Source organism: Phenylobacterium sp. (assembly GCF_035309685.1).
In the GTDB taxonomy this organism is placed as follows: domain Bacteria; phylum Pseudomonadota; class Alphaproteobacteria; order Caulobacterales; family Caulobacteraceae; genus Phenylobacterium.
Genome location: NZ_DATGEX010000024.1, coordinates 57,672 through 145,558, shown reverse-complemented (window position 1 = coordinate 145,558; position 87,887 = coordinate 57,672). Strand labels below are relative to the sequence as shown.

Below are 87,887 nucleotides of genomic sequence, written 5' to 3'. Positions count from 1 at the left end.
CTTGGCCAGCACGATCCGCCCGAAGGCGACGGCGCAGGCGTAGCTGAGCACGTTCATGATCACGATCTCGATGAAATTCGTGATCGCGTTGGGGTTCTCGAACGGGTGGGCGGAGTTGACGTTGAACAGGCCGCCGCCGTTGGTGCCGAACTGCTTGATCGCCTCCTGGGAGGCGACGGGGAACAGGGCGATGGTCTGCTTGCCGCCTTCCACCGTGTGCGCGGTGACGTGCGCGATCAGCGTCTGCGGCTCGCCCAGCGCCACGAACACGAGCGCGATGAGGATCGAGAACGGCAGCAGGATGTAGAGGCTGATCCGGGTCAGATCGACCCAGAAGTCGCCGAGGTTCTCGCTTCGGTTGGCTGCGAAGGCGCGGGCCAGCGCGGCGGCCACGGCGATGCCGGCGGCGGCCGAGAGGAAGTTGTGCGAGGTCAAGCCGGCCATCTGCGAGAAGGTCGAGAGCGTCGTCTCCGGCACATAGGACTGCCAGTTGGTGTTGGTGATGAAGCTGATCGCGGTGTTGAACGCCAGGTCCGGCGAACAGCCGGCGAAACCCTGCGGGTTCAGCGGCAAGAGGTTCTGGAACCGCAGGATCAGGTAGAGCACCACGAAGCTGGCGACGCTGAACGCCAGGAAGCTCATGGCGTAGGCGATCCAGTTCTGGCCCTTCTCGGGCTTCACGCCGCAACCGGCGTAGACCAGCCGCTCCACCGGTTTCAGCACCGGGTCGAGCCAGGTCTTCTCGCCCTGCCAGACGCGGGCCATGTAGATGCCGAGCGGCCACGCGAGCGCGACCGTCACGGCGAGCGTCAGGGCGATCTCCGCCCAGCCCTGCCCGTTCATCAGAACTTCTCCGGCTTCAGGAGGGCGACGACCATGTAGCCGCCGATGATCAGGGCGCCGATGCCCCAGATGATGTTTGCGAGCATCAGATGCGCCTCAGGCTGTAGGCGTAGGCGGCGAAGATCACGAAGATCGCCACGCCGCCGAGGATGTAGAGGATGTCGAGCATTGGGCCGCTCCGCCGGAAAGCTAGGCGGGCAACCTACTAAGCCTCCGCGTAAGGACGCCATGCGGAACCGGGCGGGGCGATATCAAGGAAGTATAAAGGCGCCAACGCCTCGCGCGAGGACGTGCCGTTCTTGACGTTTTGCTTATCTGGCCGGCCGTCTTCGGTATCGAACGCTTACGGCGCCTTGCGCGAAAATGCCGGCATTCCAGGAGGCGACGTTCGCCCCCGTTCATGGAGTTCCGCGTTCGATGTCCCAAGAGTCGTCGACTAAAGATTCGCCTGCCGGCCTGCTCAGCAGCGACCCCCTCATATCGCTGCTCGAGCGGGCCCACATCACCAAGTCCAGCCTGATCCGGGTGACCGGATCCAGCGGCCTGTCGGCCCTGCTTTGGCTGTGCCGCCATGGTTTCGAGCGGGTCGGCTACCTGCGCCCCGGCGCGGGCCCGCACGAGCAACCGGACGCCCTGATCGTCGCCCACACCTGCAACGAAGCGACGCTACGCGACCTGCTGGTCACCGGCCCTCACGTCCGCGAAGGCGGCGCCCTGATCTTCCAGTCGCCTCTGCCCCGGGTCCTGGCCTTCCGCGCCGATCCGATCCACCGGCTCCTGAAGAGCTTCGGCTACGCCGTCGAGGAGTGCCACCACGGCCAGCGCCGCGAACTCCACATCGCGCGCCGCCTGCACCAGGCGCCGCTGAAGAAGGCCGCGTAAGATGATCCCGGCCTCCGATCTATGGATGCTGGGGCTGCGGCCGGTCCGGCGTGACGAGGGCGAGATCGCGCCTTCCGCCCCGGCGCAGCAGGCCCGATCCGGCAAGTACGTCGTCGCCGAGCGGCTTGGCCGCTGGCGCGTGCAGCGTGACGATGAGGACGCCGGTGCCTTCGCCAGCCTGGACGACGCGGTCGGCTTCGCCTGCCGTCAGGCGCGCGAGCAGGCGAAGGCCGGAATGCTCGGCGTCGTGGTGGTGCGGTCGCAGGTGCAGGAGATGCACTGCTTCACGCCGCCACCCGGCGCCTACGACGCGCCCCGCTCCCCCAAGCTCCGCCTGGTCGGCGGCGCGCGCCGATGACGCGCCAAGGTCATAGTCCGGTCGAGGCCTGGTACATGCGCCGGATGGCCGCGCATCGGCGTGGACTGGTGCGTCACTGGCCGTTCGTCCTGGTCGCGCTCGCCGTCGCGGTGGTCATCGGCGTTCTCAGCCCCGATCGGAGCAAATCCAGCCCGCCGCCACCACCCGCGCCCGCCGCGGCGGTCCGATGACCGCCCTCTCGCAACGGGAAGCGCCACCCGCGCCGGCGGACCCTTCGCCCAGCGACCGGTTCCTGGCCCACCGCAAGACCATCCTGCTCCGTGACTGGATCCTCGCGCTGATCGCGCTCGGCCTGATCCTGGCGGCCAGCGCGTTCCACTCGGAGCTTGGTGACCCGCCCCCCGACGAACCCCACGCCGTCGCCCCGCAACACGTCTGAATTCAGGGCCGCCTCACCCGACGACGGCGCCGGCGATCGAGCGGACGACCGAGGACCTCCACATGAAGGCACAATCCGCCCTGGCCGGCGCGGCCCTGCTCGCCGTGGCTCTGCTGCAATCGGCCTGCGCCACCGCGCCTAAGGACTATACCTTGCCCTTCTATGAGGCGTCCGCCGCACCGCCGCCGGTCGCGCGTGTTGTAGGACCTTTGAACATCAGCATCTGCCGCGCCGGCGCGCGTGACGCGCGGCCAGCGGCCTTGGCGCGGCTGAAGGATCGCGCCTGGTCAATGGGCGCGGACGCCGTCGTCGATGTCAGGGTCGAAGTCGCGGTGTCCAAGTACAGGCTCTCCGGGCGGGGCCTGCCGAACCACTGCCTCTACGAGACTCGCGCCACGGGCCAAGCGGTGGTCGTCCAGAGCGGCGCTCCACCCCGCTCCTAAGGGGCGCCCTCACCGTCGCCCCTGGGCCAGCGAACTGCAGCGCGACTGGGGCCGGCCGGAGGCCGCCGACGACGCCAATCTGTTCGCCGAATTGGGCGGCGGGTTCGGGCAGGGGCTGCGGTGGGAATAGCAGCTGCTGGGCCTCATGGACGGCGCCCGCTGACCCGGCCCTCGAACGGTGGTCGCCTTACAGCAAGTTAAGCTCGCGTCACGCTGAGGTTGAGCTCCATCGCCCACAGTCGTCGGTGCGCGGGGCGGCTCCTCTCCCTCCAGACGCCTCCCTGCGCCCCCGCGGCGCGCACCGCGCCGCGGGGAGCTGCGCTCCAGCGGCAAGGAACGAACATGACCGAACACGCAAATGGCCTGCGGCGCCCTCTGCACCCGCGCCTGATCGCACCTGCCGCGGCCCTCCTGATCGCGGCGCTGGCGACCGACGCCATCTACTGGCGGACGCTCCTTTTCCAGTGGAACAACTTTTCCATCTGGCTGATCACCGCCGGTCTGATCCTTGCGGCGCTCGCGGGTCTGGCCGTCCTGCTGGACGCCGCGCGGCGACGCCTCGGCGCGATAGCCTGGGGCCGGTTCGCCGGCTTTACGGTTGCGGCCCTGCTCTCGCTGCTGAACGCCTTCGTCCACACCCGCGACGCCTACACGGCCGTGGTCCCCGATGGCCTCGAACTCTCGATGCTGGTCACGCTCATCCTCGTCGTTCTCGGCTGGCGGGGCTGGAGCCTCCGCGCCGCCCCTCGCCCCTATCCCTTCAAGCCCAGGGAGGTCCGCTCATGAGCCCCTTACGCAAGACCTGCGCGTTCGCCGCGCTGCTGATGGTGACGGCCTGCCAGCCGAAGATCGCAGATCCCAGCACCCAATATGGGGCCAATCCCCAACTGCCCGCGCCGCACCAGTACCTGATACCGCCGATGCAGGTCCCGCCGGCGGCGGGGTGGCGCAGGGGTGAGACGCCGGCCGTGTCGCCGGGGCTGCGGATCAGCGCCTTTGCGACCGGCTTCGAGCATCCGCGGATGGTCTACGTCCTGCCGAACGGCGACGTGCTGGTGGTCGAGTCCAATGGCCCGAAGTCGCCGATCTATCGGCCCAAGGACTATGTCGAGGGCAAGGTGAAGGCCATGGCCGGTTCGTCCGCGCTGGCCGGCAACCGCATCATCCTGCTGCGGGACGCCAACGGCGACGGGGTCCCGGAGACGCGCACCGTGTTCATCGACCACCTGAACTCGCCGTTCGGCGTGACCCTGGTCGGCGCCGACCTCTACGTCGCCGCCACAGACGCCCTCCTGAAGTTCCCATACGTCCCGGGTGAGACGCATATCTCGGCCCCCGGCGAAAGGGTGACCGACCTCCCCGCGGGACCGATCAACCACCATTGGACCAAGAGCCTGGCCGCCAGTCCCGACGGATCGAAGCTCTATGTGGGCGTGGGCTCGAACAGCAACATCACGGAAAACGGGATCGAGGCGGAAACCGGCCGCGCGGCGATCTGGGAAATCATCCGCGCCACGGGGCTCAAGCGCACCTTCGCCTCCGGCACGCGCAATCCCACCGGCCTCGCGTTCGAGCCGACCACGAACCGGCTCTGGGCGGTCGTCAACGAGCGCGACGAGATCGGTCCGAACCTCGTCCCGGACTATCTGACCTCGGTGAAGGAGAACGCTTTCTACGGCTGGCCCTACAGTTATTTCGGCCAGCACGTGGACGTGCGCGTGCAGCCGCAACGGCCGGACCTGGTCGCCAGGGCCATCGCGCCGGACTACGCCCTGAGCTCGCACGTCGCCCCGCTCGGCATGGTCTTCACCCAGTCGTCCAGCCTGCCGGCGTCCTATCGCAGCGGCGTCCTGGTGAGCGAGCACGGCAGCTGGGATCGCAGCCCCCTGAACGGCTACAAGGTCGTCTACATTCCCTTCCGCGACGGCCGCCCGAGCGGGTCGCCCCAGGACGTGGTGACGGGATTCCTCACGCCCGACGGAACCCACTCCAGGGGGCGCCCCGTCGGCGTGGCGCTGGACCACGCCGGGGCGCTGCTGATCGCCGATGACGTCGGCAATGTGGTCTGGCGGGTGAGCGCGGCGTCGGAAGGCGCGCCATAGCCGCCCGTCGGCCTGGGATCGAGATGCGAAAAGGCCGGCTCCCGTTCGGGACGCCGGCCTTCGTCTTTTGCGTATCGGGACTTAGTCGGCCGCGGCTGCCGCCGCCGGCGGCGCGGCCGCCACCGTCGTCGGGATCCAGCCGCCGCCGAGCGCGCGCACCAGGTCGACGCTGGCCAACAGGCGGCGGGTCTCGACGCTGAGTTCCGTCCGCTGCGCCTGGAGATCCACGGTCTGGGCCGTGACCACGTCGAGGTAGGTGACGGCGCCCATGCGGTACTGCACCAGCGCCAGCGCCTCGGTCTGCTGGGCGGCCGTGACGGCGTCGGACTGCTGGCGCGCCTCGAAGGCCAGGCGGTTGCACAGGGCGAGGTTGTCCTCGACCTGCTGGAAGGCGGTCAGCACGGTGGACTTGTAGACCGCGCTGGCCTCGTCGAACTGATCGCGGCTCGCGCGGACCACCGCCTTGCGCCGGCCGCCATCGAACAGGCTCATGGCGAGGGAGGGGCCCAGCGTCCACCAGCTGTTGGCGGCGCTCAGCAGGCTGCCGGCGCCGGCGGTCTGGAAGCCGCCCGTCGCATCGAGCGTCAGGGTCGGGAATAGGGCCGCGCGCGCCACGCCGATCTGGGCGTTGGCCGCGGCCGCCCGCCGCTCGGCGGCGGCGATATCCGGCCGCCGCTGAAGGAGCTCGGACGGGGCGGACACCGGCGTCCGCGGCGTGGGCGGCAACTTGGCGTCGGGCGTGATCGAGAACACCGAGGCCGGCTCGCCCACCAGCGCCGCGATCGCGTGTTCGTAGAGGGCGCGCTCAGCGCCGACGTCGGTCCGCAGGGCCTGGGTGGATTGCAGCTGGGTCTTGGCCCGGCCGACGTCGAGGCCGGCCACGGCCCCGCCCGTATGCAGGATCTCGGTGAGATCCTGCGCCTTCGCATAGGCGCTTGTCGCCTGGTCCAGCAGCCCCGCCTGGGCGTCCAGCCCCCGCAGGTTCAGGTACGCGTCGGCCAGCTGCGCCTCCAGGCTCAGCCGCACCGAAGCGACGTCGGCCGCGCTGGCCTGGGCATTGGCCTTGCCGGCGGCGACCATGTTGCGCACGCGGCCCCACAGGTCGAGCTCATAGGAGATCGTCGAGCCCACGGTGTCGTTTTGGTAGTAGGTCGCACCGCCGACGCGAAGCGGCCGGTCCGCCGACTGGCGGTTGCCGGTCGCGCTGCCGCCGATGTCCAGCTCGGGTGCGAGCCCGGCGCGCGCCTGGGCCAGGTTGGCCCGGGCTTCGTCGTAACGCGCCAGGGCCAGGGCGAGATCGGGGTTGCCGGTCTCGATCCTCTGCTCGAGGCGGTTCAGGGTCTCGTCGCCGTAGACCGTCCACCAGGGACCGCGCGGCGCGGCGTCCGCCGGGATCGCCGGCGTCCAGGGGCCCATTTCCTTGTAGGCCGACGGCATGGCGATCTGTGGTGGCGCATAGGGCGGCGCGAGGGAACAGGCCGTCAGCGCCAGGGCCGTCCCGGCAAGCCCGAGGAGCTTAACCCGCGGCATGGGCGTCTGCACCATTGGCCGGGGCGCCGGAGGGCGCGATCCGGACCAGATCGCCGGGCCGTAGAGAATCCGGCGGACTGTCGATCACCCGATCCTCCGGCGTGAGCCTGGCGGCGACTTCGACCATGGCCCCGAGATCCTGGACGACGGTCACCGGCTTCATCACGACGCGCTTTGCAGGGCCGACGGTAGCCACCGACATGCCATTGTCGCGGAACATCAGGGCCGTGGCCGGAACCTGCAGGGCGCCTGGGTTGGTCGGCAGGTTGAAGCGGACCTGGGCGTAGCCGCCGGGCTTCAGGGTGCGGTCGGCGTTGTCGATCTGCAGCTGGACCAGCAGGGTTCCGCTCTGCGGCGTGATGGCGTCGGCGCTGGTGGCGAGCTTGGCCGTGAAGCTGAGGCCAGGATATTCCGGCACGGTGAAGGTGGCGGTCATGCCCGGTTGGATGGCCGCCGAGTAGCTCTCGGGCGCCCGCACGTAGATCCGCAACCTGCTCTCGTCGGCGACCGTGAACAGCGGCGTCGCCGCCGGCCCGCCCACGCTGATCAGGGCGCCGATATCTGTGGAGCGGGTGGTGACGACACCGCTGAATGGCGCGGTGATGCGCTTGAACGACTCCAGCGCCTCCAGCCGCGCGACATTGGCGCGGGACGACGCCACCAGGGCGGTCTTCGCCGCCAGGTCTCCGTTCTTCGTGTCGGCGTCCTGCTGCGAGACCGCGTCCTGCGACAGCAGACCGGCCCAGCGGTGGGCGGTGGTGTCTGACAGATGCTGGTTCGCGATGGCGGTCTGCAGGTCGGCCTTCGCCTGGGCGAGTTGCTGGTCGAGGTCGGGCGTGTCGATGTCGGCCAGCACCTGGCCCGCTTTCACCGGGGTCCCGATGTCGACGTACCAGCGCTTGAGGTAACCGCTGACCCGCGCGTAGATCGGCGCGGCGTTGAAGGCCTGCACATCGCCCGGCAGCACCAGCGCTCGGGAGCCTGACCGATCGGCCAGGCTGATCACGCGGACGGTTGGGACCGCTTGGACGTTGGTCCAGCTCGCGACCTGCTGGTCGGCGTGGACGCGACCGACGACGCCGAGGCCCACAACGCAAGCCGCCAGTCCGGCAACCGCGACGAGGGCGATTCTCAAGCGCCGGGGTGAGATCGGCCGAAGGCTCTCGGGCTGGTCAGGCATAGGTCTCTCCTGTCTGCAGCGCGGGATCTGTCCCGGCGCCGGCGGGTTGGGCGGCCCTGCGGCCGTGAACGAGGCTGAACACCACCGGCACGAACATCAGGGTGGCGATGGTGGCGAAGATCAGCCCGCCGATGACGGCGCGGCCGAGCGGCGCGTTCTGCTCGCCGCCTTCGCCCAGGCCCAGCGCCATCGGCGCCATGCCGATGATCATGGCGAGCGCGGTCATCACGACGGGGCGGAAGCGGGTGAAGCCGGCCTCGGTGGCGGCGACCAGGGCGTCGCCGGTGGCGTTCAGCCGCTCGCGCGCGAAGCTCACCACCAGGATGGAGTTGGCGGTCGCCACGCCCATGCACATGATCGCCCCGGTCAGCGCCGGCACCGACAGCGTCGTGCCGGTGGCGAACAGCATCCAGACGATCCCCGCCAGCGCGGCCGGCAGCGCGGTGATGATCACGAACGGGTCCAGCCACGATTGGAAGTTCACCACGATCAGCAGGTAGATCAGCACGATCGCGCCCAGCAGCCCGAAGCCGAGGCCGGCGAAGGCGGTGTCCATGGTGGCGACCTGCCCGCGCAGGACGACGGTGGCGCCCTTCGGCGCGTCCTTGGCGGTCGCGGCCATCAGGGCCCGCAGGTCATGGGCGACGCCCGCCAGGTCGCGGCCCTGGGTCGTGGCGTAGAGGTCGATGACCGGCTGGATGTCGTAGTGGCTGACCACCGCGCTCGACTGCTCGCGGCTGATCTTGCCGAGGCCGCCGAGGATCTGCAGGCCGGTGGTCGGCGCCGTACCCGTCACCGGGAGGTTCGCCAAGGCCGGCAAGGTGTTGACGCTGTATTCCGGCGTCTGGGCCACGACCGGGTAGGAAACCCCGTTGGCCGGGTTGAGCCAGAAGATCGGCTGGCCCTGCGAACTGCCGGCCAGCGAGGTCGAGACGCTGTTGGTCACGTCGCGCTCGGTGAGGCCCAATTGGGCCATTCGCGACCGGTCCACGTCGACGCGCAGCTGCGGATTGTCCATAGACTGCTGCATGCGCGCATCGGCGATCCCGCGGATGGTCCGCATCCGGCGCAACAGCTCCAGCGCATAGGCCTGGTTCTTCTGCCGGTCCGGGCCGGCGATCTGCAGGTCCAGCGGCGCCGGCGAACCGAAGTTCAGGATCTGGCTGATGATGTCGGCCGGCGGGAACGAGAAGGTCGCGCCGGGAAAGGCGGCCGGCAACCGCTCGCGCAGGATGCGTACATAGTCGGCGGTGGGGTGATGCTTGGTGTTCAGGCTGATGAAGATGTCGCCGTCCTGGTAACCGATCATGCCGGTGTTGCTGTAGACGACGTTCACGGCGCTGATCGGCATGCCGATGTTATCGACGATCGAGGTCAGCTCGCTGGGCGGAATGGTCCGGCGAACCTGCTGTTCGATGTCCCCGAACATGGCCGAGACGTTCTCGATCCGCGTGCCGACCTGCGGCCGCACATGCAGGGTGATCTGGCCGGAATCCACCGACGGGAAGAAATTCGCGCCGAGGAAGGGGGCCAGGCCGAAGGACGCGATCACCACCGCCAGGAAGCTGACGACGAAGAATCTCCGGTGCGCCAGAGCCAGGGCAAGAAGGCGGCTGTAGCCCTCGCGCAGTCCATCGAAACAGGCGGCGAAGGCGTGCTGGAAGCGGGCCAGAGGATTGCGTGGCGGGCCACCGCCCTCGGCGGCGGCGTGGCCGTGCGGCTTGAGCAAGTACATCGCCAGGGTCGGCACCAGGGTCCGCGACAGCACGAACGATCCGATCATGGCGAACACCACCGCCTCGGCCATGGGCACGAACAGGAAGCCTGCGACGCCCTGGAGGGCGAACATCGGCACGAAGACGATGCAGATGCAGAGCAGGGAGACGAAGGCCGGCGTCACGATCTGCGCGGCTCCGTCCAGGATCGCGGTGCGGACGTCCTTGCCGTGCTCCAGGTGCCAATTGATGTTCTCGATGGTCACCGTCGCGTCGTCGACCAGGATGCCGACCGCCAGCGCCAGGCCGCCCAGCGTCATGATGTTCAGCGTCTGACCCGCCATCGCCAGGCCCATCAGGGCGCACAGGATCGCCAGCGGGATCGAGGTCGCGATGATCACGGTCGAGCGCCAGCTGCCCAGGAACAGCAGGATCATCAGGCTGGTCAGCGCCGCCGCGATCAGCCCCTCCCGCACCACCCCCGACACCGCCGCCTTCACGAACACCGACTGATCGTTCAGCGCGACGATGCGGAAGTCCGGCGGCATCAGCGCCTTCACCCGCGGCAAGGCGTCCTTGACCCCCTGCACGACCGACAGGGTCGAAGCCGAACCCGCCTTCAGGATGGTGGTCAGGACGGCCCGCGAGCCGTCCACGTGGACGACGCTCTGCTGCGGCGGGGCGCCGTCCAGCACATGGCCGACGTCCCGCACCAGAATGGTCGCGCCGCCGACGGTCTTGATCGGCAGGTCGTTCAGCTCGTCGATCGTCTCCGGTGAGTCGTTGAGCTTCACCGTGTATTGCAGCGAGCCGATCTTGGCCGTGCCGGCGGGAATGATCTGGTCCTGCGCCGCGATCGCGGCCTCGACGTCCTGGGCCGAAAGCCCCTTGGCCTGCAGCGCCTGGGGATCGAGGTCGATCTCGACCTCCCGCACCTTGCCGCCATAGGGATAGGGAATGGCCGCGCCCGGCACGGCGCTGAGGATCGGACGGATCGTGTTCATCGTCAGGTCCAGCACCTGCTGCTCGGACTGCCGCAGGCTGGAGGTGGCCAATTGCAGGATCGGCACGGTCGAGGCGTTGTAGTTGATGATCAGCGGCGGGGTCGCGCCGGGCGGCATCTGCTTCAGGACCGACTGCGAAACCGCGGTGACCTGGGCGTTGGCGGTGCGCATGTCGGCGCCCGGCTGGAAGTAGATCTTGACGATGCCCATGCCGGCCAGCGACTGGCTCTCGATGTGCTCGATGTTGCTGACCGTGAGCGGCAATGAGCGCTCGTAGGGGGTGATGATCCGCCCCGCCATCTCGTCCGGCGGCAGTCCCGTGTAGCTCCAGGCGACCCCGATCACCGGCACCCCGATGTTCGGGAAGATGTCGGTGGGCGTCTTCAGCGCCGCCAGCGGTCCGGCGATCAGGATGAACAACGCCAGGACAATGAAGGTGTAGGGCCGCTGCAGGGCGACGCGAACGATCCAGAGCATTTCAGTCGATTCCCAGTGCGAGGCGGCGGAGCGCCGCCGGCGGGCTCAGCGGCTTGCGGCGCGGCGCACGGGCGGCGCCATGAACTCCGGAGAAACCGGCGCCTCGATGAAGCGCTTGAGGATGGCGTCGATCTCCGCCTTGCCGGCGTCATCGATGCGCCAACCGGCCACTTCGCCGACGGCGTCGATCTGCGCCGGACGCCGGGCGCCCCATAGGGCGATGGTCGGCCCCTGGTCGAGAATCCAGCGCACCGCGAGGGCGGGCAGCGACTTGCCGAAGCGCTCGCGCGCCAGGCCCTTCAGGGCCTCGGCCGCCGACAGGTACTGCCGGAACCGCTCGCCCTGGAACTTCGGATCCTGATTTCGCAGGTCGTCGCCGGTGAAGACCGTCCGGGCGGTTATGCGGCCGGCGAGCAGGCCGCGGCAGAGGGCGCCATAGGCCAGCACCGTCACGCCCGCCGTCTCGGCGCGGGGTAGCACGTCGGCCTCGATCTCGCGCTCGAAGAGGTTGTACGGCGGCTGGACCGCGTCCAGGTCGGCCACGGCGCTGAAGGCGGCGATCTGCGCGGGCGAAAAGTTGCTGACGCCGATCGCCCGGATCTTGCCCTCGTGGCGCAACTCTTCCATGGCGTCCGCCGTCGCCGACATGGCGGTCCCGGCGTCGGGCCAGTGCACCTGATAGAGGTCGATCACCTCGGTGCGCAGGCGCCGCAGGGACGCCTCGATCTCCTGGCGGATTCGGGCGGGACTGGAGTCTCGGAACGGTTTGCCGTCCTGCCAGGACAGCCCGACCTTGGTGGCGATCTGCACCTTGTCCCGCAAGCCGCCCTCGGCCAGCGCCTTGCCGACCACCTCCTCGGCGACGCCGAAGCCGTAGACCGGCGCGGTGTCGATCAGCGTCACGCCGCGCTCGATGGCCGCGCGAATGGTGGCGATCGACTGCGCCTCGTCCGCGCCGCCCCACATCCAGCCGCCGATCGCCCAGGTTCCCAGGCCGACCCGGGAAGTCGTGACGCCTGAGGCGCCGATCATCATCTTTTCCATTTTCACGTCCTTTCCGCGGCGGGGGTCTTGGTCCGGTCACGCCGTTGCAGGCCTGAGTCGGCGGCGGCGAGGCCGCCGATGGCCGACCAGTCGAGCTGGCCGCCGCCCTGCGCCGCCAGAGCCAGGAACCGGTCGCGCAGCACGCTGGCGAACGGCATCGGCACGTTGAGGGCCTCGGCGGCGGCAAGGGCCAGCCGCAGGTCCTTCTGCCCGAGGGCTGCGGCGAAGCCGGCCGGCTCGAACTCGCCCTCGGCGATCATGATGCCGTAGAGTTTGTAGGCCGGGACGTCGAAGAGGGCTTGCGTGAGTGTGTCGAGGTAGTCCACCCGGTCGATGCCGGCCTTGCCGACCAAGGCCATCGCCTCGCCCAGTGACTCGATCACCGAGGCCAGCAGGAAATTGCCGCTGAGCTTCACGAGATTGGCGTGGGCGGGTGTGTCGGAGACAACGAATATCGCCCGCCCAACCGCTTCCAGGATCGGCCGGGCGTCTTCGATCGCTGCAGGGGTCCCGGCGGCGATGACCGCGAGCTGACCAGCCGCAGCGAGGTTCGGGCGGCCGAAAACCGGAGCCGAGATGAAGCGGCTCTCAAGTTCGCGATGGGCCTGCGCCAGCCGTTCAGCGAGCCCGACGCTGATCGTGCTTGAGGAGATGTGGATCGCGTCGGGCGCAAGCGCTTCGATCACGCCGCCATCGCCGAAGACGACATCCTCGACGGCCTGGTCGTTCGCCAGCATCGTCACCACGGCGTCGCCGCGGGAGGCCTCCTTCACATTTACAGCGATCCTGGCGCCTTGGGCGGCCAGAGCCGCCGCCTTCGAAGGCGTGCGATTGTAGACTGTGACCTCATGACCGGCATCGAGGAGATTGGCGGCCATGCCCGATCCCATGCGCCCAAGTCCAATGAAACCAACCTTCATGGCAAAGCCTCGCGTTGCGACGATTTCGACCGTGTGGGCCCGCGCCGGTTCCAGCCGCGGCCCTCGATCGTCACGATCAGATTTGGGCGCAGATCCTGTCAGGCGCCGCGCGCGGGTCCTTACATCCGTGTCAGGTGGGCGGGCGCGCGGCGGCCCTGACGACGCTCAGGGTCAGCGCCAGGACACAGCCGCCGGCCAGCAGGGCGCCGGCGATCAGCGGCCGCGTGGCGAGCGCCGCCCGGCACAGGCTCGCCGCCAGCACGCTCGCCACCGTCGCCCCGCCAAGGAAGGCGTCGTCGACAAAGAAGCCGGCCAGCTTGCGGCCAAGGGGTGCGAGCCGGTTCATTGGGGAGCCTCCGCCCGCAGGGGCGCGACGGCGCGCGCCGCGGCCAGCGCCACCAGCAGGAACATTGCGGCGAAGAAGACGAGCGCCAGGTCCTCGCCCGGCCAGGCGACGCCCAGGCCCTCTCCGGTCCAGAACACGCCGAAGGCGGAGAGCATCACGCCCACGGCGAACTTCAAGGTGTTCTCCGGCACCTGCGCCAGAGGCCGTCTCAAGGCGAGGCCCACAAGCAGCACAAGCGCGCAGGCCGCCAGGGCGCCCAGGCTCGCGGGCCACAGCAGGCCGCGCGCGGCGCCGACCGCGATGACAATGAACACCACCTCGAGGCCCTCCAGCAGGACCGCCTTGAAGGTCGCGACGCCGGCGAGCCAGTCGAGGCGCGTGTTCTTGCGGCTGGCCTCGGTGATGAGATAGGCCGCCTGGCCGGCATAGGCCGTCAGTTCGTCGCGTTGCGGTATGAGGCCCGCGCGCCGCAAGACGGCTTTACGAAGCCACCGCATGCCGAACAGCAGCAGCAGGACGCCGACCGTCAGCTGCAGCGCGTGAATCGGGATCAGTTGCAGAACGGGGCCGAAGGCGGCGACGATCAGCGCCAGGACCAGCAGGCCGGCGAGGCTGCCGCCCACCGCCGGCCGCCAGCCCTGCACGGTGCCGACCGCCAGGATGATCGTGAACGCCTCGACCACTTCCACGACCGACGCGAGGAAGGCCGCCCCGAGCGCGGCTCCCCCCGTGCCCATGCCTGCTAGAACCACGCTGCGCTCCCTCTTCTGGCTGATCGTTCCCCGCTTGCGGGGCGCCCCCAGGAGACGCCCGGCAGCCGACAGCCGGGTTGAGCGCGCCTTACAGCTCTGAGAGGGGACAGCGGTTTTCAGGCGGCGGGCGGCGGCGCAGCGCGGGCCGCTCTAGGGTTCTTCCGCCAGGCGGTAGCCGGCGCCGCGGACGGTGTGCAGCAGGGGCTTGTCGAACCCGGTCTCCAGCGACTTCCGCAGCCGGCTGATGTGGGTGTCGATGATGCTGGTGTGGGGATCGAAGCGGTAGTCCCAGACGCGCTCGAGCAGCATCACCCGGGTGACCACGCGGTTCTGGTTGCGCAGCAGGAACTCAAGCAGCTTGAACTCGCGCGGCAGGAGCTCAATCGGCCGGCCCGCCCGGGCCACCTTGCGGGTCAAGAGATCCATGACCAGGTCGCCGCAACGGAGTTCCGTCTCGACCGCCTTTTCAGTGCGCCGCCGGATCAGGTTCTCCAGCCGGGCATGGAGCTCGGAAAACCCGAACGGCTTGGTCAGGTAGTCGTCGCCGCCGGCCCGCAGGCCTTTGACGCGCTCATCGAGATGGCCCATCGCCGAGAGGATCAGAATTGGGGTCGGCGCCCCCGCGGCCCGCAGCGCCTTGACCACCGAGAGCCCGTCCAGGCCCGGGATCATCCGGTCCATGACGATGGCGTCGAAATCGGAAGAGGTCGCCATGTAGAGCGCGTCGCGGCCGTCGCCGACGTGCTCGACGGTGAACCCCTCTTCGCGCAGACCCTTGGCGATGTAGTCCGCGGTCGACGAATCGTCTTCGACCACCAGCACGCGCCTGGACATGCCTAAGCTCCTTCGCGTCCGATCGCCGGTCCGTCCTCGGGGCCGACGTCAGCTACGACCCGCAGCCTCATCTTGGCAACACGGCCGCCTCTCACACATGACGCCCGCGCCTGGCGCGCGCCTGTTCGGTTTCCTTACATTCCTGTGGGCCGAGCGGCATGGCCCAACTTGAATTCCTGTAAGGCCGGCGTGCATCCCGCTGTGAGGCGGCGGTCGGAGGGTCAGGGCGAGCGTCGGGGGCGATCCGCTCGTCCGGCGGCCATCCCGAGCGCTCGGCCACGCCATCGGAGCTGCATCATGACCTTCGCCATCGTCGAGCCGGATGCGCAGCTCGCCTCGCGGGAAGCGAACCATCGGTTCCTCAACACCCTGACGGCGCTACATGGACTGCTGCGGAACGACTTCGGGGGTTTCGTCGATCCGGCGGTCCGCGACGCGGTCAGCGTCTTCTCAAGCCGCATCCAGGCTTTCGCCAGCGTGCACCGGACGCTTGGCGAGGATTCGGGTCAGGACCGCGTCGACGCGGCGGCGCATCTGGCGAAGCTCTGCGCGGAACTCTGCGCTGCGCACCTGGCGCCGCGCGGGGTGCGATGCGAGTTCCGGTCCGACCCCGCCAACTTGCCGCGCGAGGTCTGCCAGAAGTTGAGCCTGATCGTCGTGGAACTGGTCACCAACGCGGCCAAGCACGCCTTTGGCGGACGCAGCGGCGGCCGGGTCAGCGTGTCGCTGCGCCGCGCGGGCGACGGATGGATCTGCCAGGTGGCCGACAACGGATCGGGCCTGGGCGGCGGCGGCGCAGGCGACGGGATGAAGCTCGTTCGTGGCCTGGCGCAGGCGCTCGGCGGCGCCCTGCTCGTCCATTCAGACGCCGGTGGCGTCATCGTGACGCTTCGCCTGGCGGATCCGGATGCCTGACTAGGCCGGGCCGCCCCGCGCCAGGGTCAGGACGGCGCGAAGCCCAGGGCGATTGTCTTCCAGCCGCAACTCGCCGCCGTGCAGCTTGGCGGCCGCCGCGACGATGGACAGTCCCAGACCCGACCCCGACCCGCCGCGCGCTTCGTCCAGCCGGACAAATCGGTCCTTCACCCGGCCGCGGTCGGCCTCCGGAATGCCCGGACCATTGTCCGCCACGACCACTTCCGCGACGCCGGCGCCATCCAGCACCTCGAGCGTGACGATCGTGCCGGGCCCCGCGTGGCGTGCGGCGTTGAACAGCAGATTGCCGATGGCCTGGCGAAGCAGCTGCTCGTGCCCCTCAATGATCGTCGAGCCGCGCGCGGCGATCTCCAACTGCTGACCCGCGTCTTCCAGCACCGGCGCAAACAGGCTGGCGACGTCCAGCACGACCTCGTCCAGCCGCACCGGCTGCATCATCTCCCGCGACAGCCCCGACTCCGCCCGGGCGATGTCGATCAGGGCCGTGAAGACCGACAACACCCGCTCGAGCTCCAGGCTGACCTCCTCCAGCGCGGCGTGGCAGTCCGCGTCGTTGGTCTGCGGGTCGAGCGCGCTGTCCACCGCGCCGCGCATTCGGGTGAGCGGCGTGCGCAGGTCGTGGGCCAGGCTGTCGGTGACCGTGCGCATGCCGGTGAGCAGCTCCTCGATCCGGTCGAGCATCCTGTTCAGCGACGCGCCGATGCGGTCGAAGGAGTCCCCCCGCTCCGAGACCTCGGCCCGGGCGCCCAGGTCGCCCGCCGCGATCCGCTCGGCGACGCCGGCCACCGCCGCCGCCCGTCCGATCACCAGCGCGTTCAGGAGCAGTCCGACGCCGAGCCCGGCGACAACCACAATGGCGAGCGCGATCAACAGGCCGCCGGCGATCCGCGCCTCGAAGTCGCGCTGTCCGGCGGCGTCGCGGCCGATCACCAGCAGCGTTCCATCCGGCAGCCTCGCCGAGGCGGCGTTCAAGGTGATCGGGCCGGCCGATGTGCGCGAATGGATCTCGCTCCAGTCACCGATCGCTTGCGGCGCCGGCGGCGTGAGCAGATCGCCGCCCACGCGTCGGCCCGCGGCGTCGAAGACGCCATAGTGCGCTTCCGGCGCACCCAGGCGCGCGCGGCGCTCCATCCGCCAGGTCAGCCCCCGGACGCCTTCTGTGGCGGCGGCTTCCGCGAGGATCTGCCGTTCGGCCAGCGCACTATCGCGCTCCCGGTCGAGGAAGACGTGCTCAGCCGCCAAATTGACCAGGTAGAAGGCCAGGGCGACGGCCCCGAGCACGATGGTCATCGCAAAGGCGGTGAAGGCGAGCGGCCGCAGGCGAAGGGAAGGTCGCTTCGAAGACGCTCCCGCCTTCCGCTCTGCGGTCGATGACGCCATGCGCGCCCTCCTGTCGGCGCCCCTTATGCGACGCGGTTACGCAGGTGGCCCGGCGCCGAGCTTACACCCTTGTAAGTCCCGAGCGAGGCCGCCCCCACGAGCGCCCGCCAAGATGCGCCTCAGAGTCCGGGAACGGGTTCGCATTTGGAGATCAACGTGGGCTGGAAGTCGTGGCTTGTCGGCGCTGTCGCCCTGGTGCTCGCGGGCCTGCTTTGCCTGGTGTCGCCGCGGCTGGGCGGCCTGGCTCTGATCGTCCTTGCCCTGGGCGCCGTGGGGATCTTCGCCTTCCGGCTCCTGTGAGATGTGCGGGCTCACCGCCCGCTGGCGCTTCAGCCTGTGACCCAAACGCGACATTTTCAGCGACCGAGGTGGTGGGGACTCCGGGGGTCGAACCCGGACGGATTGCTCCGAGCGATTTTAAGTCGCTTGCGTCTACCAGTTCCGCCAAGTCCCCTTGCGGAACGAGGCTTAGCCGACGCCGTCCTGACGGTCGATAGAGGCCGCCGGTCAGGCGGCGGCGAGCGCGGTGCGCCGCCTTGACCGCAGCATGGCGCCCAGGCCGCCAAAGCCCAGCAGCATCAGGCCCCACGCCGACGGCTCCGGCACGCCGGGCGCGAGCGCGAAGTCCAGCGCATTGCCGTCGATGCTGATGTTGAAGCCCGCGAACGGGTCGCCTTGCGCCTGGAACGAAAACCCGACGCCGAGCACATCGCCCGGCGGCTCGGGCTGCGGATTGAAGCCGACCCAGCTGCCCGGATCGATGGAGGTCGGACCACTGAAGAACAGGCCGATATCGACGACATGGTCATCGATCAGGTACCGCCGCCCGGTCCGGCCATCGGCGTTCGGCGCGTCCGGCAGCGGCAGGACCGAGCCGTCGCCGGGCATCAAGAGCCCGATCAGGAAGGTGAAGGACCCCCCGACCGCCGGGCTGAATAGCAGGGGATCGGCGGGATTCAGCAGACCGATCAGCGCGCCATCGTCTCCGAAGCCCGGCGGATCGGGCTGCGGATTGAAGCCCACGATGACGCCGGGATCGATGGGCCCGCCAGAGGTGGTGAGCGCAAAGCCCTTCGCCCCATCCCCGAACGTATAGTTGGGGGCGAACTGCTGCAGGTTATTGACCTGGGAGGCGTTCGCCGCTCCGGCCGAAGCCATCAGCCCGGCCGCCGCCAGGGCCATCGCCATCCGCGCACGCGTCTTGGTCATGTCCGCAAACCTTTTTCAGCCCACTCGCGATGGCCGCACGGGCGGCTTCGCGGTGTGCAGCTTGCGCCGCCTGCGGGGATGCGCAATCGACCTCGCATCAGCCGAGAACGGCTCGCATCTCAGGCGTGTTTTGGGGTCTCTAGGCCGCCGCGAGCGAGGCCGGGGCGTCGCCGCCGAGGCCGCTTTCGAAGTCCTGCAGGATGTCGAGCAGCTCGGCGACATTGGCTTCCAGGGGCTTGCCCTTCGGGAAGCGGAACCGCCAGAACGACGCGATGTGGCTGACCACGCCCGTGCCTTCGCCCAGCGCCACGAGCATCTCGGGCGAGCGCAGCAGGAAGTCGCGGAAGGCGGTGGCGTTGCCGTCCTTGGTCAGCTCCATGAACACCCCGTCGTAGACCCGCAGGTAGTCGGCGACGGCCTTGACCTGCTGCTCGATATTGGCGTGCAGCTTGACCTTCATGGTCTTGACCAGGTTCTCGTGCTCGTAGTCGCGCGGCCCGACGGTCTTGACCTTCATCAGCTCGACCAGCACCTCGCGCAGCTTCGGCCAGAGGCTGTTCAGCACCCACTTGTAATAGAGGAAGCCCTTCCAGGCGAAGATGCCCTCGCGGTAGCTGTCGCCCTCAAGGCGCAGCGTCATGCGCAGCGGCTCCAGGCGCTCGTCGTTGCGGCTCGACAGCAGCGCCTCCACCAGGCGGCCGGTGTTGGCCTCGTTGCTGGTGCGGCCCTTGTAGGCCAGGTCGATCAGGCGGCTGATCTCGGTGCTGACGAAGGCCTGCATCATCTCCAGGTCGCCCTGGGAGATCTCGAAGTGGGTCTCGCTGACCTCGAATCCGCGCCGCTTGATGTGCTCGCGCAGCAGGAAGGGATCGAGCGAGGGCAGTTCGTCCAGCGCCTCCAGCACGCCGGCGTCGCGGCCCAGCTCATAGGTGGTGCCGGCCAGTTCCTGCAGGCTCTCCATCCAGCCGCGGTCGCCGACGAACAGCGAGCGGCCGCCCAGGCTGAGGTCCGAGCGCTCGAAGGGCACGATCAGCTTGGTCGCCGTGCGGTGGCGGGTGGAGACGGTGCCGATCTCATTGGCGCGCAGCCGGTGCTTCAGGATCACCGCCGCATTCAGCGCCGGCGCCACGAACAGCGGCTTGGCCAGGTGCTCGGGATTGCCGGCGTGTTTGACCGCGAGCGCAGCGAGGTTCAGCACCCGGCTGGTCGAAGCCGTGCGCTCCAGCGCCCGCATGCTGCGATAGGTCTCGGCCACGTCGCTCACCTCCCGAGACCTGCGTCTGAAGTAACCCGCAGGTACTCGATGCGCCGACCTTCACATCAAAAAGCAAAGGGCCGATTAATCGGGATCACGCGTTCTGCGAATTCGCAACCGCTGCGTGTTTAAGCCGTGGGGCCGACGAAGGTCAGGCTGGCGCTGCGCGCGGCGGGGCGGCGCAGATCGTCGTTGGCGGTCCGCAGCGGCGCGCGGCGCTGGCCGGTGATCTCGCGCCAGACGGCGTTGAACAGCTGGCGCACCTCGGTCGAGGCCGACCCGTCCCGGTCGATCTCCAGCACCGAGCGCATCTGGGCGAAGGCGGTCTGGTAGATCAGCCGCGAGCGCAGCGCGACCGGCGTCACCGGGAGCCCTGCGAACCGCAGCGCCTCGAAGGCCTTGACCACCGACGGCGGCTCGACCCCGTTGCGCGGCGGCGGGCACTGGTTCAGCACGATCATGCCCTCGCGGCCGAGCCGCTGGATGATGGCGACCGAGCGCACCGCGGCGGCCAGGTCCAGATAGGTCGGCCGGGAGACCGCCAGGCACAGGTCCGCCACCTTCACCGCCTCGGCCACGTCGGCCTCGGGCGCCGCGGGCGTGTCGATGATCAAGAGGTCCGCACCGGACCGGCGGCAGGCCTCGGTCAGGGTGAAGAGCTTCGACGCGCTGGTCTCGAAGAACAGGCCCGAGGCCTCGTCACGCTCGCGCAGCACCTCGCAGGCGGAGCGCAGCGGGTCGGCGTCGGCCAGCACGGCCTTCACGCCGGCGGCCCGCGCCGCCAGGGCCAGATTGACCGCGACCGTCGTCTTGCCCGCCCCGCCCTTGCGGGACATCACCGCCAAAGTCTTCACGCGAGGCCTCCCCAACAGGCCATAAGCGCTCGCCCCCGAACGCTTCAGCGCTCGAAGTAATGCACAGACTTATCCACAGGGCCAAGTGACTTTGCGATGACAGTAGGTCGCAGGCCGCGCCGCGGGTTCGCTAGTGGGATAGTTCCTGCATTTTCTGGAGGTTTGCGCGCTCTTCCTGCTGGCGCTGCGCAAGATCCTTGGTCGAGTAGCAGGTCTTCTTGGGGAACATGCTGCCGGTGACGGGCTCGGTCTTGCAGACCACCTTGTCGTCGGTCGGCTTGGCGGCGGCCTTGGCCGGGGCGGCGGTCGCCGCCGGGGCCGGCGTCGTCGCCGGGGCCGGCGTCGTCGCGGCCGTCGCGGCGGCAGGCGCCGTGTCGGCCAGCAGGATCGTGGCCACAAGCATCGTACTCAAAATCAAGGGAGACACTCCGGAGGGGGTTGGCGCATCAGGATTCCATAATGCGCGTCGGGGTTCACATAGCGGGTTATCGGCCGGACGCCATCAATTGTTTGCGGCGACAACTTCGCGCACGTTCTCAACCCCCTCGGCCTTCAGCGCAGCGATCAGCTCCTCGACCGTCACGGCCAGCTCCTGAGCGTCACGGCCGCGCAGCACCAGGTTGGAGCCGTAGCCCTCGGCTCCGAAGAACGGATAGCTGCCCAGCGACATCGACGGATGCGCCTTGGCCACCGCCTCCAGGGGCGCGGCGATGATCCCCTCGCCGGACCCTTCGACCCGCACCGTGCGCGCGATGGTCACCGCCCCGCCCTTCAGCCGGGGCCCCACGTCCTCCAGCATGCCGCGCATGATCGCCGGCACGCCCGCCAGCACGAAAACATTGCCGATGGTGAAGCCGGGCGGCCCCTGCACCGCGTTCTTCACCAGCTCACCGCCCACCGGCACCCGCGCCATCCTTCGCCGCGCCGCGTTCAGCTCCATCCCTGGCCGGGCTTTCAGCAGCGCGATGATCTCCGGGTGCTCGTAGAGCTCGACCCCGAAGGCGGCGGCCACCGCGTCGGCGGTGATGTCATCGTGGGTCGGCCCGATGCCGCCGGTGGTGATCACATAGTCGTAGCGGCTGCGCAGCGCATTCAGCGCGTCGACGATCTCCTCATGCACGTCCGGCACCGTGCGCGCCTCGGCCAGGTCGACGCCGTGGACGCCCAGATAGCGGGCGATGTCGCGCAGGTTGGTGTCCTGTGTCCGCCCCGACAGGATCTCGTCGCCGATGATCAGCACCGCGGCGGTGACCCGCTTCTCCTCGCCGCTCGCCATCCATCGATCCCTCGCCTACATCCGGCGCTCCCGGACGTTTCGGACTAAAACCATCCATGGACTTCCCGCAACCGCTCAAGCGCGGAACCCTCGCCGCCCGCTACAAGCGCTTCTTCGCCGATGTGGCGCTCGACGACGGGACGGAGATCACCGCCCACTGCCCCAACCCCGGCGCCATGCTGGGTCTGAACACGCCGGGCCTTAGGGCCTGGGTCTCGCGGTCCGACGACCCCAAGCGCAAGCTCGCCCACACGCTCGAACTGGTGGAGGCCGACGGCGGCCTGGTCGGGATCAACACCATGCACCCCAACCGCCTGGTCGCCGAGGCGCTGGCCGCCGGCCATTTCCCCGAGTTCACCGGCTACGCCAGCCACCGCCGCGAGGTGCGCTATGGCGCCAATTCCCGCGTGGATTTCCTGCTGGAGGCGCCGGACCGGCCGCCCTGCTGGCTGGAGGTCAAGAACTGCCACCTCATGAGAACCCCGGGCCTCGCCGAGTTTCCCGACTGCGTGGCGGCCAGGTCCACCAAGCACCTGGGCGAACTCGAAGCCATGGCCGCGCAGGGCGACCGGGCCGCGGTCCTGTTCGTCGTGCAGCGCACCGACTGCCACCGCTTCGCGCCCGCCCGCGACTGCGATCCCGCCTTCGCGAGCGCGCTGGAGCGGGTCCAGGCCAATGGCGTCGAGGTCTATATCTATGGCTGCGAGATCGACGTGGCCGGCGTGCGCCTCGCCGGGCGCATCGCCTAGCTAAGGATCAGAACTTGAGCTTGCTCTCGGTGCCGGCGAGCAGTCTTTGGATGTTCGCCCGGTGTTTGAAGATGATCATCGCCGCCAGCAGGCCCGCGAAGATCTGGAAGTAGACGGTGTTCCCGAAGGCCGGCAGGAACGAGATCGCTACGAAGAACAGCGCCGCGCAGATCGTGCCCAGGGACACGTAGCGGGTGACCGCGATGACCGCCACGAAGACGCCCAGGGAGATCAGGGTCGCCACCCAGTTGATCATGAACATCACGGCCGCCGCCGTGAGCATGCCCTTGCCGCCCCTGAACCCGAAATAGACCGGCCAGTTGTGGCCGATGACCGCGCCCGCCCCGGCCGCCAGGAGGCTCACGCAGTCCCGGCCCGCGCCCGATTGAACGTAGACGCCAAGGCGCAGTCCTATGAGACAGGCGACGATGCCTTTCAGGACATCTCCGGCCAGGACGAGCGCCGCGGCGGGCTTCCCAAGCACCCGCAGGGTGTTGGTCAGGCCGGCGCTGTTGCTGCCATGGGCGGTGATGTCCTTGCCGTAGAGCCGGCCCACGATGATCGAGGTGTTGAGGCTGCCCAGCAGGTAGCCTGCGGCCAGCGCCGCCAGGACCTTCAGAACATCGGCCATCGATCTCCCCCGAACCCCGGATCTGCCGAGCCTAGCCGGAACGCCGCGCGCCAACTACCGCTGGCCGAACGGCGGGATCCAGGTGAAAACCGCAGCCACCCCAACGTCGGAGAGTCGACAGATGCGGAATGTCTTCAACCTGGTCATGCGGATCATCTCCAGCCTGCTGGGCGTGCTGGTGGCCTGCCTGGGCGGGATCTGGATCCTTCAAGGGCTGAACATCGCCTTCAAGGTCGGCTTTATGGTCGGCGACAAGCGGTGGGTGGCCTGGGGCGCGCTGGCGGTCGTCATCGGCGTCTCGCAGATCGTGTGGAGCAACACGCGTCAGGGCTGATCCAGAGTCGGGTATCCGACATATATCGTTGTATTTGCTTAACTATTGACGAACATCCGCGCTCGGTGTGAGATTTGAGCGGCGAGGCGCGGGTGCGTCCGCAGGGGTGAAAGTCAGTGGGGGCGTAGCGTGACGTTGGTGGTGAAATTCGCGGCGGGGGCCGCGGCCTTGGCGATGTTGGGCGCGGCTCCGGCCGCCTGGGCGGTCAAGCCACCGGGCCCGACGATCATCGACTGGACCCTGAGCGACGGGACCTTCGACGACGGCGGGACCTTCTCCGGGACCTTTACCTACAACGCGCTCAGCGACACCATCACGAGTTGGCACGTCACCACGACCGCCTTTGTCGATGCAGGCGGCGACGTGGTCGGCGGAGGCTTTGTCCCGGAGACCTATTCCTCGCCGGGCGGCTGCTTTTTTATTTTCTGCTCGTCCGCCTCGGACAACGGGTCCGGCCCGACGTTTGAGACTGGCATCGTCTTCGCGCCCGCCACCTTCAATCTGACCAACATCGTGATGGGCGCACCCGGCACGGTGGCCGTCCTGACCGGAAACGAGGGAGGCTTCGCCTTCCCCGTGGGCCCGATCAGCCACGATGTGACCGGTGGGACCGCCATGGGCGTCGCCGGCGTTCCGGAACCGGCCGCCTGGGCGTTGATGATCCTGGGCTTTGGCGGCGTGGGCGCCATGCTCCGCCGTCGCCAGGCCGCGGGGGCTGTCGCCTAGGCCGATCTTCCGTCGCGAGGTAAGCGCCGGTTGAACTTTCATGGTATCGTTGCGACTTAAGGGCAGCCCCCGAAAGTCACAGACCGCACCGCCATGACCGACACTCTCGACGCCGAGTACCGCACCGGCCAGATCAAGATCCACACCGCCGCCGATTTCGAAGGCATGCGGGTGGCCGGCAAGCTCGCCGCCGAGTGCCTGGACATGCTGACGCCGCACGTCGTCCCGGGCGTGGTCTCCGACCACCTCGACACCCTGGCGCGCGAGTTCATCCTCGACCATGGCGCGATCCCCGCTTGCCTCGGCTACCGCGGCTACACCAAGACGACCTGCATCAGCGCCAACCACGTGGTCTGCCACGGCATCCCCGGCGAGCGCGTGCTGCGCGAGGGCGACATCGCCAACATCGACGTCACGGTCATCGTCGACGGCTGGCACGGCGACACCAGCCGCATGTATGGCGTGGGCCCGGTGGCGCCGCGCGCCAAGCGCCTCATCGACGTGACCTACGAGGCCATCCAGCGGGGCCTGGACGCGGTGAAGCCGGGCGCCCGCACAGGCGACATCGGCTCGGCCATCCAGACCTATGTGGAGAGCATGCGCTGCTCGGTGGTCCGCGACTTCTGCGGCCACGGCCTGGGCAAGGTGTTCCACGACGCGCCGAACATCCTGCATTTCGGCCAGCGCGGCACGGGCGAGCTCTTGCGGCCCGGCATGTTCTTCACCATCGAGCCGATGGTGAACCTCGGCAAACACCAGGTGAAGCTGCTGGCCGACGGCTGGACCGCGGTCACCCGCGACAAGTCGCTGTCGGCCCAGTGCGAGCACTCCATCGGCGTCACCGAGACCGGCTACGAGATCTTCACCGCCTCGCCCACCGGCCAGTTCAAGCCGCCGGTGATCAGCGCCTAGACCGGCGGCGCCGCGCGCTGACGCTGCGGCGCCCCTTGCCGCGCAAGGGAAAACGCCCGACCCTTCCGGCGTGATCTGGGAGGGAATGTCATGAAGGCTGTCGCCGTACTCACCGCGCCGTTTGCGCTGGTGCTGGCGCTCGCCCTGCCCTCGGCCGTCGGCGCCGACGCGACCCAGGTCGGCATCGGCTACATCTGCGGCGCCGAGCGGGACACGACACCCAGGGCCACGGCCGCGGTGATGTTGGCCGGCGTCGGCAACGGATCGTCGCCCGCCGACACGGCCAACGCCCAGGCCCAGGCCTGGTACAACGAGGGCCTCAACCTCTACCACGCCTTCAACCACAATGAGGCCCGCGCCGCCTTCGCCAGGGCCGCCGAGCTCGACCCGACCTGCGCGCTCTGCGAATGGGGCGTGGCGCTGGGTCTGGGGTCGACGCTGAACTACGGCGTCACCGAGGACGAGACCGCCCAGGCGCTCGGCCATGCGCAGCACGCCAAGGCGCTCCTGAAGCCCGGCGACGCCCGCGCCGCGGGTTTGATCGACGCGCTGATCGTCCGCTACGCCAAGGACAAGCCGCTGGTCCGCGATCTCGACTTCGGCAAGGCCATGGAGGAGCTCGCCCACCGCTATCCCACCGACGACGAGATCGCCAATCTGGCGGCCCAGGCGCTGATGATCCCCGGCCGCGGCTCCAACCTCGCCATCGACGCGCGCGCGCTGGAGCTGATCAAGGGTGTGCTGGCCCGCCACCCCGACGACACCGCCGCCATCCACTACTACATCCACGCCGCCGAGTTCGTGGACCGGCCGGGCGATGCGTTGCCCTACGCCGAGCGGCTGGCGGGCCTCGCGCCCGGGGCCAGCCATCTGGTGCACATGGCCGCCCACACTCTGATGCATGTGGGCCAGTACGAGCAGGTGGCCATCGTCGACGCCCAGGCGCTGAAGGTCGACGCCGACACCGAAAAGCGGCTGGCCTACGCCGGACCGCTCAGCGCCCAGATGTACTATGTGCACAACTACACCTTCGGCCTGGCGGGCGCCCTGATGGCCGGCGACGCCAAGCTCGCCCTGAAGTACGCCGACCACGCCGACGTCGCCTTCCCGGTCGGCGACAAGACACCGGTCGCGCTGCCGGCCGGCCTGACCCGCTCGGAGAGCGCGCCCGACCGGCGCACCACCGCCACCTCCAAGGCGCTGGTCGCCTATGGCCGCTATGAGCCGTCCAAGGCGCTTGCCCTCAAGGAAGCGCCCGGCGACAAGCCGATCGTGAAGGTCTACCGCCACTATGCGCGCGGCGAGGCCTTCGCCTCGCGCGGCGACGCGGCCGGCGTGCGCGCCGAGGCCGACGCCATCTCCGCGCTTGTCGCCGAGGCGACCAAATCCAGCGAGCTTGGGACCATGAGCATCGGCGGCATCGCCGGCGACGTGCTGGCCGGCCGCGCGGCGATGCTGGACCATCAGCCCGAAAAAGCGGCTGGGTTCTTCGCCAAGGCCGCGGCCAACCAGGAAAAGACCTATCCCGCCAACAAAAACTTCGACCCACCGCCCTGGTGGTATCCGGTCCGCCGCAGCCTCGCCGCCGCCGACCTGGCCGCCGGCAAGCCGGACGAGGCGATCCGCGAAGCCCGCACCAGCCTCAAGGACTGGCCCGACGACGCGCTCGCTTTGCGGGTCGTCGCGCAAGCCCAGGCCAAGCAGGGCCACGCCGCGGAGGCCGCCAAGACGCTGACCCAGGCCAAGAGCGTCTGGCGCGGCGACCTCGCCAGGGTCTCGATGGACCTGACCTAGACGCCCTCTTGCCAAGCCGGAACGGATAGGGAACATTGTTCCCTTATGGACAGACCGTTCGCCGTCGAAGACGCCTCGGCCCAGCCGGACCTCTGGCGGGTCCCCGATCCGCCGAAGAAGGGGCGCCCGAAGACGGACCGCCCGCATTACATCGGCCACCGCGACCGGCTGCGGGAGCGCGCCACAGCCGGCGGCCTCGCCGCCCTGCCCGACTACGAACTGCTGGAGCTCTACCTCTTCCGCGCCATCCCGCGCGGCGACGTGAAGCCCTTGGCCAAGCAGCTCCTGGCCCGCTTCGGATCGCTGGGCGGCGTGCTGGGCGCGGCGGCGGAGGAACTGCGCACCGTCAAGGGCGTCGGCGAGGCGCTGGCGCTGGACCTCAAGCTCATGCACGAGGCGTCGCTGCGCACCGCCCGCGAGGCGGTAGCCAAACGGCCGGTGATCTCCTCGTGGTCGGCGCTCTTGGCCTATGTGAAGACCGCGCTGGCGCACGAGGCGCGCGAGCAGTTCCGCGTGCTCTTCCTCGACAAGAAGAACCAGCTGATCGCCGACGAGGTGATGAACCGCGGCACCGTCGACCATGCGCCGGTCTATCCGCGCGAGGTCATGCGGCGCGCCCTGGAGCTCTCGGCCAGCGCGGTGATCCTGCTGCACAACCACCCCTCGGGCGATCCGACGCCGTCATCCGCCGACATCGACATGACCCGCCAGGTGGTCGACGCCGGCCGGCCCCTGCGCATCGCCGTCCACGACCACCTGATCGCCGCCCGCGACGGGGTGGCGAGTTTGAAGGCCCTGGGGCTGTTCTAGTTCAGATCACGTGGTTGACGTGCTGTCCGGTCGAAGGCGGCGGCTCGGCGTGGGCCTGCTGGCCGGCCTTGTCCGCGCCCTTGGCCACGGCGCCGCTCAGCACCACGGCGGGACCCCGCGAGGAGGTCGCCTCATTGACCGGCTTATGGTCCGACTGCGACTTCGGCGGCTTCGGCGGCGTGACCGGCGGCGGCGCCTGCACAGGCGGGGCCACTTGCGTGGAATGAACGGCGAAGTCGGACGACATGGCGCGGGGTTCTCCGGCGGATATGGGCCCCCGATACACGGCTCAGCTTTAACCTCCCGTTCAGGAATAGGATGAAGTTCCGTTGACTCTGTCGCCGTCGGATCGGCCCCCTGTCGCACATTGAGGCGCGCGGCTAAGCTCACGCTATGTTCGCCGGCTGGGAAAACTTCTACCTGATGATCGGGTCCGCCGCGGCGGGGTTGATCGGCCTGTTGTTCGTGGTGGCGACGCTGACCGGCGGCCTGGGCGCCGACAAGGCCGAGATGGGCGCGCGGGTCTATCTGACCCCCACCGTTTCGCACTTCGCCGTCGTCCTGGCCGCCGCCGTCGTCACCGCCGTGCCCCGCCTGGACCCCTGGCCCACCGCCGGCCTTATCGCCGCCACCGCCCTTTGGGGCCTGGGCTACTCCGCCAATGTCGCGCGCATGCTGCACGCCCGCCGGGGGCCGGTCGCGCCGCATTGGACCGACTACTGGTGCTACGGCTACTTCCCCGGCGCGCTCTATCTGGCGCAGATCGCCGCCGCCGGCGCGCTTGCGATGGGCGTTTTCTGGGGTCAGGACGCCCTGGCCGCGGCGATGGTCGGCCTGCTTTTGCTCACGATCCGCAACGCCTGGGATCTGGTCACCTCGATCGCGCCGCAGGTCAACCGCAAGCCCTGACCCATCCGTCGCAGCAGCCCTTGCGGCGGCGCGCGATGACGCCCTAGGGTCCGCGCCTTGCTCCACCACAGGGATGCTTCATGAGCCTCGACCGCCGCAACCTGCTCGCCGCCGCCGCCGGCGCCGCCTTCGTCGCCGCCTCGCCCAAGAAGCACGGGGCGCCGGCCGCCGCGGGGCCCAATACGGCTTCGGGCGACGCCGCCCTCAACCGCTATTTCACGAGTGTCAGCGACGACCTCTTGAAGGCCGGCCCCGAGCAGGCCACGTCGCTCGGTCTCGACACCGGCGCGCGCGCGGCGCTCAAGTCGCAACTCTCCGACGCCTCGATGGCCCACATCACCGCCGACCGCGCCTGGTGCCGCGCCGGCATCGCCAGGCTGGCGGGCTTCCCGGACTCGGGCCTGTCGCCGACCGCGCGGCTCAACAAGGCGGTGCTGAACTACGCCTTCGAGGTCGGCCGCGACGCGGCGCCCTTCGACTATGGCGAGAACACCTTCACCTCGGCCCAAAGCGAGGGCGCCGGCCCCTATGTGGTCAGCCAGCAGGGCGGCGCCTATTCGTCGATCCCCGAGTTCCTCGACAGCCAGCATTCGGTGAAGACCAAGGCCGACGCCGAAGCCTATCTCTCCCGGGTCCACGAGATGGCGCGCTGCCTGCGCCAAGAAACCGAGCGGATGCGCAAGGACGCGGGCCTGGGCGTCGTCCCGCCCGACTTCATCCTCTCCAACGCCATCGGCCAACAGGAAGGCCTGCTGGCGATCAAGGCCGCCGACGCCCGCCTGGCCACCGCGCTTGGCCGCAAGGTCCGGGAGGCGCATCTCGAAGGTGACTACCAGGCCCGCGCGACGGCGCTCGTCGAAAAGGAGGTCTATCCCGCGCTGGCCGCGCAGCTCGCAACACTGAAGGGCCTGCAGGCCAAGGCTGGCCATGACGCCGGCGTCTGGCGCCTGCCGAACGGCGAGGCCTACTACCGCTGGCTGCTGCGCGAGAGCACCACGACCAACCTCAGCCCCGACGAGGTCCACAACATGGGCCTGGAGCAGAACAAGGCCATCGAGGCGCGGATGGACGGCCTGCTGCGCGCCCAGGGCCTGACCCAGGGCTCGGTGGGCGACCGCATGACCGCGCTCGGCAAGGATCCGAAGAACCTCTTCCCCAACACCGACGCCGGGCGCGAGCAGCTGATCGCCTATCTGAACGGCCTGATCGCCGGCGTGCGGCCCAAGCTCTCCAAGGCCTTCAACCTGAAGCTCAAGGCGGCCGTGCAGGTGAAGCGCGTGCCGGTCGACATCCAGGACGGCGCGGGCCAAGGCTATATGAACACCGGCTCCTTGGACGGTTCGCGGCCCTCGACCTACTACATCAATCTGAAGTCGACCGAGACCTGGCCCAAGTTCGCGCTCCCCAGCCTGACCTACCACGAGACCATTCCGGGCCACGCCTGGCAGGGCGCCTACCTGACCGAGACCGGCAAGCTGCCGCTGATCCGCATCCTGGTCTCCGGCTTCAACGCCTATGTGGAAGGCTACGCCCTCTACGCCGAGCAGCTGGCCGACGAGATGGGCATGTACGACGACAACTGGGCGGGACGCCTGGGCTACCTGCAGGCCCAGAAATTCCGCGCCGTGCGCCTGGTGGTGGACACCGGCCTGCACGCCAAGCGCTGGAGCCGCGAGCAGGCCGTGCAGTGGGCGATGGACAACGCCGGCCGCACGAAGCTCGCCATGACCAGCGAGATCGACCGCTACACCGGCACCCCCGGCCAAGCCTGCGGGTACAAGGTCGGCCACACCGAGATCAACCGCCTGCGGGACAAGGCCAAGGCCGCGCTGGGGCCGAAGTACGACCTGCGAGATTTCGACGACCTGCTGGTCAAGACCGGCTCCGTGCCGCTGACCGTGCTGGGCGCGCAGGTGGAGGGCTACATCAAGTCCGGCGGCGTGGTGAACCTTTGAGCCTGGCGGGCGAAGTCGCTGTTCGCGAGATCCGGCGCGAGGACTACGACGCGTGGCTGCCGCTCTGGGACGGCTACAACACCTTCTACGGCCGCTCGGGCCCAACCGCGCTCGACCCGGCGATCACCGCGGTGACCTGGGACCGGTTCTTCGATTCCGCCGAGCCGGTCCACGCTCTGGTGGCGGAACGCGACGGCGTCCTGATCGGCCTCGTCCACTACCTCTTCCACCGCACGACCATAATGATCGCCCCGACCTGCTATCTGAACGACCTCTTCACCGCCCCCGAGGCGCGGGGCGCGGGCGTCGGCAAGGCGCTGATCGAGGCGGTCTACGCCCGCGCCCGCGCCGCCGGCTCGACCCGGGTCTACTGGTCCACCCACGAGACCAACGCCACCGCGCAGCGGCTCTACGATCACGTCGCCCAGAAGTCGGGCTTCATCATCTACCGCCAGGACGTCTGAGCCGCCGCGGCCGGCGCAAAGCGTCGCACACGAACCAAGCTGCGCAGGAAATCGTTGCCGCGCGCGCAGACGGGTCTATGTCAGTGAGATGAGGAAACCGGGGAAGCCCTCCAGCCGAGAACCCGACCGTGAACCGCGCGCGCAGTTCGCGGCCCTGCCCTGGCGCAGGAACGGCGCCGGCGGCGTCGAGGTGCTGTTAATCACCAGTCGCGAGACCCATCGCTGGGTGATCCCCAAGGGCTGGCCGATCAAGGGCAAGAGCTCGTCGAAATCCGCCGCCCAGGAGGCCTTCGAGGAGGCCGGCGTCCAGGGCAAGATCACCAAGAAGCCGTTCGGCGGCTACGCCTACGACAAGCGGCTGAAGAACGGCCGGCTGCAGCACGTCCGCGTGGCCGTGTTTCCGTTGCAGGTGGAAAGCGAAGCCGACGCCTATCTGGAGCAGGGTCAGCGGGAGAAGCTGTGGCTGGCGCCGCCCGAGGCCGCGCGCAAGGTCGACGAACCCGAACTGATGGTGCTGCTGGCCACCTTCAAACCGTAGCCCTGCGCCGGTCAGCCCCTAACAAACGTGGTTAAGCGGAATTAACCGCAAATCTAAGCCTTACCGAAACCTTCACCGTCCTAGGTTTGGGGTTCGTTGGGGCCGTTTCCCGTGTCGCAGACCTATCCCAAGTTCGATCGCCCGCTCGCCGTCCTGCATGTCGACGACGACCCGATGAACCTGCGCGTCGTCGAGGAAATCCTCGGGGCCTTCCACCACAGCTCGGCCAAGGTGATGTCCGGCGCGGAAGCCCTGCAGCTGCTGTCCGAGCGTCCGTTCGACATCGTCCTGATGGACATCCACATGCCCGGCATGACTGGCATCGAAACCGTGGAGCGTCTGCGTGCGCAGCCGGGACCTGAGCGCAACATCCCAGTCATCGCCCTCACCGCCGACGTCTTCAGCCGCCGGCCCGAGGAGTACCGCGCGCTCGGCTTCAACGACTTCGTCTCCAAGCCGATCCTGGTCGCCGATCTGCTGAACGCCATCAAACGCGCCGCCGAACCGCCCAAGGGCTCCCTCTCCGCCGCCAACGCCGCCTAGGCCCCGCGCCAAGGGCACGCTAGGCTTCCGCCATCGGCCGCCAGAGCCGAGAGAGGGAGGCCTCCATGCCCACGCTCGACCGCGACGGCGTCAAGATCCACTACGAGATCGCGGGCGACGGTGCCGCCCTGATCCTGACCCACGGCTATTCCTCGACCGGCGAGATGTGGGCCGGTCAGATCGAGCCCTTGTCCAAGCATTTCAAGGTCATCACCTGGGACATGCGCGGCCACGGCCGGTCCGACTATCCTGAGGATCAGGACCAGTATTCCGAGGCCCTTACCGTCGAGGACATGGCCGCCCTGCTGGACGCGGCCGGGGCCAAGGACGCCGTGGTCGGCGGCCTGTCGCTCGGCGGCTATATGAGCCTGGCCTTCCACGCCACCCACCCGGAGCGCACCCGCGCCCTGCTGATCATCGACACCGGCCCGGGCTACAAGAAGGACGAAGCCCGCGACGGCTGGAACGCCAACGCCCTGCGCACCGCCGAGCGCTACGAAACGCAAGGCCTGCCCGACCCGGCCCGGGTCTCCGCCGAGGTGCGCCTGGCCCGCCACCGCGACGCGACCGGCCTCGCCCGCGCCGCACGCGGCATGCTCACGCAAAGGAACGCCCGGGTGATCGAGAGCCTGCCCAATGTCGCCGTCCCGGCCATCGTCATCGTCGGCGCCAACGACACGCCCTTCCTCGCTGCCTCCGACTACATGGCGGCCAAGATTCCCGGCGCGAAGAAGGCGGTGATTCCTGACGCCGGCCACAGCGCCAACATCGACCAGCCGGCGGCCTTCAACGCCGCCCTGATGGGCTTCCTCAAGGACGCCGGCCTGACCGCCTAACGCTGTACGGCGTAGTTGCCGCCACACCGCAAAATGCGGCACACCGGAAGCGTGGCCGCAGACAGCGACGATCCCCTGCTGGCGCTCTATCTGGCGCGTCGTTCCAACCTCGTGCGGTTCCTGGCCGCGCGGGCGGGCTCGGTGACGGCCGCCGAGGACCTGACGCAGGAACTCTACCTCAAGCTCGCCGCTCGTGAGCGCGGGGGCGAGGACGTCGGCAACCCCACGGCCCTGCTCTACAGGATGGCGCTCAACCTGATGCTCGACCGGGCGCGCGGCGAGACCCGCTCGGCGCAGCGCGACACCGCCTGGCGCCAGGCGGTCCGCACGGAGATCGGCGGGGTCGATATCGCCGAGGAGCCGCCGGCCGACGAGGCGGCCGCCTCGGCGCAGCGGATGCGCGCTTTGCTCGCCGCGGTCCAGGACCTGCCGCCCCAGGCCGGGCGCGCGTTTCGGTTGCATAAGCTGGAGGGGCTCAGCCAGGCGCAGACCGCCCAGGCGATGGGGCTTTCGGTCAAGGCGGTCGAGAAGCATGTCGCCGCCGCCCTAAAGGCGTTGACCCAGAAACTTTCGCCATGAAGTTGCAGTCGCAGACAGGGGGGTTGGGCGCCGCGGCGACGTCTTGTCGATATCAGGCGTTCTTGTTCGGGCGCGTGGGATCGTTTCGATGAGTGAGGCCTGGATCAAGGTCGACGACGGCAGGCTCGCGTCCGCGGCCGACTGGATCGTGCGCCTGCAGTCCCCCGATCTCAGCGATGCCGAGGTGGTCGAGTTCGACGCCTGGCTGGAGGCGCATCCCGCCAACGCGGCCGCCTACGACCGGACGCTGTCCGTCACCCTCGAACTGCAAGACGCCGCCTCGACGCTTTCCAAGGGCCTCGCCCAGTCATCCTCGACTGAGGCGCCCGCGCGCCGCCCGCTGCGGCCCGCCGCGCGCCGCGGCTGGCTGGTGGCCGGCGGTCTTGCGGCCGCCGCCGCGGTGGCGCTCGCGGTCACGCCGCTTGGCCTGTTCGCGCCGGCCACGGCCGAGAGCTTCGCCACCGCCAAGGGCGAGCACCGCACCGTCAAGCTGGCCGACGGCTCAACCATCGAACTCAACGCCGGCTCGCGGATCAGCGTCACGCTCGGCCGCCACGAGCGCCACGTTACGATGCCCGAAGGCGAGGCCGTGTTCGATGTGGCCGCCGACAAGGCGCGGCCCTTCCTGATCGACGCCGGCGACCGCACCGTGCGCGTGGTCGGCACCCGCTTCGACGTCCGGCATCGCGGGGCCGAGCTCTCAGTCACCGTCGAGCGCGGCGTGGTCGAGGTGGCCCCCGGCGGCGATGCGGCGGGCAAGGTCTTCCGTCTGCACCCCGGTCAGCGCCTCGACACCGTCGAACGCGCGCCCGCCGTGCAGATCGCCGCCGCCGATCCGCTGCAGGTGGAGAGCTGGCGCACCGGACGGCTGATCTTCCGCGATGAGCCATTGGGCGATCTCGTCGCCGACCTTAACCAGCAGTTCGCGAGCCCGATCACGCTCGCCGACCCGGCGCTGGCTCAGACCCGCGTCTCAGGCGTCCTGGTGCTCGACGACGAGGCTGCGGTTATTCGCCGCCTCGCTTTGCTTGCACCGGTCAAGGCGCTACCCTCAGGCGACGGAATTTCGCTTCGCAGCGATCCGGCGGCGAAGCCATGAGGGGGACACTGGGCCATATCGAGGCCGGCGGCCTTTTTGCGCGGGTCCTTCGCGGGGCTCTGCCTCCTCACGCTCGCCAGCCGGGCTGAGGCCTTCGAAGCGCGTCGGCGCTTCGCCATACCCTCCAAACCCTACGCCGAAGCCCTGATCGATCTGGCCGTGCAGGGCAACGTCTCCCTGCTGGGCGCCTCGGCCTGCGGCGGCGGCGGCAGCACTGCGCTCTCCGGCCGCTATGCGCTGCGCGACGCCCTGGCCCGGGCGCTGGCCGGCGCGCCCTGCGCCTGGCGGATCGTCGACGCCCACACCGTGCGCATCACCGCCACGACGGCGCCGCCGACCTCCCGCGCGGCCGCATCGGAGACGCCGCTGGTCTCGGAGCTGCTGGTCACCGCCGGCAAGCGCGCGGAGCGGGCCGACGACCTGCCCGCCGGCGTCAGCGCCATCAGCGGCGACCAGCTGTTCATCACCAACGCCTATGACGCGCGCGCCACCGCCGGCCAACTGGTCGGCGTGCTGACCACCAACCTGGGCCCCGGCCGCGACAAGCTGCTGATGCGGGGGCTTTCCGACGGCGCCTTCACCGGCCGCGCGCGCTCGACGGTCTCGACCTACCTCGACGACGACCCGATCAACTACAACGCCCCCGATCCGGACCTGCGCCTGGTGGACGTCGAGCGCATCGAGACGGTGCGCGGACCGCAGGGCGCGCTCTACGGCTCCGGCGCGCTCGCCGGCGTCTACCGCATCGTCACCAACAAGCCGGATTCCGAGAACTTCACCGGCGGTCTCCAGGCCAGCGGCGCCAACACCGTCGGCGGCGCGCCCAGCTACGAGAGCGACGGCTACGTCAATCTGCCCCTGGTGGATGGCCGCGCGGCGCTGAGGCTGGTGGGCTACTACGACGATCAGGGCGGCTACCTGGACGACCTCTCGCTACGCCTTTCGAACGTGGACTCGACGGTCCGCACCGGCGGGCGGGCGGCGCTTGGCCTGGCGCTGGGCGACAGCTGGACCGCGGACCTGTCGCTGGTCGGCCAGCGGCTGAGCTCGCGCGACACCCAGTACACCACCCTGACGCAGCCCGGAAAACGCGCCAACCAGGTGCGCGAGGCCTCGGAGAACGACTTCGCCCAGGCTGCCCTGACCCTGCATGGCGAGCTCGCCTGGGGCCAGGTGACCTCGTCGACCTCCTATGTGCAGCACGCCTATTCGAGCCTCTACGACGCCACCGCTGTGGCCGTTCAGTTCATCGAGACCAACAACGACCTGGGCGTCTATTCGGAGAGCGCGCGCATTCACCGCCTGGTGCAGGACGTGGTGGTCGCCTCGACCGGCGCCGGGCCGGTCTCCTGGCTGGTCGGGGCCTACGGCGCGGCCTCCGTGGAACGCACGCCCTCCTCCCTCGATCTGGTCCCCACCGCGGCGTCCGTGATCGCGGCCGTCGGCGGGCCGAAGCCGGTCCTGACCCGGGTCTACAACGAAAACCGCATCGACCATGTGCGCGAGGGCGCGCTCTACGGCGAGGGGACCTGGCGGTTCGCGCCGGGCTGGACGGTCGCGGCGGGGCTGCGCGCCTTCGACACCTCGCTGCATGTCGACGCCGACATCGTCGGCGCGCCGCCCGCCCAGTCGCGCGCGGCCGACCTCAAGGGCGACTACAGCGGCGTCTCCTCGAAGCTCTCGCTGCAGTACCAGTTCGATGACGGGCCGATGCTCTACGGCCTCTATTCGGACGGCTTTCGGCCCGGCGGCGTCAACACCACCAACTTCGTCGGCATCAAGCCGCAGCGCACCACCTTCGATCCCGACCGGCTGATGAACTTCGAGTTCGGCGCCAAGGGCCAGGTCCTCGACCACCGCCTGACGGTGCGCGCCGCCCTGTTCTACGACCTGTGGGACAACATCCAGTCCGATCAGTACCGGCAGTCGGGCCTGGCTTACACCGCCAACGTCGGCGACGCCCACATCCAGGGCCTGGAGGCCGAGGCCGCCTATGCCTGGGACTTCGGCCTGAGCCTGCAGGCCAACGCGCTCTACTCGGCGCCGAAGTTCACCCGCACCAACCCCGACTTCGCCGGCCAGCTGGGCTCCGGCCTGCCGGGCGCGCCGCGCATGTCGGGCGGCCTGGTCGCCCGCTACGAGCAGCCCCTGCCCCGCGACCTGAAGCTGCGGCTGGTGGCCCAGGCGGACTACGTCGGCCCCGCGCGTCTGACCTTCGACCCGACCTTCTCGGCGCGCACCGACCCGGTCATCGACGCCGAGCTGCTGGCCGAGGTGGCCGCCAGGCGCTGGAGCGTCAGCGTCTTCGTCAACAACCCCGCCAACACCGCCGGCAATACCTTCGCCTACGGCAATCCCTTCACCTTCGGCCAGGTCCGGCAGGTCACGCCGCAGCGTCCGCGCACGATCGGTCTGCGCCTCGCCGGCAGCTTCTAAGGCTCAGCTTCGCCGCCCTTGCCGACCGCGCCCCTGTGGCGCGCTGACGCACTGATTCGATTCCTGATTTTCCGACTGGGGGGCAATCAAAAGCAGCGGCGTCTTATTCTTGACGGCGGATTAACGCCGCGGGGCTCTTGGACGGGGTGTCGCCGGTGAAGCTATCGGCTTTGGTGTGTGCGCAGAACGATGAGGCGCGGCTGGCGGACTGCCTGCGCCGCCTCGACTTCTGCGACGAGATCGTGGTGGTCGCCGACCGCTGCGTGGACCGCAGCGCCGAGATCGCCCGCCAGTTCGGCGCCCGCGTGATCGATGGGATCTTCCCGCTGGAGAGCCAGCGCAAGGCCGCGGGCGTTGCGGCCTGCCTGGGGGAATGGGTCCTGGAGATCGAGCCGAACGAACACGTCGACGCCAAGCTCGCCTATGAAATCCGCGCCGCGATCCATGGCCGGCCGGGCGGCGACTGGTTCGACGTGCCGCTGGCCAACTATGTGGGCGGGACGCTGGTTCGGCGCGGCTGGGGGGCCGGGCTGGGCGAGGCGATGGCGCCGCGCCTGTTCCGCCGCAGCATGAAGCGCTGGAAGGCCGGCCGGGTCGCCCCCGACGTGGTGCTCGAAGGCCGCTACGCCGGTGCGATCGAGACGCCGATCAGCCGCTGGGCCGACGCCGATGTGGGCCAGCTGCTGGCCCGCCTCAATCGCCAGACGGCGCTGCGTGCCCTCGACCTCGCTGACGCCGACGCCGGCGGCAAGCTGACGAGCGACGTGGCCCGCGGCCTGCGCCAGTTCTGGACCTGCTATGTCTGGCGCCAGGGCGTGCGCGAAGGCGAACTCGGCCTGGCGATCTCGCTGATGGCCGGCCTCGACGCCGTGCTCTCCGGCATCCGCGCCCGCGAGATCCTCAGCGCCCGGGCCGTGGCGCAGGCCGCCGAAGCCGCCCAGCCCGCCCGCCTCGGGCGCGCCGTCTAGCCCTCGCCTTCCGCAGGCGGCTCTTCCGAGCCACCCACCAGGCCCGCCACCGTCTGGGCCAGCGTCTCCATGTTGAAGGGCTTGCGCAGGATCATCGCCTCGCCGCCCAGCGCCGCCTCCACCTGGGCGGTGTCCGCATAGCCGCTGGCGATGACGATCGGGGTGTCGGGCCGGATCAGCCGCGCGAGCCTGGCGAGCTCCGCCCCGTTCATCGCCGGCATGGCGTAGTCGAACAGCATCACATCCGGCTGGGCCGTCTCCAGGATCTCCAGCGCCGCCGCCCCGCTGTCGGCGGTGAGCACTTGGTAGCCCAGCAGCTCGAGGGTCTCGGCGGTCAGCTCGCGCACTGGGGCCTCGTCGTCCACCAGCAGCACCGTGCGTCCGCCCTTGGGCGCCAGCACCGGGCGCAGCGACGCCTGCGCCTGCGGCGCGTCCGCCGCCAGGGCCGAGCGCCGCAACAGCAGGGTCACCACCGTTCCCAAGCCCGGCGTGCTGGCGATCTCGGCCGTGCCGCCCGCCTGGCGCGCCACCCCATAGACCTGGCTGAGCCCCAGGCCGGTGCCCTTGCCGACGCCCTTGGTGGTGAAGAACGGATCGAAGGCGCGCTGGATCACCTCGGCCGGCATGCCCTCGCCGGTGTCGGCGACGCTCAGCGACACATACTCCCCCGCCTCCAGCACCGGGTCCCCGGCCGGAAGCGCGCGGATCACCGTGGAGATGGTCAGGCGCCCGCCGTTCGGCATGGCGTCGCGCGCGTTGATCGCCAGGTTCAGCACCGCCAGTTCCAGCTGGGTGCGGTCGCTCATCACCGGGACCCGCGCCTCGTCGAGGTCCACGGCCAACGCGATATCGGGCCCCAGCGTGCGCACCAGGAGGTCGCGCATCTCGGCGATCAGGTCGGCGACCACGAATGGCCTAAGCTCCAGCTTCTGGCTGCGCGAGAACGCCAGCAGTTGCCGGGTCAGGCTGGCGCCGCGCTCGGCGGCGGCGATGCCGTTCTCCGCCCAGGCCGCCACCCGCGAGCTGTCGTCGGGCTTGCGCCGGACCAGCTCGAAGGCGCCGTGAACCACCTGCAGCAGGTTGTTGAAATCGTGCGCGATGCCGCCGGTGAGCTGGCCCAGCGCCTCCATCTTCTGGCTTTGCCGCAGCGCCTCCTCGGCCTTGCCGCGCGCCTCCATCTCCTCGACCAGCCGCGTGTTGGCCTCGGCCAGCAGCCGGGCGCGGGCCTGCAGCTGCGCCGCCGCCGCGGTCACCACGCCCAGCAGCAGGAACGCCAGCACGGTCAGGAGACCCAGCGCGGAATGCCGCGCCAGGATCGACGTCCAGGGCTCCGGCTGGATCTGCAGATAGACCTCGCCCAGGCGCGAGCCCTGCTCGGTCACCGGGCGGGACACGGTCAGATGGCGTGCGGCGAAGCGGGTCCCCAGCCTGGGCGCCCCGGCCGGTGGCGGCGGCCCGCCGGTATGGCTGTAGGTCACCACCGCCCGGCCGGAGGCGTCATAGACCGCCGCCGCGGCGATCGCCTTGTTGACCCGCAGCGCATCGACATATTCGCGCATCGCAGTGGTGTCGTCGAAGGCCAGCGCCGCCGAGACGCTGGCGGCCAGGATGTCGGCCTGCACCTCGGCCTGGCGCGCGGCCTCCGCCCGGTGATCGATCTCCGCCCGCGCCGCCAGCAACGCGCCGATGGCCAGCAGCGCCACGACGCTGGCCCAGGCCGCCGTGACCAGCCGCCGGTCCGCCAGCCGGCGGGACAGGATGGGGTCGCGCGGGCTCATCGCTTCACCGCCACGGCAAGCGCCAAAAGCTTCGAACTGATCGCCACGCCATTGCGGTCGGCCTGGCCGGCGTCGATGGAGAACCGCACCTTGCCGCCGTCCAGCAGCAGATGGACGATGCCGCGCCCGGGTGGGCCACGCGCCTCGTCGGTGACGGTCAGCACCGGCGCGCCCTCCACGGCCTGCAAGGCCTGCGCCTTCGACTGGGCGGCCCCGCCGGCGACATAGGCGATCTGGCAACCGACGTCGGGCTCCAGGCGGGCGACCCGCTTGACGGTCACCGGATGCGTGCCGACCGCCTGGCCCGCGGTCGCCTGGTCGAGCAGCGGTCCGAACGGATCGGCGCCCTGCACGCAGATCACCAGCGGCGCATTGGAGGTGCTCCAGCCGGTATTGGGCCAGCTCACGAACGGCGCGAGCTTGTAGAGGTAGGTGGCCTTGACGGCCAGCTCGAGGCCGCTGTCCCCAGCCCGCGCCGGCGCGACGGCCGCCAGGGCCGCCGTGGCGGCCGCGAGCGCCGCAACCCCGCGGGCCGCGAGGCCCCGCCAGCGCAGCATCAGAATCCCCACCTCAGGCCGACATAGCCGCTGCGCGGCACGAAGCGAACCGGCGTGGTCGAGGCGTCGTTGATCTCCAGGTGGCGGGGATTCAGCAGGTTGAAGCCGCTCACCGAAAGCTCCAGGCCGGGCCGCACCTTCCAGGCGAGGCGGGCGTCGGCCTCGGTATAGGCCGGCGCGTTGTCGAAGCCAGCCACGCCGGCGGTCCGCCCGACCCGGCGCAGCGCCAGGTTCAGGTCGAGGTCACGGCTGAGGGTCATGTCGGAACGCAGCTGCGCTTGATATTTGGGGTCGACGCCGGCGATCTGCAGCTGGGTGAGATCGGCGTTGCCCGGCTTCAGGCGATAGTCTCGCTCAAGCGTGTTGAAGCCCGCCCGCAAGCGCCACCAGTCGGTGACCGTGAAGGTTCCCCAAGCCTCCACGCCATAGCTCCGTCCCTCGCCGCCGTTGCGCAGAACGATCGGCAGCACCGCAGCCCCGCCCAGCGGCTGGTCGGTGCGCAGGTCGTCGTAGTCGTCGTAGAAGGCCGTAATCGAGAACGAGGTGCGCGGTGTAGGCTGCGCCCGGTAACCCAATTCGTAGGACCACAGGGACTCCGACTGGAAGTCCGGCGACGGCAAAAGGACGCCGGTCGCGGTCAGCTCCCGCTCGATGCGGTTGGGCGTGCGCACTGCCCGCGAGACAGCCCCCCAGACCAGGGTCCCCTCGCCCGGTGTCCAGGCCAGCCGCACGTTGGGCATCCAGTCCAGGCCGGAATAGCTGTTGTCCTCCAGCTTCAGCCCGACCGTCAGCTTGAGGTCCGGCCGCAGACTGACCACGTCCTGGGCGAATATGGCGGCCACTGTGATGTTTGCCCGCGGCTGGGCGAAGTGGAAGATGTTGGTGGAGAGGAAATACTCGCGCCAAAGCCTCGCCTCGCCGCCGACCACCAGTTGGTGCGCGCCGACGGTGAAGGCGTCCTGCGCCGACACATTGTAGGTGGTGCGCCGCTCGTGGGTGTCGATCGCCGAGCGGTCGTCCACCGCCACGTCGGCCTGCGCCTGCAGCTGCGCGCCATTGGCCAGGGTGCGCGCGATATGGGCCGCCACATCGCCGCCCCACAGGTTGCCGTCGGCGTCGGGCATGTGGTTGTCGTAGGTCTTCAGCGAGAGCGAGTAGTTGAGCGGCCCGTCGCCGCCGTCGAGGTGCAGGTTGCCCATGGCGCCGCGGATGCCGTCGTCGGTGGCGTCGCCGGGCGCCCGATCCAGGCCGGAGCGGTCGAAGCTGGAGATGGTGGCATGGAGGCCCAGCCCACCCAGCCTGCCGCTCCAACTCGCGGTCGCCTCGCGGTCGAGATTGCCGCCGCCGACATCCAGCTTCAGGCCGTCGCCGGAGGATCCGGTGATCACGTTGATCACGCCGTTGACCGCGTTCGCCCCCCAGAGCGTGCCGCCCGGCCCGCTGATCACCTCGATCCGCACGATGCTGGAGACCGCCACGTCGACCTGCTGCCAGAGCACGCCCGAACCGATCGGCTCATAGACGCTGCGCCCGTTGATCAGCACCAGAAGCTTGTTGGAGCTTTCCGCCGAATTGCCGCCGCGCGCGGTGATTGCATATTGGCCCGCGTTGATCCGCGCGACCTCAAGGTTCGGCGCCAGTCTCAGCGCCTCGGGCAGGCTGGTCGCGCCGGAGCGGCGGATATCCTCGGCGGTGATCACGAAGACCGACGCCGGCGCCTGGCTGAGCGGCTCCTCGCGCTTCGAGACCGAGGTCACGGTCAGGTTCGCCAGGTCCTCCAGGGAGAAGTCCCTGAGGCGCTCGACCGTCTGATCGGCCGCGGCAAGATCTTCGGCGCGCGCCGCCCAGGGCGCCGTCATTGCGGCCAAGGCCACCGCCGCCACGACGCCGAGGCTCGAACTGCGCCGAATCCCCCCCAAGATCTCGAGCTCCCCAATAGCCACCCGCGCCGTGCGGTTTCGCTGACGCCCGCATCGGCCCGACTACGGCAACGCTTTGACGGCGAGGGGGTTCCCGCCGCCGTGGACTTCAGGCCAGGCTCTCGCCGGCCTTGTGCGCGCTGGGGCGTTTGACGCCACGGGCCTTGGCCGCCGGCGCCGACCTGCCCAGCCGCTCCAGCAGGTGATCGCCGACCCGCAGCGCGTTGGCGACCGTCGTCAGGGTCGGGTTCACCGAGGCGATGGAGGGGAAGAAGCTGGTGTCGGTGACGTAGAGGTTGTCCAGCTGGTGGGCCTTGCACCAGGGGTCGAGCACCGAGCTCTTGGGGTCCTTGCCGAACCTGATCGTGCCGGCCTGGTGCGCCGTACCATAGAGCGGCAGCAGACTGCCGAACTCGAAATGGTGCTGGCTGATCGGGTGCGCGTGGTCGACGAAGCCGTCCAGCGAGGCGTGCAGCTTCTTCACCAGCCGCTCGTGTCCTTCCAGGTTGTTGTAGCTGTAGTCGAGGCAGATCCGCCCGTCGGCGGTGAGATGCACCCGGTTGTCGGGCAGCGGCAGGTCCTCGCTGATCACCAGCATCGACAGCATCCGTTCCGCGATCCCCTCCGAGATCGCGTCCGGCACCAGACCCGGCGGCAGCCAGTCGGAGACCTGCCCCTCCAGGGTCTGGCCGCTCATGTATTCCAGCAGCTGGATGTGCCCCATCGGCAGGTTGTAGCTCCCATCCGGATCGCCCCAGTAGAAGTCGTTGCAGGCCAGCGTCTTGGGGAAGGTCACGTCCACATGCGCTGCGGTCAGCGAGACCATGGCGGTCAGCGTGTGGAACATATAGTTGCGTCCCACCTGGTCGGAGCCGTTGGCCAGGCCGTTCGGGTGCGCCGCATTGGCCGAGGCCAGCAGCACAGCCGCCGAATTGGCCGCGCCCGCCGCCAGCACCACGATGTCGCCGGTCCACCGCTCCTCGCCCTGCTCGGTCTGGCAGACCACCTCGGTGACGCGCTTGCCGCCGGGATCGGTCTCCAGCCGCGTCACCTTGCGCCCGGTGAGCAGGGTGATGTTCGGCAGGTCCATCAAAGGCTCGATGGCGATGGTCCGCGCGTCGGACTTGGCCTTCAGGAGGCAGGGATAGCCGCCGCAGGTCTTGCACTTGATGCAGGCCGAGGTCACCGGATGGGCCTGGTCGAGCTTGATGCCGAGCGGCAGCGAGAACGGCCGCCAGCCCTGCTGCTTCCAGTGCTCGCGCAGCTGGGCGATGCCGGGGTCGTCGTGCACCGCGGCGCAGGCGTAGGCCGGCTCGTTCCCCTCTTCGGTCGGGTCATCGCCACGGTTGCCGTGCACCCGCCACAGGGTCTCGGCCTCGGTGTAGTAGGACGCCAGGTCCGTCAGGCCGATCGGCCAGGCCGGCGAGACGCCACCGGCGTGCTGCACCTCCTCGAAGTCCCGCCCGCGAAACCGCATGAGGGCGGCGCCATAGAAGGTGGTGTTGCCGCCGACCCAGTAGTGGGTGTTGGGGGTGAACGGCTTGCCGCGCTTGTCGTACCAATGCTCCTTGGTCTGGTAGCGGCGCTCCACGAACACCGCCTTGGAACTCCAGTTCTCCGCCTCGCGCGGCAGCTGATCGCCGCGCTCCAGGATCAGGATGGTCTTGCCGCTGGCCGCCAGCCGCTGGGCGATGGTGCCGCCGCCCGCGCCGGAGCCGATGATCACCACGTCGAAATGCGCCATGCGCGGCTCCTGAAGAACGGCTTAAGAATCTTCCAGATGGTACTTGGCCGCGCCGCGTTTGATGAGCGGGATGGCGATGAATTCGGGGGTCAGCTTCAGGATCGCCACCGCGACCTTGTTGTGCCAGCCGGGCACCAGCACCACCTTGCCGCGATCGTTGGCGGCCAGGGTCTCGGCCACCACCTGCTCGGCGGTCTGGAAAAAGCGCCGCGGAGCCTGGTCCATGATCTGCTTGGTGCCGTTGGCCTCGGCGAACTCGGTCAAGGTGAAGCCCGGGCAGACCGCGGTGACCTTGATCCCCTTGCCCCCCAGCTCGGCGGCCAGCGACTGACTCCACTTCACCGCCAGGCTCTTGGCGCCCGGATAGAGGCTGTGGCCTTCGACGCCGGGCGCAAACGCGGTGAGCGAGGCGACGTTGATGATCACGCCGCGCGAGCGTTCGACCATGCCCGGGATCACCCCGTGCGCCAGGCCGCAGGCGTTGACCACCAGGGTCATCAGGAAATCGCGCTGCCGCGACCACGGCACGGCAGCGAAGCTCTGCGCGATCGAGAAACCGGCGTTGTTGACCAGGACGTCGACGGTGCGACCGCGCGCGGCGACCGCGGCCAGAACCGCCTCGCAGGCTTCCCAGGCCGCGAGGTCGGCCGACACCGCGAAGGCCTCGATGCCGTGCTTCGCCGAAAGCTCGGCCGCCAGCGCCTCCAGCCGGTCGGCCCGGCGCGCCACGAGCGCCAGATCGTAGCTCCGCGCGGCATAGGCCCGCGCGAAGGCTGCGCCGATGCCGGCCGAGGCGCCGGTGATCAGCGCCAGGGGTCGCGCGGAGGTGGACTTTTCGCTCGCCATCGGCCCAGTTGCATCGCTCCGGGCTCCCTCGTCAAACCGGGGCGTCAAACCGGCTGTCCTGATCGAGTTAACGCCGGCTTATGTCCCTTCGCGCGAAACAGGCCGCGAAAGCTCTCCAAGCGGATTGACAAGGCCTCGTGGCGGCGGCGAAACCGCATCCGCCAGGGACAAGGATCTGAATGAGCGAACCCTTCGCCAAAAAGCTGGAACTGACGCTGAAGGTGCTGTCGATGAGCCGCGCGCGGCTGGCGGCGGACCTGGGCGTCGACAAGTCGGTGGTCGGCCGCTGGGTGTCCGGCGCGGTCCAGCCCTCGGCGCACAACCTTTCGCTGCTCTCCGGCCTGATCGCCGAGCGCATCGCGGGCTTCACGGCGCACGACTGGGATCGCAGCCTGGCGAGCTTCGCCGAGCTGATCGGCGCCGATCTGGAGACCGTCTCGGGCCGCAGCGGCGCCAACGCCATGCTGGGCCTGCCGCTCGTGGGCATGGAGCAGTTCCTCGCCGCCACCTCCCTGCGCGGTCCAACCTATGAAGGGTTCTACCGCTCCACCCGGCCCTACATCCTCTCGCCCGGCCGCTTTGTGCACGACTACTGCATGGTGAGCCTGGACCCCAACGGCCTTCTACGGACCCGGGTCGGCGCGGGCGGCACGCTGGCCGACGGCTGGCTGCTGCCGGCCGGCAACCAGCTCTACGCTGTGACCGTGGACGTCATCTCCGGCGCCATCCTGTTCGGCATCTTCCATGGGGTGGCGACGGCCAAGGCGGAGGTGATCGACGGACTGGTGCTGGCGCCCTCGCTCGATGTGGGCCGCACGCCCGCGGCCTACCCGATGATCTTCGAGCGGGTCGGCGACCTCACCGGCGACGCCGAGGCCGACAATCGCCATTTCCTGGAGCTCGCCTCGGGCAACCCGGTCGCGCCGGAGGGCTCGATCCCCGAAGAGATTCGCCGCTACCTGAACCCCGATGTGGGTCCCGCCGCCGCGGCGCTCGGCGGCGAGCTGCTGTTCCTGCTGCCGCTCACCCGGTCCCTGGCGCGCGGCCCGGCCTATCGCGAGAACCCGCCCGGCGGCAAATAGCAACCAGCCGACGGCCCGTCGCTTCAGGCCTCGGTCACCCCATCGCCAAGCGGCGCGGTCAGCTTGAAGACCACCCCGTCGGGGGCGAAGTCCAGCCGCACATTGGCCTTCAGTTCCGAGGCCAGGCCGCGCTCGATCAGCCGGCTGCCAAATCCGGGCGGACCGGGCTTGCCGACCGGCGGTCCGTTGGTCTCGCGCCAGGTGAGGCGCAGCCGCCGGGCCGCGCCCTCGCCGTCCACGACCCAGGTCAGCGACACCCGCCCCTGCGGCGTCGAGAGCGCCCCGTACTTGGCGGCATTGGTGGCCAGCTCGTGCAGGCCAAGCGCCATGGCCGTGGCGGTCTGCGGCGCCAGGTGCACCTCGGGCCCGCCGATGGTGAAGCGCTCGCCGTCGCCATGCGGCCCGGCCATCTCGGCGGCCACCGAGCCCAGGCTGGCGCCCAGCCAGGTCTCGGCCACCAGCACGTCGTTGGCGCGGGCCAGCGCGAACAGCCGGGCCATGAACCGCTCGCGGGCGTCCGGCGACACCTGCGGACCGCGCAGGCTCTGGGCGGCGATCGCCTGGACGGTGGCCAGGCTGTTCTTCACCCGGTGATTGAGCTCGTTGACCAGCATCCGCTGGCGGGCGTCGGCGCTCTTGCGCTCGGTGATGTCGGAGAGCGTGATCGCCAGCCCGCCGCCGCGCATCGGCACGATCCGCAGCTCCACCACCCGGTCGGGCCGCAGCGCCGAGGAAGTCTCGAAGGTGGTCGCCTTGCCCTCGTTCATCGCCGCGCGGCAGAAGGCCTCGAAGGGCGTTCCAAGCCCCTGCGGAAACACTTCCCACAGCGTGCGGCCCAGCATGGCGGCCCGGGCGACGCCGAAATATTCCTCGGCGGCGCGGTTGAACACCACGTAGCGCCAATCCGCATCCAGCGCGTAAAACGCCTCGCTGACGCTTTCCAGCACCGCTTCGAGGCGGGCCTCATAGGTCGGTTCTGACGACGGGGACGCGGACATGGCGCTCGCAACTCAAGCTCGGTTGCAACCCTAGCAGGCAAAGCGCTTAGAGGAAGCCCAGCGATGCAGGGGTTAGTCTGAACGCCGGTCGCGCGGCGCAGGCGAGCGGGCCGCTTCGCCCAACTCCCGCCAGGCCTTGGCGAGCTCCAGACAGCGGGCCCGCTGCGCCTCGTCGTTGATCTGCGAGGCGAAGCCTTCCATCACCCGCGCTATCCGCTTGTACTCATCCTCGCGCGCCACGGACCGCCTCCCGCGTCGGTTGCGGCGCCTTCGCCGCCAGGGTCAGCTCCGGGCCCAGCGCCTCCAACGCCCCCGCCGCCGGCTCGCGGCCTGCGCCCGCTTCGGTCAGCAGGTCCGGCAGGGCGGCCCAGGCGAACTCGTCCCGCGCCGTCCAGGCGAGGAAGGCCTCCAGGAACCGCCAGGCCGCCTCGTCGTGCGCCAGGTGGTGGGTCAGGACGCCGATCGGCGCCGCCCACAGCCCCGCGCGGCGGCGGCGCGCGAGCTCGCCGGTCAGGGTCCTGAGGAACCGGCCCCGCCCGCGGAACCGCACGCCGCCCCGCCAGCGCATCAGGTCGATGTGCGCGTCCACCCGCGGCAGCCCCTCCGGCGCCAGTTCGCCGCTCACCGACCAGCCGGCGTAGCCACAGGCGCTGAGCGCGGCCTCGAGGTCGGGATGGATGTCGTTCCACGGCGGCACATAGACCGGCTGCGCCCTGGGCACGGTCTGCAGCAGGCTCCAGCCCCGGCGCAGCGCGATCTCCAGCTCGTGCCGGCTCCAGTCGTGCGGGAACTCGCCGGCCGCCGGGCCGCCGCGCCGGTTCTGGTGGTCGACGCCGTGCTGGACGACGGTGACCAGCGAGGCGCGCGCCAGCCGGGCGGCAAGGCCGGTCATGTCGCCGGCCGGCACCGCGGCCAGAGTCAGCGGAACGCCGCAGGCCCGGCTCGCCTGCAGCAGCCGGTCCAGCGCGGCCGATCCGCCGGCCGCGTCGTCATCGCGCCACCACAGCCGCGCCGTGCGCCCGGCGCGCCGCCAGCGCCGCAGTTCCAGCCATAGCGCCAGATGCAAGGCCGTCTCCTCAGGCCGCCTGCGCCAGGGCCGGTTCGGCCTCGGCGACCGCCGCCAGTCCCGCCGTCGGCCGGTCGAGGTCGGCCCGCAGCGCCGACAGCAGCGGATAGAGCCCGGCCATCATCGAGATCAGCAGGCCCCAGCCGCCCTCGCGCCAACCGCCGCGCCGCACGTAGCACTTCCAGAACCGCTGCAGGCCGCGCCGCGCATTGTCGGCGACGCCGGTCTTGCCGCCGTGCTCGCGCAGGTCCTGGGCCCTGAGGTCGGTGTAGCGGTCGAGCCGGCGGAACACGTCGGAGACATTGTCGCCGAACTGATGGCGCAGGCCGTGCTTCAGGTTCGCGCCCTGCGGGCCATCGAAGATCACCTTGGGATGCACCCGCTCGCCGCCCCAGCGCTTGGTCCCCTTGCGGTAGAGGCGCGCGGCCATGGTGGTGCCGAACGAGCCGCCCCAGCCGTGGCGGATCAGCCGTTCGCCCACATAGTTGTCGACCGGGACCTTGCGGAAGGCGATGCGGTCGTCGTCCAGGCCGGCGAGCACCTCGCGCGCCAGCTCCGGCGTGACGATCTCGTCCGCGTCGACCTCCAGGATCCAGTCGCCGCTGGCCGCCGCCATGCCGGCCGCCCGGCGCGGCCCCTCCAGCGGAAAGACCCCGCTGATCATCACGGCGCCATAGGCCTCGCCGATCGCGCGCGTGCGGTCGGTGCAGCGGTCGAGCACCAGGACGATCTCGTCGGCGAATCCCAGCGCCTCGAGGCAGCGCGCCAATCGATGCTCTTCATTGTGTACGCAGAGCACCGCCGAAAGCTTGACCATGAACGTCCCCCCACGAACGGGAGACGCCTTAAGGACTGTGTCGCCTCAGCAAAAAGACGGCGCCGTGTCGGATTGTCGCGGTTGATTTTATGCCGTTTATATAACGACTTGCAGCGATCCGCTTGCGTTACGCCAGTGTGTCAGTCGGCCAGACCGGTTAACCGGCGGGTGATCGGGGCCCGCGGCCAGACCGCCACTGGACCGCCGCATGGCCTTGTTCTACTTGCGCGGCGCCCGCAGGCGGTTCATCCCGCCGGGACGAACGCGTTCTACGCAAGGCCGGAACCTTAAAGATGCCGCAACTGCGCCTCGGCGGACCAGCGCCGTTCTTTGTCGGGCAGACGCAGTCGAATCCGACCTTCGCCTTCGCCAATGTGGCGGGACGCTATCTTCTGCTGGGATTCCTGCCATCCGACGTGCAGGCCCGCGACTGGGTGTTCGGCCTGGTCGGCCGCGACATAGACCTGCTGCGGGACGAGCACATCGTCTGCTTTTTCGTGCTGCGCGATGAGGAGTCCTTCGCCCGCGCCCGCGACCGTTCGGGCATGCGCTGGTTCTTCGATCCGGAGGGCAAGATCGGGCGGCTCTATGGCGCGCTTGGCGAAGACGGCGCCGAGACGCCGATGTGGGTGCTGGTCGATCCGTCGCTGCGCGTGCTTTTCACCCTGCCGATGAGCCAGACCGAGCAGCTGTTCCAGCGCCTGCGCGCGCTGCCGCCGCCGGACGACCATGCCGGCGTTCCGCTGCACGCGCCGGTGATGATCACCCCCAGGGTCTTCGCCCCGGACCTCTGCCGCCAACTGATCGCCTACTACGAGACGCGAGGCGGCCAGCCCTCCGGCGTGATGCGCGAGCGCGACGGCAAGACCGTGGGCGTGCTCGACGACTTCAAGAAGCGCCGTGACTGCATCATCGAGGACGAGGCGCTGCGCGTGGAAACCTTCAACGCCATCAAATATCGCCTGCTGCCCGAGGTGATGAAGGCGTTCCGCTTCGAGGTCACCCGCATCGAGCGCTACATCGTCGCCCGCTACGACGCGCAGGACGGCGGCTGGTTTCGCCCACACCGCGACAACCTCACCAGCGGCACCGCGCACCGCCAGTTCGCCTGCTCGATCAACCTGAACGCCGAGGACTTTGAGGGTGGCGACCTGCGGTTTCCGGAATACGGCGCGCGCACCTACCGCCCGCCGACCGGCGGCGCGGTGGTGTTCTCCTGCTCGCTGCTGCATGAGGCGACGCCGGTGACCAAGGGCACGCGCTTCGCCTTCCTGCCGTTCCTCTACGACGAGAAGGGCGAGGAGATCCGCCTCCGCAACGAGCATCTGGTGGTCGCATCCGCCCAGCCTGAGCCCGAGGCCGAAGCCGCCGATCAGGACGCCGAGACCTAGGTTCTGGCGCGACGCCCTCGCCCCTGGCGAAAATCGCCCGCTGCGGCCATGATCGGGCCGAAGGCGGCGCGAAGCTCGCCAGGGGAGGCGTCCTTGAAACATCTGATCGCCGGCGCGCTGGCGCTGAGCCTCGTCTGGGCCGGCGCCGCCGGCGCGGAACCCGCCAAGGTCAAGATCGGCCAGGGCGTCCTGGTCGGCGACCGGTCCGCCGGCGTCGCCAGCTTCCGCGGCATCCCCTTCGCCGCCCCGCCGGTGGGCGATCTGCGTTGGAAGCCGCCGCAGCCGGCGCCCGGCTGGAGCGGCGAGCGGCCCGCCACCGAATTCTCGGCCAGCTGCATGCAGCGCACGCGCGGCGGTCCCAAGCCCTCGGAGGACTGCCTCTACCTCAACGTCCAGGCCCCGGCCGGCGCGAAGGATGCTCCGGTGATGGTCTGGATCCACGGCGGCTCCAACACCGGCGGCTCCGGCCCGATGTACGACAGCCCGGCCTTCGCCAAGGACGGCATCGTCTTCGTCACCCTCAACTACCGGCTTGGGCCGTTCGGCTTCTTCGCCCACCCGGCGATCAGCAAGGCCGCGGGCGCGGGCGAGCCGCTGGCCGACTACGGGCTGATGGACCAGCTCGCCGCGCTCAAATGGGTGCAGGCCAATATCAAGGCGTTCGGCGGCGATCCCAAGCGGGTCACCGTTTTCGGCGAATCCGCCGGCGCCATCGACATCTACGCCCTGCTCGGCCTGAAGGGCGCCAAAGGCCTGTTCAGCCAGGCCATCGTCGAATCCAACATCACCTGGGGGGACAGCGCGCCCTTGGCCAAGGCCGAGGCCGACGGCCAGGCCCTGGCGGTCAAGGCCGGCGCCTCGCCGACCGCGACGCTCGCCGAGCTGAAGGCCCTCCCCGCCGACAAGCTGGCCGCGGCGCAGGAGAGCGCTCTGTTCCCCATCGTCGACGGGCGGTTGATGACCGAGACCTCGCTGCAGGCCATGGCCCGCAAGCATACCGTCGATGTGCCGCTGATCGTCGGCTCCAACAGCTGGGAGGCCTGGCTCAACCAGCGGCTCAAAGGCCAGGACGCGACCGACTGGACCAACAGCCAGGGCGGCGCCCCGGCCCGCTTCATCGCGGCCAGGTCGGCCGACGGCAAGCCGGCCTGGCTCTACTTCTTCTCCTATGTGGCGACCGAAAGGCGCGCGCCCGACTACCCGGGCGCGCCGCACGCCGGCGAGATCTACTACGTCTTCAACGGACAGCTCGTCCCGCCGCTGTCGACGCCGAACCCGGCCAATCCGGTCTCCGGCCCCGCCAATCCGTCGGCTGAGGACAAGGCGATGGCGGCCACGGTCCACGCCTGCTGGGTCGCCTTCGCCAAGACCGGGACGCCCCGTTGCGGAACCGTCGCCTGGCCGAAGTACGATCCCAGGACCGACCAGCTGATGGAGTTCGGTTCGCCCGCCGGCGTCAGGACCAACTTCCGCAAGGCCGCCCTCGACGCCGCCCAGGCGAGCGAGGCCGACGCGAAATAGGGCGGCCGCCGCTCATCTGACGCCGATCCGTCAGATCCCCTCGACCCGTGACGCAGCCCCCGCCATAGTCCGTCTTCGGATCTGAGTTGGGGAATCTTTGACATGTTGAAGCGCGTTCTGGCCGCCGTCCTGGCCATGGGTCTGGCTGGCAGTTCGGCGGGAAGCGCCGCCGCGCAGGACCTGCGCCCCGACCAGGTGAAGTTCCGCGAGATCTACAAGGAGCTGGTGGAGACCAACACCTCGCTCTCCGCGGGCTCCTGCACGGTGGCCGCCGCCAAGATGGGCGCGCGGCTGAAGGCGGCCGGCTACACCGACGCCCAGCTGACCTATTTCTCCGTGCCCAGCCATCCGAAGGAAGGCGGCCTCGTCGCCATCTATCCGGGGACCAGCAAAACCGCGCGGCCGATGCTGCTCCTGGGCCACCTCGACGTGGTCGAGGCCAAGCGCGCCGACTGGACCCGCGACCCCTTCCAGTTCATCGAGGAAGGCGGCGTCTACTACGGCCGCGGCACGTCGGACATGAAGGTGATCGACGCCACCTGGGTCGACATGCTGATCCGCTTCAAGGGTGAACACTACCAGCCCAAGCGCACCATCAAGCTGGCGCTGACCTGCGGCGAGGAGACGCTCGAGGCCTTCAACGGCGCCGACTACCTGGCCAAGAACAAGCGCGACCTGATCGACGCCGCCTTCGCGCTCAACGAAGGCGGCGGCGGGCGCGCCGACAAGGACGGCAAGGTGCAGAGCCAGGGCGTGCAGGTCGGCGAAAAGGTCGTCCAGCAGTTCCGCATGGAGACCACCAATCCCGGCGGCCACTCCTCCGTGCCTATCCGCGACAACGCCATCTACCAGCTCGCCCAGGGCCTCCTGAAGGTCCGCGACTACGACTTCCCGCTGCAGCTCAACGACACCACCCGCGCCTTCTTCGCCAAGGCCGGCGCCGGCCGCGCCGACGAGACGGGCCGGGCCATGGTGGCGATCTCCAAGGACCCCAACGATCACGCCGCCGAGGCCGTCCTCAACCGCGACCGCGGCTTCCATTCCATGCTGCGCACGACCTGCGTGGCGACCCTGCTGGACGGCGGTCACGCCGAGAACGCGCTCCCGCAGCGGGCCGGCGCCAACATCAACTGCCGCATGTTCCCGGGCTCGACCATGGAGGATACCAAGGCCAAGCTGGAGGCCGCCATCGGCGACCCCGGCGTCAAGCTGATCCCGCTGCAGCCGATCCGCGCCAAGCCGACCCCGCCGCCGCTCGACCCCAAGGTCATCGGCCCGATGGAAAAGGTCGCGGCGAAATACTTCCCGGGCGTGCCGCTGGTGCCGACCATGTCGACAGGCGCGAGCGACGCCATCTACCTCTCGCCGGTCGGCATCCCGACCTACGGCGTGCCGGGCTTCTACTCGACGCCGGAAGGCTCCGGCGCGCACGGCCTCAACGAGCACATGTCGGTCAAGTCGGCCATGCTCGGCCGCGACTACCTGACCGAGCTCGTCCGCACCTACGCCGACGAGGAGTAGCCAACCGGGCGGTCTTTGCGGGGGCGGAGAAGATGGAAGTCCACCGGCCGAAGGCGCCGATCCACAACCTGCGTGAGCTCGCCAAAGAGATCGGCACCATCGTCATCGGCGTGCTGATCGCCCTGGCGGCCGAGCAAACGGTCGAGTGGCTGCACTGGCGCGAACGGGCGGCGCAGGCCGAAGCCGGCATGCGCCAGGACGCCACCGTCATCCTCGGGACCATGGTCGAGCGCCAGGAGATCCAGGCCTGCCAGGACCGGCTGCTCGTCCGGATCCGCGACCGCCTGCTGGCCTCCGGCCCCGACTGGGCGCCGATGGCGGCCTTCTACACCCGCGGTCCGCCGAAGGGCTCGATCTACGCCCACCCCATGAAGCCCTGGCCCGAAACCGCCTGGCGCAACGCCGTGGCCAGCACGGCGGCGACCCATATGCCGGACGCCAAGCTGGCCCATTTCTCGCGCATCTTCGCGGCGGCCGAGCGCGCGGCCCAGGACCAGGCGATCGAGCATGAGGCGGCCTCCGAGCTGAACATGCTCGACCAGCGCCTCACCCTGACACCGGACGGCAAGCTCGCCCTGCTGCGGATCATCTCGGCCGAGCGCGCGCGCAATCGGCTGTTCGCTTACGAGGCCAACAACACCTCCGGGGACTTCACGGCGCTGGGCTTCAACATCGACGAGGTCCGGGCCCACGAGCGCGCCACCTCCCTGGCCTACGCCATGTGCGTGGAAGGCGGCCTGATTTAGCACCGCCTGACGCCCAGGGCCGGCCGGTCGGACCGAGATTCGGCAAGCCCTAGAGGCGCGCCCTCAGCGTCAGTCCGATGGTCCTCGGGTCGCTGGGGGTGCCGATGATCAGGCCGGAATTGCCCGACTGCACGGTCACGTTCTGCAGGTAGTTCTTGTCGAACAGGTTGTGGACCCACAGCGCGACTTCCCAGTGGCTGTCTGTGCGGAAGCCCAAGGTCGCGTTCACCAGGTCGTAGCCGTCGATCACCGTGAAGCGGCTGTCGGTGGGGTCGCCGAAGATGCGGGTCCGCGCGGTGAACTCGCCGTCCAGATAGGCCTCGCCGGCCAGCGTTCCGAGCGCTACCTCGTGGTGGTATTGCGCCCCCGCCGACCAGGCGAACTTCGGAAGCGTCGACAGCGGCTTGCCGCTGAGGTCGCAGACTGTCGTCGATGAGCCCGTCAGTTCCAGCGGACAGGGCCCGTTCTTGTAGGAAATGTAGCGCCCGTCGGTGCGGCTGAGCCCGAAGCGCCCGGACAGGTGCTCGCTGACCACGAAATTGGCGTCGACCTCGAGCCCCTTCACGCGGACCTTGTCGATATTGGCGAGATAGCCGCGCAGGGCGCCCGGGCCGGTGTCGACCACATTGGTCTGGAAGTCGCGCACCGTGGTGTCGAAGACGTTGGCGTTCAGCACCAGCCGGTCGCCGAACAGCTTCGACTTCACACCCACCTCATAGGTCGTGTCGTGCTCCGGCTTGACGACCGCGGTCGCCAGCGCCGGATTGCCCGCCGGGTCGACCGGCAGGCCGGACATATTGATGCCCCCCGACTTGCTGGCGTTGGCGTAGCTCACATAGGCCATCACCCCGTCGGTCAGGTTGTAGGCCGCCTGGGCGCGGCCCGAGAGGCTGCCGTCGGTGTTCTTGGCGCTGTAGGTCTGCGGCCGCAGGATCGAGAGCTGGCTGTTCAGCAGCGAGCCCGTCGCCGGCAGCCCGCCGAACACGAAGGTCGAGTACTGGCCGTCCTTGCCCTCGTAGGTGTAGCGCAGGCCGCCGGTGAGGTTGAACGCCTCGGTCACCCGCCAGGTCGCCTCGCCGAACGCCGCCAGGCTGTCGGAGTGGAAGCGGGTGTGGCCGTCCTGGGTGTAGCCGTTCAGCAGGTTGGCCGGGAACGCCGGCGCCGGACCCAGCAGCCAATAGGTGGCCAGCGGGCCATAGCCGGTGATCGGCTCGCCGGTGATCTTCTGGGTGAAGGCGTAGAGGCCGGCGACATACTCCAGGGTCTGGCGGCCGTTCGAGGCGATGCGCAGTTCCTGGCTGTACTGGTCCTGGCGCGAAGGGATGTGCTGCAACAGCTGGATCTGCAGGCCGGTGTAGTCGCGGTCGTTCGCCGCGTCCCAGTTCCACCAGCGCCAGGCGCTGACCGAGGTCACCGTCGCCTTGCCCAGGTCCCAGTTGGCGATGGCCGATAGCCCGCCCTCGTCGGTGTCGACCTTCAGCGGCGCGTCGATGTCGGTCAGCCGGTCGAAGGGGTTCAGGCTGGGCGGCGCGTAGTTCACGCCGGCCGCCAGGGCCGCGAACTGCCGGGCCGCGGGCTTCAGGCTGGTCCCGACGCGGACGAACACCTGGGTGCAGCAGATAGTGTCGATCTTGGCGTCGTCCGCCGAAAGCCTGACGCTGAAGTTGCTGGCCGGCTGGATCAGCAGCTGGGCGTGGTAGGCGAAGTCGTTGACGTTGTTCTCTTCGCGCCCGGTGACGACGTTCCTGATCACCCCGTCGCGGTTGGTGGCGACCACCGACAGGCGCCCGGCGACCACGTCGCCCCAGATCGGGCCGGTGACGCTGGCCTTCTCCTGCCAGTAATTCAGGTTGCCGCCGGTCACCTCCGCCTGGGCCGCCGCCGTGAAGCTGGGCGCTTGGGTGGTGATGTTGATCGCGCCGGCCGTGGTGTTCTTGCCGAACAGCGTGCCTTGCGGCCCCCGCAACACCTCCACCCGCTCCACGTCCTGGAAGTCGAAGGCCGCCGAGGCCGGGCGCGCGTGATAGACCTGATCGACGTAGAAGCCGACGCCCGGCTCCAGGCCGTCGTTGGACTGGGAGATCGCCAGCACGCTGGAGCCGAGGCCGCGGATGGTCAGCGAGGTGTTGCGCGGATTGGGCGAGGAATAGTTCAGGCTGGGGATCAGCTGGCTGATCTGCGAGACCGTGTAGGTCTGCGTCGTCGTCAGGGTCGCCTCGCTCACCACCGACAGCGAGATGGGCGCCGACTGCGCATCCTCCGGCCGCAGCCGCGCGGTCACCACGACGGGCTCGACGGTCGCGCCGCCGCCCGCATCGCCGGCATCCGCCGCGGCCTCGCCCGCCATGGCGGATCCCGCCGTCATCAGCACCGCGACGCCGCTGAGCAACGCGATCTTTCGCGCGAATCCGTTTGCCATGTCCGCCTCCCCGGCTACGCGTTATGTAGTCGGGATGCATATCGCTCGGCAAGATTGCGCCGAGCGAAGCCGCCGTTCACTCCGGATCGGCGTTGTCTTTGGCCTTCTGGAAGGTCACCGGCATGGGGTCCCTGCCGCCCTCGGCGATGAAGCGGTCGATGCGCGCCTTCAGCACCGGGATCGGCACGCTGCCCATGGAGAGCACCGTGTCGTGGAAGGCGCGAATGTCGAACTTCGGCCCCAGCGCCTTCTCGGCCTTCGCCCGCGCCTCGACGATCGCCATCATGCCCAGGTAGTAGCTAAGCGCCTGCCCCGGCCAGGAGATGTAGCGGTCGACCTCGATGTCGATATCGTGGTCGGCGAGCGCGGTGTTGTCGTGCAGGTACTGAATCGCCTGCTCGCGGGTCCAGCCCTTGTCGTGCACGCCGCTGTCGACGACCAGCCGCGCCGCGCGCCACATCTGGAAGGTCAGCATGCCGAAGCGGTCGTAGGGCGTGTCGTACATCCCCATCTCGACCCCCAGCCGCTCGCAATAGAGCGCCCAGCCCTCGCCATAGGCCGAGATGTAGACGTTGCGCCGAAACTCCGGCAGCCGGTCCTGCTCCTCGGCCAGCCCGCCCTGCAGCGAATGCCCCGGCGCGCTCTCATGCAGGGTCAGCGCCGTCAGGTTGTAGAGCGGGCGGCTTGGCAGGTCGTAGGTGTTCAGGAGGTAGGTGTTCGTGCCGCCCCGGGCCGAGGTGTAGAAGGGCGCAATGTCCGGCGCCACCGGCTCGATCCCGAACCGGCTGCGCGGCAGCCAGCCGAAATAGGCCGGCAGCTTGCCGTCGACCCGCTTGGCGATCCAGGCGGCGCGGTTCAGCAGCTCCTGCGGGGTCTTCACGTAGAACTGCGGGTCGGTCCTGAGGAACTGCAGGAAGGCCGGGAAGTCGCCCTTGAAGCCGGTCTCCTTCATCACCTCCAGCATCTGGGCGTGGATCTTGGCCACCTCGGAGAGCCCCAGCTGGTGGATCTCCTCCGGCGTCATGTCCGTGGTGGTGAATTCCTTGATCTGCGCCTGGTAGTAGGCCTTGCCGTCCGGCAGCGCCTCGGCCGCCAGCACGGTCGTCGTGTGCGGGATGTATTCGGTGTCGAGGAAGGTCAGCAGCTTGGCGTAGGCCGGCATCACCCGGCCCTCGATGGTCCGCTTGGCCTCGGCCCGCAGCGCCGCCTGATCGGCCGGCGAGACCGACTGCGGCATGTGCTCGAAGGGCTTCCAGAACAGGGTGTGCTCGGCGTCCGCCGCCTGGCTGACGTTCGACACCGACTTGTCGCGCCCCACCAGGGTCGCGCGCGGCGGGGTGAAGCCCCGCGCCAAGCCGGCGCGCATATTGGCCGTCTGGTCGTCGAACCAGCGCGGCACGTCGTTCATCTGGGAGATCCAGTTGCGATAGTCCTGAGCGTTGTGGAAGGTCCGGGACGAGGTGAACCCCAGGCTCGACCAGAACTGCGAGTCCGAGTTGAACGGCTTTTCGTACTCCTTGAACTTGATCTGGTTGATCAGGGTGTCGAGCTGGTTCCGGTAGACCTCGTAGTTCACCGCCTCCTCGGGCGAGAGGTCCTTCTCGGTGATGGCGTCCACCGAGGCCTTCACCTCGCGCCAGTGGGCCAGGCGCCGCGCCTGGCTGGCCGGGTCCACCTGGCCCAACTTCGCATGGATGCCGGCCCCGCGGCGCTCGCCGGGGAACTCGTTCATCCGCCACTCCCACTCGGCCTTGTAGATCGCCTGGAACCTCGCGTCGGACGGTCCGGGCTTGGCGACTGCGGCCGGAGGGGGCGCATCCGGCGCCGCCGAAACTGAGCCCGCGGCCATAACCGCCGCCAGGGCCACGCCCGCCAAAAGCCTCATACGCATCGCCCCAATCCCCTCGGCCTCACGCCAGGTGACAGGCCTACGTCGAATCCGGCCCGCCTGCCAACTAGACGCCCTCTTCCCGCACCGGCCTCTTCAGCGCGGCCAGGACGGCCGCCACCGCGCAGCCCGCCACGATGCCGCTCGTCAGGTCCCTCGCCAGCGTCAGGCCGAAGGTGGTGAGCAGCACCAGGGCGCCGCGCCAGTCGCCCAGCAGCCGCCAGAACTCCCGCTTCTCCGCCATTCCCCAGCACACCGCCACCAGCACCCCGGCCAGGGCCGCGAGCGGGGCGTAGCTGGCCAGCGGGGCGGCGACCAGCATGAAGGCTAGCAGGAACAGCGCGTGCAGCAGGCCCGCCACGGGGCTCTTTCCGCCGGCCCGCACATTGGTCGCCGTCCGCGCGATGGTCCCGGTCACCGCGATGCCCCCGAACAGGGCTGAGGCCATGTTGGCGATCCCCTGGCCGACCAGCTCCATGTTCGAGCGGTGCCGCCGCGCGGTCATGCTGTCGGCGACCTTGGCCGAGAGCAGGCTCTCCACCCCGCCCAGCAGGGTGAAGGAGAGCGCCGCCGGCAGGACGGCCCACAGCTTCGCCAGGCTGATCGCCGGCAGGCGCGGCAGCGGCAGGACGTGCGGAATGCCGCCGAACCGGCTGCCGATCGTCTCCACCGGCAAGTGCAGCACTACCGCCAGGCCGGCCGCAAGGCAGAGCGCGATCAGCATGCCCGGCCAGTTCGGCCGGACCCGCCGGATCAGGAAGATCAGCGCGGTGACGCCCGCGCCCAGCGCCAGCGCGGCCGGATTGACGCTCCCCACCGCCTCGCCGAGCGCGCCGAGCTTGGGGACAAGCGGCCCCGGCTCCGGCCCCGCGAGCTTCAGCCCGCCGAGATCCTTGAGCTGGCTGGCCAGGATGGTGACGGCGATGCCGCAGGTGAAGCCGACGGTCACCGCATGCGGGATATGGCGGATCAGCGAGCCTAGCCTAAGCAACCCCGCCAGCGTCAGCAGCGCGCCCGACAGCAGCACCGTCAGCAGCAGCCCTTCGACCCCGAACCGCGCCACGGTCGCCGACACCAGCACGATGAAGGCGCCGGCCGGTCCGCCGATCTGGAACCGGCTGCCGCTCAGCAGCGACACCACGAACCCGCCGACGATGGCGGTGTAGAGCCCGCGGTCCGGCGACACGTCGGACCCCACCGCGATGGCCATCGAGAGCGGCAGGGCCACGATGGCCACCGTCAGCCCCGCCACCGCGTCGCGCCGCAGATCCTCCAGGCGGTAGCCCTCGCGCAGCACGGTCGCGAGCTTGGGCAGGTAGAGGTGCGCCGTGGCCGTGCCGTCCGGCATGCTGCGTCCTTGCGGAGTCCCGGGCCGTCCCGGCACGCAGCATCGCGCCCGGTCGCGGCCGCCAGCAACTCCGGAGCAATACCTAGGCTTTGCGGCGGCCGCAGTCTTGTCCGGACAGGATTTTCCTGTCGCAGCGACGCGAATTGCGCTTTGGGCTAGGCTGGACGCGATCCATCGATCTCACGAGGCCCCGATGACCCAACCCCGCCTGAAGAAGAGCGAGACGCTGGAAATCCGCCTGCCCTACCCGACCAAGCTTGCCTTCATGGCCCGCTGCCGCGACGAGGGCCGCTCGGCCAGCGAGGCCCTCCGCGGCTTCATCGATGGCCAAATCGAACCCGCCCGTTCCGCCAACCGCGGGCCGCAGCGCCTCCTCGCCGGCGCCCTGATCGCCGCGGCGGTCGGCGCCATGGCGCTCCCCTCGCTCGCCCACACCAATCAGCGCGCCGCCTTCGACTGCCTGGCCCGCGACCACGCCGCCATCAGCGCCGCTGACTTCGCCCGCCTCGACACCAACCACGACGGCCGCATCTCCTACGCCGAATTCACCGCCGCCTGCGCCGCGCCGCGGAGGTAAGAAGAGCCACGGAAAGCACGGAAAGAGCACGGAAGGCGCTTCCCGGGAGAGGCCAGCGCGTCGTCCTTTTCGAACCACGAACACACACAAACGCGCTCTGCCGTTTGAAGGCCCGAAGGGCCTTCTTTCGATAGGCAATGCGTCAGATCAGAAGGCGAGCTCCGCTCGCGGCGCGCACGCCCTGTTCGTGTCCGTTTGTGTGAGTTCGTGGTTGAATCCCTTTCCGTGCTCTTTCCGTGTTTTCCGTGGCCAGTCTTCTCTTCACGAAATCCGCTTGAAGAAGCGCGCGCCGTCCAGGTTCAGCCAGGTCCAGGGCTTGAACAGCGAGGCGCCCGGCTTCCACGACCAGCCGATGAACTCGGCGCGGCCGATCAGGTTCTCGGCCGGGACGAAGCCGACGCCGATCGACTCCGGCCAGCGGCTGTCCAGCGAGTTGTCGCGGTTGTCGCCCATGAAGAAATAGGTCCCCTTGGGCACGTCATAGACATCGGTGTTGTCGCCCTCCCCGTCCTCGGAGCCGCCGTAGGTCAGGTAGCGCTTGCCGTTGGAGGCGGTCTCGAACACCCGCGGCACGGCGCGTTCCGGCGCGTCGTGGTCGAAGGTGCGCCCGTCGGCTTGCCTGGGGTTCGGCTTGCCGTTGACGAGCACCTCGCCCTTGACGATCTGCACCTTGTCGCCCGGCAAGCCGATCAACCGCTTGATGTAGACCTCGTTCGGGTCGCGCGGCAGGCGGAAGACGATCACATCGCCCCGCGCCGGCGCATGGCCGAAGACGCGGCCGTCCCTCGCGCCCGGAAACAGCGGCAGGTTGAAGGGGATCGACGCGCGGCCCCAGCCGTAGGGCCATTTGGAAACCACGATATAGTCGCCGGTCACCACGCCGGGCTCCATCGAGGACGTCGGAATGGTGTGCGGTTCGAAGATCAGGATGCGCAGGGCGAGCGCCAGCGCCAGCCCACCGCCGGCCGTGCGCACGGTCTCCCAGACCTCGCGCATGAAGGCCTTGCCCTTGGTCCCGTCCGCCTGGACATCTTCCGCCGCCATCGCCAACGCTCTCACCTGTCGCCGGCCAAGCTCGGCCCGCGCCCCGATGTGGCCCGCGCCGCCCGCCGCCTCAACCGCCAAGCTGTCGGGACGGCCCGCCGACCTGTCCGGACAGAGCCGCTATCCCCCGCCCGCGCCCTCCACTAACCTCGCCGGAAACACCGGGGAGCGGCGGCATGGGCGGGCGGCGGATCAGGGTCTCGGCGGCAGCGGCGGTCCTCGCCCTCGGACTCCTCGCCCCGGCCGCCCAGGCCAGGGTGGTGCGCGTCGACATCGCCAGCCGCGCGCCGATCGCCGGGACCTTCGGCCAGGCCGGCGCCTATGAGCTGATCAGCGGACGCTTCTACGGCGAGGTCGATCCGAAGGATCCGAAGAACGCCATCATCACCGACCTGAAGCTCGCGCCGAGGAACGCGCGCGGCCTGGTGGAATATTCCGCCACCTTCCAGATCGCCAAGCCGCTCGACATGGCCAAGGCCTCGGGCGTGCTGATCTACAACGTCCCCAACCGGGGCAACGGCCGCGCCGGCGGCGACGCCGACGGCCACGTCCGCGTGGTCAGCGGCTGGCAGGCCGACATGCCGGCCAACCCGAACCTGCAGCTGATGACCGTGCCGGTCGCCCGCAATCCCGACGGCTCCTCGATCACCGGCCCGGTCATCGTGCGCTTCTTCGACATGCCCAAGGGTTCTGTGAGCCTGCCGCTGTTGGCCGGCATCGGCCGCCTGGAGCCGCAGCCGGCGCCGGCCAACCTCGACGCGGCCAAGGCCCGCCTCACGCGCCGCCGCTCCGACACCGAGGCGCCGATCGCGATCCCGGCCGGCGACTACGCCTTCGCCGACTGCCGGACCACGCCCTTTCCCGGACAGCCCGACCCGACCCAGCTCTGCCTGAAGGGCGGTTTCGATCCGGCCTTCGCCTACGAGCTCACCTACACCGCCAAGGACCCGCTGGTGCAGGGCCTGGGTTTCGCCGCCACCCGCGACCTCAACGCCTTCCTCCGCTATGGCGGCGACAGCCCCGCCGCGCCCAATCCGGTCGCCGGACGCATCAAGTGGGCGATCGGCGTCGGCGCCTCGCAGTCGGGCAACTACCTGCGCACCTTCCTCAACCTCGGCTTCAACCAGGGCGAGGACGGCCGCATCGTCTTCGACGGGATCAATCCGCACATCGCCGGGCGCGCCGTGCCGCTCAACGTCCGCTTCGCCGTCCCGGGCGGCGCGGCCCAGCTCTACGAGCCCGGCAGCGACGGCACGCTCTGGTGGAGCCGCTACGACGATAAGGCGCGGGCCTTAGGCCCCGTCAGCCTGCTCACCCGCTGCACCCCGACGCACACCTGCCCGAAGGTCATGGAGACCTTCGGCTCGGCCGAGTTCTGGGGCCTGCGCATGTCGCCGAACCTGGTCGGAACCGACGCCAAGGCCGACGTGCCGCTCCCCGCCAATGTGCGCCGCTACTACTTCCCGGCGGTGACCCACGGCGGCGGCGCGGGCGGCTTCGCGGTCCTGCCCCGCAGCGCGCCCGGCGCCGGCGCCTGTGCGCTGCCGGCCAACCCGAACCCGGTCTCGGAGGAATACCGCGCGCTGACCAAGGCCTTCGTGGCCTGGGTGACCACCGGCGCCGAGCCGCCGCCCAGCCTCTACCCGACGCTCGCCCACGGCGACCTGGTCGAGCCGACCCGCCAGGCGCTCGGCTTCCCGGTCATCCCCGGCGCGCCCTCACCGGACGGCAAGATCATGCCGCTCTACCGCTATGACTTCGGCCCGGGCTTCAACCGCGCCGACATCTCCGGTGTGCTGAGCCGGAACCCGCCGAGGGTCGTCGCAACCCTACCCAGCCGCGTGCCGCGCGTGGACGCCGACGGCATCGAAATCGCCGGCCTGCGCTCGGTCCAGGCGCGCGTTCCGCTCGGCACCTACCTCGGCTGGAGCGTCCAGGCATCCGGCTACTTCGCCGGCCAGCAGTGCGGCTTCGCCGGCGGTTACATCCCGTTCGCCGCCACCAGGGCCGAGCGCGAGGCCGCCCACGATCCGCGCCCCAGCCTGGAGGAGCGCTATGGAACCCACGCCGGCTTCGTCGCACGCGTGAAGGCCGCCGCCGACGACCTCGTCGCCCACCGCTACCTTCTGTCGGAAGACGCCGAGCGGATCGTCCGCGACGCCCAGGCCAGCAAGGTGCTGGAAGGCCGCTAGCGACCGCCTATGCTGACGCTCGAAGCCCAAACGCCAGGAACGCCGCCATGACCGCACTCGTCACCACCCATGACGCGGGCCACGTCCGCACCATCACGCTCAACCGGGCGGAGAAGAAGAACGCGCTCAGCCAGGCGCTGGCCTGGGGCGTGATCGAGGCGGTCGACGCCGCGGCCGCCGACGACAACGTCTGGGTGGTGGCGATCACCGGCTCGGGCGACGCCTTCTGCGCGGGCCTGGACCTGTCGCCGGGGGCAGAGCCCTATACGCCGCAGACCGCCATGGCCGCGCAGCTCGACGACATCGGCTGGGTGGGCAACTTCCTGCTCTCGATCCGCAAGCGCTGCGACAAGCCCGTGGTCGGCGGCGTCAACGGCGTCGCGGTCGGCGCGGGCCTGGGCCTGGCCATGGCCACCGACGTGCGCCTGATCGCGCGGTCGGCGCGGCTGATGGCCGGCTACACCCGCATCGGCGGCTCGCCGGACGCCGGCCTGACCATCACGCTCCCGCAGGCCATGGGCTACGAGAAGGCCATGCGTTTCATGATGGAGAACCGCACGCTCGTCGGCGACGAGGCGGTGGCCTGGGGCATGGCCGGCGAGGCCGTGGACGACGACAAGTTCGCCGCCCGCCTGGCGGACTATTGCCAGTCGCTCTGCGACTGGTCGCCGATCACCCTGCGCCTGCTCAAGCGGGGCATGGTCCGCTCCTACGAGAGCCCCGACCTGGAGAGCCAGCTCCGCTACGAGGTCTCCAACATCCGCAAGGCCTTCGGCAGCGAGGACGGCCAGGAAGCGCGCCGCGCCTTCCTCGAAAAGCGCAAGCCGGTGTTCCAGGGGCGCTAGGGCTCGCCCGCGCGCCCCACCTTCGCCAGCGCCGAGCGCCGCACGTACCAGTAGGTCCACAGGGTCAGCAGGCCCATGCCGCCATAGCTGAACGGTCCGCTGACCAGCATGTAGAGCTTGATCGACAGCGAGAAGACCAGCGCGCAGCAGCCGGCGCAGATCGCCGTCAGGCCGAAGCCCCAGACCAGCGTCGCGGTCATCATCGTCTGGCGGAAGCGCGCGTCCTCGCCCAGCGCCTCGATGAAGGCCGCCTTGTCCGCCGACTGGCGGCGCGTGGCGGCGCGGGCCAGTTGATAGATCAGCGGCTTGCCGATCGCCGCTGAGCCCAGGAAGATCAGGCCCACCAGCCCGGCCACCAGATTCTCGCGCAGCTGCAGCGCCTTGACCCCGCCACCCCCGGCGAAGGCCAGCAGCGACAGCACGATCCCGGCCAACACCAGGACCGACAGGGCGTCAACCTTGCGCAGGCGGATGAACTCCCAGACCGACCACAGGGTCGGCGGCGCCGAGGCCAGCATCAGGGCGCGGACGTCGCCAAGGCTCGCCTTGAAGGAGCTGTAGATCAGGAACGGCAGCGCGAAGTTCACCGCCACTTCCGCCGCAGCCTTGACCCCGTTGGCGCGGAGCCAGGCCAGCGCCATGTCGCGCTTCGTCGCCATCGGGCTCACCACGCCAAGTCTCCCCGCATACGACATTCCATACCTCCGTCGGCAAACAAGATCTGTCCGGTCATCAGCCCGTTGTCCCGGCCGACGCACCAGGCCGCCAGCGCCGCCAGCGCGGACGCCGGCGCCGGGCGCGCGGTGGGCAGCGGCGTGCGCCTGGCCATCTCCGCGCGGCCCTCTTCGCTCGACAGGATCCAGGCCGCCGCCGGCGTGTCGATCACGCCCGGCGCGACGACGTTCAGGATCACGCCCGCGCCCGCCCACGGCTGCGACACCGCCGCCCGCCGCGCCCAGCGGTTCAGCGCCCGCTTGGCGCTGCCATAGAGCTCCAGCCCTGACTGGCCGCGCGCCAGGACGCCGGCCACCGCGGCATCCGCCGCCGCCTCGTCCAGGCCAAGGCAGGCCTCGATCACCTCGGCCTCGCCGGGCGCCAGGCAGCTCACCGAGGAGATCGCCACCGCCCGCGGCGCCTCGCTCTTCGCCAACAGGGGGCGCAGGCCCTCCAGCGTCGCCACCGTCCCGAAGAAGTTGAGCGCGATCATGGTCTCCGCCGGTCCGCCGCCGGCGTTGGCGACCACGCCGTCCAGCCGCCCGTCCGCCAGGCGCGCGACGCCCGTCACCAGCGCGGCGCGGCCGTCTTCCGTCGCGAGGTCGGCGGCCACGTCGCCGTCTTTCAGGTCGCAGGCGATCACGCGCCCGCCTCGGGCCCGCAGCCAGGCCGCCGTCGCGGCCCCGATGCCGGAGGCGGCTCCGGTCACCGCATAGGTCCGGCCCTCGTGCGCCCCCGCTTCACTTGGCATGTCTCAACCTCAAGTATCCGTACCGAACCGTTCGGTACGGCTTGATAGCGCCGCGCGCTGCTGTATGCAAGGGACTTCAGATCGCGGGAGAGCGACGATGAGCGAAGGGGCTCCAGCCACGGCCAAGGATGAGCGCCGCCGGGAAATCCTCGACGCCGCCTTCGCCGAGTTCACCGCCAAGGGCTACGCCGGCGCCAGCATGGCCGCCATCGCGCGCCGCGCCCAGGCCTCGAAGGAGACGCTCTACGCCTGGTTCGAGAACAAGGAGACCCTGTTCAACACGGTCTTCGAGTCCCGCCTCGCCGGTATGGTCGGCCGGGTCGGCGCGGTCGCCGCCCAGGACCCCGCGCCGGCCGTGGTCCTGCCGATCGTGGCTGAGGACACCATCCGCTTCATGCTGGCCATGGCGCCCTTGAACCAGGCGATGGGCGTCGGCGACTCCAGCGACAAGGCGCTGCGTCTGGTCGGCCAGACCATCGCCGAGGAGCGCGGCCGCTTCGTCGCCTACCTGCTGCGCTGCCGCGACCAGGGCCTGATCGCCTTCGACGACGACCCCTTCGAACTGGTCTCGCTGTTCGTGGCCATGGCCGAGGGCGAATGGCTGATGCGGCTGGGGACCGGCCAGATCGAAGCCCTCACCGAGCAGATGATCGCCGCCCACGCCGAGCGCGTGACCCGCATCTTCCTGAAGGGGATAGCGCCCTAGGCGGATAGCAACCGGCTGACCTCGAAGATGACGCCGAACGCCATGGTCACGGGGTCGGCGAAGGTTCGCCCTGGCGGCAGTTGCGGCAGACGCCCTGGGCTTCGAAAGTGACTCTATTGATCTTGAAGCCGGCGGATGTGGCCGCCGCCCGCTCGGACCTCAGGTCCGGCTCGAACGCCTCGGCGCCGCCGCAGCATTCGCAGATCAGGAAGCCCGCGGCGTGTCCGCGCCGCTCCGGGGGGCAGGCGATGTAGGCATTGATGGATTCCAGGCGATGGACGAAGCCCATGCGTTCGAGGAACTCGAGCGAGCGGTAAACGGTCGTCGGCGACACGGCGCGGCCGTCGCCGTGGTAGGCCCCGATCAGATCGTAGGCCTTGTTTGGCGCGCCAGACGTCAGCAGCAGTTCCAGGACGCGGCGTCTGGGCGGCGTAAACCATTCGCTGAGCTCTGCACACGCCTTGTCGGCGGCCGCCAAGGCCTGCTTCAGCGCCCGACCTTCCAGACGCGCCGGCATGGCGTGTGCATGGCTGCACTGGGTCTTCATGTCCCGCTTTCCAGGCGCCGCGCATCGATGCGGAATCTGCGGACGGCCGGCCATCGGCCCGGCCGCCCAGGGATGTCTCCGCGCCGGCCGCAGGCGGCGCCGTCTTAGAACGCCTTGCTCACGCCCGCGTAGAACCCGCGCCGCGGCCCGAACTGCGGCGCGCCGACGCCGACGCCGGTGCCGTCGCGGATCTCATATTCCTTGTCGAACAGGTTGATGATGTCGGCCCGGACGGTCAGCGGCCCTCCGGCCATCTGGAATTCGTGCGCCGCGCTCAGATTGACCTGGGTGTAGCCCGCCACGTGCCCGCTGTTCGGCGGCGCGCCATCGGGCGTCAGCCGCAGGCCCGAGCCGTAGATCAGGTCCGCCGACACCCGCGTGCCCTCTTCGAACCTGTAAGCGACGCCCGCCGAGGCTGAATAGGTCTGGTCGTGGTCCAGGAAGATGAAGTGGTTCTGGATGAACGCCAGGTCGCCCGGGTCGAAGTTGAACTGGCTGGAGATGATGTCCTTGCCCTGGGCCCGGCTGATCGCGAAGTTGCCGTAGGCGCTGAGGGGCCCGGCCACATAGTTGGCGCTGAACTCGACGCCGCGGGCGTAGCCGACGCGATAGTTGAACGGCGTCAGGATGATCGGAGCACCGAACTGGCCCTCGTCGATCAGGTTCTTGGCCTGTTTGTCATAGGCGTCGACGCCCAGGGTCAGGCCGCCGATCTTCTGCTGCACGCCCGCGTCGAAGTAGTTGTCGCGTTCGGTCTTGGGCAGGTCGTTCTGAGTCCCCAGCGCCTCGGCGCTGGTGCCGACGAACTTCAGGAAGGACGTCGAGGCGACCAGTTCGAACGGCGGCGGCGAGAAGTAGCGCGCGTAGCCGGCGTGGAAGGTCGTCCCCTCCATTGGCGTCCAGACGAGGTTCACCCGCGGCGACAGCTGGTTCTCCTTGCGGAAGGACTCCAACTGGTCGAAGCGCAGGCCGTAGTTGACGGTCAGGCTCTCGAACGGCTTCCACTCGTCCTGCAGGTAGGCCGAATAGGTCTGCTGGTCGGCCTTGCTGTTGTCGATGATCGTCTCGGCCCCCGGACCGATCTGATTGCCCATGTCGTCCAGGGCGAAGACCTGGGAGCTGGTCTTGCTGGTGGTGTGGTCGGTGGAGATGATCACCCCGCCGCGGATCGTGTGCGCGTCGGTGAGCTTGTAGACCCCCTCCAGCTGCGTCCCGAACGACAGGTCGGTCTTGGTCGCCCGCTGGGCGATGCCGTTGAACAGCAGATCGCCCGTGACGTCGGGCGTGAACCGCAGCTCCGAGTAGCGGGTGAAGACCGAGGCCTGGCCGGTGAATTTCTCGGTGGTGAACTGGTAGGTGGCGATGCCGTAGCTGGTGCCTTCCCGCTGCCGTTCGTTCAGCTTGTCTGAGAGGAAATCCGTGACGCCGTTCAGGCTGAAGCCCCCGTCGGGGTGCAGGCCAGAGGGGTTGGGAATCTGGAAGTTTGACTGCGAGGTGCCGGCGATAAACGAGACCCGGCTCTGGGCGTCCAGGATGTGATCGAGGTAGCCGAACGCCTGGTACTGGTCGGAATGATCGTGCAGCGGCGTGCCCCGCCCGTCGACGCTCTCGATGCCGACGTCGGTCCCGGTGTAGCTGCCGGAGAAGAAGCCGCTGGTGGCGCCCGACGAGCCGCCATATTCGATCGAGGGCTCAATCAGCCCGTGGCTGCCGCCATAGACCCCGACCTCGCCGCCGTTCTTGAAGCCGCTCTTGGTGGTGATGTTGACGATGCCGGCGTCGCGCATGCCGTACTGGGCCGGCAGGGCGCCGGTGATCAGGTCGACGTTGGCCGCGAGCCTTGGCGACAGGGACTGGCCGAACACCTGCAGGCCCTCCGGCAGGATCACGTTGTTCAGCCGGTACTGGATGTTGCCGTGATCGCCGCGGATGTGCAGCTGGCCGAAGCTGTCCTGCGCCACGCCCGGCGCCTGCAGGATCACCTGGTTCAGCTGCACGTTGGCGCCGGAGGGCAGGTTGTTGATGAAGGCTTCCGGCATGGAATAGGTCGTCGCGCCAAGCGCCGGCTCGACCTCGGACCGCGCCGCGTCCAGCCGTTGGGCGGTGACCACGATTTCAGAGACCTGGCCCCCCGTCTGACTTGAGGCGGCCGGCGCGGGCGCCGCCGTGGTCTGAGCGAAGGCCGGAACGGCCACGAGCGAAAACAGGCTGGCTGACGCGGCGAGAAGCGCGCGCCGTGAGGCGGTCCGGATCATGTGGGGGTCCCTGTTACAATCTAACAGGGAGGCGATAGGCGCGCCGCCGAAGCGCCGCCATGCCGCGCGTTCCCGAAATTTCCGGGAACTCATTCCCGATTTTTCGCGCGGCCGGCCGCAGCCGCCGACGCTGTGATAATATAACAGAATGTCGCTCCGCGCCCGCGTCGTCGCCCTCATCGCAGCCGTGCTGGCGGTCAGCATGGCGTTGGGCATGGTCGTGGCCGGCTACGAGGCCCGCCAGGCGCTGAGCGGCGAGCTGGCGGCGGGGCTGGGCGGCGCGCGCCAGACGGTGGCCAGCGCCTTCGAGGACCTGCCCCACTCCGACCACCCCGACCGCGACCTGCGCCAGCTGATCGCCACCTTCGACGGCAACCGCCATGTGCGCGCGAGCCTGCTGGACGCCGCCGGCCGGCCCGCGCTCGCCTCGCACACCCGCCCGCCCGACCGCCCGGCCCCGCCCTGGTTCGCCCGCCTGCTGGGCGCGACGCCGCCGCCGGTGGAGATCGCCGTCCCCGGCGCCGCGGCCGGCTTCCGCGCCATCGTGCTCACGCCCACCGCGGGGATCGACGTCTCCGCCGCCTGGCGCGAGTTCATCGGCATCGTCGCCGTCCTCTCGGGCTCGGCGGCGTTCGGCCTCGTCCTGGTCTATCTGGCGATCAGCGCCGCCTTCCGGCCGTTGCGCGCGCTGGCCGGCCAGTTCGCCCGGGTCGGGGCCGGCGACTATTCCGGCCGGGTCGCCGAGCGCGGCCCCACCGAGCTCTTGGGTCTGCAGCGCGGCTTCAACCGCATGGCCGCCGAGCTCGCCGCCACCACCGAGCGCAACCGCCTGCTCGGCGACCAGCTCCTGACCATCCAGGAGGAGGAGCGCGCCGACATCGCCCGCGACCTGCACGACGACATCGGCCCGCACCTGTTCGCGGTGAACATGGACGCGCAGATGATCGCCCAGCTCGGCGAGCTTGGCCGCCACGAGGCGGTCCCCGAGCACGTCCGCGCCATCCAGGCCGCCGTCGCCCACATGCAGCGCCAGGTCCGCGACCTGCTGAGCCGCCTGCGGCCCGCGCGGATCACTGAGCTGGGCCTCAACGCCGCCATCCGCGATCTGGTCGGCTTCTGGTCGCAGCGAAGGCCCGACGTCGCCTTCCGCCTCACCCTGCTGGAGGACGAGGGCCGGCTCTCCGAGGCGATCAAGGACGTGGCCTACCGGGTGGTGCAGGAGGCGGCCAACAACGCCGTGCGCCACGGCGACCCGCAGACCATCGCCATCGCGCTCGCCCTCGACGAGGGCGCGATCCTCACCGTCTGCGTGGCCGACGACGGCGTCGGCCGCGCCCAGCCCTCCGCGGTCGGGGGCTTTGGCCTGGTCGGCATGGGCGAGCGCGTCGCCGCCGCCGGCGGGACGCTGACCTTCGGCCCCGATCCGGAAGGGGGCTGGACCACCACAGCGCGTCTTGGCCTCGACGGCGCGCCGATACCGCAGCAGGCCGCCGCATGAAGATCATGCTGGTCGACGACCACGCCATCGTGCGCACCGGCCTGCGCAAGCTGCTCGCCATGGTCTCCAACGCCGAGATCCTGGAGGCCAAGACCGGCCGCGAGAGCCTGGCCATCGCGCGCGCCCACGACCTCGACATGATCGTGCTGGACCTCAACCTGCCCGAGCTCGGCGGCCTGGAGCTGCTCGCCCGTCTGCGCCAGCTGGGCGCCATGCCGATCCTGGTGCTCTCCATGCACGCCGAGCCGATCTATGTGACCCGCGCGCTGGAGGCCGGCGCCCAGGGCTACGTCAGCAAGAACGCCTCGCCGGAGGAGCTGCTGACCGCCATCCGCCAGGTCGGCGGCGGCGGCCGCTACGTGGAGCAGGAACTGGCCCAGGCGCTGATCCTGCACTCCCAGGTCCCGACCGCATCCCTGGCCCAGCTCGCGCCCCGCGACCTGGAGATCCTGCGCCACCTCGCCGCCGGCCGCTCCTTGAGCGAGATCGCCGAGGCGCTCGGCCTCGGCTACAAGACCATCGCCAACAACTGCAGCCTGATCAAAACCAAGCTCGGCGTCACCAAGACCGCCGACCTCCTGCGCCTGGCGCTCGAAGCCGGGGTGTCGTGACCGCGGTTCAGTCGATGTTCTCGGGGATCAGCCGTTCCACGATGACCGTGTCCATCCAGACGCCCTCGAGCTTGCCGTGTTTTTCGTGGACGCCGATTTCCTTGAAGCCGCAGCGCGCCATCAGCTTGAGGCTGGCGCGGTTCTGCGGAAACACCCGCGACAATAGCTTCCAAAGCCCGGCGTCCCGCGCCGCCGCGGTGAGCGCCGCCATCGCCACGGCCCCCGCGCCCTGGCCGCGCCAGCCGCGCGCCACATAGACCGAGAACTCGCCGATCCCGCTGTAGCAGCAGCGGTCGGCATAGGGATGGGCCACCGCGTAGGCGACCACCTCGCCGCCGGCCTCCACGGCCACGAACGCCTTGGCGTGCGCGAACCAGGCTTCGATGTCGGCGACCTGCCTGGGTTCGGTCTCGAAGGTCGCGATCCGGTCTTCGATGCCCTGGTTATAGATGGCGGTGATCGCCGCGGCGTCTTCCGGGCGCGCGGGCCTTGCCTGCATCATCGTCCTTGCCTCTCGCGTAGAAGCCAACCGAACACCAGCGCGCCCGCGGCCGCGCCGGCCAGCTGCGCGACGATGAACCCTGGCGCGGAGCTTGGCGCGATACCCGCGAACGTATTGCTGAGCGAGCGGGCCACGGTCACCGCCGGATTGGCGAAGGAGGTCGAGGCCGTGAACCAATAGGCGCAGGTGATGTAGAGCCCGACCGCCAAGGGCGTCGCCTCGGGCCGGAAGCGGATCGAGCCCAGGATCGCGCCGATCAATCCGAACGTCGCCACGGCTTCCGAAAACATCTGCGCCGGCCCGTCGCGAAGCTTCGTCGAGATCTGCAGGATCGGCTCGGCGAACATGGCGTGCGCCGTCCACACGCCCAACACCGCGCCAAGGCTTTGCGCGGCGATATAGGCCAAGGCCGCCGGCCATCCGATCTCCCGCCGGGCCACGAACAGGAGCGTCACCGCGGGGTTGAAGTGCGCGCCCGACAGCGGCCCGAAAATGGTGATCAGCACCACCAGGCCCGCGCCGGTCGCCAGCGTATTGCCGAGCAGCGCGATGGCCGCGTTCCCGCCCGCCAGCCGGTCGCCCATGATCCCGGAGCCGATGACGATGGCGAGCAGCAAGGCCGTGCCGAGCGCCTCGGCGGCCAGGCGTCGCGGCAGGCCGAAGGCTTCGAGCGGCGGCTCCGGGCTGGCGTCGCTCATGCGGGCTGCGGCGCGCCGTCGGTCTGGCCGATGTCGTCCAGGCGCTGCTTCAACGACATGCGGTCGAGCGTCTCGAACGGCAGGTTGACGAACAGGGTCACGCGGTTGCTCAGCATCCGGTAGGCGTCGGCGAACGCCAGGGCGATTTCGCTGTCCGATCCCGTAACCGCCGCCGGATCGGCGACGCCCCAATGCGCGCGCATCGGCTTGCCCGGCCAGATCGGGCAGACCTCGCCCGCCGCATTGTCGCAAACCGTGATGATGAAATCGAACGCCGGCGCGCCATCCCTGGCGAACTCGTCCCAGCTCTTCGAGCGAAGCCCGTCTGTGGGATAGCGGAGGCTCTCGAGCAGTCGAAGCGCGAAGGGGTTGACCTTTCCCGTCGGCATCGAACCCGCCGAATAGGCTTTGAAGCGGCCCTCGCCGGCTCGGTTGAGGAGGCTCTCAGCCAGGATCGAACGCGCGGAGTTGCCGGTGCAGAGGAAGAGAACTTCGTGCGGCTGATCCGACATTTCGCGCGCTCCCTAGCAGCAGGCCGCACGCGAGGCGGCGGCGCCGAGCGGCGCGCAGACCTCGGGGCGGCCCTGGCAGCAGTCTTCCATGAGGTAGACCAAGAGCTCGCCCATCCCATCGTAGTTCGCCGCGTAAATGATCGAGCGCCCGTCGCGCCGGTTCGAGATGAGCCCGGCGTTGGTCAGCACATTGAGCTGCGCCGAGAGCGTGTTGCTGGTGATGCTGAGCAGCCGGGCGATCTCTCCGGCCGCCACCCCTTCAGGCCCGGCCTTCACGAGCAGGCGAAACACCGCCAGGCGCGAAGGCTGGGCCAGGGCGGAGAGGCGTTTGATGGCCAGGCTTGATTCCATAATTCAACGATTATGGAATTGTTGGGCGTCGTCAAGGCTTACGGCTTGATGCGGCCTGCGCCGAAATCCCGCGCCTAGGCCCCGGCGGCTGGTGCCGGCACGCCCCACTCGGCGAAGGTTTCGGCGATCTCGGGTGAAATCGCCTTCCCGGCCGCCATGTCGGCCTCGCCCTCTTTTGTACGTTGCAGGCGCGCCTTGGCGACGCCGCGCCCATAGAGCGACGACGACAATTCGGGCCGCAACTTCAGGGCGGCGTCGTAGGCGGTGACGGCTTCCTCCAGCCGGCCCAGGCGCAACAGGACGAACGCCCGGCTGTCCAGGGTCGCCGGGCTGGTCGGATTGATCGCCAGCGAGCGGTCGCAGTCGGTCAGCGCCTGCGTCAGCTCGACGCCGTAGGTGGCGCGGGTGAAGCAGAGGTTGTTGAGCATCCCCGGGTTGGCCGCCTCCTTGCCCTCGATCTCTTTCAGGTCGCTGTCGGCGCTCTTGATGTCGCCGGATCGGGCGTAGGCCCTGGCGCGGCCCAGAAGCAGCGACTCGTTGCCCGGGTTCGCCTTCAGGCCGGCGGTGAGGCTGGCGATCGCCTCGGCATGGGCGCCGGCCTCCGAGCGCACATCGGCCAGCAGCATCTGAGCGCTGGTCGACTTCGGATCGGCCTTCAGCGCCGCCTCGATATCCGCCCGCCGGCCGCTACGGTCCGACCGCTCGCGGCTGCCCGCGCGGGCGAGGTAGGCCCCCGCCGTGGGATGGGCCGCGATCGCGGACGCCAGCACCGCCATGCCCTCCGCCCGCTGCCCGGCCTGGATCAGCTCGCCGCCGTGCAGGATCTGCGCATTCAGATTCGCCGGATCGATCTTCAGCGCCGCTTCGGTCTCCGCCGCGGCGGCCTTGCGATCGCCCTGCGCGGCCAGGAGGCGCGACTTGCGCAGGTGCGTCTCAGGGTTTCCGGGGACGATCCGGAGCAGCTCATCGAGGTCGGCAAGGGCGTGATCGTATTCGCCGACCTCGATATAGAGGTTGGCGCGAAGGTTCAGGGCATAGGTATTGTCGGCCTTCAGGTCCACCGCGCGGCTGAAGTTCGCAATCGCGTCCCGGTAGCGGTAGGCCCGAATCGCCAATAGCCCCTGGCCGTGGACGGCGGCCACATCCCGCGGGTTCAGCTTGGCGGCGGCCTCCAGATCGGCCCTCGCCAGGTCGTCCTTGTTCTGCTGAAGGTAGGCTAGTCCGCGATCGGCGATGGCCGCGGAATCCTTGGGGTTCAGCGCAATGGCCTTCGCGTAGTCGGCGATGGCCAGATTGTACTCGCGGCGTGCCGAATAGCTGTTGCCGCGGTTGATGTAGCCGGCGGTCGTGGTCGGTTCCGTGGCCGCCATCACGGCGATGTCGGAGTCCGTCGCCACGTAGTTCGGCGGCGAGCGCAGGAAGACCTGGGTCTTGGCCAGTTCGGCGAGCGTCTTGTTCGCCGCCGCCGCCTCGGACGCCGGGAACTCGGAGGTCACGGTCCGGCTCGACCGCTCCATGGTCAGGACGCCCTTTTCGAGGTGCGAATGGCGCGACAATGCGCAGCCCGCGACCTGCTGATCCACGTCCGGCGCCGGGAAGCTGAAGCCCGCTCCGCCCCGCGGCAGGACGACGGTCTCCTTGACCAAGGTGTAAGGCCCGCAAATTGCGGCGTAGGGCGCATCGGCCATCGGTCCGGGATCGCGTTTGAACTCCTGGGTCCAGCCCAGTTCGCCGTCCTTCATCGTCAGGAAGCGGTAGCCGATGTTGCTCGGCGGCTTCCATTCCAGCGGCGTCTTGCCGTCGATGATCATCCGGTACTCGTCGGTCTGCGCGTCCATCGTCACGCTGACGCCGGTGATGACGATCTTGGGGTAGGTCTTCGTGAAACTGTCCCGCAGCGCCTTGTCGCGGTCGGTCGCGCTCAGACTTGACATGGCCATGTTCAACGCCCGCGCGGTATCGCCGCGCGCCACCTCCTCGGCATGGATGACCGCGGGCGCATCGAGCCCGGCCGAGGCGTCGACGCTGAGGATCGAGGCGAGTTCGGGCTGTTCGGCCGGCGGCGGATCGAGCTTGACCAGGACAGCCCCGGCCGGCCGCTCCGGCAGGCTCCAGTGGAAGTTCGGAATCTTCAGCCGGTCGAGATCGCGGTCGTCGGTCCGTGTCCCGTCCAGCCAGTAGGTCTTTCCCGCGATCACCGCGCGCACCATCACATGGTCGAAGCGCGCGAGCGTCGGCAGCCGCGCGTCCAGGCCGTCGCCGTCGAAGGTGCTGACCAGAGCCGGCTCCGCCTCGATCCCCAGTTCGTGCAGGAGCGCCAGCAGCAGCACGGTCTTCCCTTTGCAGTCGCCGAAGCGGCGGCTCCAGGTGAGGTCGGCGTCGGCGGGCACATAACCGCCGTCCTTCATGCCCAGGTACAGATAGCGGACCTGGCTCTCCACCAGCGACAGCGCGGCCCCCGCCTGGACCTTCGGGTCGCTGGAGGCGGAGCGGATTTTCGCGACCTCGGCCTTCAGGGGCGAGTCCGGCTGGAGTTGGCTTGCCCGGTCATAGAGCGGCCGCATCAGCGCGCTCGCATCCGCCCAGGTCTTGAACTCGGTGAGCTCAAGCTGCGGCCCGTCGCTGTAGCGCCGGGGCGCGCCCGCCGGAGGATGGAACGTCTGCACATTCGAGCGATCGATGACCAGTTCGGTCACCCCGCCCTTGCGGGTGATCGTCGGCGCCTCCTGGCCGCCGGCGACCTTCCATTGCATCGTTTTCGGCGCGGCCCAGGTGGCGCGCACGACGGCCCGGTCGACCGCATATTTCGGCCAGTCGAAGACCAGGTTCGAGCGTCCCTGCATCGCCGGATCGTGGTCGGTGGAGGTGTAGGCGACGTCCAGGATGTCGCCCACCTGCAGGCCTTCGACCTGCAGGGTCGCCGTCAGCGTTCCGTCGAGTTGCGCCCACTCGAGCTTGGTCTCGCGCCGCAGGACCGTGAACGACTGCTTGGCCAGCACATCGATGACCGTGTCACCGCGAAGGATCCGCACCTTGTGGACGGTCAGCGTCTGGATCTCGGGATCCCAGGCCATGGCGACCGATCCGCCTCCGGTGAGGGCGGCGGCGGTCTGTAGGCGGGTGGCGTAGGCGACATAGTAGGCGTCGCCGTCGGGACCGAACGAGGCCTGTTCATCGCTCAGCAGAGAGCGAAATGGACCGCCGCGTTCATCCTTTGGCGTCGGAATCGGCGTCGGCCTTACCCAGGCCGCCGGCGGCCCTATCAGCGGCTTGTCGTTAGCCGCCAACGCCGGCGCCGCCAGGCCGAACAGGCCCAGCACAAGCATCCACACGAGCTTACGCATTCACGCCCCCAACAACCCCAACGCGAACATAGGCTGAGACGTGGCCTGCGCGAAAGTGCGGTGTGTGCGGCGCCCTTTGCCGGCCTGTCGGGGGCGCGGCGATGATGACGCGGAAGACATAGGCGAGACATAAGAAATCAGGTCATCAACCCAGAAATAGGTCCGAGAATACGTGGGGCGCGTCGGGTCCGGCGCCGTCTTGCTGCTGGACGCCGCGCCGCAGGAGAAGCCAGCGATGAGCCTTGTCGAGGGAACGCCCGCGCCGCACTTCACCGCGCCCTCCAAGTTCAATCCGGGTTTCGCCTTCGGCAACATCGCCGGCCGCTACATCCTGCTGGCCTTCCTGCCCTATCCGGGACCGGAACGGGACGCGGCCCTCGCCCTCGTCGAGAGCCAGCGCGCCCGCTTCAATGACAACGAAAAGCTGTTCTTCGGCGTCCTGCCCGACCGCGCCTCCCTCGAGGCCGCCATCGAAGATCCGCCCTGGCGCTGGCTCCTCGATGAGGCAGGGGAAGTGCGTCGGCTCTATGAGGCGGTGGATGAGACGGGCGAACTCGCCCCCTGCTGGGTGGTCCTCGATCCGTCAAGGCGGGTGTTGGGCACTGCGCCGCTTGCGCGCGGGCCCTATGTCCTGGCGAATTTCGTTAAGTTCGGACCGGCGGACCTGCATGCCGGCCCCCCGATGCACGCGCCGGTCCTCATGGCGCCGCGAATTCTCGAGCCTTCGATCTGCCGCCAGCTGATCGAGGTCTACCGCCAGGACGGCGGGGAGCCCTCCGGCGTGATGCGCGCGCGCAACGGCAAGACCTACGCCGCCCTCGACGACTTCAAGATGCGCCGCGACGCCGTCATCGAGGACGAGGCCCTGCTGCGGGAGGTCCGCGCGCGCATTCGCCTGCGCCTGCTGCCGGAGATCGAAAAGGCCTTCGGTTTCACCGTCACGCGGATCGAGCGCTACATCGTCGCCTGCTATTCGGCGAACGAGGGCGGCTATTTCCGGCCGCACCGCGACAACACCACGCCCGGCACCGCGCACCGCAAGTTCGCCTGCTCGATCAATCTCAACGCCGAGGAGTTCGAGGGCGGCGACCTGTGCTTCCCCGAATACGGCCTGCGCACCTACCGGCCGCCCACCGGCGGCGCGGTGGTGTTCTCCTGCTCGCTGCTGCACGAGGCGACACCGGTGACCAAGGGCGTCCGCTACGCCACCCTGCCCTTCCTCTTCGACGAGGACGGCGAACGCATCCGCCAGGCCAACCTCGAGTCCTTCGAAACCGCCGAGAGCTGAGAAGCCTCTCCCCCGACGCCTACGGCGGCGGCCGCCCGCCCGCGATCCAGGCGGGGCGGAAGTCGCTGTCGGCCAGCCAGCGCAGGGGTGAAACCATCGACTGGATGGCGCCGGTCAGGAAGGTGAGGTCGAGGCTTTCGAAGGTGTCGCTGGCCTGGTGATAAGTCGGCGTCGTGGTCCAGCCGGCCAGCGTGTGGGCGACCACGCCGGCCTGGGCGAGCGGCCAGTTGTCGCTGCGCTCGAAATAGTGCTGGGCCGGGTCGCTGTCGGGCGCGACCGGCGCGCCGTGCGCCTTCAGCGCGCCCATGAGGGTCGAGCGCTCCGAGCCGGTGACGAACAGCGCGCCCTTCGGCAGCTTCGGGTCCTGCTGGCCGACCATCTCGAACTCGATGGCGGCGACGATCTCGGCCAACGGGACTGAAGGATGGGCCGCGAACCAGGTCGAGCCGTACTTGCCGATCTCCTCGCTGCCATAGCCGATGAACAGGATGCTGCGCTTCGGCGGCTTGCCGGCGGTGAACGCCCGGGCCAGCTCGATCACAGCCACCATGCCGGACGCATCGTCGTTGGCGCCGTGCATGATCGTCCCGTTCGGCCGCACGCCCAGGTGATCCAGGTGCGCGCTGACCACCAGGGTTCCGGCCTTCGGGTCGCGCCCCTTAAGATAGCCGATCGCATTGGTGGTGATCGCCGTCTCCCGGGTCATCGGCGGCAGCTTCAGGTCCACGCTCGCGCCCGGATGCGCCGCCAGCCGCTCGAACGCCTCGGCCGGCAAGGTCGCGACCGCGGTCCGCACCCCCTGCGGCGTTCCCTCCAGGTACGACGCCATGTCGGTCCCGCCCTGCGCGGCGTAGAGGCCCTTGGTCAGGAAGCTTTCCTTGAGGATCAGGAGCTTCACCTGTTTCGACATCGCCGTCTGTCCGACGGTCAGCGGCGAGGCCTTCGAGGTCGAGATCACCACCTCGGCCGCCGGCATGGTCATGACGTCGTCCGCGGCGAAGACCACCGCCTTGCCGCCCACATCGCCCATCGGGCCGATCAGCAGCTGGGCGCCGGCCACGTCGACCCCGTCGATCCGCACCTTCGCCTCGCCCTGCAGGCGCGGCTTGATCACCTTGGCGGTCTGGAAGAAGCCCGCCTGCCCGGGGGCCGGCGTCAGGCCGAAGCCCTCGAACTGCGCGGCCACATAGGCCGCGGCGATGGCCTCGTCGCGCGTGGCGCTGCCGCGGCCCTGCAGGGCGTCGCTGGCCAGGAACCGCGCCTCGGCGGCTGCCTGCTCGCGCTTGACGGTCCAGGGCGCGGCCTGCGCAGGCCCGGCCAGCGCTGCGGCGGCCGCGAGCAACCCGAAAATCGCTTTGAGCCCGCGCATCTTGGCCTCCCTCGCCGCGCGGCGGGACAGCCCGACGCTGGAGACGACCCTGGCCGCGCGGGGCCACGAAGTGTTTGGCCTTTCCTTGCGGCCGCCTTGCGGAAACCTTGCGGAACAACGCCTCTCCCGACCCCTGCCCCCCGCGCTGCGCGTCGGGGGAGAGGCGTTCAGCCCTCTTCCTCGCAGGTCAGCCGGTAGCCGATGCCGGGCTCGGTCATCAGCAGCTCGGGGCTGGAGGGGTCGCGCTCCAGCTTCTGGCGCAGCTGGGCCATCAGCACGCGCACGAACTGGGCGTCGGCGTTGGTGTCGGTGCCCCAGACCGCGGTGATGATCTGGCGGTGGGTGACCACCTGGCCCGCGTGGCCGGCCAGGATGCGCAGCAGCTGGTATTCGCGCGGGGTCAGCCGCACCTCCTCGCCCTGGATCATCACGCGGCGGGCCGGGAAATTGATCTCCAGCTCGCCGAACTGGAAGCGCGGCTGGGCGGAGAAGCGCCGCTCGCGCCCGCGCATCACCGCGCGCATCCGCGCCAGCAGCTCGCCGACGCCCACCGGCTTGTTCACGAAGTCGTCGGCGCCCAGGTCCAGCGCGGCGATCTTCTCGCTTTCCAGGTCGCGGGCCGAGAGCACGATGATCGGCGCGTCCGACCATTCGCGGATGCGCTGGATCACGTCCTTGCCGTCCATGTCCGGCAGGCCAAGGTCGAGGATCACCAGCTCCGACGGCTCGCTCGCCAGCTGCGCCAGCGCCGCCTCGCCATTGTCGGCGGTGGAGACGGTGAAGCCCGCCGCCGCCAGCGCCGGCGTCAACGCCCGCAGAATCTGCGGCTCGTCGTCGACGATCAGGAGCCGGCCAAGGTTCGCCGTCATCTACTCAGCTCTCCACTCAGGCGCGCGCAGCCGGCAGGGCCAGCGACACGACCAGTCCACTCGGGCCATCGGCGCGCAGAACCGCGCTCGCCTTGCCCCCCATGCCCTGCATGACGCCGCGGACGATGGAGAGCCCCAGTCCGGTGCCGGGCATGCGCTTGGCCGCCGCGCCGCGATAGAACTTGTCGAAGAGGTTGGCGAGCTCGGCTTCCGGCACGCCCGGCCCCTCGTCGGTCACCTGCACCACGACCTGGCCGTCCTTGACGAAGCTCACCAGCTCGATCGCCCCGCCGTTGGGCGAATAGCGGATGGCGTTCTCCAGCACATTGGCCAGCGCCACCTCGAACAGCACCGGGTCGCCCAGCGCCACGCCCGCGCCCTCGCCCAGCTTGCAGCCGATCCTGCGCTTGCCCCGCAGCCGCTCGAACCGCTTGCGCGTGCGGTCGATCACCTCGGCCAGGTCGAAGGCGGTGCTGGCGGGATCGAGCGCGCCGGATTCCAGGCGGGTCATGTTCAGGAGGTTGGTGACGAAGGCGTTCAGCCGCTCGGCCTCCTCCTGGATGGTGGCCGTCAGGTCGTGCCGGGTCTTGGCGTCGAACTTGTCGCCGAACTCCTGCAGCGAGGTCGCCGAGGCCAGCACCGCGGCCAGCGGGGTTCTGAGGTCGTGGCTGATCGAGGACAAGAGCGCGTTGCGCAGGTCCTCGGTCCGCGCGCGCGCCTCGGCGTCGGCCTTGGCGACGGTCAGGCCGGCCCGGGCGGTCGCCACCGCGCCCGCGTCGGCCAGGATCTGCAGGAGGTTCTCCTCGTCCGGCCCCGGCGGCGGCTCCGCGCGCCAGCCGGCGACCGCCCCGCCCGCCAGGTAGCGCACCCGCCAGCCCGCCGCCTCGATGGTCCTGGGCTGGGCGCCGTCCTCCAGCGCCAGCGCGCGGGCGGCGCTCAGCACCATCGGCGTCGGCGCCTCACCGCCGGCGTGGCACAGCACCTCCTTGTCGAGCACGAAGGCCTGGCCCCGCGCCGCCGCCGCCAGGTGGTCGGCCAGCCTGGCGCGGATCAGGGCCGCGTCGTCCGAGGCCGAGAACTCCCGCGTGCCCTCGAACAGCGCCGCGGTGGCCAGCGCCCGCGACTCCGCGCTCCTCGCCTCCTCGCGCACGCGCCCCGTCAGGTTGCCCATCAGCATGGCCACGGTCGGGAAGGTCACCAGCACCAGCAGATCCTCCGCCTTGTAGGAGGTCAGGCTGAAATTCATGCTCTGGATGTAGAAGTTGTAGATCAGGAATGAGCTGAAGGCGGCGAGGTAACCTGGCCCCTGCCCCGCCACATAAGACGTCACCAGAACGCCGACCAGGAAGGCGCCGCCCACCCGGTTGCCCGACCCCGTCAGCTTGACCAGGAGCTCGGCGCCGAGCGTCGAAAGCGCCAGCTGCGCCACCGCGAAACCGTAGCGCGCCGGCGTGCTCAGCCGGTTGATCCAGGACGGCTGTCTGATCGGGCGGCGGGGGGGCAAGGCGGGCTCTCGAGAAACAGACGCGCCCATTCGGGGGCAATCGCGCGCCCTGGCAAGGGCAGAACATCATCCGCGGGTGGGTTTGCGCCAACTATGCGGACGTTATGTCCCGCTCAGATACCGGCTTCCCAGGCCTTGAACTCCGGCGTCTGCAGCAGGCGCTCGCTGTACGCCCCCGCCGCGCCCGCGTCGCCATAGTCGCTGAGCCTGACCCCATAGGTGCGGAACCGCGTCGCCACCGGGGTGAACATGGCGTCGGCGATCCCCCACTGCGCGCCGCCGAGCCAGGGCCCGCCGAACCGCGCCAGCAGGTCGTTCCACAGCGCCGCGATCCGCCGGATGTCCTTGCCGGTCGCCGGCGACAGCTCCACCGCCTTGACCGGCGCCGCCAGGTCCATCGGGCACTCGCCGCGCAGCGAGGCGAAGCCGGAGTGCATCTCCGCCGCCGCCGAGCGCGCGAAGGCCCGGGCGGTCGCATCCGTCGGCCACAGCCCGGCGTCCGGGAATGTCTCCGCCAGGTACTCGCAGATCGCCAGGGAATCCCCGATCGCCACGCCCCCGTCCTTTGGGCCATCCTTCAGGAACGGCACCAGCCCGCTGGGCGAATGGGCGATGATCGCCGCCTCGCTCATATTGTTCTCCTGGCGCAGCTGGATCAGCGTCTCGGTAAACGTCGCCCCGGCCTTCTTCGCGACGAGCCACGGCCGCATCGACCACGTCGACCAGGCCTTCGTGCCGATCACCAGTTCCATGCCGAAAAGCTCCTTCCACGCGTCCCGTGAGCCGATAGCGCCCCCAGGTGGCTTTCCTCAACGCCTTAAATGCGGGACGGTCATCGCCAGCGGCCGCCAGAGCCGCAGGCGAGGAAGCGAAATGGCCGAGATCACCGCGACCGTCGGCGCCATGCCGGCGGATGACGCCGCCCTGCACCCGACCATCGCCCCCGTCGGCGCCGCCTACCGCCGCTACGCGCTCTGGCTCCTCCTCCTGGTCTATGTGATCAATTTCCTCGACCGCCAGGTGGTCAACATCCTGGCCGAGCCGATCAAGCTCGACCTGCATCTGGCCGACTGGCAGCTGGGCCTGCTCTCCGGCTTCGCCTTCGGGATCGTCTACACCCTGCTGGGCTTCCCGTTGGCGAGAGCCGCCGACCGCCACCACCGGGGCTTCCTCATCGCCGGTTGCCTCGCCGCCTGGAGCGGCTTCACCGGCGCCTGCGGCTTCGCCCAGAACTTCGTCCAGCTGGTCGCCGCCCGCGCCGGCGTCGGCATCGGCGAGGCCGGCTGCACGCCCACCAGCCACGCGCTCATCGCCGACTACACGCCCAAGGACAAGCGCGCCTCGGCGCTGGCCTTCTACGCCATGGGGACGCCCATCGGCTCGCTGCTGGGCCTGGCGATCGGCGGCGTGCTCAGCGACTACTTCGGCTGGCGCGTGGCCTTCATGGTCGCCGCCGTCCCCGGCCTGATCCTGGCCGTCGTCTGCGCCTTCACGATTCGGGAACCCCGCACACGCCTCACCGCCGCCGCCCAGATCGCCGCCGACGCGTCCGGCCATGCGCTCGCCACCTTCGGCGAGACCGTCCGCTACCTGGCGAAGAAGCGCGCCTTCTGGTTCCTGGCTTTCGGCGCCGGGATCCGCGCCTTCCTGGGCTACGGCCACGCGGTCTTCAACCCCAGCTTCTTCTACCGCTGCCACGGCCCGGAGGTCGCCGCGCTCGCCCACAGCCTGCACCTGCGCCCGCAGAGCTTCGTCGGCCTGTCGCTGGGCCTGCTGGCCGGCGTCGCCGGCGCGCTTGGCTCCTGGGCCGGCGGCCAGATCGCCGACAAGTGGGGCGCGAGGGACCTGCGCGTCTACGGCTCGATCCCGGCGCTTTCGGTGGTGATCAGCGCGCCGCTCGCGCTCGCCGCCTACGCCACCCACTCCGCCGTCCTGGCGCTGGTCCTGCTCGGCCTCACCTATTTCCTGGGGACCCTCTGGTACGGCCCGATCTACGCCAGCGCCCAGGGCATGGTCCCCCAGCGCATGCGCGCCATGAGCGCGTCCATGATGCTCTTCGTGATCAACTTCCTGGGCCTGGTCCTCGGCGCGCTGTGCATCGGCGCCCTCTCCGACGCCCTCAACAAAGGCCTGCACCTTGGTCCCGCCGAAGGCGTGAGATGGGCGCTCATCGCCTCCGTCGTCTTCGGCGCCGTCTCCGCCCCGCTGTTCTGGATGGCGCGCCGGAACGTGCGGGAAGAGATGGTCAGCTAGGGCGCCGCCCACCCAACCCCGCTCATCCCGGCGAAAGCCGGGACCCAAGCTGACCGGGAAATCCCATCCGCCGCGTCTCATCTGTCACCGCCCGATGGATCCCGGCTTTCGCCGGGAAGAGCCGAGAAAATCAAGGCGCCGCCCAGAAATCATCCTCCGGCTCGTCCGCCCCGCCCTCCGGCGGGTCGTACTCCACCTCGATCATCCCGCCGCGCGCCTCGCCCCGCGCGTCCGGCCCCTGGGTCGAGGCGGGCTCGCGCACCACCGCGGGCGGCGGCAGCGCCTCGCCGGCCCGAGGGCTCGGATCGCCCTCCGGGATCATCGAATAGAGGTGCCGCGCCGGCTCGTCGCTCCAACGCCCCTCCCCGTCCGGCCCGCCGCTCGTCGAGAACCGCTTGGTGTAGACGTGCATCACCGTGTGCCCGCCCTCCTTGCCGGCGTCGCGCGGCCTGACCGGACCATAGCGCTTGGGCGAGAGCTTGCCCGCATACCAGCGCAGATGCTCCAGCATCACCTTCGTCGCGAACGCCGTCTCCGGCGTCACCTCGCACGCCGCCTCCCAGCCTTCCTCGGCCAGCCGAAGCGCGGAGATCTCCCGCGCCATCGCCACCGCGCGCCGAAACTCCGGGATGTCCTTCTGCCAGCGGAAGTAGGTCGAATAGCCCGGCATGTCGGGGTCGGCCATGATGTCCTTCACCCGCTCCCCCACGCACAGCCGCGCGCAGATCGCCTCCGCCGTCTCGGTGTCATAGGTCGACGGCAACCCGTGGCCGAACCCCAGCCCCGCCGCCTCCCGCGCCGCCCGCATCGCCGCCCCAAACGCCGGCTTCTGTTGGCTCCACCGCACCACCGAGCGCGTCGTCGGCATCCCCGGCCCCGCGCAGACCTCCGCCAGCGTATGCCCAGCCCGCGTCCCCGCGATCACCGCCTCCCCCACCTCCGCCGACCAGCGGATGCCACGGTTCCAGCCACCAGACATGGGACGCTCCTTTCGAGAAGAATATGATGTGAGTGCCAAAGTTCCTCCCCGTAGGGGGAGGTGGATCGCGGCAAGGCCGCGAGACGGAGGGGGTTTCATCCCAGCCGCCCGACAGGTCCCAAAACCTCCCCTGCCCCCGGCGGGGGTGAGGCGCGGTCGCCGAAGGCGAGGCATCGACAACGATTTGTCGATGTCAGCAACGAACGCCGAGGCCCACGGCCGAGACTAGACCACGAAGTGGTGGAGGGGTGAGGCCCGGTCGCCGCAGGCGAGAGATCGACAATTGCTTGTCGATCTCAGGACCGAACGCCCGGCAGGGCTCGCTGCCCCCGCACGGCGGCGAGAAAAGCCCCCCACCCGCGCCGAAGGCGCAATCAGGCAGCTAGCCGGATGCTAATCCAAAACGCGCACGCATGCAAGAACAAATGATGAACATAGACGCGCACCGAGGGTGGAGGCCCTTTCGACAAATTCGCCGTCGTGATCAAACCAACCCCAGCGCGAGTCCGGGGCTACGCGCGAAGCGCTACGTGGGGAGATGGCCATTGCTGGTCGGTGAAATCCGCAGTCAGATCGACAGCATCTGGAACGACTTCTGGTCCGGCGGCGTCTCGAACCCGCTCAGCGTGATCGAACAGATCACCTACCTGCTGTTCATCAAGCGCCTGGACGAGCTGCAGTCGGTCGAGGAGCACAAGGCCAACACGCTCAAGACCCCGCTGGAACGCCGCATCTTCCCGGAAGGCGACGACCCGCGCGGCATGCCCTACGAGCGCCTGCGCTGGTCGCGGTTCAAGACCGAAGAGCCGCGGGAGATGTTCCGGATCGTGGAAGAGCACGTCTTCCCGTTCATCCGCGAGCGGGTGGCGGCGGAGGGATCGTCGCTCGCCAAGAGCATGCGCGACGCGCGGTTCCAGATTCCCACCCCGGCCCTCCTCGCCAAGGCGGTGGACAAGCTCGACCGTGTGCCCATGGGCGACCGCGACACCAAGGGCGACGTCTACGAATACATGTTGGGGAAGATCGCCAGCGCCGGCCAGAACGGCCAGTTCCGCACGCCTCGCCACATCATCGCGCTGATGACCGCGCTGATGGCGCCGACGCCCAAGGACGTGATCTGCGACCCGGCCTGCGGCACCTGCGGGTTCCTGGTGGCGGCCAGCGAATACCTGCGCGACCACAACCCCGAACTGTTCCGCGACAACGCCCAGCGTCGTCACTTCCACGAGCAGGCCTTCCACGGCTTCGACTTTGACGCGACCATGCTGCGCATCGGGTCGATGAACATGATCCTGCACGGGGTCGAGAACCCGGTCATCGAGTCCCGCGACAGCCTCTCGGAAGACATCGCCGGCGAAAAGGACCGCTACAGCCTGATCCTCGCCAATCCGCCGTTCGCGGGCTCGCTCGACTACGAGCAGACCGCGCGCGACCTGCAGCAGGTGGTGAAGACGCGCAAGACCGAGCTGCTGTTCCTGGCGCTGTTCCTGCGCCTGCTGCGCACCGGCGGCCGGGCGGCGGTGATCGTGCCCGACGGCGTGCTGTTCGGCTCGTCCAAGGCGCACAAGGAACTGCGCCGCATACTGGTGGAGGACCACAAGCTGGATGCCGTGATCTCGCTGCCGTCGGGTGTCTTCCGGCCCTACGCCGGCGTATCGACAACCATCCTATGCTTCACCAAGACGGGAGTGGGCGGCACGGATCACGTCTGGTTCTACGACTTGCGGGCTGACGGCTGGTCGCTGGATGACACGCGCCAACCGCTGCTCAGCGAAGACAAGCTGGGCACAACGCCTGCCGCCGGCCTGACCGAGGCCGAACACCGCAAGAACAACCTTCCGGACGTTCTGGCGCGCTGGACCGAACGCGAGGGCGCCGAGCGGGAACGGTCGCGCGCGGCGCAGAGCTTCTGCGTGCCCAAGGCGGAGGTCGCCCGCGACGGCGCCTATGACCTCTCGATCAATCGTTACAAGGAGGCGGTACACGAGGCGGTCGCTTATGAGAGCCCGGCGGCGATCATCGCCGACCTGAAGCGGCTGGAGGCGGCGATCGCCGACGGGCTGGCGAAGCTCGGGGAAATGGTGGGATGAGCTTCTCGACTATCCAGCTGAGTTCCGTCGCAGACGTGGTCCGAACTGGAGTAGACCCAAAGTCTGTCGAGGCTGGCACACGATACGTCGGCCTGGAGCACATCTCCGGCGACGGTCGACTCAGCAAAGGCGCTATCGAAGCATCTGAGCTTGCGAGCACCAAGTTCGCCTTCAACGATCAGCAAGTTCTGTTTGGGAAGCTGCGGCCTTACCTGCGGAAGATCGCGCGCCCGACATTCGACGGGATTTGCAGCACGGACATAATTCCAATTATGCCGTCAAAGCGGTTGGACCGGGATTACCTGTTCCACTTCCTACGTACTGATGAGGTCATCAGGCGAGCTACGTCGATGGCGTCGGGCGCGAACCTCCCGCGCATCCATCCGAAGGTTCTGCTTGGGTTTGAAATTCCCCTTCCACCGCTCGACGAACAGCGCCGGATCGCGGCGATCCTCGACCAAGCCGACGCCCTACGCCGCGTGCGGCGGGAGGCGATGGCTCGGCTCACCTCCCTCAAGTCATCCCTATTCATCGAGCTGTTTGGTGATCCAGTTTCAAATCCACTCAATTGGCCTCTGACAAATCTTGGACGGCTCCTCGCAAACGTCACCAACGGCATGACCCGTCGAAGAGGCGAGGGAGAGACAGGCGACGACATCGTCTTGCGGCTGCGCGACATTCGCGACGGGTGGATAGATTTTAGCGAAGTGAACAGAATAACTCT

85 protein-coding genes and 1 tRNA gene (1 of these 86 only partly in view) are annotated in these 87,887 nt (G+C 69.5%); 40 read left to right on the top strand and 46 right to left on the bottom strand.

The window, feature by feature from the left end; all coding sequences use genetic code 11:
* Both VKQ35_RS07915 and VKQ35_RS22035 read right to left on the bottom strand, forming a co-directional pair.
* The coding region (locus VKQ35_RS07915) for a potassium-transporting ATPase subunit KdpA (RefSeq protein WP_324360280.1) at positions 1–843 on the bottom strand (843 nt) is incomplete at its 3' end.
* Positions 843–929, bottom strand: coding sequence for a potassium-transporting ATPase subunit F (locus VKQ35_RS22035; protein WP_414692326.1), 87 nt, complete (start codon positions 927–929; stop codon positions 843–845). The genes VKQ35_RS22035 and VKQ35_RS07915, both read right to left, overlap by 1 nt.
* A gap of 331 nt (positions 930–1,260) precedes the next feature.
* Between VKQ35_RS22035 and VKQ35_RS07910 the strand changes: the two genes are divergently transcribed.
* The 7 genes from VKQ35_RS07910 to VKQ35_RS07880 all read left to right on the top strand — a co-directional run bounded on the left by VKQ35_RS07910 (position 1,261) and on the right by VKQ35_RS07880 (position 5,028).
* Positions 1,261–1,725, top strand: coding sequence for a hypothetical protein (locus tag VKQ35_RS07910; RefSeq protein WP_324360278.1), 465 nt, complete (start codon positions 1,261–1,263; stop codon positions 1,723–1,725).
* 1 nt (position 1,726) lies between these two features.
* Entirely contained in the window at positions 1,727–2,083 is a 357-nt protein-coding gene (locus VKQ35_RS07905) for a hypothetical protein (RefSeq protein ID WP_324360276.1), read from the top strand.
* On the top strand, positions 2,080–2,274 hold the full coding sequence (locus VKQ35_RS07900) for a hypothetical protein (RefSeq protein ID WP_324360274.1): 195 nt from the start codon (positions 2,080–2,082) through the stop codon (positions 2,272–2,274). The genes VKQ35_RS07905 and VKQ35_RS07900 overlap by 4 nt, the downstream gene beginning before the upstream one ends.
* A complete protein-coding gene (locus tag VKQ35_RS07895) occupies positions 2,271–2,483 on the top strand; it encodes a hypothetical protein (protein ID WP_324360272.1) in 213 nt (70 codons plus the stop codon). The genes VKQ35_RS07900 and VKQ35_RS07895 overlap by 4 nt, the downstream gene beginning before the upstream one ends.
* 62 nt (positions 2,484–2,545) lie before the next feature.
* Positions 2,546–2,926, top strand: coding sequence for a heavy metal-binding domain-containing protein (locus tag VKQ35_RS07890; RefSeq protein WP_324360271.1), 381 nt, complete (start codon positions 2,546–2,548; stop codon positions 2,924–2,926).
* A 342-nt stretch (positions 2,927–3,268) separates the two neighbouring features.
* Positions 3,269–3,712 carry a DUF2231 domain-containing protein gene (locus VKQ35_RS07885; RefSeq protein ID WP_324360269.1) on the top strand — a complete coding sequence of 148 codons (444 nt, stop codon included), beginning with the start codon at positions 3,269–3,271 and terminating at the stop codon, positions 3,710–3,712.
* Positions 3,709–5,028, top strand: coding sequence for a sorbosone dehydrogenase family protein (locus VKQ35_RS07880; RefSeq protein WP_324360267.1), 1,320 nt, complete (start codon positions 3,709–3,711; stop codon positions 5,026–5,028). The genes VKQ35_RS07885 and VKQ35_RS07880 overlap by 4 nt, the downstream gene beginning before the upstream one ends.
* A gap of 81 nt (positions 5,029–5,109) precedes the next feature.
* On the opposite strand, the gene VKQ35_RS07875 is transcribed toward VKQ35_RS07880, so the two are convergent.
* The 8 genes from VKQ35_RS07875 to VKQ35_RS07840 all read right to left on the bottom strand — a co-directional run bounded on the left by VKQ35_RS07875 (position 5,110) and on the right by VKQ35_RS07840 (position 14,830).
* Positions 5,110–6,558, bottom strand: coding sequence for an efflux transporter outer membrane subunit (locus VKQ35_RS07875; protein ID WP_324360265.1), 1,449 nt, complete (start codon positions 6,556–6,558; stop codon positions 5,110–5,112).
* Complete coding sequence (locus VKQ35_RS07870; RefSeq protein WP_324360263.1) at positions 6,545–7,738, bottom strand: efflux RND transporter periplasmic adaptor subunit; 1,194 nt, start codon at positions 7,736–7,738, stop codon at positions 6,545–6,547. Before VKQ35_RS07870 ends, VKQ35_RS07875 begins: the two co-directional genes overlap by 14 nt.
* A complete protein-coding gene (locus tag VKQ35_RS07865; RefSeq protein ID WP_324360260.1) occupies positions 7,731–10,934 on the bottom strand; it encodes an efflux RND transporter permease subunit in 3,204 nt (1,067 codons plus the stop codon). Before VKQ35_RS07865 ends, VKQ35_RS07870 begins: the two co-directional genes overlap by 8 nt.
* Before the next feature lie 45 nt (positions 10,935–10,979).
* A complete protein-coding gene (locus VKQ35_RS07860; protein ID WP_324360258.1) occupies positions 10,980–11,978 on the bottom strand; it encodes an aldo/keto reductase in 999 nt (332 codons plus the stop codon).
* Between the two features lie 2 nt (positions 11,979–11,980).
* On the bottom strand, positions 11,981–12,898 hold the full coding sequence (locus VKQ35_RS07855; RefSeq protein ID WP_324360256.1) for an NAD(P)-dependent oxidoreductase: 918 nt from the start codon (positions 12,896–12,898) through the stop codon (positions 11,981–11,983).
* 130 nt (positions 12,899–13,028) lie between these two features.
* Positions 13,029–13,244 (bottom strand): hypothetical protein, encoded by a 216-nt coding sequence (locus tag VKQ35_RS07850; RefSeq protein WP_324360254.1) that lies wholly within the window; start codon positions 13,242–13,244, stop codon positions 13,029–13,031.
* Entirely contained in the window at positions 13,241–13,996 is a 756-nt protein-coding gene (locus tag VKQ35_RS07845) for a hypothetical protein (protein ID WP_324360252.1), read from the bottom strand. Before VKQ35_RS07845 ends, VKQ35_RS07850 begins: the two co-directional genes overlap by 4 nt.
* Positions 13,997–14,146: 150 nt before the next feature.
* Positions 14,147–14,830 carry a response regulator transcription factor gene (locus VKQ35_RS07840; RefSeq protein WP_324360250.1) on the bottom strand — a complete coding sequence of 228 codons (684 nt, stop codon included), beginning with the start codon at positions 14,828–14,830 and terminating at the stop codon, positions 14,147–14,149.
* 297 nt (positions 14,831–15,127) lie between these two features.
* On the opposite strand from VKQ35_RS07840, the gene VKQ35_RS07835 reads away from it, so the two are divergent.
* Positions 15,128–15,745: a sensor histidine kinase gene (locus VKQ35_RS07835; RefSeq protein WP_324360248.1), complete on the top strand. Its 618-nt coding sequence runs from the start codon at positions 15,128–15,130 to the stop codon at positions 15,743–15,745.
* Here the strand turns inward: VKQ35_RS07835 and VKQ35_RS07830 are convergent, their stop codons facing one another.
* Positions 15,746–17,146 (bottom strand): HAMP domain-containing sensor histidine kinase, encoded by a 1,401-nt coding sequence (locus tag VKQ35_RS07830; protein ID WP_324360246.1) that lies wholly within the window; start codon positions 17,144–17,146, stop codon positions 15,746–15,748.
* A 156-nt stretch (positions 17,147–17,302) separates the two neighbouring features.
* On the opposite strand from VKQ35_RS07830, the gene VKQ35_RS07825 reads away from it, so the two are divergent.
* Positions 17,303–17,446 (top strand): hypothetical protein, encoded by a 144-nt coding sequence (locus tag VKQ35_RS07825; RefSeq protein ID WP_324360244.1) that lies wholly within the window; start codon positions 17,303–17,305, stop codon positions 17,444–17,446.
* A 69-nt stretch (positions 17,447–17,515) separates the two neighbouring features.
* On the opposite strand, the gene VKQ35_RS07820 is transcribed toward VKQ35_RS07825, so the two are convergent.
* The 6 genes from VKQ35_RS07820 to VKQ35_RS07795 all read right to left on the bottom strand — a co-directional run bounded on the left by VKQ35_RS07820 (position 17,516) and on the right by VKQ35_RS07795 (position 21,740).
* Positions 17,516–17,600: transfer RNA gene (locus VKQ35_RS07820), tRNA-Leu, on the bottom strand.
* Positions 17,601–17,653: 53 nt separating this feature from the next.
* A complete protein-coding gene (locus tag VKQ35_RS07815) occupies positions 17,654–18,355 on the bottom strand; it encodes a PEP-CTERM sorting domain-containing protein (RefSeq protein WP_324360242.1) in 702 nt (233 codons plus the stop codon).
* 139 nt (positions 18,356–18,494) lie between these two features.
* Positions 18,495–19,610, bottom strand: coding sequence for a hypothetical protein (locus VKQ35_RS07810; RefSeq protein ID WP_324360240.1), 1,116 nt, complete (start codon positions 19,608–19,610; stop codon positions 18,495–18,497).
* 128 nt (positions 19,611–19,738) lie between these two features.
* Entirely contained in the window at positions 19,739–20,464 is a 726-nt protein-coding gene (locus tag VKQ35_RS07805; RefSeq protein WP_324360238.1) for a ParA family protein, read from the bottom strand.
* 130 nt (positions 20,465–20,594) lie between these two features.
* Entirely contained in the window at positions 20,595–20,876 is a 282-nt protein-coding gene (locus VKQ35_RS07800) for a hypothetical protein (RefSeq protein WP_324360237.1), read from the bottom strand.
* 90 nt (positions 20,877–20,966) lie between these two features.
* On the bottom strand, positions 20,967–21,740 hold the full coding sequence (locus VKQ35_RS07795) for a competence/damage-inducible protein A (protein ID WP_324360235.1): 774 nt from the start codon (positions 21,738–21,740) through the stop codon (positions 20,967–20,969).
* Positions 21,741–21,796: 56 nt separating this feature from the next.
* Between VKQ35_RS07795 and sfsA the strand changes: the two genes are divergently transcribed.
* The gene (sfsA, locus tag VKQ35_RS07790; protein WP_324360233.1) at positions 21,797–22,489 is read left to right on the top strand and encodes a DNA/RNA nuclease SfsA; all 693 of its coding nucleotides are present in this window, start codon (positions 21,797–21,799) and stop codon (positions 22,487–22,489) included.
* A gap of 7 nt (positions 22,490–22,496) precedes the next feature.
* On the opposite strand, the gene plsY is transcribed toward sfsA, so the two are convergent.
* Positions 22,497–23,120 (bottom strand): glycerol-3-phosphate 1-O-acyltransferase PlsY, encoded by a 624-nt coding sequence (gene plsY / locus VKQ35_RS07785; RefSeq protein WP_324360231.1) that lies wholly within the window; start codon positions 23,118–23,120, stop codon positions 22,497–22,499.
* A 121-nt stretch (positions 23,121–23,241) separates the two neighbouring features.
* On the opposite strand from plsY, the gene VKQ35_RS07780 reads away from it, so the two are divergent.
* From VKQ35_RS07780 to radC, 5 genes are all read left to right on the top strand, one after another.
* Positions 23,242–23,454 (top strand): hypothetical protein, encoded by a 213-nt coding sequence (locus VKQ35_RS07780; protein WP_324360229.1) that lies wholly within the window; start codon positions 23,242–23,244, stop codon positions 23,452–23,454.
* A 129-nt stretch (positions 23,455–23,583) separates the two neighbouring features.
* On the top strand, positions 23,584–24,180 hold the full coding sequence (locus VKQ35_RS07775) for a PEPxxWA-CTERM sorting domain-containing protein (RefSeq protein WP_324360227.1): 597 nt from the start codon (positions 23,584–23,586) through the stop codon (positions 24,178–24,180).
* A gap of 93 nt (positions 24,181–24,273) precedes the next feature.
* On the top strand, positions 24,274–25,092 hold the full coding sequence (map, locus tag VKQ35_RS07770; protein WP_324360225.1) for a type I methionyl aminopeptidase: 819 nt from the start codon (positions 24,274–24,276) through the stop codon (positions 25,090–25,092).
* Between the two features lie 90 nt (positions 25,093–25,182).
* Positions 25,183–26,886, top strand: a complete 1,704-nt coding sequence (locus VKQ35_RS07765) for a hypothetical protein (protein ID WP_324360223.1) — start codon at positions 25,183–25,185, stop codon at positions 26,884–26,886.
* 45 nt (positions 26,887–26,931) lie between these two features.
* Positions 26,932–27,696 carry a RadC family protein gene (gene radC, locus VKQ35_RS07760; protein ID WP_324360221.1) on the top strand — a complete coding sequence of 255 codons (765 nt, stop codon included), beginning with the start codon at positions 26,932–26,934 and terminating at the stop codon, positions 27,694–27,696.
* Position 27,697: 1 nt separating this feature from the next.
* Here radC and VKQ35_RS07755 read toward each other — a convergent pair whose 3' ends face one another.
* Positions 27,698–27,943, bottom strand: a complete 246-nt coding sequence (locus VKQ35_RS07755; RefSeq protein WP_324360219.1) for a hypothetical protein — start codon at positions 27,941–27,943, stop codon at positions 27,698–27,700.
* A gap of 146 nt (positions 27,944–28,089) precedes the next feature.
* Between VKQ35_RS07755 and VKQ35_RS07750 the strand changes: the two genes are divergently transcribed.
* From VKQ35_RS07750 to VKQ35_RS07705, 10 genes are all read left to right on the top strand, one after another.
* The gene (locus tag VKQ35_RS07750; RefSeq protein WP_324360217.1) at positions 28,090–28,605 is read left to right on the top strand and encodes a hypothetical protein; all 516 of its coding nucleotides are present in this window, start codon (positions 28,090–28,092) and stop codon (positions 28,603–28,605) included.
* Positions 28,606–28,685: 80 nt separating this feature from the next.
* Positions 28,686–30,560, top strand: a complete 1,875-nt coding sequence (locus tag VKQ35_RS07745) for a DUF885 domain-containing protein (protein WP_324360215.1) — start codon at positions 28,686–28,688, stop codon at positions 30,558–30,560.
* Complete coding sequence (locus tag VKQ35_RS07740) at positions 30,557–31,024, top strand: GNAT family N-acetyltransferase (protein ID WP_324360213.1); 468 nt, start codon at positions 30,557–30,559, stop codon at positions 31,022–31,024. The genes VKQ35_RS07745 and VKQ35_RS07740 overlap by 4 nt, the downstream gene beginning before the upstream one ends.
* 88 nt (positions 31,025–31,112) lie before the next feature.
* Positions 31,113–31,562: an NUDIX hydrolase gene (locus VKQ35_RS07735; RefSeq protein ID WP_324360211.1), complete on the top strand. Its 450-nt coding sequence runs from the start codon at positions 31,113–31,115 to the stop codon at positions 31,560–31,562.
* A gap of 111 nt (positions 31,563–31,673) precedes the next feature.
* Positions 31,674–32,105 (top strand): response regulator, encoded by a 432-nt coding sequence (locus VKQ35_RS07730; RefSeq protein ID WP_324360209.1) that lies wholly within the window; start codon positions 31,674–31,676, stop codon positions 32,103–32,105.
* 65 nt (positions 32,106–32,170) lie between these two features.
* Entirely contained in the window at positions 32,171–32,941 is a 771-nt protein-coding gene (locus VKQ35_RS07725; protein ID WP_324360207.1) for an alpha/beta fold hydrolase, read from the top strand.
* A 51-nt stretch (positions 32,942–32,992) separates the two neighbouring features.
* The gene (locus tag VKQ35_RS07720; RefSeq protein WP_324360205.1) at positions 32,993–33,520 is read left to right on the top strand and encodes an RNA polymerase sigma factor; all 528 of its coding nucleotides are present in this window, start codon (positions 32,993–32,995) and stop codon (positions 33,518–33,520) included.
* An 88-nt stretch (positions 33,521–33,608) separates the two neighbouring features.
* Positions 33,609–34,619 (top strand): FecR family protein, encoded by a 1,011-nt coding sequence (locus VKQ35_RS07715; protein ID WP_324360203.1) that lies wholly within the window; start codon positions 33,609–33,611, stop codon positions 34,617–34,619.
* Between the two features lie 36 nt (positions 34,620–34,655).
* On the top strand, positions 34,656–37,055 hold the full coding sequence (locus VKQ35_RS07710) for a TonB-dependent receptor (protein WP_324360201.1): 2,400 nt from the start codon (positions 34,656–34,658) through the stop codon (positions 37,053–37,055).
* 155 nt (positions 37,056–37,210) lie between these two features.
* Positions 37,211–38,023: a glycosyltransferase family 2 protein gene (locus VKQ35_RS07705; protein ID WP_324360199.1), complete on the top strand. Its 813-nt coding sequence runs from the start codon at positions 37,211–37,213 to the stop codon at positions 38,021–38,023.
* On the opposite strand, the gene VKQ35_RS07700 is transcribed toward VKQ35_RS07705, so the two are convergent.
* From VKQ35_RS07700 to VKQ35_RS07680, 5 genes are all read right to left on the bottom strand, one after another.
* The gene (locus VKQ35_RS07700) at positions 38,020–39,801 is read right to left on the bottom strand and encodes a response regulator (RefSeq protein ID WP_324360197.1); all 1,782 of its coding nucleotides are present in this window, start codon (positions 39,799–39,801) and stop codon (positions 38,020–38,022) included. The genes VKQ35_RS07705 and VKQ35_RS07700 overlap by 4 nt on opposite strands.
* Positions 39,798–40,358: a YfiR family protein gene (locus VKQ35_RS07695; protein ID WP_324360195.1), complete on the bottom strand. Its 561-nt coding sequence runs from the start codon at positions 40,356–40,358 to the stop codon at positions 39,798–39,800. Before VKQ35_RS07695 ends, VKQ35_RS07700 begins: the two co-directional genes overlap by 4 nt.
* Entirely contained in the window at positions 40,358–42,217 is a 1,860-nt protein-coding gene (locus tag VKQ35_RS07690) for a TonB-dependent receptor plug domain-containing protein (RefSeq protein WP_324360283.1), read from the bottom strand. Before VKQ35_RS07690 ends, VKQ35_RS07695 begins: the two co-directional genes overlap by 1 nt.
* Positions 42,218–42,386: 169 nt before the next feature.
* Positions 42,387–44,021: a GMC family oxidoreductase gene (locus VKQ35_RS07685; RefSeq protein ID WP_324360193.1), complete on the bottom strand. Its 1,635-nt coding sequence runs from the start codon at positions 44,019–44,021 to the stop codon at positions 42,387–42,389.
* A 21-nt stretch (positions 44,022–44,042) separates the two neighbouring features.
* On the bottom strand, positions 44,043–44,867 hold the full coding sequence (locus VKQ35_RS07680) for an SDR family NAD(P)-dependent oxidoreductase (RefSeq protein ID WP_324360191.1): 825 nt from the start codon (positions 44,865–44,867) through the stop codon (positions 44,043–44,045).
* 179 nt (positions 44,868–45,046) lie between these two features.
* On the opposite strand from VKQ35_RS07680, the gene VKQ35_RS07675 reads away from it, so the two are divergent.
* Positions 45,047–45,949 (top strand): helix-turn-helix transcriptional regulator, encoded by a 903-nt coding sequence (locus VKQ35_RS07675; protein ID WP_324360189.1) that lies wholly within the window; start codon positions 45,047–45,049, stop codon positions 45,947–45,949.
* Positions 45,950–45,972: 23 nt separating this feature from the next.
* Here VKQ35_RS07675 and VKQ35_RS07670 read toward each other — a convergent pair whose 3' ends face one another.
* From VKQ35_RS07670 to VKQ35_RS07655, 4 genes are all read right to left on the bottom strand, one after another.
* The gene (locus VKQ35_RS07670; RefSeq protein WP_324360187.1) at positions 45,973–46,947 is read right to left on the bottom strand and encodes a sensor histidine kinase; all 975 of its coding nucleotides are present in this window, start codon (positions 46,945–46,947) and stop codon (positions 45,973–45,975) included.
* Positions 46,948–47,019: 72 nt separating this feature from the next.
* Positions 47,020–47,187: a hypothetical protein gene (locus tag VKQ35_RS07665; RefSeq protein WP_324360185.1), complete on the bottom strand. Its 168-nt coding sequence runs from the start codon at positions 47,185–47,187 to the stop codon at positions 47,020–47,022.
* Positions 47,171–48,013, bottom strand: a complete 843-nt coding sequence (locus VKQ35_RS07660) for a polysaccharide deacetylase (RefSeq protein ID WP_324360183.1) — start codon at positions 48,011–48,013, stop codon at positions 47,171–47,173. The genes VKQ35_RS07665 and VKQ35_RS07660 overlap by 17 nt, the downstream gene beginning before the upstream one ends.
* Before the next feature lie 10 nt (positions 48,014–48,023).
* Positions 48,024–48,830 carry a glycosyltransferase family 2 protein gene (locus VKQ35_RS07655; RefSeq protein ID WP_324360181.1) on the bottom strand — a complete coding sequence of 269 codons (807 nt, stop codon included), beginning with the start codon at positions 48,828–48,830 and terminating at the stop codon, positions 48,024–48,026.
* A 293-nt stretch (positions 48,831–49,123) separates the two neighbouring features.
* Between VKQ35_RS07655 and VKQ35_RS07650 the strand changes: the two genes are divergently transcribed.
* From VKQ35_RS07650 to VKQ35_RS07635, 4 genes are all read left to right on the top strand, one after another.
* Complete coding sequence (locus VKQ35_RS07650) at positions 49,124–50,221, top strand: 2OG-Fe(II) oxygenase (RefSeq protein ID WP_324360179.1); 1,098 nt, start codon at positions 49,124–49,126, stop codon at positions 50,219–50,221.
* A 93-nt stretch (positions 50,222–50,314) separates the two neighbouring features.
* Positions 50,315–51,742: a carboxylesterase/lipase family protein gene (locus VKQ35_RS07645; protein WP_324360177.1), complete on the top strand. Its 1,428-nt coding sequence runs from the start codon at positions 50,315–50,317 to the stop codon at positions 51,740–51,742.
* 102 nt (positions 51,743–51,844) lie between these two features.
* Positions 51,845–53,263, top strand: coding sequence for a M20/M25/M40 family metallo-hydrolase (locus tag VKQ35_RS07640; RefSeq protein ID WP_324360176.1), 1,419 nt, complete (start codon positions 51,845–51,847; stop codon positions 53,261–53,263).
* Between the two features lie 32 nt (positions 53,264–53,295).
* The gene (locus VKQ35_RS07635) at positions 53,296–54,009 is read left to right on the top strand and encodes a hypothetical protein (RefSeq protein WP_324360173.1); all 714 of its coding nucleotides are present in this window, start codon (positions 53,296–53,298) and stop codon (positions 54,007–54,009) included.
* A 49-nt stretch (positions 54,010–54,058) separates the two neighbouring features.
* Here VKQ35_RS07635 and VKQ35_RS07630 read toward each other — a convergent pair whose 3' ends face one another.
* From VKQ35_RS07630 to VKQ35_RS07620, 3 genes are all read right to left on the bottom strand, one after another.
* Positions 54,059–56,428 (bottom strand): TonB-dependent receptor, encoded by a 2,370-nt coding sequence (locus VKQ35_RS07630; RefSeq protein WP_324360171.1) that lies wholly within the window; start codon positions 56,426–56,428, stop codon positions 54,059–54,061.
* Between the two features lie 76 nt (positions 56,429–56,504).
* Positions 56,505–58,319: a DUF885 domain-containing protein gene (locus tag VKQ35_RS07625; RefSeq protein WP_324360169.1), complete on the bottom strand. Its 1,815-nt coding sequence runs from the start codon at positions 58,317–58,319 to the stop codon at positions 56,505–56,507.
* A 64-nt stretch (positions 58,320–58,383) separates the two neighbouring features.
* Complete coding sequence (locus VKQ35_RS07620; protein ID WP_324360167.1) at positions 58,384–59,664, bottom strand: SulP family inorganic anion transporter; 1,281 nt, start codon at positions 59,662–59,664, stop codon at positions 58,384–58,386.
* A 193-nt stretch (positions 59,665–59,857) separates the two neighbouring features.
* Between VKQ35_RS07620 and VKQ35_RS07615 the strand changes: the two genes are divergently transcribed.
* Positions 59,858–60,241 (top strand): EF-hand domain-containing protein, encoded by a 384-nt coding sequence (locus tag VKQ35_RS07615; protein ID WP_324360165.1) that lies wholly within the window; start codon positions 59,858–59,860, stop codon positions 60,239–60,241.
* A 261-nt stretch (positions 60,242–60,502) separates the two neighbouring features.
* On the opposite strand, the gene lepB is transcribed toward VKQ35_RS07615, so the two are convergent.
* Positions 60,503–61,285: a signal peptidase I gene (lepB, locus tag VKQ35_RS07610; protein WP_324360163.1), complete on the bottom strand. Its 783-nt coding sequence runs from the start codon at positions 61,283–61,285 to the stop codon at positions 60,503–60,505.
* Between the two features lie 176 nt (positions 61,286–61,461).
* Here lepB and VKQ35_RS07605 point away from each other — a divergent pair, with 176 nt between their 5' ends.
* Positions 61,462–63,477, top strand: a complete 2,016-nt coding sequence (locus tag VKQ35_RS07605) for an alpha/beta hydrolase domain-containing protein (protein ID WP_324360161.1) — start codon at positions 61,462–61,464, stop codon at positions 63,475–63,477.
* Positions 63,478–63,524: 47 nt separating this feature from the next.
* Positions 63,525–64,322, top strand: a complete 798-nt coding sequence (locus tag VKQ35_RS07600) for an enoyl-CoA hydratase/isomerase family protein (protein ID WP_324360158.1) — start codon at positions 63,525–63,527, stop codon at positions 64,320–64,322.
* Here the strand turns inward: VKQ35_RS07600 and VKQ35_RS07595 are convergent.
* A complete protein-coding gene (locus VKQ35_RS07595) occupies positions 64,319–64,981 on the bottom strand; it encodes a VC0807 family protein (RefSeq protein WP_324360156.1) in 663 nt (220 codons plus the stop codon). The two genes, VKQ35_RS07600 and VKQ35_RS07595, sit on opposite strands and share 4 nt — an antisense overlap.
* Before the next feature lie 5 nt (positions 64,982–64,986).
* Positions 64,987–65,787 (bottom strand): SDR family oxidoreductase, encoded by an 801-nt coding sequence (locus VKQ35_RS07590; RefSeq protein WP_324360155.1) that lies wholly within the window; start codon positions 65,785–65,787, stop codon positions 64,987–64,989.
* 97 nt (positions 65,788–65,884) lie between these two features.
* On the opposite strand from VKQ35_RS07590, the gene VKQ35_RS07585 reads away from it, so the two are divergent.
* Positions 65,885–66,493, top strand: a complete 609-nt coding sequence (locus VKQ35_RS07585; protein WP_324360153.1) for a TetR/AcrR family transcriptional regulator — start codon at positions 65,885–65,887, stop codon at positions 66,491–66,493.
* A gap of 46 nt (positions 66,494–66,539) precedes the next feature.
* Here the strand turns inward: VKQ35_RS07585 and VKQ35_RS07580 are convergent, their stop codons facing one another.
* Together VKQ35_RS07580 and VKQ35_RS07575 are read right to left on the bottom strand one after the other, a co-directional pair.
* On the bottom strand, positions 66,540–67,040 hold the full coding sequence (locus VKQ35_RS07580) for a Fur family transcriptional regulator (protein WP_324360151.1): 501 nt from the start codon (positions 67,038–67,040) through the stop codon (positions 66,540–66,542).
* 104 nt (positions 67,041–67,144) lie between these two features.
* Positions 67,145–69,295: a TonB-dependent receptor gene (locus VKQ35_RS07575; protein ID WP_324360149.1), complete on the bottom strand. Its 2,151-nt coding sequence runs from the start codon at positions 69,293–69,295 to the stop codon at positions 67,145–67,147.
* Positions 69,296–69,443: 148 nt separating this feature from the next.
* On the opposite strand from VKQ35_RS07575, the gene VKQ35_RS07570 reads away from it, so the two are divergent.
* Positions 69,444–70,793: a sensor histidine kinase gene (locus VKQ35_RS07570; RefSeq protein ID WP_324360147.1), complete on the top strand. Its 1,350-nt coding sequence runs from the start codon at positions 69,444–69,446 to the stop codon at positions 70,791–70,793.
* Positions 70,790–71,404 (top strand): response regulator transcription factor, encoded by a 615-nt coding sequence (locus tag VKQ35_RS07565; protein WP_324360145.1) that lies wholly within the window; start codon positions 70,790–70,792, stop codon positions 71,402–71,404. Before VKQ35_RS07570 ends, VKQ35_RS07565 begins: the two co-directional genes overlap by 4 nt.
* 7 nt (positions 71,405–71,411) lie before the next feature.
* Here the strand turns inward: VKQ35_RS07565 and VKQ35_RS07560 are convergent, their stop codons facing one another.
* The 5 genes from VKQ35_RS07560 to VKQ35_RS07540 form a co-directional block, all read right to left on the bottom strand.
* Complete coding sequence (locus tag VKQ35_RS07560; RefSeq protein WP_324360143.1) at positions 71,412–71,906, bottom strand: arsinothricin resistance N-acetyltransferase ArsN1 family A; 495 nt, start codon at positions 71,904–71,906, stop codon at positions 71,412–71,414.
* Positions 71,903–72,604 carry an MIP/aquaporin family protein gene (locus tag VKQ35_RS07555; RefSeq protein ID WP_324360141.1) on the bottom strand — a complete coding sequence of 234 codons (702 nt, stop codon included), beginning with the start codon at positions 72,602–72,604 and terminating at the stop codon, positions 71,903–71,905. The genes VKQ35_RS07560 and VKQ35_RS07555 overlap by 4 nt, the downstream gene beginning before the upstream one ends.
* The gene (locus VKQ35_RS07550; protein ID WP_324360139.1) at positions 72,601–73,116 is read right to left on the bottom strand and encodes an arsenate reductase ArsC; all 516 of its coding nucleotides are present in this window, start codon (positions 73,114–73,116) and stop codon (positions 72,601–72,603) included. The genes VKQ35_RS07555 and VKQ35_RS07550 overlap by 4 nt, the downstream gene beginning before the upstream one ends.
* Positions 73,117–73,128: 12 nt before the next feature.
* Positions 73,129–73,467: a metalloregulator ArsR/SmtB family transcription factor gene (locus VKQ35_RS07545; protein WP_324360137.1), complete on the bottom strand. Its 339-nt coding sequence runs from the start codon at positions 73,465–73,467 to the stop codon at positions 73,129–73,131.
* A 74-nt stretch (positions 73,468–73,541) separates the two neighbouring features.
* Complete coding sequence (locus VKQ35_RS07540; protein ID WP_324360135.1) at positions 73,542–76,811, bottom strand: DUF3857 domain-containing protein; 3,270 nt, start codon at positions 76,809–76,811, stop codon at positions 73,542–73,544.
* Between the two features lie 235 nt (positions 76,812–77,046).
* On the opposite strand from VKQ35_RS07540, the gene VKQ35_RS07535 reads away from it, so the two are divergent.
* The gene (locus tag VKQ35_RS07535) at positions 77,047–78,099 is read left to right on the top strand and encodes a 2OG-Fe(II) oxygenase (RefSeq protein ID WP_324360133.1); all 1,053 of its coding nucleotides are present in this window, start codon (positions 77,047–77,049) and stop codon (positions 78,097–78,099) included.
* A 19-nt stretch (positions 78,100–78,118) separates the two neighbouring features.
* Here VKQ35_RS07535 and VKQ35_RS07530 read toward each other — a convergent pair whose 3' ends face one another.
* The 4 genes from VKQ35_RS07530 to VKQ35_RS07515 all read right to left on the bottom strand — a co-directional run bounded on the left by VKQ35_RS07530 (position 78,119) and on the right by VKQ35_RS07515 (position 82,593).
* A complete protein-coding gene (locus VKQ35_RS07530; RefSeq protein WP_324360131.1) occupies positions 78,119–79,468 on the bottom strand; it encodes a M28 family metallopeptidase in 1,350 nt (449 codons plus the stop codon).
* A gap of 167 nt (positions 79,469–79,635) precedes the next feature.
* Positions 79,636–80,337 (bottom strand): response regulator transcription factor, encoded by a 702-nt coding sequence (locus tag VKQ35_RS07525; RefSeq protein WP_324360129.1) that lies wholly within the window; start codon positions 80,335–80,337, stop codon positions 79,636–79,638.
* 16 nt (positions 80,338–80,353) lie between these two features.
* Positions 80,354–81,841, bottom strand: coding sequence for a sensor histidine kinase (locus VKQ35_RS07520; RefSeq protein WP_324360127.1), 1,488 nt, complete (start codon positions 81,839–81,841; stop codon positions 80,354–80,356).
* A gap of 113 nt (positions 81,842–81,954) precedes the next feature.
* Positions 81,955–82,593 (bottom strand): glutathione S-transferase, encoded by a 639-nt coding sequence (locus tag VKQ35_RS07515; RefSeq protein WP_324360125.1) that lies wholly within the window; start codon positions 82,591–82,593, stop codon positions 81,955–81,957.
* Between the two features lie 121 nt (positions 82,594–82,714).
* On the opposite strand from VKQ35_RS07515, the gene VKQ35_RS07510 reads away from it, so the two are divergent.
* Positions 82,715–84,094 carry an MFS transporter gene (locus VKQ35_RS07510; protein ID WP_324360123.1) on the top strand — a complete coding sequence of 460 codons (1,380 nt, stop codon included), beginning with the start codon at positions 82,715–82,717 and terminating at the stop codon, positions 84,092–84,094.
* Between the two features lie 130 nt (positions 84,095–84,224).
* On the opposite strand, the gene VKQ35_RS07505 is transcribed toward VKQ35_RS07510, so the two are convergent.
* A complete protein-coding gene (locus VKQ35_RS07505; protein ID WP_324360121.1) occupies positions 84,225–85,073 on the bottom strand; it encodes a hypothetical protein in 849 nt (282 codons plus the stop codon).
* Between the two features lie 545 nt (positions 85,074–85,618).
* Between VKQ35_RS07505 and VKQ35_RS07500 the strand changes: the two genes are divergently transcribed.
* Together VKQ35_RS07500 and VKQ35_RS07495 are read left to right on the top strand one after the other, a co-directional pair.
* On the top strand, positions 85,619–87,163 hold the full coding sequence (locus VKQ35_RS07500; RefSeq protein WP_324360119.1) for a class I SAM-dependent DNA methyltransferase: 1,545 nt from the start codon (positions 85,619–85,621) through the stop codon (positions 87,161–87,163).
* Positions 87,160–87,887 carry the 5' portion of a restriction endonuclease subunit S gene (locus tag VKQ35_RS07495; RefSeq protein ID WP_324360117.1) on the top strand. The gene runs 439 nt beyond the window's last position, so only the first 728 of its 1,167 coding nucleotides appear in the window; its start codon is at positions 87,160–87,162; the stop codon falls past the right edge of the window. Before VKQ35_RS07500 ends, VKQ35_RS07495 begins: the two co-directional genes overlap by 4 nt.

What these genes read in the sequence shown, in the direction of transcription:
- VKQ35_RS22035 (WP_414692326.1), bottom strand. Translation starts at nt 929, where the DNA reads ATGCTCGCAAACATCATCTGGGGCATCGGCGCCCTGATCATCGGCGGC.
- VKQ35_RS07910 (WP_324360278.1), top strand. Translation starts at nt 1,261, where the DNA reads ATGTCCCAAGAGTCGTCGACTAAAGATTCGCCTGCCGGCCTGCTCAGC.
- VKQ35_RS07905 (WP_324360276.1), top strand. Translation starts at nt 1,727, where the DNA reads ATGATCCCGGCCTCCGATCTATGGATGCTGGGGCTGCGGCCGGTCCGG.
- VKQ35_RS07900 (WP_324360274.1), top strand. Translation starts at nt 2,080, where the DNA reads ATGACGCGCCAAGGTCATAGTCCGGTCGAGGCCTGGTACATGCGCCGG.
- VKQ35_RS07895 (WP_324360272.1), top strand. Translation starts at nt 2,271, where the DNA reads ATGACCGCCCTCTCGCAACGGGAAGCGCCACCCGCGCCGGCGGACCCT.
- VKQ35_RS07890 (WP_324360271.1), top strand. Translation starts at nt 2,546, where the DNA reads ATGAAGGCACAATCCGCCCTGGCCGGCGCGGCCCTGCTCGCCGTGGCT.
- VKQ35_RS07885 (WP_324360269.1), top strand. Translation starts at nt 3,269, where the DNA reads ATGACCGAACACGCAAATGGCCTGCGGCGCCCTCTGCACCCGCGCCTG.
- VKQ35_RS07880 (WP_324360267.1), top strand. Translation starts at nt 3,709, where the DNA reads ATGAGCCCCTTACGCAAGACCTGCGCGTTCGCCGCGCTGCTGATGGTG.
- VKQ35_RS07875 (WP_324360265.1), bottom strand. Translation starts at nt 6,558, where the DNA reads ATGCCGCGGGTTAAGCTCCTCGGGCTTGCCGGGACGGCCCTGGCGCTG.
- VKQ35_RS07870 (WP_324360263.1), bottom strand. Translation starts at nt 7,738, where the DNA reads ATGCCTGACCAGCCCGAGAGCCTTCGGCCGATCTCACCCCGGCGCTTG.
- VKQ35_RS07865 (WP_324360260.1), bottom strand. Translation starts at nt 10,934, where the DNA reads ATGCTCTGGATCGTTCGCGTCGCCCTGCAGCGGCCCTACACCTTCATT.
- VKQ35_RS07860 (WP_324360258.1), bottom strand. Translation starts at nt 11,978, where the DNA reads ATGGAAAAGATGATGATCGGCGCCTCAGGCGTCACGACTTCCCGGGTC.
- VKQ35_RS07855 (WP_324360256.1), bottom strand. Translation starts at nt 12,898, where the DNA reads ATGAAGGTTGGTTTCATTGGACTTGGGCGCATGGGATCGGGCATGGCC.
- VKQ35_RS07850 (WP_324360254.1), bottom strand. Translation starts at nt 13,244, where the DNA reads ATGAACCGGCTCGCACCCCTTGGCCGCAAGCTGGCCGGCTTCTTTGTC.
- VKQ35_RS07840 (WP_324360250.1), bottom strand. Translation starts at nt 14,830, where the DNA reads ATGTCCAGGCGCGTGCTGGTGGTCGAAGACGATTCGTCGACCGCGGAC.
- VKQ35_RS07835 (WP_324360248.1), top strand. Translation starts at nt 15,128, where the DNA reads ATGACCTTCGCCATCGTCGAGCCGGATGCGCAGCTCGCCTCGCGGGAA.
- VKQ35_RS07830 (WP_324360246.1), bottom strand. Translation starts at nt 17,146, where the DNA reads ATGGCGTCATCGACCGCAGAGCGGAAGGCGGGAGCGTCTTCGAAGCGA.
- VKQ35_RS07815 (WP_324360242.1), bottom strand. Translation starts at nt 18,355, where the DNA reads ATGACCAAGACGCGTGCGCGGATGGCGATGGCCCTGGCGGCGGCCGGG.
- VKQ35_RS07795 (WP_324360235.1), bottom strand. Translation starts at nt 21,740, where the DNA reads ATGGCGAGCGGCGAGGAGAAGCGGGTCACCGCCGCGGTGCTGATCATC.
- sfsA (WP_324360233.1), top strand. Translation starts at nt 21,797, where the DNA reads ATGGACTTCCCGCAACCGCTCAAGCGCGGAACCCTCGCCGCCCGCTAC.
- plsY (WP_324360231.1), bottom strand. Translation starts at nt 23,120, where the DNA reads ATGGCCGATGTTCTGAAGGTCCTGGCGGCGCTGGCCGCAGGCTACCTG.
- VKQ35_RS07780 (WP_324360229.1), top strand. Translation starts at nt 23,242, where the DNA reads ATGCGGAATGTCTTCAACCTGGTCATGCGGATCATCTCCAGCCTGCTG.
- map (WP_324360225.1), top strand. Translation starts at nt 24,274, where the DNA reads ATGACCGACACTCTCGACGCCGAGTACCGCACCGGCCAGATCAAGATC.
- VKQ35_RS07765 (WP_324360223.1), top strand. Translation starts at nt 25,183, where the DNA reads ATGAAGGCTGTCGCCGTACTCACCGCGCCGTTTGCGCTGGTGCTGGCG.
- radC (WP_324360221.1), top strand. Translation starts at nt 26,932, where the DNA reads ATGGACAGACCGTTCGCCGTCGAAGACGCCTCGGCCCAGCCGGACCTC.
- VKQ35_RS07755 (WP_324360219.1), bottom strand. Translation starts at nt 27,943, where the DNA reads ATGTCGTCCGACTTCGCCGTTCATTCCACGCAAGTGGCCCCGCCTGTG.
- VKQ35_RS07750 (WP_324360217.1), top strand. Translation starts at nt 28,090, where the DNA reads ATGTTCGCCGGCTGGGAAAACTTCTACCTGATGATCGGGTCCGCCGCG.
- VKQ35_RS07745 (WP_324360215.1), top strand. Translation starts at nt 28,686, where the DNA reads ATGAGCCTCGACCGCCGCAACCTGCTCGCCGCCGCCGCCGGCGCCGCC.
- VKQ35_RS07735 (WP_324360211.1), top strand. Translation starts at nt 31,113, where the DNA reads ATGAGGAAACCGGGGAAGCCCTCCAGCCGAGAACCCGACCGTGAACCG.
- VKQ35_RS07725 (WP_324360207.1), top strand. Translation starts at nt 32,171, where the DNA reads ATGCCCACGCTCGACCGCGACGGCGTCAAGATCCACTACGAGATCGCG.
- VKQ35_RS07715 (WP_324360203.1), top strand. Translation starts at nt 33,609, where the DNA reads ATGAGTGAGGCCTGGATCAAGGTCGACGACGGCAGGCTCGCGTCCGCG.
- VKQ35_RS07700 (WP_324360197.1), bottom strand. Translation starts at nt 39,801, where the DNA reads ATGAGCCCGCGCGACCCCATCCTGTCCCGCCGGCTGGCGGACCGGCGG.
- VKQ35_RS07695 (WP_324360195.1), bottom strand. Translation starts at nt 40,358, where the DNA reads ATGCTGCGCTGGCGGGGCCTCGCGGCCCGCGGGGTTGCGGCGCTCGCG.
- VKQ35_RS07690 (WP_324360283.1), bottom strand. Translation starts at nt 42,217, where the DNA reads ATGACGGCGCCCTGGGCGGCGCGCGCCGAAGATCTTGCCGCGGCCGAT.
- VKQ35_RS07685 (WP_324360193.1), bottom strand. Translation starts at nt 44,021, where the DNA reads ATGGCGCATTTCGACGTGGTGATCATCGGCTCCGGCGCGGGCGGCGGC.
- VKQ35_RS07680 (WP_324360191.1), bottom strand. Translation starts at nt 44,867, where the DNA reads ATGGCGAGCGAAAAGTCCACCTCCGCGCGACCCCTGGCGCTGATCACC.
- VKQ35_RS07675 (WP_324360189.1), top strand. Translation starts at nt 45,047, where the DNA reads ATGAGCGAACCCTTCGCCAAAAAGCTGGAACTGACGCTGAAGGTGCTG.
- VKQ35_RS07670 (WP_324360187.1), bottom strand. Translation starts at nt 46,947, where the DNA reads ATGTCCGCGTCCCCGTCGTCAGAACCGACCTATGAGGCCCGCCTCGAA.
- VKQ35_RS07655 (WP_324360181.1), bottom strand. Translation starts at nt 48,830, where the DNA reads ATGGTCAAGCTTTCGGCGGTGCTCTGCGTACACAATGAAGAGCATCGA.
- VKQ35_RS07650 (WP_324360179.1), top strand. Translation starts at nt 49,124, where the DNA reads ATGCCGCAACTGCGCCTCGGCGGACCAGCGCCGTTCTTTGTCGGGCAG.
- VKQ35_RS07640 (WP_324360176.1), top strand. Translation starts at nt 51,845, where the DNA reads ATGTTGAAGCGCGTTCTGGCCGCCGTCCTGGCCATGGGTCTGGCTGGC.
- VKQ35_RS07635 (WP_324360173.1), top strand. Translation starts at nt 53,296, where the DNA reads ATGGAAGTCCACCGGCCGAAGGCGCCGATCCACAACCTGCGTGAGCTC.
- VKQ35_RS07630 (WP_324360171.1), bottom strand. Translation starts at nt 56,428, where the DNA reads ATGGCAAACGGATTCGCGCGAAAGATCGCGTTGCTCAGCGGCGTCGCG.
- VKQ35_RS07625 (WP_324360169.1), bottom strand. Translation starts at nt 58,319, where the DNA reads ATGCGTATGAGGCTTTTGGCGGGCGTGGCCCTGGCGGCGGTTATGGCC.
- VKQ35_RS07620 (WP_324360167.1), bottom strand. Translation starts at nt 59,664, where the DNA reads ATGCCGGACGGCACGGCCACGGCGCACCTCTACCTGCCCAAGCTCGCG.
- VKQ35_RS07615 (WP_324360165.1), top strand. Translation starts at nt 59,858, where the DNA reads ATGACCCAACCCCGCCTGAAGAAGAGCGAGACGCTGGAAATCCGCCTG.
- lepB (WP_324360163.1), bottom strand. Translation starts at nt 61,285, where the DNA reads ATGGCGGCGGAAGATGTCCAGGCGGACGGGACCAAGGGCAAGGCCTTC.
- VKQ35_RS07605 (WP_324360161.1), top strand. Translation starts at nt 61,462, where the DNA reads ATGGGCGGGCGGCGGATCAGGGTCTCGGCGGCAGCGGCGGTCCTCGCC.
- VKQ35_RS07600 (WP_324360158.1), top strand. Translation starts at nt 63,525, where the DNA reads ATGACCGCACTCGTCACCACCCATGACGCGGGCCACGTCCGCACCATC.
- VKQ35_RS07595 (WP_324360156.1), bottom strand. Translation starts at nt 64,981, where the DNA reads ATGGCGACGAAGCGCGACATGGCGCTGGCCTGGCTCCGCGCCAACGGG.
- VKQ35_RS07590 (WP_324360155.1), bottom strand. Translation starts at nt 65,787, where the DNA reads ATGCCAAGTGAAGCGGGGGCGCACGAGGGCCGGACCTATGCGGTGACC.
- VKQ35_RS07585 (WP_324360153.1), top strand. Translation starts at nt 65,885, where the DNA reads ATGAGCGAAGGGGCTCCAGCCACGGCCAAGGATGAGCGCCGCCGGGAA.
- VKQ35_RS07580 (WP_324360151.1), bottom strand. Translation starts at nt 67,040, where the DNA reads ATGAAGACCCAGTGCAGCCATGCACACGCCATGCCGGCGCGTCTGGAA.
- VKQ35_RS07575 (WP_324360149.1), bottom strand. Translation starts at nt 69,295, where the DNA reads ATGATCCGGACCGCCTCACGGCGCGCGCTTCTCGCCGCGTCAGCCAGC.
- VKQ35_RS07570 (WP_324360147.1), top strand. Translation starts at nt 69,444, where the DNA reads ATGTCGCTCCGCGCCCGCGTCGTCGCCCTCATCGCAGCCGTGCTGGCG.
- VKQ35_RS07565 (WP_324360145.1), top strand. Translation starts at nt 70,790, where the DNA reads ATGAAGATCATGCTGGTCGACGACCACGCCATCGTGCGCACCGGCCTG.
- VKQ35_RS07560 (WP_324360143.1), bottom strand. Translation starts at nt 71,906, where the DNA reads ATGATGCAGGCAAGGCCCGCGCGCCCGGAAGACGCCGCGGCGATCACC.
- VKQ35_RS07555 (WP_324360141.1), bottom strand. Translation starts at nt 72,604, where the DNA reads ATGAGCGACGCCAGCCCGGAGCCGCCGCTCGAAGCCTTCGGCCTGCCG.
- VKQ35_RS07550 (WP_324360139.1), bottom strand. Translation starts at nt 73,116, where the DNA reads ATGTCGGATCAGCCGCACGAAGTTCTCTTCCTCTGCACCGGCAACTCC.
- VKQ35_RS07545 (WP_324360137.1), bottom strand. Translation starts at nt 73,467, where the DNA reads ATGGAATCAAGCCTGGCCATCAAACGCCTCTCCGCCCTGGCCCAGCCT.
- VKQ35_RS07540 (WP_324360135.1), bottom strand. Translation starts at nt 76,811, where the DNA reads ATGCGTAAGCTCGTGTGGATGCTTGTGCTGGGCCTGTTCGGCCTGGCG.
- VKQ35_RS07535 (WP_324360133.1), top strand. Translation starts at nt 77,047, where the DNA reads ATGAGCCTTGTCGAGGGAACGCCCGCGCCGCACTTCACCGCGCCCTCC.
- VKQ35_RS07530 (WP_324360131.1), bottom strand. Translation starts at nt 79,468, where the DNA reads ATGCGCGGGCTCAAAGCGATTTTCGGGTTGCTCGCGGCCGCCGCAGCG.
- VKQ35_RS07525 (WP_324360129.1), bottom strand. Translation starts at nt 80,337, where the DNA reads ATGACGGCGAACCTTGGCCGGCTCCTGATCGTCGACGACGAGCCGCAG.
- VKQ35_RS07515 (WP_324360125.1), bottom strand. Translation starts at nt 82,593, where the DNA reads ATGGAACTGGTGATCGGCACGAAGGCCTGGTCGACGTGGTCGATGCGG.
- VKQ35_RS07510 (WP_324360123.1), top strand. Translation starts at nt 82,715, where the DNA reads ATGGCCGAGATCACCGCGACCGTCGGCGCCATGCCGGCGGATGACGCC.
- VKQ35_RS07505 (WP_324360121.1), bottom strand. Translation starts at nt 85,073, where the DNA reads ATGTCTGGTGGCTGGAACCGTGGCATCCGCTGGTCGGCGGAGGTGGGG.